Source organism: Acidimicrobiales bacterium (assembly GCA_022452035.1).
Taxonomy (GTDB): domain Bacteria; phylum Actinomycetota; class Acidimicrobiia; order Acidimicrobiales; family MedAcidi-G1; genus UBA9410.
In genome coordinates this window covers 1-95,044 of the sequence record JAKURV010000006.1, presented here as the reverse complement: position 1 = coordinate 95,044, position 95,044 = coordinate 1, and the positions used below count along the sequence as shown (strand labels likewise).

The following is a 95,044-nucleotide window of genomic DNA, read 5'->3' as shown; positions in this document are numbered from 1 at the left end:
GCCGACAGAGGGTGGTTGTCTCGGGAGCGCCTAATCGACCAGGACGACCAGGCAACCTGGATGCTCCACGTAGTCGGCAAGGGACGTCGGATCCGCCGTCTCCCCCTCTCTGAAGAATTGGTGTTGGCTCACGATCGCTGGCAAGACGAACGGACCGAGCGTTTCGGACCGTCTCGTCCCGATGAAGCGATGTTTGTAACCAACGACGGCGACCGCTTCAACTATGGGCGGTTGCGGTACTGGCTACGCCTCCTGAACCGGCAGGCGGGCCTCCGCGACCGGTCCCTGCATTCTCTCCGACACACGGCCGGGGTGCAGCTCGCTGCCGACGGTGTGCCCATGAACGTCATTCAGAGCCTGCTGGGCCACGCGACGATCAAGACGACCGGGATCTACACCGAGCTAGCCGGGGGGCAACTGGTTGGAGTCTTGGAACAGTCCGGAGCCAACCGCCTGCTTGGTGACGCTCTCCAGGAGGCCGGGGGGTGAACGGATCCTCCCGGGCACGTCTCTTGGTGGCCACCCCGGAGTTGTTGGACCCAAACTTTCATCGGGTCGTTGTCCTAATGCTGGAACACAACCAGGACGGCGCGCTGGGCCTCGTCCTAAACCGACCCCGCCTGATTGGGGGCGCTGCTGCGGTCCCACAGTGGGAGGATCGCCTTGCCGCCCCCGGGTACCTCCACACGGGCGGCCCGGTGTCGGAGGGTTCGATAATCGGTCTGGCCTTCGGCCCTCCCGAGGGCATCGACGGCCTGAGCCCACTACTGGGGCCTCTTGGGGTGGTCGACCTTCACAGGTCGCCCGAGGATCTCCCCGGTGTCGGGTCTTTGCGGCTGTTCGCCGGGTACGCCGGGTGGTCGGCCGGACAGTTGGACGCCGAACTAATGGCCGGAGGGTGGTTTGTAGTCGACGCCTTTCCCGAAGACGCTGTGGTCGAGGAGCCCACTGAGCTCTGGCGGATGGTCCTAGGCCGACAGCCGGGCCTCCTGGGCCATCTTGACGGGTACCCGGACAATCCGTCGATGAACTGACGCCGTCGGCTCAGGTTCGGACCTCTACCGGGGTGCCCAGGGGCAGGAGAGCTAGCCGGGAGACCACGTCGTTATGAACCCGGATACAACCCAGTGAGACCTCGCCACCGAGCACGGACGGGTCGTTGGTGCCGTGGATGGCCAGGGCTGGATCTCCGCCGAACACCTCTCCCAGTACTTCGGAGAAGCCGGATGTGCCAATGATCCAGGATCCGTAGAGGGTTCGGGGATCGGCTTGGGCCTGGATCTCGTTGACGTAGTACTCCCCTGCCGGCGTTGGGGTCTCTTGCCTCCCGAGGGCGATCCACCCCTCGGCTACCAGGGCACCGTCATGCCAGGCCCAGAGTCGGCGATCCGATAGGTCGACCACGATTCGGGCCGTGTGAGTGGCCAAGCTCACGTCGTCTCGGCGAACCCAGCCGGTGGTGCCGTTGGGGCGTACCGGGAGGTCCACATGTAGCCAGTCATCCTGCTCGTCGAGGACCAGCAGGACCCGGTCGCCCTCGTACGGGCCGGGGTTGGAGAATGACCACCAGACATCCTCCGACCCGGGTGCCCGGTAGGTGTCTATCCACTCGCCGACCGCTGTAGCCACCGTGAACGGGACGTCGGGAGTCGGGGCGGCCGTGGTGGGCGGGTTGGTGGTGGACGGTGGCGACGTGGTCGTCGTCGTACTCGTCGGGGTGGTGGTCGTCGTACTCGTCGGGGTGGTGGTCGCCGGCGTCGCCGTAGTGGTTGTTGGGGGAAGGGTGGTCGTGGTTCCAGGAGCGCCGACGGCGGCCGATGTGGGCGGCGGAGCGGTGCCGATACGAACCATGCCGGCCCGGTCGTCCGGCGGTGGAAGCTCCGGTGATGCACAACCGACCAGTGCGAGCACCAACGCGCACCCCACCCAGCGGGGAGCCTGATGCAGGGTCATCTCAAGAACTCGCAGGCGGCCGGTGGCGAACCCGGCCCGACGGCGGAGGACGGAACAGGGGAGGTCCGAACACCGGAAGGGAGGGGGGTACTCCGCCCCGATCCAGCAGGGCGACCAGTACACCGGCCAGTGCCCGAGCGTCATCCAGAGCCTGATGGGCATCCACCAGAGGCGTTCCCAAGGCCTCGGTCAGTCTCCCGAGGCGACCGGGCAGTCCCAGGCTCCGGGCCAGGGGGACGGTGTCTACGGCCTCCAGGTCCAGTGCCCCGAGGTCGGCACGCTGCCATTCAGCACGCAGAAATCCCAGGTCAAAACCGGCGTTATGGGCCACTGGAACACACCCTGAGAGCTCGTCGGTCAAATCACCGGCAATGTCGGCGAAGCAGGGGGCATCCTCCAACCATGCCCGTCGTATGCCGTGGATGTCTGTTCGCCCCAGGTCGTCGGTGCCGGCATCCACCAGGGTGGTCCACTCCCCCGCCGGGGCTCCATCACGCTCGATGCGCACCACGGCCACCTCGATGACCCGGCCGTCGGTCGGGTCCAGGCGGGTGGTCTCCACGTCGAAGCAGGCAAAGGTCGCCACGGGCCGACGGTAGCCGCCGGGTAGGACGCACCTATCGCCCCACCCGTACGCTCCGCCGATGCATCAGCCGCCCAGTGGATTCCTTGATGAGGAAGCGAGGGACAGGCTCCAACGGCGGACACTGCGCACCCTGATGGCAGTCCTCGTGCCGGCTGGTGCGGCCATGAGCGGTGCCTACAGTTCCGCCGCCATCCTTGGTGAGGAACTCTCTGGTAGTGAAACGCTCGGCGGAATTGCCGCTTCGGGCCTCACTGTTGGCTCCGCTCTTTGCGCCGTGCCGCTGGCGAAATTCATGACAGCAAGAGGTCGCCGTCCTGGAATTGCTGTGGGATACCTGATTGGGCTCTGCGGGGCAGTTCTATGCTTGGTTGCTGCATTGGCAGGTTGGTACCTCCTTTTGATCCCCGGAATGATGGGTGTGGGAGGCGGCCACGCTGCGAATTTGGCTGCCCGATTCGCAGCTGCCGACCTCGCTCCGGAGGCTGGACGGGCGATCGGGACCTTGGTCTGGGCGTCAACATTCGGAGCTGTTGTAGGTCCGACGCTGAGTTTCGGTCCGGCGAAATCGATTGCTGAAGGATTGGGAATGGCCGAACTGGCCGGGCCCTACCTGTTGTCAGCCCTCCTCTTCTTGGTTGCGATGGCCCTAGTCGTGCGCTTCCTTCGTCCCGACCCTCTTGTTGTGGCAGGTGGCGTAGGCCAGATGGAGGACCGACCACCGGCTCGTGCGTTCTTCGGCCCACTTTTCAGAAATCCGGCCGGGCGCCTTGCCGTGGTGGCCATGATGTCTTGCCACATCGTGATGGTCGGCGTGATGACGATGACCCCGCTTCACCTGCGAGACGGGGGGCATGAACTGGAGTTAATCGGCTTCGTCATCTCCCTGCACATCGTCGGGATGTACGCGCTTTCTCCTCTGGTGGGCCGCTTCAGTGACCGATTCGGTCCAAGAAGTCTGGTTGCTTTCGGTGGGATCCTGCTGGTAGTTGGTTCGGAGTTAGCGGCCCACAACCAGGCCGGGGAGTCCTTTGGAGCCTTTGCAGGCCTGTTCCTGATCGGACTCGGATGGAGCTGTGGTTTGATCGCCGGCTCGGCTCTCTTGGTTGAAACCTTCTCAGGGCCAGACAGGGTGGGCTTTCAAGGCATGGCTGACATGTGTATGACGGCGGCCGGCGGGGTCGCCGGTGTCATCTCGGGTTTGATCGTGGCGGTTTCGTCGTTCCACGTGCTCAGCCATGGAGCAATGGTCTTGGGAGCAATTCCAACCCTCATGGTGGTTATCGGGGCCGTCTCTGGGAGGACACGGAAGGACTAGCGTCGTTCCATGTCCATAATTCCCGCGAGCCACTCAGACCTGTTTGACCTGCCCGCCGTTTGGCATGTGGCAACCATCGGGCCGTCTGGCGAACCTCACGTTTCCCCCGTGTGGGCCGACTTCGATGGCACCCACATTCGCTTTCCGCACCTGGAGGGCCGCCAGAAGTGGCGGAACCTCCGAGCTGACGATCGAATCGCCCTGTCGGCCACGGACCCTGATTCCAACGAGCGGTACCTCGAGGTACGCGGCCGGGTTGTCGGCATCGAGCACGCGGGGGCCATGGAACTGCTGGACGCGCAATCCCAGAAGTACCGGGGCGACGACTTCCCACGGGAGGACGCCCAGCCCCTAGACAAGCGGATCAGTGTGGTGGTGGAGCCCCTCCACTGCACGACCATGGGCTGACGCGCCTTGGGCTTCTATTGCTGGGGCTCGTCGGCCAACAGCCAACGACTGGGCCAACACCACCCGGTTTTGGCACCCCCGAAGGTGCACTGTCTTTGACGGTGCTGCTACGAGGACCGGCGACCGAAGAGGCGGCTGAGCAACCCGCCGCCCTGCCTCGATCCGGACTCCGAGACTCGGAACACCTTGTCCTGGACCCGAACCCGATCGGTGACAGCGATCGCCACCTCGTCACCCGCCTGGGCAGACTCGACCGGGGCGTGGTCCACCTGCATCGAGTCGAGCGTCTGGGTGAAGTCGGTGGTGTGGCCCTTGATGTGGATGGTGTCCCCTACCCGCAGTTCGCCCTCAGTAACGCCGACAAGTGCTGCTTCGACATGTCGCCACTGGTGGAGCACGGTCCCGATGAACTGATCGGCCATGGTTGGCCTCCTTCGTTCGTCCACCGACCCTACGACGAATCACGACCAGGAACCAGAGGACGTCGACGCACAGACTTGACCACCCACCAGCCGGTCGGGAGTACCGCCTCCCTGGCGTGGATCGAATTGAAAAGGCGGGTATCAGTACCAGCGATCCTCGTCGGAGGCCTTTTTTGCATCCATGAAGTCTCGGAGTTCCTCGTCGACATCCTGCTCAAACGGCGGGGGGTGGTAGTTGGCCAGCATCTCCTTCCACCTCAAATTGGCTCGCTGGGCGGAGTCCAGGGAACCGTCGGCAGACCACTGTTCGAACGAGGTGTCGTCGGCCAGGTCTGACTGGTAGTTGGCCGTCTCAAAATTGGCCATCGTGTGGCTTACCCCTAGAAAGTTGGTTCCCGCCCCGGCTTCTCGGAACGCGTCAGCGGCCAAGGTGTTGTCGTCAACCAGGAGGCCGGTCAGCATCCTTGAGTGGCTGCCGCAACGATCAAGGTCGAAGACGAACTTCTCATAGCCGATCACCAGGCCGCCCTCGAGCCAACCCGCGGCCTGGAGAACAAAGTTGGCGCCGGCCTGAAGCCCAACCAGCATCGTGTCGCCGGACTCCTGCGCCGCTTGGGCATCGAGGACCTTCGAGGAGGTCAGGTGACCACCGGCCCGGAGAGGAAGATTCAGCCGACGGACTAGTTGGCCGATGGCGTAGGTGGCCAAGTTGGCTTCGGGAGTGCCAAAAGTTGGTGCGCCGGTTCGGAGGTTCATGGTCGTGAGGAATACCCCGAGAACCATTGGGCTCCCGGGTCGGATCAGTTGAGTGAGGGCGATACCGACCATGGCCTCGGCCAGGGCCTGGGCGACGAGTGCCGGCTGGGTTACCGGGCCCATGGCTCCGCCCAGGATGAACGGAGAGATCACACACCCCTGGTTGGCCCGCGCATAGGCCTTCAGCGAGTCGACCATTACGCGGTCGAACACCAAGGGCGAGTTGACGTTGATGTTCCCCTGAATCACACAGTGGTTGTCGAGATAGTCGGTGCCATAGCAAATCCGAGCCATTTGGAGAGAGTCCTCGGCCCGCTCAACTGAAGTCACCGAACCCATGAATGGCTTCGTGGAGTACCGGAGGTGGGCGTAGACCATGTCGAGGTGCCGTTTGTTAACCGGGAGGTCAACCGGCTCACAGATCGTGCCCCCCGAGTGGTGCATCCAGGGGGACAGTTGGGTCAACTTCACGAAGTTCTCGAAATCGACGATGGTTGCGTAGCGACGCCCTCCCTCGAGATCCGAGACAAACGGTGGGCCGTAGGCCGGGACAAAAACCACACTGTCACCACCAACGGTGATGTCCGAGGTGGCATTCCGTCCGAACATCTGGAATACAGATGGAGCAGTGGCACAAAGTGCACGGACGAGGCCTGGTTCAAACCGAGCCTGTCGGCCGTCCACCCTTGCGCCAGCTTGTCGAAAAAGGTCTAACGCCTCGCCATCGTGAATCTCTACACCGATCTCATCGAGGATCCAGTCGGAGTGTTCCTCCAAACGGAGCAGGTCGTCCTCGTCAAGGAGCTCGTATGTGGGAATGGTGCGACTGAGTGGCTCCGCAGGTCCGATGAAGGACGGAAGCCGGCGAGAGGCTGCTCGAGAGGTTCGTCCTCCTCTGCGGCCCCGTGGTCCCTCATCGGATTGATTCGCGGATTTCAGGAGGGGGGATGCCTTCCCGTGGAGCTATGAGTCCGTAGCGGATCTTTGGACAAGAGGCAGAGCGTAGGCAACGCATTTGGAGCGAACAACTGGCGCCTATGCGAGGATGCGTCGGAGTTGTTGCCAGCCACCCGAGGAGGTCCACATGGCGGCGATGCATCACAAGGGCAAGATCCTGGGGCGAGAACTGCCCCGGATGGAGGAGTTCGAGGCGAATGCCTTTCTTGACGACTTTGTCGTATCCGAGGATCCGGAGAAGCCGATTACCGCTGGCCTGTTCCGCCTTGAGGCAGGAGAGTCGATGACCTACACGTATACCTATCACGAGATCAAACTGATCCTGGACGGCGAATTCCAGATCTCGGATGACACGGGCCAGACCGTTGAGGCGACTCAGGGAGACCTGTTCTACTTCCCGGTGGGCAGCACTATTACCTTCTCGACTCCGGTGTTCGGGCTCGGCTACTTCGTGGGACAGCGCGGCGAGGGAGAAGCCTGACATCGCATCCGCGAGGCCGGACTAGAAGGCGAAATACAAGAAAGGAGCCACGCCGGCAGGGCCCAGGACGTCGAAGGTCAGGATGGCCGCCGTAATCCCGATGGCCTGCACCACGACCGGGAGTTCCGAAACTCGATCCCACCAGTGATCGGCCCGACCGGGAGTCGTCAACTGGGTAGCCATCCCAACCAACAGGAGGAGCCCCACGCCGAGTGACAGTCGTGGCGCCGAGGTCCACGAGCCGCCGAGAGCCCCGAACACCTCGATGGCCCGTTCTAGGTCCACGGAACGGAAGAAGACCCACCCCACGCACACAATGTGGAAGGTGACCAGGCCTCGAACCACCCGGCCTAGGCGACCGGCCACAGTGGCATTCGGCTCCGGCCACACGAGCCGCTCGACGACCAAACCCACCCCGTGGAGTGCTCCCCAGAGTACGAACGTCCACCCGGCACCGTGCCAGAGACCCCCAAGCACCATGGTGGCCAACAGGTTTCGCATCGTGCGGGCCCGACCGCGCCTGTTCCCGCCCAGCCCGATGTACAGATAGTCCCGAAGCCAAGACGACAGGCTGATGTGCCACCGACGCCAAAAATCCCGGAGACTCAGCGCCCGGTAGGGCTGGTCGAAGTTGGCCGAGAACCGAAAGCCCAGCAGGAGAGCAATACCGATAGCGATATCGCTGTAACCGCTGAAGTCACCGTAGATCTGCAGGGCATAGCCGTAGACGGCCAGCAGCGTCTCCAGGCCGGTGGCACCACCCGGGTCGGCGAACACGCCGTCCACCAGCTCGGCGGCTAGTACGTCGGCCAGGACCATCTTCTTGAACAGGCCGCCCAAGATGAGGCGGGTTGCCCGGCCGGTGTCGATTGGCGTCCGGTCGTCGGTGGCCAGCTGGGCCAAAAAATCCCGGGCGCGCACGATGGGTCCGGCTACTAGTTGCGGAAAGAACCCCACGAAGAGCGCGAAGTCCAGGAGCCGGTCGGTCGGTTCCAGGACCCTCCGGTAGATGTCGATCGAGTAGGACATCGTCTGAAACGTGTAGAAGCTGATCCCGACCGGGAGGATGATGCCCAGTGGGGTTGCCGACACCGTGATGCCGAGATCGGAGAGGACGTCGACGAAGGAGTCAACGAAGAAGTCGGCGTACTTGAAGAAGCCCAGCATTCCGAGGTTGGTGCCGAGGCTGCACCACAACAGAAGTCGGCGGCGTCCCTGATCAGAGGACCGGTGGAGCGCCCGTCCGGCCACGAAGTCGACCAGGGTGGATATCCAGATCAACGACAGGAACCGCCAGTCCCACCAGCCGTAGAAGGCGTAGCTAGCCACCAGCATCGTGGCCTTCCACGCCGTGGGCCGGGTCAGCAGGGCCGTGTGGGCGGCCAGGACTAGGGCCAGGAACACGGCGAAGGTGATGGTCGGAAAGAGCATGGGCCGGTCGATTCTGCCACCGGTCTCATCCCGCCCCGGTCGATCCGTGGTCGGCCGGTACGATTTCTCCGGCATGACCGACGACCGGCCCCTTCACGTGAGCCGTCCCGGCCTGCCCGGCGGCGGCCTCGATGACCTCATAGCGACCAGCGGAATTCGACGGGTCCACGTACTTGCCTGGAGGGACCTCGACGATCCGGAGGCTGGCGGTTCAGAACTGCACGCCCACGAGGTGATGCGGAGGTGGGCGGCGGCTGGGCTAGAGGTGACAGCACGAACCTCGGTGGTAGCGGGACTTCCGCCGGATCACGTTAGGGACGGATACCGAGTAATCCGTAGAGCCGGCCGGTACGGGGTTTTCCCAGCCGCTGTCCTTGCTGAGGTCGGCCGCCGACACGGTCCACGTGACGCCGTTGTAGAGGTCTGGAACGGCGTGCCCTTCCTGACCCCCGTGTGGTGCCGGGGAGCGAGGATGGTCTTCCAACACCACCATCACAGCGCTATGTGGCCGCTTGTGCTGCCGCCCGTCCGGGCTTGGTTCGGTTCCTTGTTGGAACGGCGCCTCGCTCCCCCGTTCTACCGAGGTACGCCAATCGTGACCCTCTCGGCCTCCTCGCGCCGGGACTTGCTGGCCAACCTGAGCCACCGCCCTGAGGACGTTCATGTGGTGGAGCCCGGGATACACCCCCGCTTTTGTTCCGACGGCGAGCCGGAGGCTGTCCCGCTCGTCCTTAGCGTGGGGCGTCTCATGCCGTCCAAGGGCATAGACCGGCTCCTCGAAGCTGTCGCCTTGGCTCGCCAATCGGTACACGACCTCCGCCTCGAAGTCGTTGGAGAAGGTCCAGAAGAGGGCGTCTTGCGCCAACGCGCTGCCGAACTAGGCATATCTGGGGCCGTCCGGTTCTGTGGTCGTATCGACGACCAGGCCCTCGTCTTGGCCTACCGACGGGCCACTGTCGTGGCCAGTGCATCGGTCAGCGAGGGGTGGGGTATGACGCTGACGGAGGCGGCAGCGTGTGGGACTCCGGCGGTGGCCAGTGACATCGATGGCCACCGAGACGCGGTCCAGCACGGTACGTCGGGTCTTCTGGCGGCCGACAGTGTCGGTATCGCCGCCGCCCTGGTGGAGGTGACAGGCAATCCTGCCCGCCGATCCGAGCTGGCCGCGGGTGCTATCCGTATGGCTGCACGTTTCGACTGGGATCGGACTGCCACTGAAGCGTTTCGGATCCTGGCATCCACAGTCGACCGTCGATGACCACCCGACTCCCTTCCCTCGGCCGGGATGCCGTCCAGCGTCTTGTGCTCACCGTGGTGGCGTACGTACCCCTCTTGTTAAACGACGTGGGTCGCGTGGCGGCGGACACGAAGGCATATCTCTACCTCGACCCAGGCCGGCTCCTGGCACGGGCGCCTTACATGTGGCAGCCCGAGGTGGCGATGGGGACCGTCACCCACCAAAACATCGGTTACCTCTGGCCGGTAGGTCCGTTCTTCTGGTTCGGGGAGGCCCTAGGCCTACCGGATTGGATCACGCAGCGACTGTGGTTGGGTTCTGTGCTGCTGGCGGCCGGTCTGGGTATGCGCTGGTTCCTTCGGACCCTCGGTTGGCGGGGCTTCGCCCTGTTGGTCTCCTCGCTTGCCTACATGCTCAGCCCATATCTCCTCAACTACGTGGACCGGCATTCCGTCATCCTGCTGCCGTGGGCTGGCCTGCCATGGCTGCTGGGCCTCACCGTCCGGGCGCTCCGGACGAAGGGTTGGCGCCACGCTGCGGTCTTCGGCCTAGTAACGCTGACCGTCGGAGGGGTCAACGCCAGCTCACTATTGCTGGTCGGCATCGGCCCGGTGGCGTGGTTGGTCTGGTGTGGCCTGGAGCGGTCCGCACCTTGGTCACGCGTCATCGGAACAGCCGGCCGGATCGGTACGGCCTTCGTGGCGACGGGAGCCTGGTGGATGGTCGGCCTAGCCGTTCAGGCCCGTTATGGCCTTCCGACGCTCCGCCTGACCGAGAACTACAAGGTCGTCTCCGATGCCGCCACCGCGCCCGAGCTCTTCCGCGGCCTGGGGTATTGGTATTTCTATGGACAGGGTCGTCTCGGAGCCTGGATCGAGCCCGCTACGTCCTACACGCGATGGGCGCTGCCCCTTTCCTTTGCCCTACCCCTCCTTGCGCTCCTCGTGGCTGTGGTTGTGCGTTTTCGCCACCGCGGTCACGCCCTAATGCTGATGGTGGTTGGACTACTCGTGGGTATTGGCGCGCACCCCTACGATGAACCGTCTCCCCTGGGCTGGCTCTTCCGGGAGTGGACGCTTACCGATGCAGGGCTGGCCATGCGGAGCACTCCACGTGCGCTCCCGCTCTCGATCCTGGGAACGTCCATGCTGCTGGGCGCAGGGGTGGCGGCCCTAGGGCGGTGGCGGACCCGCTGGGAGCAACCTGTGGCAATCGGGCTTTGCGTACTGGTCGTGGCCAATCTTTCGCCCCTCTGGCAGGGCGAGATGCTCGGACGGCTGGTCCAACGTTCGGAGGATGTGCCCGGCTACTGGCACGAGGCGGCTTCCCACCTGGAGGCCCGGGGTGAAGCGACACGGGTCCTTGAGATCCCGGGTAGTGACTTCGCGGCATACCGTTGGGGCAACTCGGGTGACCCCGTGCTTCCAGGCCTGATGGACCGTGCCCATGTCGCCCGGGAATTGATCCCGCAGGGATCCCCGGCCTCGGCGGCTCTTCTGGTTGCCCTGGACACCGAGATACAGGAGGGACGCTTCGACCCCGATTCCCTGGCGCCAATGGCACGACTTCTCGGAGCAGGAGATGTGGTCTACCGGGCCGATCTCCAGTTTGAACGGTTCCGGACACCTCGGCCCGACGACCTCTGGGCCGACCTACGTGATGCCCCTGGGTTTGAGGACCCGATCAGCTTCGGCAATCCAGTAGCAAACGTGGCGGGGCCTGAACGCCCCCTTATCGACCAACACACCCTCTCGCGGTCACGAACGGCCGAGCATCCGGCCCCAGCCGTCGTCCTGCCCGTGACGGATCCACAGCCGATTATCCGGCTGGCCGACCCCACACAGCCAATAGTGGTCGTCGGGGACGCGGTGGGCCTCCTAGCAGCGGCCGGCGAGGGGCTGCTGGAACCCGAGCGACCGGTCATGTTCAGCGCGTCGTTCAGTGATGATCCCACCGTCGTCCAAGAACTGAACCTGCCGGGATCCCTCTTCGTCCTCACCGATACCAACCGCAAAGCCGGCCACCGATGGGGCACTATCCGCGAGACAACCGGATACACCGAACGCCTCGACGAGACACCAACGGCAGGCGACCTCTCCGCGCATCGCCTCCCCGTACTGCCAGAACACGCCGGGACGAGGACCGTCGCCCGACAAGTGGGAATTCGGGTGGATGCCACCGCCTACGGCAATCCCGTGACGTTCACCCCCGGAGACCGACCGTTCCATGCCGTCGACGGCCAGGTAGACACCGCCTGGTCTGTCGGGGCGTTCAACGACGTAATCGGAGAACGCCTCGACCTCCACCTCGACGGTCCCGCTCCCGTAAAACACCTGCTTGTCCTACAGGCTTCCTCACAAGGCCAGAACCGATGGATCACTGACCTCAGGGTCCATCTGGACGATCGGTGGATCGACGTAACCCTCGACGAGTCGTCTCGGTCGGTACCCGGCCAACGCCTGAGCCTCCAAGGTGAAGTGGTTTCCGACATCGGCTTGGAGGTACTCGGCACTGACGTCGGGGCCCTCGACCACTACGCGGGAGTCACTGGGGTCGGCTTTGCCGAGGTATTGGTGGATGGCGTCCTAGCAGACGAGACGATTGTGCTGCCCACGGACCTGACCGATGTGGTGGGAGCCGATACCGGATCCGAGGTTGTGGTGCTCCTTACCCGCCAGTGGTCGAATCCGTTGGATCCGATCCGAGAGCAGCCCGAAAGGGCCATGGACCGGACGGTGACGATCCCGTGGGACCGAACCTTCCTACTGCGTGGCGATGCACGTCTCTCGACCGATGCCCCTGACGAACTCATTGACAATCCGTCGGGCCCCTTCGCCCGTTCGACGGGAAGCCTTGCCGGCGACCTCCGATCCCGGGCACGTTCAGCGTTCGACGACGACCCGGCCACCGCATGGCAGGCACCCATCAGCAACCAGGAAGGTCAATCTCTGACGGTCACCCACGCTGAAGCCCAACGGTTCGCCGACCTCTCGCTGACCTACCGGGCCGACAGGCTGCACTCGATCCCCACCAAACTGCTGATCATCGGCGACGACGGTCCGGTTGGCACGGTAGAACTGTCCGGCACACTGCGGAATCCTGCCAGTGGGACCGTCACCGTCGATCTACCAGTCCCGGCGTTCACCAGCCGCACCCTCACTATCGAGATCCTCGATGTGGCTAAGAGGCGGACAATGAACTGGTACTCCGGACTGCCAGACATCCTGCCGGTGGCAATAGTCGAGGTTCATGACGGCCCGAGCACCCCACCGGTACGCCCGTGGTACGACTCGGGATGCCGCGACGATCTCCTAGAAGTTGACGGCATTCCGGTGGAGATCCGGATCTCAGGGTCTATAACCGATGCCCTTGCCCGTCACCCTCTGGAGATCGTCCCCTGTGAACCGGCCCTCCGGCTAGGAAACGGTGAACACCGGTTGGTCGGCACCGCAGGTGCCGTGTCCGGCGTTGATATTGATCGCCTCGTCCTTACGTCCGCCCCCTCCGCCGACACCATCCCGAACCCCCTACCGACCATCACGACTATCCATACCTCCAGGACCGACCTCATTGTTGGGGTGGGCCGAAGCGACATGCCGGTCTGGCTCGTGCTCGGACAGAGCCTGAACGATGGTTGGAGTCTCCGAGACGAGGAGGGCGTGGATCACGGACCGCCGACCCTCGTGGATGGCTATGCCAACGGCTGGTTGATCAGCCCGGACCGGGAGAGTGCCACCTATCGCCTGCGCTGGATGCCCCAACGCACCGTGTGGGCGGCGCTCTACTGGTCGCTGGCCACCGCGCTTATCTGCTTGGCCATAGCAGTCCGTGGGCGAATGGATACGGGCCCACCAGACATAGGTCGTCCAGCATTCGTGGCCCCGATCCGTCGTCGACGCCTCCTGGGCTTTCGTCCGGCACTGGCTATCGGGCTGGCTGTAGGAGCATTCGCCGTCCTGAATCTCCCGACGTGGCCAGTCGCAGGGGCTGTTATCGGCGTCGTGACGGCACTGGGGCTCGCGGGGCGCCTGCCGCATCGCCTGACTCCGGCTCTGGCCGTGGCGTCGATGTCTCTCGCTGCCGGCCTTATCGCTATCGAGCAGATTCGGTTCCGCCACCCACGTGACTTCGTGTGGCCACTATTTTTCGACCAGTACCACGTAGTTGGCGTACTGGCGATCCTCTGTCTGGCGGGTGCTGCCGTCGAGGCGCTACTGGAGTATCGGGTCCGGCGCTGAGTCGACCTCAGCCCAGAGGTGTGTTTGCGCCGGTCCACAGCCATGTAAGCGCAGACGCTCCTACGGCGATTACCGGCACCCCACCGATGATCAACGTAGCGGTCCGTTCGGATAGGCGTGAAGAGACGATCCGGGACGAGCGGGGCAGCCAGGCCACGATGGCCAACGGCGCCAACGGCGCGGCGTAACGGGCCATCTGGAGGCCGATGTGTGCGTAGTCCATCCGGTCGGTGAAATAGATGTAACTGGCGGCGTACAAAGCCACCAGGAAGCTCCCCACGCCCAAGATCATCAGGACCCGCCGAACCCCCCGGAGCCGCGCTAGGTCGCCGCCGTCGAGCCGGAGGACGGCAAGGGCGGCCACGACGAGCAGGGCCCACGGAACGACCCGCGGGAGATCGGCCTCCCAGAAGCCGAGTTGGCGGAACCATCCCTGTACATAGAACCGGTATTCGGTCAGCCAGGTGTCCACCGTGGTCCAGAGGAAGCCGGGGAGGTCACCCAGGAGCCGGTCCCACTGCACCCCGGGCTGGTAATCGATCTCCTGGATCATGGTCGTCGTCACGGCTTGGTAATTCTCAGACGAATTGGATGCCGTGGTGGCCAGGCCCACCAGGAGGCCGCCCCCTGCCACCAGGGCGGCCCGGGTTCTGGCCGGGCTCCGTTCAAGCAAGGCCGATGCCGGGAAGAGTGCGAGGGCCAGGAAGTAAGGGGGCTTGGTCAGGGCCAGGAGGAGGAATGCTCCGACCAGAGCTGACATTTTGACCTCGTCGCCCGTCTCGACCCGCGTCCACAGGGAGATCACGAGGAGCACGGCGGCAATCGTCAACCCGTCCGGAGAGACCGAGGAGGCCAGAGCCAGGTTGAGGGGAACTAGAGCCGAGGCGGCCAAGGACCAGCGGAACGCCGATGCCCCCCGAACAGCCACCACGGCGATGCCGAGGTAAGCGGCCAGGGAGGCCAGGCGGCTGGCCCACAGGACCACCAGCCCGGGAGCGTCGAGGGCCACCGGTACCAAGGCCCCGGCGGCAGCAGGTAAGTAGGCCACCGGGGTGGAGGCCGTGGTGGGGCGGGTATCGACGAAGGTTGTCCGACCGTCCGGCCTGTGGTCGAGCAAGGCGCGTATCGACGTCGGGGACCACGGCGGTCGCCCTTCCTGGTGGTCCAGGATGATCTGGTCGGTGGCTTCCCGGTGGGCGGTGGGGATACGAGAGCCGATGCCCTCGGTCGAGCGGGTGGGTTCCAGGTTTCCCTGCGCCATGTCGACCACACGGGCGAAGTGTGTGAACTCGTCATAGGCCGTCCAGGCGGGCGCCAGAAGGGCGATCACGAGGCCGAGGGGTATCCCGACCACCATCAGTAGGCGCTGTGGGGTCACCGGATCAGGGTACTGCCGTCCAATCCACCGGTCAGGGAAGCCCCATCGAGTGGCCCCGAACGGGCGGCAGGTAGGTTCGCCGGATGCCCGGTCCCGATGTCCTACTCGTCCACGGGTTTGGAACCTCCTTCGAGGCCACATGGCGCAATAACGGCTGGGTCGACCTGCTCGGAGAGGCAGGCCGAACAGTGGTTGGGGTGGACCTCCTGGGTCACGGAACGGCCGATAAGCCCGTTAACCCAGACGCCTATCGGGACCTCGAGGACCACATCCTGGACGAACTGGGACATGATCCGGTCGACGCCATCGGCTTTTCGGCAGGAGCGATGGCCGTCCTCTGGTTGGCTGCCCACCACCCCCACCGGTTTCACCGGATCGTGTTGGCCGGCGTGGGGCGCAACCTCTTCGAGCGTGATGTGGAGAGGGGGCGGGCAGTAGTGGAGGCGGTCCAGACCGGGACGGCCACAGACCCCGAGATGCGCTATTTCGCCGATCTTCCCGATGTCGCGGGAGCAGACCGCGAGGCACTGTCGGCATTTCTGCAGCGGCCCGACCGGCGGTCCTTCACCCCGGAGGTTCTCGCCGGCGTGTCGCTCCCTGTCCGGGTGGTTATCGGAGGACGGGACTTTGCCGGTCCTGCCGACCAACTGGTGGAGGGCCTGCCGGAGGCAGACTTGGTCGTCTTGCCGGGCGTGGACCACTTTGCCACGCCAAAGGACTTTGGCTTCATAGACGCAGCGTTGGAGTTCCTTGACGCCCAACCGTTCTAGGTGCGAAATGGCGTACTTTCCGCAGGGTTTCAGTTCCTGCCATTTCCGTGCTGGTTAGGCCAGGCAAGTTCAGGCTGTTTGCCGTTTCCCGTGCGTCTCCAACCGGTGCCGTCGTGGCGGCGCACCACCCGGCCAGGTACGCCAACCACAACCGAGTAGTCGGGGATCTCGCCGCGGACCACTGAGTTCGCTCCTACAACGACGTGGATGCCGATTCGCGCCCCCGGGAGAATCACTGCGCCGGACCCGATCCAGCTTCCCGATCCGATTGTCACCGGCTCTTCCGTGGGGGTCTGCACCCCGATTGGGAGGTTCAGGTCCTCGTATCCGTGGTTTTGGTCGGTGATGTAGACGTTCATGCCGGTATACACGTCATCACCGATATCGACAGCCCGGTGCCCGACGATCGCCGTACCCCGTCCGATGAGACAACGATCACCGATACGAACTACCGACTCGGTGTCCATCTCCACAGCCGTAGCCATCCCGGCTGACAGGGTTACGTGAGGGGCGATCAGGGTGTCGCAGCCGATCCAGATCCATTGTTCGCCGAACATCGAGCCGGTCGGCCATCCGAGATGGGTGCCGTCGCCGAACCGGCCGAAGTTTCGAGCCGGGCGGTCGTTGGGACCCACCGCGGCGACCCGGCTGGCTGCGGCCGCCGTCCGGCGAACTACTGCTCCGGCCGCCGATAGTGCTGTTTCCCTAAGCCTCGGCACGCTCCGAAACCTACTCACTCACCAAGCGGGTTGGGGCTGCTCGAAGAAACGGACCGTGGTCTGGCCGGATCCTGCTCAGCGATCGCGACGGATGGCAACCACGTGGGTTTTTGGTCTCACCGCGATCTCAGCGAAGGGGGACCGCAGTGGGTGCGATAGGTGCTGGCAGGTGGGTGCTACCACAGAGCATTTGGTCCACTGCCGCCGCACACGACCGACCCTCAGCAATGGCCCATACGATCAGCGATTGTCCTCGGCCCATATCACCGCAGACGTACACCCCGTCCACCGAGGTTTGGTACTCCCCATCCCGGGTGACGTTCCCACGGGCGTCCAGGTCGACGTTGAGCCCGTCGATGAGCTCGTTGCGCTCCGGTCCGGTGAAGCCCATCGCTAGGAGGACCAGGTCTGCGGCGAACTCCTGCTCGGTGCCCTCGATCGGCTCGAACGACATATGGCCCTCGGTGAACACCTGCTCTACCCGGTGGGTGCGTAGAGCGCTGACCCGGCCGTTCAGACCAACAAATTCTGAGGTGTTTATGGCGTACTCACGTTCGCCGCCCTCCTCGTGAGCCGACGACACCCGGTAGATCATCGGCCAGGTCGGCCACGGGTTGGCGTCGGGCCGCTCGTCAGGGGGTCTAGGCATGATTTCGAACTGGTGGACTACCCGGGCTCCCTGGCGCAGGGCGGTGCCCAGACAGTCGGCGCCGGTGTCGCCACCTCCGATGATGACCACGTCCATGCCCGCGGCATCCACCGGAGCGGCGTCTAAATCGCCCTCCTGGACGCGGTTGGAATCGGGGAGGTACTCCATGGCTTGGAGGATTCCGTCCAGTTCTCGTCCGGGAATCGGGAGGTCGCGCCACTGGGTGGCTCCGCAGGCCAGCACCACGGCGTCGAAGTCGTCCCGGAGTTGGTCCACGGGTAGGTCCACGCCGACCGTGGTGTTAGTCCGGAACTCTGTTCCTTCGGCCTCCATCTGGGCCAGACGGCGGTCCAAGTGCCGTTTTTCCATCTTGAACTCGGGAATCCCGTATCGCATCAGACCGCCGATCCGGTCGGCTCTTTCGAACACCACCACGCTGTGCCCAGCCCTGGTGAGCTGCTGGGCGGCAGCCAACCCGGCGGGTCCCGAGCCCACCACGGCCACCCGCCGGCCGGTGTTTTCGGCTGGGACTAGTGGGACGATCCACCCCTCCTCCCATGCCCGATCGACAATGCTGACCTCGATTTGCTTGATGGTGACCGGGGGTTCGTTGATTCCCAGCACGCAGGATCCCTCGCAGGGGGCCGGACAGAGCCTCCCGGTGAACTCAGGAAAGTTATTGGTGGCGTGCAGACGCTCAATGGCGTCCCGCCAGTGGCCGCGGTAGGTCAGGTCGTTCCAGTCCGGGATGAGGTTCCCCAGTGGGCAGCCGTCGTTGCAGAACGGGATGCCACAGTCCATACACCGGCTGGCCTGCGCCCGGAGGCTCTCCTCACTGAAGGGCTCGTAGACCTCTTTCCAGTCCCGGAGGCGGACCGGTACCGATCGACGGTCCGGGAGTTGCCGGTCGTGTTTCAGAAATCCTCGTGCGTCGCCCATGATTGCTCCTAGCCGCGCGTGGAGGCCATGATTGCCTCCACCTCATCTCGGCCGGTCTCGCGGGCGGCGGCAGCCGCCTCTAGGACTCGCTTGTAGTCGGTGGGCATCACCTTTACGAAGCGGTCTATTTGGTGGTCCCAAGAGGCCAGCAGCCGCTCAGCCACTGTCGAGCCTGTTTCAACGTGGTGTCGGACCAGGAGGTTCTGAAGCCAACGACGATCCTCGACATCCGGTTCCTCCAGCAAGACCATCTCTGGGTTGACCCGGTCAGAGAACGAGCTCTCCGAGTCGAAGACGAAGGCGACCCCGCCGGACATGCCGGCAGCGAAGTTCCTACCGGTAGGGCCCAGGATCACGGCTCGGCCACCGGTCATGTACTCGCAGCCATGATCGCCGATACCTTCCACCACTGCCACGGCACCGGAGTTTCGGACGCAGAACCGCTCCCCGACCCGCCCCCGGATGAAGGCCTCGCCCGAAGTCGCCCCGTAGAGAATTACGTTTCCGGCGATGATCTGCTCCTCAGCCAGGAACTGGGCATCGGCTGGCGGTCGGATAGTGATACGGCCTCCGGAGAGGCCCTTGCCGACGTAGTCGTTCGCGTCACCGGTGAGACGCAAGGTGATTCCTCGAGGCACGAACGTCCCGAAACTGTTTCCCGCCGATCCGTGGAGATCTACCTGGATCGTGTCGTCGGGTAGACCTTCTCCCCCGTGTCGACGGGTCAACTCATAGCCCAACATGGTGCCAACCGAGCGATCCACATTGGATACCGGTGTGGCAATACGGACTGGCGTCCCGTCTTCCAGAGCTCCGATTGCCTCATCGATCAGGTGTCGGTCTAGGACTTGGTCCAGGCCGTGGTTCTGGCCGCAGGTGTTGCGACGATCGGCATTACCTATGTCGGGCACGTGGAGGATGGGAGACAGGTCCAGGCCAGCGGCCTTCCAGTGGTCAATGGCATGGTGGGCGTCGAGCACCTCAGCACGGCCGATCGCTTCGGCCACCGTTCGAAAGCCCAGTTGGGCGAGGATTTCCCGAACTTCTTCGGCGATGTACTCGAAGAAGTTCACGACGAACTCGGGTCGGCCGGTGAACTTCTTTCGTAGCTCTGGGTTCTGAGTAGCCACCCCCACTGGGCATGTGTCGAGATGGCAAACCCGCATCATCACGCAGCCTGAGACCACGAGGGGTGCCGTGGCGAACCCAAACTCGTCCCCACCCAGTAGAGCGGCGATCATCACGTCGCGTCCGGTCTTCAACTGGCCGTCAACCTGAACCACGATGCGGTCCCTCAGCCCGTTTAGGAGCAGTGTCTGCTGGGTCTCTGCAAGGCCCAACTCCCAGGGTGCCCCGGCGTGCTTTATGGAGGAGAGGGGTGAGGCGCCGGTGCCGCCGTCGTGACCCGAGATCAGGACAACGTCGGCGTGGGCCTTAGAGACACCGGCGGCCACTGTGCCTACCCCGACTTCGGCCACCAGCTTGACGTGGACCCGGCTGACCGGGTTCGAGTTCTTGAGGTCGTAGATGAGCTGGGCCAAGTCCTCAATCGAGTAGATGTCATGATGGGGCGGCGGCGAGATGAGTCCCACGCCCGGTGTGGAGTGGCGAGTCTTGGCGATCCAGGGGTAAACCTTGTGGCCCGGCAGTTGTCCTCCTTCGCCCGGCTTGGCCCCTTGAGCCATCTTGATCTGGAGGTCGTCGCTGTTGACCAGGTACTCGCTGGTCACGCCGAAGCGCCCAGAGGCCACCTGCTTAACGGCCGAGCGGCGGAGATCGCCGTTCGGTTCGGGTGTGAACCGGTCGGGGTCCTCGCCTCCCTCCCCTGTGTTGGACCTACCTCCGATCCGGTTCATGGCGATGGCCAGCGTCTCGTGGGCCTCGGCGCTGATCGACCCGTAGGACATAGCTCCAGTGGAGAACCGCTTCACAATCTCGGAGACCGGTTCCACCTCGTCTAGTGGAACCGGCGTCCTTACCCCCTCACGGAATGTGAAGAGGCCGCGGAGGGTGGCTAGTCGCTTCGACTGCTCGTTGATCAGGTCGGTGTACTGCTTGAAGACGTCGTACCGCCCCTCCCGGGTGGCGTGCTGAAGTCGGAACACGGTTTCCGGGTTGAACAGGTGGTACTCGCCCTCGCGACGCCACTGGTACTCGCCGCCGGCCTCCAGTGTGCGGTGGGCGCGCTCTTCCGGGTTGGCGGGGAAGGCGAGGGCGTGGCGTGACGCCACCTCCCGGGCCAGGACGTCGAGGCCGACGCCGCCCAGTCTGCTCACCGTGCCGGTGAAGCAGGCATCCACGACATCGGCCCCTAGGCCGATGGCTTCGAAGATCTGAGCTCCGGTGTAGGAGGCCACTGTCGAGATGCCCATCTTGGACATGATCTTCAATAGGCCTTGGTCGAAAGCCCGCACCAGGTTGGCCCGGGACTTCTCTGGGTTCATCGTCGTGGGAAGACCGTGGCGCCCGTCTCGCACCATGTCATCTACCGAGGCGAAGGTCAGATAGGGACAGACAGCGGATGCGCCGTATCCGAGCAGCAGGGCCACATGGTGGACCTCGCGGACATCACCGCTCTCAACGAGGAGGCCGACTCTGGTCCGGGTCTTCTCGCGGATTAGGTGGTGGTGTACGGCTCCGGTGGCAAGGAGGGATGGAACCGGGGCCAGGGTCGGGCTGGTCCCGCGGTCGCTTATGACTAGCAGGGTGACCCCGTCCTTGATAGCCGCAGATGCTTCGGCCCGTAGCCGGTCCAGGGCGCCGGCCAGGCCTTCGCTACCGCGGCTCACCTCGTAGAGGCCGTCGAGTACCCGCGACGTGAAGCCATCGGGGCCGCCAGGTCCATCGATTCCGATCAGGGCGGCCATCTGATCTTCGGTTAGGACGGGATGAGGCAGGTGGACTTGGCGACAGCTCTCGGGGCGGGGATCTAGCAGGTTGCCCTCGGCCCCCACTGTGGTGCATACCGCCGTGATCAGTTCTTCCCGGATGGCGTCTAGCGGCGGGTTGGTCACCTGGGCAAAGAGCTGTTGGAAGTAGTCGTAGAGGGGTCGTGACTGATCGGACAGCACGGCCACCGGCGTGTCCGTGCCCATCGAGCCGACGGCGCCTTTGGCGTCCCGTGCCATAGGGGCCACCAACAGTTTCAGGGCCTCGTGGGTGTACCCAAAGGTCTGCTGGCGTTGGACGATTGTCCCCTCGTCCAGGGTTGTCCGTTCTCTGGGAGGAAGGTCGTCCAGGTGGACCAGATTCCGTTCTAGCCATTGGCGGTAGGGTCGGGCGGAGGCCAACCCGGCCTTGATTTCGTCATCGCGAATGATTCGACCTTCGTTAGTGTCGATCAGGAACATCCGGCCGGGTTGCAGGCGTCCCTTTTCGACCACCTCGTTGGTTGGCACGTCGACGACGCCGACCTCGCTGGCCATGACCACCAGGTCCTCGGAGGTCACCCAGTAGCGGCTAGGTCTCAAGCCGTTGCGGTCAAGGACGGCTCCTATAACCGTGCCATCGGTGAAGGCGATAGACGCCGGGCCGTCCCACGGCTCCATCAGGGAGGCGTGATACTGGTAGAAGGCTCGTCGGTCATCGGACATCTCGGCGTGGTTCTCCCACGGTTCCGGGATCATCATTAGGACCGCCTCGGGTAGCGAATAGCCGCCCATAGTCAGCAGTTCCAGAGCCTCGTCAAAACCTGCGGAATCGCTGGCTCCCGGTGTGCAAATCGGGAACAGCCTGTCGAGGTCGCCGTCCAGCACCTGGGTGGCCATCAACGCCTCCCGGGCCCGCATCCAGTTTCTGTTCCCCTGCACGGTGTTGATCTCACCGTTGTGCGCGATGAAGCGGTAGGGATGGGCCAACGGCCACGACGGGAAGGTATTGGTCGAAAAGCGGGAGTGGACAAGAGCCAGAGCACTCACCACGCGTTCGTCGGTCAGGTCGGCGAAGAACTCGGAGAGCTGCAGAGTGGTGAGCATCCCCTTGTAGACAATGGTCCGGGCCGAGAGCGATGGGAAGTAGACACCGCAGTCCTGTCCGTTCTCGTCAGTCACCGCCACTTCGTGCTCGGACCGCTTCCGGACCACATACGCGATTCGGTCCAGGTCTAACCCGGCTGGTCGACCTACGGGCCCCTCCGGAGCGGCCAGAAACACCTGGCGGAATGTCGGCTCAGTGGAGCGGGCGGCGTCGCCGATCATCGAGTCGTCGACGGGCAGGTCTCGCCAACCGAGAACCTCCAGGCCTTCCTCGACGGCGATCCGGTTGACCGCAGTAGTCGCCAGGTCGGCCGAGCCGGCCCCCTGGGGAAGGAAGGCGATTCCAGTGGCGTACTGGCCCGCCTCCGGGAGCTCAAATGGCACCACCTGGCGGTAGAAGTCGTCAGGAACCTGGATAAGTAGGCCGGCTCCGTCCCCGGTGTTGGTCTCAGCCCCGAGGGCTCCCCGGTGCTGCATCTTGCATAGGGCGCCGATTCCCAACTGAACGATCCGGTGCGTCGCCACGCCGTGCAGGTGACAGACAAAGTTGACGCCGCACGAGTCGTGCTCCATGCGGGGGTCGTAGAGACCCTGAGCAGGCGGCAGGTTCCGGCGCACAGCCGGCTCGACGGGCTCGGAATAGGCGGACCTTTTCGGGATGGTGGTCTCCTGGGTTTGGGACCGGTAAGGGTCCACTATCTGGAGATCGCCCGAAACGCCGTTGGTCGGAGCGACTTTCATGAGATGCCACCCTGGGGCGGGCGTCTCAACTCGGCTGTCGACGGTCCATGATAGAGGCATGTCCCATCAGGACCCCTCGTCTGCTGTCGACCTGTGCCGGTTTATTGACAGCTCGCCTAGTCCGTACCACGCGGTCGACGAGGCCGCTCGACGCCTGAGTGAGGCCGGTTTCGTAGAAATCGGCCAGGACGACGATTCTCCCGAACCGGGCCGCCACCTGGTGCGTTCCGGGGGCGCCCTAGTGGCCTGGGTGGATCAGGGTCGGGCTGATGACGCCCCTGTACGAATCGTCGGTGCCCACACTGACAGCCCGAACCTCCGGTTAAAGCCCGTTCCTGACCGTGATGCTGCCGGATGCCGCCAACTGGGGGTGGAGGTCTACGGGGGTGTCCTCCTGAACTCCTGGTTGGACCGAGATCTCGGGATTTCGGGTCGCCTGGCGGTCCGGGACGGCGACGACGCACTACAGGTCCTAGTACGCGATGACCGCCCCCTCGCCCGGATACCGCAACTGGCCATCCACCTAGACCGAGGCGTCAACGAGAAGGGACTGGTGCTGAACCCCCAAGACCACCTCTCCCCCATCATCGGGACCGGTGGGTCGACAGCAGATAGCTTCGCTGCTCTGATGGCCTCGGCGGCCGGAGTTCCAGAGGACGCCGTGTTGGGGTGGGATGTGATGTTCCATGACCTTTCCCCGTCGGTGCTGGCCGGCACCAATCGTGACTTGGTTAGTGCACCGCGTATCGACAATCTCCTCTCCTGCCATGCCGGCACTCAGGCCCTGGCGGCGACCGCTGAAGCTGACGGTCCGGTCCCAGTCCTGGCTCTGTTCGACCATGAGGAAGTAGGCAGTGTGTCGAGCAGCGGGGCCGCAGGTCCGCTGCTGCTTCGAACGCTTCGGCGATTCGTGGCCCTGGAGTCCCGACGGATGTCCGGGTCGCTGATCCTCTCCGTCGACGGGGCCCACGCCACACATCCCAACTACGTCGATCGGCACGACCCCGAGCATCCCGTCCACCTGAATAGTGGTCCCGTCTTGAAGTTCAACGCCGCGGAGCGTTACGCCACGGACGCCGAGGGAGCCGGGGTGGTGCGCCTGGCCGCAGAGCGGGCCGGGGTCCCCCTGCAGTCCTTTGTCAGCCGGGGAGATTTTCCCTGTGGTACCACTATTGGTCCGGTCACAGCGGCCGCGACGGGAATCCGGACCGTCGACCTGGGGGTTGCCCAACTGGCCATGCATAGCGCCCGGGAAACCTGCGGCAGTGCCGACCCGGGCCACTTGCAGGCCCTGCTGGTGGAGCTGTTGTCCGGCTAGTGGCCGGGGCGTCTCGTCGGCCGGGCCACTCCCCGGGCTGACCGGTAGGGCGCCACCAGCATCAACAGCATGGGGAAGATCTCCAAGCGTCCGACCAGCATCAGGAGGGCTAGCACCAAGCGAGCCGGAGTGGAGAAGCCGTCCACAAAGGAGGCAGTGGGGCCAGCGTCTCCCAGAACGGGTCCCATGTTGCCCAGGGATCCGATCACCCCACTGACCGCCGTAACCAGGTCCGTGCCCAGGGCGGCCACCAGTACTGTTCCCCCGACCACCAACATGCCGTACACGACCATGAAACCAGCGACGCGCTCCACCAGGGAATCCGGAAGGGTCGCCGTGCCCTGACGGACTGGGAGCAGGGCCCGCGGGCGGCGGAAACTGTGCAGGGTGCGGGCGGCATGGGCCATGCCGACCCGGAGTCTCATGATCTTCACCCCACCGGCGGTGGACCCGGTACACCCTCCAAAGACAAGGAGGAACAGGAGCACCATCTGGGGGCCGGCCGCCCAGCGGACCCAGTCTCCGTCGCTGCCCGCCCCGGTGGCGTTGCCGAAGCCACCGCTGGTGCCCAGGGTGACCACGTTGAATAGTCCGACGCGCAAGGCACGTGCGGGAGCCATGCCGTCGAAGGCCAGGAGTGTTGACACGACAAGTGTGCAGATGGCCAGAACGCTCAGGAATCCGCGAAACTCGTGGTCACCGAAATGAGTGATCCGCTTCCGGCTCCACGAACGGCTGTGGAGCGTGAAGCTGGCCGCGGCGAGGATCAGGGCCACGATTAGAACAGACTCCACGGCCACGCTGTCCCAGTATCCGATCGATGCGTCCCGGGTCGAAAAGCCCCCGGTCGAGGCGGTGGTGAGGGCGTGGGCCACGGCATCGAACGGGCCCATGCCGGCCACCAGGAAGCCGACGGCGACGAGCACGGTGAGTCCCAGATAGAGACGCCAGAAGCGAATCGCCGTGTCCCGCACCCGCGGGGCCAGCCGGTCCACTCCCATGCCGGGCGCCTCGGCGTCGATCAGGCCGAGACCGCTGGCTCGCAGGGACGGCAGCACGGTTACCACAAGGACCACAATGCCCATGCCCCCGGCCCATTGCGTGAGCTGTCGGTAGAGCAGGATCCCGGCACCCTGGTCGGCGATCCGATTGTGCCCACCGAACACCGTCGCGCCGGTAGCCGTATACCCGGAGATCGACTCGAACAAGGCGTCGGCGACCACAACTGTCCACGGTCGACCGGCGACAGCGAACGTTCCGGCCAGAAGATAGGGAAGCACCCCGACCATCGAAGCAGCCACCCAGGTGCCCCCCACCGCTGTGAAGACGGTGGCGTGGTCCAGAGCGCCGGGCCGAGTCGTCCACCACAGGCCTGCCCCGAGAAAGGCCGTAATTGCCGTCGCCCCAAGCAGGGCCAATCCGGCCGAGCCTGCCACCAGTCCAACGATGGCCGAGACAAACATTCCCGCCGACATGAACAGCAGGGCCAGGCCGGTCACGTGACCGGTGGTACTCGACCACCGGTCCTCCAGGGGAAATGGGATGGTCATAGCGTCCGCCCCCGATAGGACCGAATCCTGCGAGCCAGTCGAATTCGGTTACGGCATACCGACGCTCCGGTACTCAGGGCCACCAGGGCCGGATAGATCGAGAGCCGACCAATGACCATGGCCGGGAGTAGGGCCAGACGGGCGGGCGCTGGCCAGGCCGATGGGTCGAGGACTGTTCCGTCCAATGCTCGAACCGGTCCGGCGGTCGAAACCGCGTGGACGGCGGCGCCGAGGGCGGGAACAAGGTCAAGCCCGAGGACGGCCACCGTAAGTGCTGTCACGAACAGCACGCTGACCGACAGGAACTGGGTAATTACCACCCGCGCGAGGGTGTCCTCAGCGGCCACCCGGCCACCGAGGCGAACCCGGACCACGGCCCGAGGGTGGATTTGGCGGACCATCTCACGGAGGGCGACCTGGAGGAGGGCCCGATGGCGCAGGATCTGGAAGCCGCCGCCGGCCGATCCGGTCATGGGTCCGATGGAGACCAGTCCCAGTAGGAGGACGGGAGCAGCGGCTGACCACGTTCCGGCCGGTGCCGACGGGAAGCCGGTGGTCGTCACCGCTGCAGTCACTGTGAATGCAGCGTGGCGGACGCCCTCCGGTCCCGCCCCGTCAGTCCACATGAGAAAGAGCACCGTTCCGATAACCAGCAGACCTAGGTAGACCCGTAGTTCTGCGGACCGCCATAGCCCCCGGGCCCGGCCGACAGCGAGGCGCCAGAGAACGACCAGGCTGGTCCCAGCGAGCACCATGCCTCCTACTGCTACCCACTGAGCAGCAGGTCGGGCGAACGGGTCGCCGTCCACGATCCCTCCGGTGGACACCGTGGCCATGGCCACCAGGAGGGCGTCGAAGATTGATAGGCCGGCAACCGCGTAGGCCAGCCAGGTCGCCACGGAGGCTGTGCCGTACACGATCAGGATGTTGCGTAGGGCTGTCCGTTGGGTGGGGGTCATGGGTCGACGCCCCCGTATCCGTGACCGGTCAGCGAACTCACGTCCTGCCCCAAAGAACGGGAGGATGGCCACGCCTACGAACAGGGCTCCGAGGCCTCCGGCCCACTGGGTGGTTGCCCGGAGGAAGCGCAGACCATGGTCGCTGCCGGCCGGCTCGATTGCCCCAAGGGCGGTTGTGGTCAGGCCGGCGGTGGCCTCAGCCAGCGCATCAACAACCGAAGTGGTGCTTCCAACAAGCAGGTGGAGACCAGCCAGCAGGCCTACGAGTAGTGGGAGGGCGACAGCGACCCCCGACAGGACGTGGGAGTCCCGGACGCGGTCTGGCGGACGGATCAGCACCAATAACCAAGCGGCAGCCAGACCCGACAGGGTTCCGGCAAGGAGGAAGACGGTGGTGTCGTCGCCCGCGCCGAGTAGGTCCACCAGTCCCGACGAGATCGCCAGGAGGCTCAGGCCACCCAGAGCGGCTGCGACAGCCTGTGCACCGGCGGAAGTCCACGAGGCCCAAGGGGGGCCGGTCCCGGCCGCCGATCGTCGGCGGGCCGGGGCGGTGAAGATCATCCGACCAGCCGGATCACTCGAACAGCGACGACAGGACCGGTGCCTGGCTGGGCCGGGTTACGGCGATCACGTGGTCCCGGGCCCGTAGGGTGCTTCGGCCACGAGCGATCTGGGGCTTCCCGTCTCGGACGATGGCAGCGATGAGGACGTCCTCGTGGAGGCCCAGGTCGGCGATGGACTTCCCGTCGCAGCCGCACCCGTCGGCGACCGCCAACTCCAGTACCTCGGCGTCTCCGTGAAGCGAGGTAGCTACGGCGGCCACCGTTTCGCCCTCGCCACGTACGAATCGGAGCACACTGTTGGCCGAAGCTGTCCGGGGACTGAGGGTGGCGTCCACCTGGTGTGACTCCAGAAGGCCTAGAAGCCCGAGGCTGTGGACCACAGCAATGGTTTCTGGACCTCCCTCGTCGCGAGGCGACCGCCGCCGGCGCCCAGCATCCTTGGCGTACAGGCAGGCCAGAACGTTGGCGTCGTCCGCTCCGGTCAGGCCAATGACTACGTCTTGGCCGGCCACGTCGGCTTCGTCCAGCATCTCGGCATTGGCGATATCGCCCCCGAACACAAGGGCCCGGCCAGCGAACATCTCGGAGAGCTCCTCGGCTCGTTCCTCGCGTATTTCAATGATGGCCACATCAAGGCCCCGTTCGATCAGTTGCTCGGCCAGCATCTGGCCGGTTCTCCCGCCACCCAGCAGAAGTGCCCTGGTCGGCATATCGCGGGCCAAACCCATGCGGGTTGTGACGTCGCGGAGGGCGCGTCGCTTGCAGATCACGGTCAGTAGATCGGCCTCACGCAGGATCCAGTCGCCGCGGGGGATGATCGTGTCCTCGTCTACGTCCTCATGTTCCCGCCGGGTGATCGATCCCACGATGAAATCCCAGTCCGGTTCTAGCTCGGCTCCCAGGGCATGGAGGGACTGACCGACCAGCGGCGCGTGGCCGGGAAGACGGGCGCTAAGGACCACGACCTCACCACCGGCCATCTGCTTGAGTTCGAGTGCACCCGGGTACTCCATGAGCCGCAGGACGGCCCCGGCAACTTCCTCGTCCGGATCTATCACCAGGTGGTCATCCGCTCCGTCGAACAGGGCGTCTACCTCTGCGTGTCGCAGGCTCCGGGACTCGACCCGGACCACCGTCTTGGCCACCCCGGCTCGGCGAGCAAGCAGGGCGCTCAAGATGTTGGTCTCGTCGCTTCGGGTAACGGCTACCAGGAGGTGCGTGTCTTCGATTCCCGCGGCCTGGAGGACGTCCATGTCGGTTCCGCTGCCCGGGACGGTCAGGAAGTCAGACTGCTCCCGAACCTCAAGAAAGCGCTCGGGGGCCTTCTCAATGAGGGCCACCTCATGGCCCTGCCCATTCAGGCGTTCAGCTACGTAGGTGCCGGTCTCGCCGGCACCCACCACGATGATGCGCACAGCACCAATCCTTCCTTATGGACGAGCGGCGCGGGTGGCATGCCCCTTCTCCGACGGACCCAACCGACGGGAGCCCGCTCACCTCCCGGGGCGAACCAGGCCGATCTCGGTCACCACGAGATCTAGGGGTACGTCCCATGATCGGGCCTCCAGTCGGGGAACCACTTGGAAGGCATGGCATAGGCCGATCAGGAGCGGTCGAGCCGGATCCGCTCTTCGGTCACGCGCGAATGTGCGGTCGTAGAAGCCGGCACCGTGACCGACGCGGTTGCCCATCTCGTCGGCGGCAACTACGGGGATCAGGACCAGGTCCAGGTCGTCGGTCGCTACCTCCCGGCCATCCCCTGGCTGGCGGATCCCAAAGGGGCCGTCGAGCAACGGTCCTGTAGGAACGACGAATCGTAGAGGCTCTCCCGGCGTGGTCACTGGAAGCGCCACGTCGAGACCTTCGTCGTCGCAGAGGGCCGACGGGTCCACCTCGCTCCGGACACCCAGGTAGGCGCCGATGGTCTGGGCTTCTCGGACCTCGGGCAAGCCTCGAAGGCGTTCCACCACCACGGCAGACGATCGGGCGACCACGTCGGCGGCTAAGGCCCGCCGACGGGCCAGCATCTCGCCCCGGACGTCATCGACAGATGCCGAGGTCGGTTCCACGACCCGCATTGTGGCCCATTCGCACCGCCCCCGCCTCCCCGATCGGTGACTCCATTCCTTGGAAGAGGTCGGTCCCGGGCATTGGACTCACTAGAGTCCCTGCGTCCCTTCGCGATCCGCCGCAACCGGCGGGTATCGGGGCCAGTTCCGACCACCGGTTGGTCGGGTGGAACTTCCCAACGCCCTACACACCCTTGGAGACACTCCCTTGGACGCCATTCCCTATCTGGCGGGCGCGTCGGCCCTCATGGGCCTACTACTCGCCTATTTCTTCTACACCAACGTAAAGGCCGCCTCTCCGGGCGACGAGCGCATGGTCTTCCTCATGACCGAGATACAGAAGGGCGCCCGGGCCTTCCTTAAGAAGGAGTACAGCTGGGTTTCGGTATTTGTGGTGGTGATGGCCGTACTCATCGCTGCCCTGATCGCACCGGCAGCCGCCGTGACCTACGTGATCGGTGCCTTCCTGTCTGGCCTTGCCGGATACGTGGGTATGACGGTGGCGACCATGGCCAATGCCCGCACAACGGAGGCAGCCAAGGACGGTCCCGGCCGCGCTCTCCCGATCGCCTTCCGGGGCGGCGCAGTTATGGGCTTCACGGTTGCTGGTTTGGCCCTCCTAGGTCTCATGTTCGTGTATGTGCTCTTCGTGTTGATCCTCGAGGTCGACGACGCCTTCGAGGTCGTGACCGCCTACGGACTGGGCGCATCGTCAATCGCCCTGTTCTCCCGAGTAGGGGGCGGCATCTACACGAAGGCAGCCGACGTGGGCGCCGACCTGGTGGGCAAGGTTGAAGCGGGCATCCCGGAAGATGATCCCCGGAACCCAGCCACAATTGCCGACAACGTGGGCGACAACGTGGGCGACGTGGCCGGCATGGGCGCCGATCTGTTCGAGAGCTACGCAGGGTCGATCATCGCCCCGATCTCACTGGTGGCTTTCGCGCTTGGCCTAGGTGCCGAGCAGGCCAGTGCCACCACCAACATTTCCCTGCTCGCATTCCCCATGGCCATCGCCCTGGTGGGCATGGTGGCCTCCATTCTGGGTTCCTTCTTGGTCAAGGGCGGGAGCTCTACCGACACCAAGGCGCTGTCAAAAGCCCTCCACATGGGAACCAACGTGGCCATGGCCTTGACCGCTGTTGGCACAGTGGGCGTTGCCTACTGGCTATTCGGCGACAACGACGCCTTTGACTCCCCGATGGGCCTAGCAATCGCAGTGATCGGGGGCCTCGTCGTGGGCTGGGCACTAGGCAAGACGGCTGAGTTCTACACCTCAGACCACTTCGGCCCGGTGAAGAAGATCGCCAAACAGACGGAGACCGGACCTGCCACCACAATCCTGGGCGGCATATCGGCCGGGATGGTCTCGGTCGCCACTTCCGTAGCCCTACTGGGTATTGGCGTGGGCGTCGCCTATTGGGGCGGTGAGGTGGCCTTCGACTCCATCGGTGCCCTGGACGGCGGGATATACGGAATCGCCGTGGCCGCCATAGGAATGCTGGCCACTACAGGGGTGGTTGTGTCAGTCGACGCCTACGGCCCGATCGCCGACAACGCTGGCGGAATCGCCGAGATGGCCGATCTCGACCCGAGTGTCCGCGAGGTCACCGACGCCTTGGATTCCCTTGGCAACACCACCGCCGCCGTAGCCAAGGGCTTCGCCGTGGGCTCAGCTGCCCTCACTGCCCTGGCCCTATTCAAGAGCTTCGAATTCGCGGTCAGCCAGGCGGGTGGCTCGTTGTCCCTCGACGTTGGCGACGTGACCGTCTTCATCGGCCTGTTCCTCGGTGCCATGCTGCCCTTCCTTTTCGCCGCTCTGACCATCGACGCCGTGGGCCGGGCCGCCCACGACATGATCGAAGAGGTCCGTCGCCAGTTCAGGGAGATCCCTGGCCTGAGAGAGGGCCAGCCGGGAGTACACCCGGACTCGGCGCGCTGCGTGGCCATTTCCACCACGGCATCGCTCAAGGAGATGGTGCTCCCCGGATCGCTGGCTGTGGTCATTCCCTTGGTTATGGGCTTCATCAGTATCAATGCCCTGGGTGGCTTCCTAGCCGGCGCGTTGGTCTCTGGCTTCTGTTTAGCCATCTTCATGGCCAACGCCGGCGGTGCGTGGGATAACGCCAAGAAGTACATCGAAAGCGGTCACCACGGCGGCAAGGGCTCGGAAAGCCACAAGGCGGCCGTTGTTGGCGACACGGTGGGCGACCCGTTCAAGGACACCTCCGGCCCCGCTATGAACATCCTCATCAAGGTGATGACGATCGTGTCCCTAGTGTTCGCATCGGCTTTTGTCGGCTAAACCAACATCGAGGCGTCCGAAAGGAGCCTTTCGGGGCTCTTTTTGACGCTGTTGGATCAATCGGGCTAGCCCGGGAGGACGATCATCGGGTCCTTAGCCTCGCCACCGGTTCGGACCTCGAAGTGGAGGTGTGGGCCGGTCGACCATCCGGTGGATCCGCACTTCCCGAGCACCTCGCCTTTGTCGATCACGTAGCCGCTGGAGACGTGTAGCTCCTCCTGGTGGGCGTACAAGGTGACTACCGGGCCCTCGTGCTCGATTAGGACGATGTTGCCGTAGCCGTTCTTCCAGCCCGCGAAGATGACCTTCCCCGCCTTGGCCGCCCAGATGGGCTGACCCCTGACACATCCGATGTCCACCCCGTTGTGCTGGCGCTTGGTCCCGAAGATGGGGTGGATCCGAGGTCCGAAACCTGATCCGATCTTTCCCTCCATGGGCATGATGAAGCCTTGGCCGGATTCTTTGGTCAGGTCGGGCGCCGACTTGCGGAGTTCCTCGGCAATCAGGTTCTCGATGAGAATAGCCATGACGTACTGGTCGCGTTCGAACTGCCGGATCTCTTCCTCATAGGCCCGAATCCGCTCCTCCAACTCGCCCTTCACGTTCTCCTTGGCGGCGATCCGGCGGTCTAGGACCAAAATTGATGACTCCAACTCCCGTTGGCGCGCATCGGCCTCGCGGATGGCGTCGTCGGCCGAGAAGGCAATGTCCTCCAGGTCCGACTCGAGGGCGCGGAGCCGATCGACCATGTCGCCCCGGTCGCCGGTCACCGCGTCCAGTATGGCGGCCCGCCGGACGCCCTCAGTGAGGTCCCGAGATTCAAGCAGGCTGCCCGGCCGCATGCGGGAGATATAGACATCAATGGCCAGCTCCTGGATCCGGAGCCGAAGCTCGGCCACCTCGGCCTCCACCTGGTCCGCCTGGACCCACCGCAGAGTGGCCTCGGCTTCGGCTGCCTCGATGGCCTGCCGGGCGGCGGCAATTTTCGCCTCTTGGAGGGCCACTGCGTCGTCCAAGGCATGCAGAGCGTCGGCCACCACGTCGTCGGCGGCCGCCACGACCTCCAGGGCCTCTGCTGCGGTCGCTGCGCTGTCCTTGGCCGCCTCCCTCTTGTCCCGGGCGTCACGGATGGACTCGGTTTCTTTGATTGCTTCGGCTGGGAGGGCCAGGACAACCAGTAGGGCTCCAGAGAGCACCAGGAGCCGACGGAGACGGGGAACGGGTGGGTGGTGGTGCATGGCAAACGTGCCCGTGGGTGGGCAGGCGCAGGGTACCCGTGAGATCCGGTGTGGTGCCGTACCCGTCGGATCGTTACGTCCCGGGATCGGGTGGTAGACCCGGGGTGGACCGCTGCCGTTCCGGAGGACGGATGCCCCCCATAAACCGACCACTACAGGGCCTCCGGGTCATCGACCTCTGCCACGGCCGGGGCGACCTTTGCGGTCGACTGCTGGGTGACCTTGGAGCTGACGTGCTTCTCGTCGAACCACCGACCGGATCGACCAGTCGACACCTGCCACCGTTCGGTACCGACGGGACGTCGCTGTACTTCGCCTACCGCAACACGAATAAGCGCAGTGCGGTCTTGGACCTGAGCGACCAGGTAGACCGAGACCGTCTGCTGTCCTTAACCGCACGTGCAGACGTGGTGGTGGAGTCATCTCCGCCTGGTCACCTGGCCAGCCTGGGGATTGGCGCCGAGGACCTGGCCGCCACCAACTCTGAGCTCGTGGTCGCATCGCTCACCGATTTTGGCCAGACCGGCCCCTACCGAGACATGGAGTCCACCGATGACGTGATCCTTGGCCTGTCCGGCTGGTTGGCTCTCTCGGGTATACCGGAGAAGCCTCCCCTGCTGCCCCCGTGCACCCTGGCCAGTGACACCCTGGGGATCCTGGGCGTACACGCCATCCTGGTGGCCCTCGTGCAACGTAGCCGTGGCGGAGGTGGCCAGCACCTTGACGTGTCTGCCCTGGAGGCCATGGCCCAGATGAACACCTGGGGAGTGCCCCTCGCCAGCCACCGTCGACACCTCGGGGCTGGTATGTCAACCCTCCGGCAGGGGGACAGCCTGATGTACCCCACGGTGCCGTGCGCCGACGGGGCCGTTCGGCAGGTGGTCCTTTCACCCGGCCAGTGGCGGGCCATGTGGGAGTGGATGGATCAGCCGGAGGAGTTCGCCGGCGAATACTGGGAGTCCTTCGCTAACCGCCTATCCCACCTTCTGCAGATCAATGAGGCGTTCGCCAAACATTGGTCGGACTGGACGATGGTGGAGGGATGCCGGGAGGCCCAACGGCGCGGCATCGTGGCGACGCCCATGTTGAGTCCGGCCGACATACTGATCGACGAGCATTTCGCCTCGCGCGGCACCTTCTGGGATGTCGACGTCTCCTCCACTACCCGGGCCCCCGTGGTGTCCGGGCTCTGGGAATTTGACGGGGAGCGGGTTGGCTACCGGTTCCGCTCTCCGGACCCGGGTGAGCACACGCCCGAGTTTCAGGATCCGCCCTTCGAACTCCCCGCTCTGGTCGACGGCTCCGGCAGTCGGCCGCTGGAGGGTCTCCGGGTAGCCGACTTTGGACACGGCGGTGTCGGCGTGGAGTGCGGTCGCATGCTGGCCGACTTTGGAGCCGACGTCGTCAAGGTGGAGAGCCGGTCTTATCCCGACTTCCTACGGATATTCATGGGCGGTGAGGTAACGCCATCGTTCGCCTCCTGCAGTCGTAACAAGCGCTGCCTCGGCCTCGACCTGAAACATCCCGATGCCCGGGAGGTCGTGGAGCGCCTGGTTGCGTGGGCCGACGTCCTGATTGAGAACAACTCCACAGGAACTATGGACCGGTTGGGGATCGGATGGCAGGACGTCCGACGACTCAATCCGAAGGCCGTGCTGGTCTCCAGCCAACTAATGGGTTCTCGGGGAATCCAGGCCGCTTGGACGGGCTACGGGCCCACCATCCAGACGGCAGGCGGACTCAGTTGGCTCTGGGCGTTCGACGACGGCGACGGCCCGCCGGGCAACAACGCGGTCCACCCGGACCACCTAGCCGGCCGTCTGTGCGCCATCGGGGCTCTAGCCACCCTGATCGGCATGCGACGGGGATCACTTCCGGCCCACGTGGAGGTCGCACAGGTCGAGTCCATGGTGGCCACTCTTGGCGACGCCCTCCTGGCCGAGGCGCTGGAACCTGGGGCAGCACGACCGGAAGGCAACGACTCCCCCATTGGTGCCCCGTGGGGCGTGTTCCCATGCGCCGGCGAGGACCGGTGGTGCGTGGTCTGCGTCCGCCATGACGACGACTGGGCCGCATTACGGGAGGCCATGGACAATCCGGAGTGGGCCGCGAGCCCCGACCTAGCCACCACCGACGGTCGCCTGGCACAGCGGGATCGGGTGAATAGCGGACTGGCCGCATGGACGAGGACTTTCGGATCGTCTGAGGTACAGGACCGTTGTCAATCTGTCGGCGTGCCCGCTGGTCGAGTAACGAATCCGTTTGACCAACTCGAGGACCACCATCTGATGGAGCGGGGTTTCTTGGTGGAGATCGACCAGACCGGTCTGGGCCCAATGGTCCTAGAGGGGACGTGTATACGAGGTTCCGCCATGCCGGAGCCCCCCTGCGGGCCGGCACCACTCATCGGGGAGCACAGTTGGTCCTTCTGCGTCCAAGACTTGCAGATGGAACCGGACCGGGTGACTGCCCTTCTGGCCTCAGGTGCCCTGGAACAGGTGACCACCGATGACGGCTGACCGCGCTGAAATGGGTAACGCCTCAGACCGGGGACTCGACTCTTAGTCGGTTCGCGGGGCGTGGCGGCAGTGCGTCGACGAGGTCCGATAGGAGGTCATCCCGGAGACTCTTCCGGGAGGTGTCGTCCCAAAGGTTGATCCGCTGGAGGGGGTCCTCGGCCAGATCCCAGAGCTCGCCCTCGGTTCCGTCGTGACAGGTCCCCGACTCGTAGCGGGTGCACACCATCCCGTCTCGGGTGATGGTTTGAAGGTGGACCTCGACGCCGCTTGGATGAACGCTGTCCCATTCGGTGAGGACCCGTTGCCGTTCTTGTTCGGTGGCCTCTGTTGCCGAAGTTGGCAGCGGCTCACCGTCCATCCAGCCCGGGACTGGGAGGCCGGCAATCCGACAAAACGTCGGGGCGAGATCCACCAGTCCCACCGGGTCGGTCACCACTGCTGGGGCTACGTGGCGATTTGGTGCCGGGCGCCAGACGAGAGGTAGGCGCATCAGGGAGTCCACGTGGTACGGCCCTTTGAACAGGAGCCCGTGGTCGCCCTGGAATTCACCGTGGTCGGTAGTGAATACCACGTCAGTCCCGGCCGTCCGGCCCTGGTCTCCGAGGGCGTTCAGCACCCGGCCCAGGGCCTCGTCGATCAACTCGTTCTCGATATGGGCCATGGCGTCGACCTCGCGTACCTGGTCGGAGGTGAGACTGGCTGGGGTCCAGTGGGTTGGAGCCTCGTAGTTGGAGACCAAGGTCCCGTCATACCAACGCCGCCAGTGCGGGGCTTTGGCGTCGAGCGCAGTCTCTCTTTCCACTCGGTCCTCCGGATAGCCGGCTGGGAGATTCAGGTCGCGCCACGGGACTCGGTGGAGTTCGGAAGACGGCGGGTCCCACGGGTGGTGGGGGTCTGGGAAGCTCAGCCAACAGAACCAGTCGTCGTCGGTTTCAAGACCGCGGAGCCACTCAATAGCCCGATCGGCAACCCAGTCCGTGTGGTAGGCGTGTCGTGGTACCTCGTTGTAACGAACCTGCGGGGCTCCGCTGTCCCCGCCTCCTTCGGCGTTTACGTTGAGACTGAGGTCGAGGACGGGGAAGAAGCCACCGATGTGCTCCGGGTGGTGCTCTCTCATCCACCGTCGGTAGTGCACTAGGCCGGCCGGGCCGTGGCCGGCCAGTTCCATTCGGTCGAATCCCCGGTGAGGCCGACCGTTTTCGTCAGTCGAGCCAGAAGTTCCCATCTGGTTTTCGGCGAAGCGGAGAAACGGGTCTAGGAAGGGTTCGAAATGCGCCTTGCCGAACAGACCGGTCCGCCAGCCCGCCTCATGGAGGAGGCCAGCGACGGTGGGTGCATCGGCCGGCAAGGGGACGCCGTTCATCCAGACTCCGTGGGTGCGGACGTGCTGGCCGGTGAGCATGGTGGCCCGGGACGGCATGCAGACCACGTTTTGGGGATGGGCACGTTCGAATCGGACGCCTGTAGCGGCTAAGCCGTCGATCACCGGGGTTCGGGCCACCTGTCCGCCGTTGCAACCCAGGGCGTCGAACCGCTGCTGGTCGGTGGTTACGAACAGGATTCCCCGGCCCATCAGGCACCACCGTCCTGATAGGCCCGGGACGTCTGCCCGTCGGTTACGAGATCCCGTAGGCCGACCAGAGCATCGCCGAGAGCACCGTCCAGGACGTAGGCCAACGCTTTGGGTTCGAGTTCTTGTTCGTAGACGACCCTTGCCCCTCCGGGGTCGTCTTGCACGGTTATGCGCCCTCGGTGGTGGTCGAGTTGGAGGGGGCCGGTGATTCGGTACTCGAAACACCGGGTGTCGTCGTCGATGGACAGAATTTTCTCCAGGAAGATGGCCCCGGAAGCCGCGACGACGGTGCGGACGTCGTCTTTGACGGTCGACGTCACCATCCCGGGGAACCACTCGGCCTGGCGTTCGGCAGCAGCCACGATGGCCCAGACGACGTCCGGGTCGGCGGGGATTACCGCCTCACGCCTGACGTCAACCCTGCGGTCTCCCATGTTGCGATGGTAGACACCGGTTCAGGCCGGTCGGCCAACGGGCCGTATGCTCCCCCGCCATGGGCGAAGTCGCTGTCTCTGAGACGTTCGATCCTGGGCGATGGGAGCCCGTGGACGGATTTGATCTGACGGACGTGACCTATCACCGGGCCGTGGACCAGGGAACCGTTCGGGTGGCCTTTGACCGCCCGGATGTTCGAAATGCCTTCCGGCCACACACCGTCGACGAGCTTTACCGGGTGCTGGACCATGCGCGGATGGCTTCGGACGTGGGCACAGTGCTGTTGACAGGAAACGGACCTTCGCCTCGCGACGGCGGCTGGTCGTTCTGTTCGGGCGGTGATCAGCGGATCCGAGGTGAAGACGGCTATCGCTACGCCGATGGAGAGACGGCCGAGACGGTGGACCCGGCCCGGACAGGCCGTCTCCACATCCTTGAGGTCCAGCGTCTGATCCGGTTTATGCCCAAAGTGGTCATCGCGGTGGTGCCCGGCTGGGCGGCCGGTGGCGGTCACAGCCTCCACGTGGTGGCCGACCTGACCCTGGCCAGCCGTGAACACGCCCGCTTCAAGCAGACGGATGCTGACGTGGCCAGCTTCGACGGAGGTTTTGGTTCGGCCTATCTGGCGCGCCAGGTGGGCCAGAAGTTCGCCCGTGAGGTGTTCTTCCTCGGTCGGGAGTACACAGCCGAGCAGGCACACTCGATGGGGATGGTCAACGAGGTGGTTGACCACGACCGCCTTGAGGATGTGGCCTTGGAGTGGGCGGCCGCCGTTAACGCCAAGAGTCCGACAGCCCAGCGGATGCTCAAATTCGCCTTCAACCTGATCGACGATGGTCTTGTCGGTCAGCAGGTGTTTGCCGGCGAGGCAACACGTCTGGCCTACGGGACTGACGAGGCCCGGGAAGGTCGGGACGCGTTCCTGGAAAAGCGGCCCCAGGACTACTCGGGTTTCCCGTACCACTTCTGAGGGCGTTGCTCTTCAGGACCTGGTGAACCGTCGTGCCCGACATGCGCACCTTGCTTGTGGTCTGGCATTCCGCCTCCGGCGGGACCCGTGCTCTGGTCGAGGCTGCGGTCGCTGGGGCCTCTGATCCAGCCATTGCCAATGCCGGGATGCTGGTTGGTGTCCAGGTGGTCGAGGCACTCCATGCCGGAGTCGAGGACGTCCTGGGTGCCGACGGTTACCTCCTGGCCACCCCAGAGAACTTCGGTTACATGTCCGGCGCATTGAAGGATTTCTTCGACCGGACCTACTACCCGTGTCTGGATCACACTCGTGGGAGGCCCTACCGCTTAGTCGTCAAGGCCGGAGGGGATGGGGCGGGCGCTGTGGGCGCTGTGGTGCCACTGGCCACCGGCTTGGGTTGGCGGTCGGTTGGTGAGCCGCTGGTCGTGCGGGAGGAGGTCAGCGACAAGGACCTCGATGCGGCCCGAGAACTCGGCGGATCACTAGCCGCCGGCCTGGCCCTGGATCTTTGGTGACCCGGCGGATTTGGTCACGGCGTGGGCTAAACGCTTTCTATGCGCCCAAGGTCAGACAGTTCTTCCGGCGATCCGGTCCGAGGTGGCCACGCATCGAACCACCGCCGCCATGACCTGGTCTGTGGCTTCGCGGGCTCGTTTGGACTCCACCACCCCGACCACCTCACTACGCAGGACCAGCGGTACCCGCCGCCAGGGCCGGAAGAACGGGAGGGACCGTCCCCGAGGCCAGAGCTTTTCGGTTCCACTGGCCCCGTTGGCCACCACCGGAAGCCCGGTGTCAATGGCGAGGCGACCAATCCCCAGGTGGGACCGACCAACGCCGGTCTCGGCCCATTCCTCCTCGGGAACAATCCGGCCCTCGGGCATGATGGCGATAGACCATCCGTCGCGGAGTGCTTCAGCGGCAAGGTCCAGAGCCTCGGTGCCCTCTACAGGTATGCAACGCAGCTTTCTCAGCAACCAACCGATCAGCGGCCGTTCAAAGTAAGAAACGGCGACCAAGGGGCGGATGGGCCAACCCCAGGTGCTAAACGTGCACGTTGAGAGAAGGAGGTCGGCCATGCTCCGGTGGTTCGCAGCGTGGATGGCCGGTCCAGGAGGAGCGGGGGGCCGCTCCCCGACATCGACGGTGGTCAGTATCCGCATGAACCACGCCACCCTGGCCTGGATCCGCAGGAGGGAGCGCTCCTCGGTGGGGTCTGGTCCGTCGGGATAGCCGTGCATGCCTGAAGAGGGTACGTAACTCCGGCCGGTCACGCTCCGAGCCCGCTTTAGGGCAGGCGGTGACACCCTAGGGAGGTGTCGTGGCGGGGTCGGCCGGCGTTAGCCACCCAGACACAAATCGGACCGACGCCCGCCGGGCTGGCCAAGACCACTGCGAAATCGTGTCCGCTCCCAGTCGTTCCCACTACACGTGGACTCAGGCCGTCAGTGTTGAACACAACCTCCAGGCCGCCCTCCGGCGCGTCGGCGTCGTAGGCCCAACCAGTAAGCAGGATCTTGTCGCCGTCTTTTGTCAGGCCTTCAACCAGACCGACGGGAACGTCGCCGTCGGCCCGTGTGGCCATGCGCTCCTCCCGCTCAGCTCCGGTCCGGCAGGATTTAACAACCTCAAAGCGCCAGCCATCGTCGCTGTATGCCGGAACAACCGCATCCACGATGTGGAGCGAGAGCCATTTTCGGTCATGGAGCAGGATTGTCGACCCGTCGTGACGTTTCCCGGTCAGATAGGCCAGAACCACCGGCACCCACGGGTTCTGCCATTCCTGCGGATCGGCTGTCCACTCCACGTGTTCCATTCCAAGGGACCCGGCGACGGCCAGGACCATCTCGTTTCGTTCTCCGTAGGGCGCCCGCCAGCAGGAGGGTCGGAATCCGGCCAGATCCCGGAGTAGCAGCGAGGCCCGCTCGAGGTCGGCGGCCACATCAAAGGGATGGTGCTCCGTGAGTTTCCGGTGATGCCATGAGTGGTTTCCGATGGCGTGTCCCCGGCTCAGAAGATCCTGCACGTCGTCCTGCTCCCAGCGGGGCTCAAGGTTCCGACCGAGGGGGAAGAAGGTGGCCTTAGCCCCGTAACGGTCGAGGAGATCGAGGAGTACCGGGGTAAATACCTGGTCGGGACCGTCGTCGAAGGTCAGGTGGACCACACCAGGGGCTTCTTCGAAATACTCAGTGAGCCCCTCGACCCTTTCGGAGGTACCACTGTCGTCCGTCTTGGCCCCTGCCGTTCCAGCCAGCACGGCGACCAGGACACCGACGGCGGCCACCGCCGCCGATGGGAGGAACCGGCGAGGTCGACGTTCAGCTCGTGCCGAAGATCCGGTCACCGGCGTCGCCGAGGCCCGGCACGATGTAGCCGACCTCGTTTAGGCACTCGTCGACCGCCGCGGTCCAGATGGCGACATCCGGGTGGGTGTCTTGAAGAGCTGCGATCCCCTCAGGAGCGGCCAGGAGGCAAAGAAATCTGATGGCGGCAGGCCCGTCTCGCTTTACTCGGTCGAGGGCGGCGCTCGCTGAGTTTCCGGTGGCCAGCATCGGGTCGACGACGATGACCGTCCGTCCCTCCAGTGGTGGGAGCTTGCAGTAGTACTCGACCGCCTCGAGGGTTTCGTGGTCCCGGTAAAGGCCGACGTGGCCCACCCGGGCCGAGGGGATAACCCTGAGAACACCGTCGAGTAGCCCGTTACCAGCACGCAGTATCGACACGACCACGGGCTCTTCGACCAATTCGGGCTGATCTGTGTCGGTCATCGGTGTAGTGATTCGGACGCTTCGCAGTGGCAGTTCACGTGTTACCTCGTAGGCCAGGAGGAGGCTGGTCTCGGTCAGCAACTGCCGGAACCGCTCACTGGGTGTCTCGGTCCGCCGCATTTGGGTCAGCTTGTGGCTGACCAGGGGGTGGTTGACGACGTGCAGTTCTGGCATCGGCCCACACTAGGTCCGCCGTTGAGTAGAGCAGTGTCCTCAGTCTGCGGTAAGGAGCCAGTCGCGCAGCACTTCGGTTGCCGAGGTGAGGGCCCGTCCTGGTGGAGCGTTGAGCCACATCGGGTCAGCGGTCGTCACCGATTCGGTTACCGGCCTCACAAGGCGACCTTGCTTGACTAGATCGTGTACAAGGTGGTGCCAGCCCAGGCCTACCCCCTGACCTTCCATTGCGGCATGCAGGAGCACTGTGTAGTCGTTTGTAACTCCCACCCCTGCTCCGTCAGGCGCTCCGGCCCCCAGTGCCTTAAACCACTCCGACCACCGCATCCTCGAGCGGTGGCGCTCCTGGAGCGTTAGGAGTTCGGCTCCCATGAGGACCCCCAGCGACCATGGGGTGGGGCCCAAGGATGTCGCGTATTCGGGACTACAAACCGGATAGACAGTTTCCTCCATTAGTGGCCAGCGTTGGCATCCTGGCCAGCGGGCCCGACCCACGGGGACGAAGAGGTCGACCGTTCCGGTGTCGAAGTTCCGATCAGAATCGGTGGTTACACAACGGACGTCGATCTCGGGATGTGCCACTTTGAACCGGGCCAGTCGGGGTATTAACCAGTGACTGGCTGTCGCCGTGGAGACCGAGATTGTGACGACTTCGGTGGCAAGATCTTGGAGGCTCTGGACGTCGCGGACGGCTTGGTGGACGCGGGCCAGGCCGGCTCCCACTCCGTCGGCCAGGATCCTCCCCTCCTCGGTGAGGCGAATGCCCCGATGGTCGCGATCGAAGAGGGCACATCCAAACCACCGTTCTAGTTGTCGGATGGCGTGGCTCACCGCCGACTGTCCCACCTCGAGTTCCTCCGCGGCGCTGGAGAAGCTGTGGTGTCGAGCCACGATGGCGAACGTGGTTAGCCCCTGGGTACTCGGAAGGTCGGTTGACCCATGGGTATCAATTCGTCTCATACCCCCATGAGAGTACACATCCTTTACACGGAGTGAAACCAGCCCTACCTTTTCACCGCCCCCTCTCCGGTACGGGGGCGTACGCGCCCATGAGTACCTCAACCGACGCGCAGACCGCCGCTACTGGGACCCACTGGACCTCCGAGGAGGCCTGGGTGGGTACCCGCCGCCCAATACTGGAGGCTCACGCCCTCCCGGCCGCCGTATACACCGACCCGACCTTTTACGCCGAGGAGCAGGAGCGAGTCTTTTCCACCTCCTGGGTCTGCGTGGGAACTCACGATGAGTTGGACGCTCCGGGTAGCGCCATCGTGCGATCTGTGGCCGGCCGTTCTGTGATCCTCACCCGCAACCAGGACGGCGACTTGCGCGGTTACTTCAACGCTTGTCGACATCGCGGCACAGAGCTGCTGGAGGGCGACTGCACCTTGGGGTCGACCATCCGCTGCCCCTACCACCGTTGGACCTACGACCGGGACGGAAGCCTGGTGGCCACTCCCCAGTTCGCCGATGCCGGCGTGGACCGATTCGACCCGGCCAACTACGGACTCCACAAGGTACGAGTGGCCTCCTGGCAGTGCCTCCTGTTCGTCTGTCTGTCCGACGAGGCGCCACCGATCGAGAACTGGTTCGGTGACCTCGATCAGCGGCTTGCCGGCTACCGCCTCGCCGGTTGGCGGAGCCATTTCACCCGGGATCTCGAATTCGAAGCCAACTGGAAGCTTGTCTCGGAGAACTTCCAGGAGTACTACCACCTGCGCTGGGTGCATCCCGAACTTGCCAAGGTCTCCCGCGTGCAGGATCACTACCGCTACCAGGGCATCGGCATGTACTGCGGTCAGACGACCACTCCGCTGTCTAACGACGAGCGTGGCGACTGGGACGCCTTGCCTCCAGCCGAGGGGCTCAGCCAGTCCGACTTGTCCAGCGGCCGCTTCATCGCCTTGTTCCCTAACGTGCTCCTCAGCATCTTGCCCAATCACGTCTTCGTGATGCGCCTGGACCCCGTAGCCCCGGGCTTCACCCGGGAGTGCTGCACCTGGCTGCTTCCCCCATCCAACACACGGGTGGCGGACGAGGACTTTGCCGTCACCCGAAACTTCTGGCTAGACGTAAATGCCGAGGACATCGACATCGTCCAACGGGGACATAAGGGTCTGTCGACCGGCAGTTATACGCCGGGTCGCCTCTCCCCACGGTTCGAGGAGCCACTACATCGGTTCCACAACATGCTCGCTGACCGGTTCGTTGGGATCTCACGGATTCCCGTCGGCGATGAGACCGACGACCAGCCGCTCTATGGCACCGGGGTCAACCCGCTTCCGTGGCGCAGCGTCGAGGACCAAGCAAGGAAGGTGAACTAGCCCATGGGGAAGCGACCCCCGAAGTACTCAGCAGGCGCGCTCATCAAGCACGGCCTGACCAGGGGTGACTGGCCACGGATGTGGCGTCGCCCGGAGATGCGCGACTCGTACGACGTCGTCGTCATAGGTGGTGGTCTCCACGGCTTGGCCACCGCTTACTACCTCGCCGAGAACCACGGCATTACGAACGTCGCCGTCGTCGACAAGGGGTATATCGGTGGCGGCGGATCCGGACGTAACACGGCCATCGTCCGCTCCAACTACCTCACGCCTGAGGGTGTGGCCTTCTACGACCGGTCGTTGGACCTGTACAACACGATGGCCACCGACCTGAACCTGAACATCATGTTCTCCCGGCGGGGCCATCTCACCCTGGCTCACACCGACGGAGCGCTGCGGACCATGCACTGGCGAGCCGAGGTCAACAAGCTCCAGGGCATCGACTCCAGCGTGATTGACCCTCAGGAGGTCAAGAAGCAGGCCCCAAGCCTGGATGTCTCGCCGAACACCCGGTACCCGATCATGGGCGCCCTGTACCACCCCCCTGGCGGGATAGTCCGCCACGACGCCGTCGTCTGGGGGTACGCCCGGGGTGCCGACCACCACGGGGTTCACATCCTCCAGGAGACCGAAGTCCTTGACATCAACGTTGAAGGCGGCTCCGGGCCCGGCGGAAAGGGCGCCGGCGGTCGGGTCACCGGCGTGAAGACCAGTCGCGGAGACATCAACTCTCCCGTGGTTGTCAACTGCACGGCTGGTTGGGCCTCACTGATCTCCAACATGGCCGGTGTGCCTCTACCCATCACCACTCACCCTCTCCAGGCGGCGGTCACCGAACCATGCAAGGTGTTCCTACCGACGGTGGTTGTGTCGGGCTCGCTGCACGTCTATGTCAGCCAGACCGACCGGGGGGAGCTCGTATTCGGCGCCTCCGTTGACCCGGTTGGTACTTACCGGGTCAACGGAACCCTCGAGTTCACCGAGGAACTGGCCGGACACGTACTGGAGCTCATGCCGGGTATCTCGAAGATGCGTCTGCTACGTCAGTGGTCAGGCCTCTGCGACATGACGCCCGACTACTCCCCTGTCATGGGCTTCACGCCCGTGGACGGTTACCTAGTTGACGTTGGCTGGGGTACCTACGGATTCAAGGCCGGCCCGGTGGCCGGCGAAACCCTGGCGGAGACGATCGCCACCGGCCGCACAGCGGACCTGATCGCCCCGTTCGGAATTGAGCGCTTCACCGAGGGAGACCTCGTCGGTGAAAAGGGCGCAGCAGCGGTGGGTCACTAATGATTGTCGTACCTTGCCCGAACTGTGGTCCCCGGAACTCGGGCGATCTACGGAACTGCGGAGAGCTCGTTCCCCGCCCCGACCCCTCGACGGCTTCTCTGGTCGAGTGGCGCGAATACCTGTACATGCGGAAGAACCCTGCTGGCTGGGTGACCGAGACCTGGTACTGCCGGGGAGGCTGCCGTCGATACTTCACCATTGAGCGCAACACCGCGACCAACGAGATCCGCGGCCAGGAGGCGTCATGAGTAACCGACTTGTCGCCCAACCGGGCGAGATCATTGACCGGTCCACGAGCCTTTCGTTCACCTGGAACGGAAAATCCATCACCGGTTACCAGGGTGACACCATCGCCTCGGCGATTGCGGCCAGTGGAGTCGATGTCTTCGGCCGCAGTATGAAGTACCACCGCAAGCGCGGCATTCTTACCGCCGACCACTGGGACCCAAATCTGTTCGTACAGGTTGGCGACGAGCCCAATGTCCGGGCCGGTAGCCGCCGCCTGGAAGCCGGCATGGTGGTCAGCACCCAGAACGTGTGGCCCAGCCTCGAGTTTGACCTCGGTGCTGCGAACCAGTTGGTTGGACGGTTCCTGTCCTCAGGCTTCTACTACAAGACCTTTATGCGTCCGAAGTTTCTGTGGCCGCTGTACCAAAAGGTCCTAAAGAAGTTTGCACCAGGTGGCCGAATTCACTGGGAAACCAGCACGCATGGTGCCTACGACAAGCGGTACGTCCACCCGGACGTCCTTGTAGCAGGTGGTGGCCCGGCCGGCATGGGCGCGGCTCTGGCAGCTGCCGACAACGGTGCTTCGGTCCTCCTCGTCGAGCAGTACGACGACCTCGGTGGACACCTGCTGTGGGGTGACGAGGCCCAACGGGCACAGGGTGCGGACCTTGCTGCAGCCTGCCGCACCAACGGCAACATCGAGGTGCTGGTCGACTCGACGGTGACCGGTCGCTACGACCACAACTGGATTTCCATCATGCAGCGAAGCCACGACATTGCCCCGGAACGGCTTATCAAGGCCCGAGCTGGAGTAATGGTCGTGGCGCCCGGCCTGGTGGAGCGTCCGTACGTGTTCGCAGGCAACGACACCCCAGGTGTCATTCTCTCCGGCGCCGCCCGGCGGCTCATCAATCTCTGGGCCGTTAAGCCAGGGAACAGAGCCGTGGTCATGAGCGCCAATGCTGATGGGGATGCAGCGGTAGCCGACCTGGAGCGGGTTGGCGTAGAGGTCGTTGCCGTGCTGGACGCCCGCAAGGGCGAAGGCATTGTGTCGGCGGAAGGTAAGAGCCGCGTGTCCAAGGTTGTATTAAGCGACGGGCGGACCGTTAACGCCGACCTGGTGGTCACCGCCACAGGCTGGACCGCCCCCACTTCGCTGCTCAACATGGCCGGCGACAGGCCCGTCTACGACGCCACGTCAGCTAGATACTTCTCCAATTCGCTTCCCAGCAACATCCTGGCTACCGGTGGTATCACTGGTGATGGGTCGACTGCCGAATTGGAAGTTCATGGTCGGGCCACTGGTGCGTTGGCAGCCAACCGTGCACTGCGGCGTCGCCATGACCGGGTGGCTCAGACGACCAGGTCGAACGGCCCCACCTGGGACAAGCCAGCCGAAATGGTAGACAGCCGGACTCCTTTAACCCGTGCGCCGCACCCAGAGTGCTACCGGAGTACAACCCACGGCATGGTCGACTTCTCCGAGGACGTTTCCTCCAAGGACCTCATCCAGGCCTCCAAGGAGGGTTTCGACTCCATCGAACTCATGAAGCGGTACACCACCGTGACGATGGGCCCGTCGCAGGGCAAGCTGGAGACGGTCAACGCCGCCGCCGTGTTGGCTGAGGCCAACCAGGTGTCTATGGCCGAGATTGGCACAACTGTGTGGCGGCCTCCCTTCGCCCCCATCACGCTTGGTGCGTTGGCCGGTCGAATCCACGAGCCGGTGCGCCGATCAGCTCTCCAAGACTGGCACGACGCCCACGGCGCCTCACCGCTCCTCGCCGGCCAGTGGGTCCGTCCTGACCATTACGGCGACCCCATGGGCGAAGCCAACAACGTGCGGAACAACGTCGGCCTCATTGACGTAACCCCGCTGGGAAAGCTGGACCTCCGTGGCCCTGACGTGTCGAAGCTCCTTGAACTCGTCTACGTCAACAAGTGGAGCAAGCTGGACATCGGACGAGTGCGCTACGGCACCATGGTGGCCGAAGACGGAGTGGTCTCCGATGACGGCGTCACTGGCCGCCTAGGTGAGTACCACTGGCTCATGACCTGTACCTCATCAGGTGCCGGCGCCGTCTGGGAGATGCTGGAGGACTGGCTACAGACCTACCGTCCCGAGTGGCAAGTCCACGTGACTGCCGTGACCGGCGGCTTGACCAGCATCAACGTGGCCGGGCCGCACTCCCGAACCCTGCTGGAGCGCATCGTGGAAGGCGTCGACCTGAGTGCTGACGCCTTCCCATACTTCAGCGTGCGCCAGGGCACAGTGGCCGGTGTGTCCGACTGCATCATCTGGAGGATCGGATTCACCGGTGAACTCTCCTATGAGGTCCACGTGCCGTCCGGTCATGCACTCCACGTTTGGGAGGAACTCCTCACACAGGGTGAAGATCTCGGCTGCCGTCCGTTCGGTGTCGAAGCCCAGCGGATTCTGCGATTGGAAAAGGGCCACTACATCGTGGGCCAGGACACCGATGGGCTGAGTAAGGCCCCTACAGCCGGCCTCGGTGGACTGGTAAAGCTGGATAAGCCGGACACCATTGGCCTACCCGAGTTGAAAGCCGCCTACGAACGGACCGATCTGCCCATCTTGGTCGGCGTCCAAACCGACGATCCAGAGATCGTCCCGGAAGAGGCCGCACAGATCGTGGACGGCGGCTCGAACACGATCCTGGGACGGATCACTTCGAGCCGAATGTCACCGACCCTCGGACGGTCGGTCTGTCTGGCTCAGGTCGACCCGTCGCTGGCTGCTGCGGGTTCATCCATCACCGTGCTGCTCGCCGACGGGCGGCGGGTCACCGCCACCGTCCAGGAACACCACGCCCATGTCGACCCGGAAGGAGCACGGCAACGTGTCTGAGACCACCTTCAACAGCCCGGTAGACGTCGGTCCCTTGAGCGCTCCAGACGGGAGTGTCACCGTGGCCGATGCTGCCTCAACTACCAAGGTCCAGGTTCGGGGCGGTGCCGGTACGGGGGCGGCAGCAGAGCTAGGCGTGGGCTATGGGAGTAGCCAGCGACGTACCGACGGTGCCCTCGTATGCGGAACCCGTCCCGATGAGTGGACTATCTATGCCGGGTCTGGACAGGCGTCGGCCATCACAGCAGCCCTCTCCGAGGTGTTCGGTCACTTCCAGGGAGAGCCCGGGGAGGGATTCGTCACCGTCATCGACATAACCCACGGTCGAGCCATGCTGCGAATCAGTGGCTCAAACGCCACAGCAGCCCTGAACAAGATCTGCAACCTGGACCTGTCCAATGAACTCACCCCAGACGGTGCCGTGTTCTCGGCATCGGTTGGGAACGTCAGTTGTGACCTGGTTCGCGACGACGAGGGTGGCCAGACATCGTTTCTCATTGGCTGCGAACGCTCGTTCGGAAAGTTCCTGTTCATCGCCGTGGCGGACGCCTGCACCGAATTCGGGCTGTCGGTCCCCCACGGCTGGGAACTGCACGGACACTGATCCGTTTTCGGTCGCTGAACGATCGGAGACCGGCAAGAGGTCCATCTTCGACGTGCCCTAGGGTGCGCCGGCGATGGACCTCGCTGCGTTAACCGCCACCGAGCAGAAGGCGCTGCTGGACGCCGGCAAGGCGTCGTGCCGGGAACTCCTGGCTGACTGCCGGACCCGGGCCGAGATGACCGAGCCGGTGGTCAACGCCATACCAACCGTCCACTGGGACACAGCTGAGGATCTGGCCGGTCGACTCGATGACGATCCGACCATGCTTAAGGGCACCCCTCTGCGCGGGCTTGTCACCGCGTTCAAGGACCTCAACGACACCGCTGGTGTCCTGACCACCCGGGGATCATTGGTCTTCAGCGACCACATACCGACCGACGACGCCCCCCTCGTCGCCCATGTCCGTCGGAGCGGCGTGGTGCCGGTGGGCAAAACCAACACACCTGAGTTCGGAAAGGGCTCCCACACCTTCAATCCGGTGCTAGGTCTGACCCGCAACCCATGGGACCCAAAACGCAGCGCAGGTGGCTCGAGTGGCGGTGCGGCTGTGGGTCTGGCCTGTGGATCTCTCTCAATCGCCGACGGCTCGGACCTGGGTGGCTCGCTCCGGAATCCAGCAGCCTTTAACGCCGTAGTCGGCTTTCGTCCGACCACCGGATCTATTCCCTTGGACGTGCATCCCGATCCCCGGACCGACCAACCGATCGCTGGCCCGATGGGCCGAACGGTGGCCGACATGGCGCTCCTGCTGGGAGTGATGATGTCTGCCGAGGTGTCGGCAGACCCCATCCCGACCGTTCCCCGGGTTGCGTTCTCTCCTGACCTTGGGGACCTTCCGGTGGAGCCCCCCGTCCGGGCGGCAACCGCCCGGGCCGTCGATGCGTTGGCGGATGCTGGCTGGGAGGTGGTGGAGGCCTGCCCCAACCTGAGGGGCGCCGATCGCTGCTTCGAAGACTTGCGCGGCCTTTTTCAGACCTTCCATCTGGCCCCTCTCGTCGACGACGAGCGTGTGAAGGCCACAGCCCGCTATGAGATCCGGCTGGGCCTTTCTCTAGATGCCGATCGGATCGCCGCGGCAGTCGCCACCGAAGGACGTATCCGATCCGACTGGGATCGGTTCTTTGTTGAAGGTCAGTTCGATGCGTTCCTGTCGCCGACTACCCAGGTGTCACCATTCCCGGTCGGCATGGAGTGGGTCGACGAGATCGACGGCGTGTCACTGGACCACTACACCCACTGGATGCGGTCCTGTTCGAGGATCACCGTGACCGGCGCACCGTCGGCGTCCCTGCCGGCAGGATTCATCGACGGTGGCCTTCCTGTCGGGATTCAGTTTGCTGGGCGGCGTCATGGCGACGCTGCCCTAGTGGCCCTTCTGGCTGCCGCTGAGGAGGTGTTCGGCACGGCACCCGCACCCGATATCGGGGCGTTGGCCACCCTTGATACGAAGACGCTCCCTCCGGGCCCCCTGGGCTAACAGTGGATGTCAAGGCCGCCTGTGCCCCATGACCGTCGAGGATGATTGCCGCATAGCGCGGGACGGCCGTAGATTGCCGGCGTAAACGCCACCCCGGTGGCACCACCACCCCATTGGCAGTCTTCCGATGCCGGTGGCCGGCCGGACTGTGGAGGTCAGGTCGATGGCAGCAAGCCCCGAACCGCTCCGGGTGTGGAGCACCGTCGTTCCACCGGAGTGGATCGACTACAACGGCCATCTCACTGAGGGCTACTACGGCGTGGCATTCGGCCAGGCCTCCGACGAAGTCCTGGTCCACCTCGGCTTCGGCTCCGAGTACCTCGAGGAGCACGGAAGTTTTTACACGGTCGAAAGCCGAATCCGGTACCTCCGCGAGGTCAAGGAGGGCGCGTCAATACGAGCTGACAGCTGGGTTCTGGGTGCTGACGCAAAGAGGATCCATCTTCATCACGAGTTGTTCACTGGGGACCTCCCCGATCCGGCGGCCACCCAAGAGTCCATGATGCTCCACGTGACCCGAGGGCTGAATGGTCCCGAGGTTGCCCCTATGGTCGAACCGGTGCTGGGTAACGCCCTAGCCCAGGCCTCTGACCATGCCGTTATTCCCCTTCCCGACCATGTCGGTCGGGGTGTCAGGACCCTTCGATGAACCCGCCGTCGGCCGACGGGTCGACGGCCGGCACGGGACAGGGTCGAACGTCGACCATTTCGTCCCTTCTCGGCGTGTGGGCGCTGTTCTTGGCCTTCCTCTTCCTGCAGGTCGGCAATGGCCTACAACGGATCCTCCTGCCTATCCGCGCCGAATCTGAGGGCTTTAGTGCCAGCGCGATGGGCACGGTGATGGCCGTCCACTTCGCCGGCTATCTGCTGGGAGCTAAGGCAATTGGCCGAGCCCTTTCGGCGGTGGGCCACATCAGAGTGTTTGCGGCGTTGGCCTCGACTGCTTCGGCCGCCGTCCTCATCAACGCTGTGCTCGTGCTGCCCGTCACGTGGGCTGTCGTGTACTTCGTCGGTGGAGCCTGCAACGCCGGCGTCTTGGTGATCTTGGAGAGCTGGCTGAATGACCGGGCCACGAACGAAACGCGGGGCAGCATTCTCGGTGCCTACATGATGGTCATGATGGGTGGGACGGCCGTCGGTCAGCTCCTACTGAACGTTGGCTCAGCTGACGGGTTCAAGCTCTTCGTGCTGTCCTCAGTCCTCATCTCACTTGCCGTTGTGCCGGTGACCCTCTCGGCCTCAACGGCCGCTCCGGTCCCAAGCGAGGAGAAGATGCCACTACGGGACCTGTATCGGACCATCCCCTCGGCGGTCGTCGGCATCGTTCTCTGTTCGTTCGTTCAGTCGGCCTCCACTTCGATGGCCGCCGTGTTCGGTACCGAGTCGGGTATGGGCGCCGGCCGAATCACCTTGTTCACCTCGGCGGCCGTGATCGGGGCCATCACCCTCCAGATCCCACTGGGCAAGCTTTCGGACCGGTACCCCCGCCGGGCGGTAATCCTGGTCGTGGCCATCACGTCGTGTGGACTGGCCTGTATCGGAGCGCTGGTTCCGGCGACCAGCATGGTCCTCCTGATCGTCAACCTGGTCTTCGGAGCCTTCGTATTCCCTCTCTACGGGCAGTTCGTTGCCCTAGCCAACGACTGGGTCCCCGCCGAGAAGCGGGTGGCGGCCGCATCGACCCTCGTGTTGGCTTCCAGTTTCGGAGCCATGGCCGCCCCAATGATCATTGGAATGGCCGTACAGGCCCTCGGGCCTTCTGCCTACTTCTGGTCGTTGGCTACCTGCTTGGCCGTTCTGGCTCTTTATCTCTCGTACCGGGTCCGGGTCCGGCAGGCCGTACCCGTCGAGCATCAATCAACGTTCCAGCCCATCCTGGCTCGATCGGGCGAAATCGCTCACTCGGTCAGCAAGTGGGTCCTCCATCCACTAGCTGGGTGGCATCACCACCTTGACAAGCACGACTGCGAGGTCGACCAGCGGCACCCCAGCCACCACACGTGGCCAACAGACGGTTCAGGGGGCTGACCCGACACGACGTCCCCTGGTTAGTGAATTCGTTCCCAGTGCTCGATACGGACACCGGTCGGTTCGACCATCGGGCCATCGGCATCTAATAGCCAGGCAGTGCAGCCCGCTGCGCCCTCCACGTTCGTCCACCGGGTAGCTCTCCCACCCGACCGTTCGACGTCAGTCGGGTCCGTTAGCTGCCAAAATGTATCGTCAAGGGACCAACCGACCGGGAGGTCTTCCACGCTGTCCCACCGTTCGAAGGTGTCCTCGCCGACCGTCAGAGATGCCGCAGCGTTGTTAACAGGACCGTAGGCGGACAAGGTCTGGAGGTAGTCCTTCTCGGCCAGGAACCAGTCGTGATCGTCGTAAGTGGTCGTGGCCAGTATTGCCCCCAGCGGGTCGCTGTCAGCAAGCCGCCACCCAGCCATGTCCATGTTTGTATGGGCGTCAATCCACTCCAGTTGTCGGACAAACGCGGCATGGCCCTCCATCAACCGGTCTGGATCGATCCACCGTCTCCGTTGGAAAAACTGCATGGATCCAATTTCGCGCTCAGAAGCCAGGTCGACAAGGCAATGAAGGACACCTGCCACAAGACACGGTCCCACGGGGCTCCTGAGCCGGTTAACCGGCTAACGAGGTCAGGATTTCAGCAATGGACTTAAACCATTCCCAGGATCCCCAACGCCCGTTGTACTGCCTTGTCGCCAGCTAGGTCCTCGTCCCGCTCCACCTGGGCGAGCATGGTTCGGCGGCGCAGGAAGTCCTCTGGTTCGAGGATTCGCTCATGGTCGGCCATGACTCGAACCTCGGCTTCGGTGAGGGGCATCAGGCCACCCATTGGCTCGCCCAGGGTTCTGTCCTCGTCGATCAGGTCGAGTGTCGGGAAGGCCCGCATACCTTGGCGGCGCCAAAGGTCTTCGGCCACTTGCTGGTTCAGCCCAAGATCGGATGCCCGCTCGTTGAATCGTCGTCGGGCTGTACGACCAGGCTCGCCATACCACCGCGTCACCGGCGTGCGGACCTCCAAACCGCAGCTCTCTGCGGCCTCGACGACCTCGTCGCCTACGTTAAGACAGTCGGAAAGTTTGCCGCCCAGAATTGACACGACACCAAGAGTTCGGTCGACTTCCACAGCGTGCCGCCGCGACAGTTCTGTCCAGTCCCGGCCCTCAGCCGATCCCCCGGGCTCCACGACGAGCGACCGGACTCCACAGCGATCGGCAATCACGTCGGCGACTGTTAGCGGATGCGGCAGGTCGATTCGGGCGTTGATCTGTTCCAGCAAAAACGATCGGTCCTCTCCAGTCACCGACACGTCGGGATCCTCGACAGGGGTGTCCGTCGTCCCGATAACCGAACGGTCCCCCATCGGAAGCACATAGAACAACCTCTCGTCATCGTCGAAAAACGCCAATATCCGTCCCGAGTCAGTGATCCGAGGCACCACCAGGTGAATGCCTTTTGAAAACACCAAACGGTGGTTGGTGGCTGTTCCGGTTAGGTGCCCTACGTCCGGCACGTAGGGACCGGCTGCGTTGACGACGAGAGACGCTGAGCACTGGAAGGTCCGGTCGGCCAGGACGTCGCTCAGGCCCACCCGCCAGCCACCCACTCCTGTTTCAGCGGCCACTACATCAACACGGTTGGCGATAACCGCCCCGTGCCGCACGGCCTGTAGCGCCATCTCCGAGACGAAGCGGGCATCGTTGTCTACCAGCAGGTAATCGGAGTACTCGATGCCGCCCCGCACCATCGAAGTATCAACCGACGGTTCTAAGCGTTCGATGCTGGCTGTCGGCCGATGGCGGGGAGGCTGGGTGGCCATACGCCCCAGGCCCCAGTAGGTCACAGCCCCTAACGAAGCAAACCACGGCGGAAAGGGCGCCCCGTGATCCAGGGCAGCCAGGAAGCGAGTCTCGGCGAGGCGGGTCGGAAACGCCTGGGCTAGCCGATTTCGAGAGTCGCAGAGCCCGGCCACCAAGCGAAGGTCGCGGCTCTCCAGGTATTTGAATCCACCCCAGACCATGCATGATGACTCTTGGCTGGTACCGGATCCGAAGTCGTGGCGTTCCACAAGGGCCACCCGCAGGCCGTGGGCCGACAGGGCGAGGGCCGAGACCGCCCCGTTGATGCCACCGCCCACCACGAGGGCGTCAAAAGTGCCTCCGTCGAGAGCGTCCAGCGCCTCAGCCCGCCGGTCCGGTGGCCGTTCCACGCACCCGTTTGTAGCCGGTCCGCCTCTCGCTCACACCTCCGGGAGGTCGGACATTTGTCCCCTGACGGTCGATGGTCAGGGTGCTCGTAGTATCCGGGCCTTCCCGAAAATGGTGCCGTACACGAGGCGACCGTCCTCGTCGAGGTGAACGCCCCCGCCCAGCGCGTTGTAGCGGGAATCTCCCATCACCCAGTGGCCCCGCGACTTCCCTGTCGACCAGGACAACGCCTCGATGGTCCACTTTCCACCTCGGGTTCCACATGTGTAGACGGTGTCCGAGTCCTGGCTTATGTAGGGCACTGAGTTGGGGGAACTGACGTCAGTGGCCACCCACGCCTCCCTAAAAGTTTGGGTTAACGGGTCCCACTCGTACTTGTGGAGGCCATACGGGGTGAACCGCTCGTGATGTCCCAAGAAAAAACACAAGAGGCGGGCTCCCCGGGCCGGAAGCCAGTCGGGAAGGGAGCCCGGTTCGTTATTGACTGTCATGGCCCCATAGCCCGACACGGTGATCGACTGTTCGGTCTGGATGGCGGTGCGGGTCAGATCGCCCATATGGGCCGGCCCCAAGCCGGCAATCCGCCGGGATGGGGCCCCGGGGAGCTGTTCCCAATTCTCGGGGATTCTGTCTCGCCAAAACAAGGTGATATTGACCACCTCGTCGCCATCGCCGATGACCACGAAACGGTCATCCGCGGGCTCGAACCCCATGAGCGACGGCGTAGTCCCTGAGCCCCGGCCGGTTTCGTTTCTGTAGCGAGCGCTCCACGCACCGTCGGCCTCGTCTAGCGAGAAGCGCTCACCGGTCCACACCACCCGGTGGGTGTGGTCCACCGAGCTGACATAAACGCCCCCCGTCTCGTCACAACACATACTCGTACGTACCCAGCCGTATCCCGTATTGCCCCGCTCGGCCTCCATCCGAGCGCAGTGGTCGGCTGCATCCCTGTCCGCACCAGGGAGTCGGATGGCCACATGGTCAGAGAAGTCCCGGGCCAGGCTGACCAACCACCCGTGGTCAGTCGACAGGACCAGGCGCCCGTCGGGGGTCATGTTGACGCCTACGAACGACCCCTCGACCTCCGCCGGCTTGGCCCACCGTGCGACCTCCACCAACGGCGAACAACGATCCGTCGGGTCCACCTCTGCGTAAGCCACGGCACCCGTCTTGCGCCCCAAGAACATGGTGTGGTCCGCGTCCAGAAGGGAGTACACGCCATCAAGACCAGTTAGGAACCGGGCGGCCAGATCAGCGGCGTGAAGGACCGCCTCATCGCCCTCAAGCTCGTCAAGGCCCGCCACGCCAGCCTCCCAGTCCTCCATCGTGCTGGACCCCGAGCCAGGCAGATCCAGGGAGGCCAAGACCTCCAGGGTTTCGTAATCCAACTTGACCAGCCGCTCGCGGCCGTTGCTCCAGATTGTGCGCTTCCCGTCGGGGTACGGGCCGGAAATCAAACCGCCGAAGTGGCCGGGACCAAGCCACGTGAACTGCCTCTCCTCGTCGCCCAACTCGACGGCACCGTCAGGAATGGCCCCAGCTATTTCTGTGCAGTCCTGCTGGTCGCACCGGCCGTGGGCGATCGGGTTTTCGCTGGCGGCCAGAAACGGGTTGCGGTAGCCGACGGTCACAGGTCCCCAGAGTAGATTTCGCTAAGCGCTCTGTTGCGAGTTTTCATCCCGAACGCGGCCGTCGATCGATTAACCAGTCAGCCCAACATGGAGCACCCGAGGAGATCAACCGTGCCCTTCGCCGATGTCAATGACCAGACCATCCACTACCTGGACACCGGTGGCGACGGGCCAGCCATCTTGCTGAGCCACGGCTTTGGCATGGGTCATGAGATGTGGGTGCATCAGGTTGGTCCTCTCACCGGCGCCGGATGGCGGGTCGTGACCTACGACGAACGGGGCTGGGGCCAGACAACCCACACCGAGCCCTTCGACTACTGGGACCTGGCTGCCGACGTGGTCGGGCTGCTTGACCACCTAGGCATTGATCGTGTGGTGCTCGGCGGTATGTCTCAGGGCGGTTTCCTGACGCTGCGGGTCGCGCTCACCGCCCCTGCCCGGGTTCGGGCCATGGTGTTAGTCGACACCGAGGCCGAAGCTCTCTCCGTCGAGGATCGGGCGCAGTACCAGGGACTCTTCGACGCCGCTGGCGCCATGGGGCTTTCCGGCGAGATCGGTGATGCCCTCCAGATGTTCCTGTTCGCCCCTGGCTACGCCGACGCCCGTTACTGGCGGGGCAAGTGGACCTCCAAGCCGATTGCCGCGTGGGTGGGGGCCAAGGACTGTCTCTTCGAACGCGATTCGATCGTCGAACGTCTTGGTGAGATCACCTGTCCGAGCATCGTCTTTCACGGCGACGCGGACATGGCCATTCCAGTGGAACGGGGGCGCCTCGTCTCGGAATCACTCTCGGGGCCGTCAACCTTCGTGGTGGTTCCCGGCGCCGGCCATACCAGCAACCTCGAGGCGCCAGACGTAGTCAATCCTGCCATGCTGGACTTTCTGGCCGGCTTGGACTGACCGGTGAGTACGTAGGCGAGACTCAGGTGCCCAGTAGGGGTCGGAAGCCTGTAATCGTGACTCGTTCGAACAGGCCCGCCTCGGCGTAGGGATCCCCGGCCGCGAACTCCTCGGCCGCCTCGCGGGTATCGACGTCAAGGACGATCAGAGAACCGCACATCTGGCCGTCATCATCCAGGAGGGGCCCACCGAACGTCACAGCAAAGCCGGCCAAGTACGCCAGGTGGTCCGGTCGGGTCTGGTCCCTCAGGTCGCCGGCGTCAGGGCGGTCCAGGGCGTGGATCACGTAGTGCATGCCTCGTCAGGATCGTCGCGCCGCGGCTGGTCCGCCAACCCGTAGATGGTGGCAGGTCGAACCCGAGCAGCTCCTCGTGCGCGCTTTCCTCCTGTTGCCGAATCGGGCTGTCACGCCTCTCCAGCTGTCGGATAGTCGATGTAGCCGGCGGGCCCCGGGGTGTAAAGGGTGCGTGAATCGAAGCGAGCCAACGGCAGACCATCAGCGAAGCGCTCAACTAGGTCGGGGTTGGCCAGGAAGTACCGCGCGAACGACACGGCGTCACATCGTTCGGCGGTGATGGCATCTTCGGCCTCTCGGGCGTCGAAGGAGTCGTTGGCGATTAGTGCTCCGTCGTGGTGGTCCCGGGCCAATGCCAGGTTGTCCAGGTGCGCTCCCGCCAGACGGATGACGTGTAGGTAGGCGAGCCCCATGGGACGTATCTCCTCCAGAAGTGCCCGGAAGGTGTCCTCGACGTCGGAAGGACCCTCATCTTGAAGGTCGTTGAAGGGGTTCCCCGGGCAGATGCGGAGGCCGATTCGGTTGGCTCCCACCTCGTCGGCCATTGCGTGTAGCACTTCAACCACAAACCGGATCCGATTCTGGACTGGCCCGCCGTAGGCGTCGGTTCTCCGGTTTGTTCCCGTGCACAGGAACTGGGCCGGTAGGTAGCCGCTCGTCCCGTGGAGTTCGACGCCATCGAATCCGGCTTCGACAGCCAGGGCAGCGAATCGCCGGTATTCCGCCACCACTCCTGGAACCTCGTATTCCGTCAGTTCTCGTGGTTGGTCGAAGGGCTGCAGGCCGTTGCCGTCCGTGTACATCTCTCCTGTGGCACGGACGGCTGACGGAGCCACAGTCTCGGCGTCCGGAGTCTTGTTGTCTTTATGGGCAATTCGTCCGCAGTGCATGGCTTGGGCGACGATCAGCCCGCCGCGCTGATGTACGGCGCTGGTTACTGGCCGCCAACCGTCGGCCCGTTCCGACGAGTCCAGGACCGGCGTGCGGCAATAACCCTTGCCGTCCTCGCTCGGGGCGATCCCCTCAGTCACGATTAGGCCTGCCGAAGCCCGCTGCCCGTAATACCAGGCCATCAGGTCGGTCGCTGCGCCGTTCTCGGTGGATCGTGAGCGGGTCATGGGCGCCATGACGATCCGGTTCCGGAGTTTCAGAGTTCCCAACGACGTTGGAGAAAAGAGGCTCACCATTCGAGGCAACCTAGGTTGAGGTTTCGCCGACCACGGTCACCAGCCAGACCAGGCCGAGGGTCATGACTAGGGCCAGGCCAACCGCTGCGCCATCCAAGCTGCCGAGACTGGCCACTACCGCCACAACCAGCGGTCCAAGCACCCGACCGCCGTCGGTGATCAGCGCGACAGCCGAGAGGAAGGACGCCGTTCCCTCCTTGGGGGCTAGGTCGCTACTCAGGGTGAATAGGGAGCCGGCGCTCAGGCCGTTCCCGACGCCCATCACCAACCCCGAAAACAAAACCCCTGTCGCCGAGTCCACCACCAGCAGGCTGAGGAGGCCGAGCGCGAGTAGTGCGTAGGCCGGCACTATGGCCGCTAGGCGACCCAGGCGGTCCATGATGTAGCCCGACAGCGGGAAGAGGATGAGGTCCGCGCTGTAGCCGGCAGCCACCAGTATCCCGATGGTCGATGGTCGAAGGTCTAAGGCAACCCCCACCAGGGGCAGTAACACCATCCGACCCTCACGCGTCGTCATAGCAGCCATCCCGAATAGGCCTGCGTGCAGTAGACGCCGCCGGTTCGCCCGTATCACCTCCAACAGGTCCGGACCTCCGGCACCGATCGGAGCAACCTCCCTTTCCGGCTTGAGGGCCCCAGGAAGAACCGCCGGAATGCCTATCGCTGCTCCTAGGCCGGCAGCCCCAAAGGTCCATCGGGCTCCCGCCACATCGACGAGGACTCCGCCAACGATGGTCCCGAGTAGAACTGAGAACCGCATTGTCCCGCCCATCAGTGACATGGCTCGGCCGCGGAGCTGGAGTGGAATCCGACGGGTCAGGTCAGCTTGGCGCGACAGCATCACACCGAGCGCGCCGGCCCCGAACACAAAGTGGCCAAGTCCCAAAAGGACGACCGTTCCGCTGGCCGTCATGACGGCCGCTGAACCCACCATGGCCACGAGGGACCCCGCCCCCACTCTGGCCGGACCCCACCGATCAGTGGCCCAACCTACGGGTAGCGCCCCGGTGGCAGCTCCCGCACCCCCGGCACCGGCCACAATGCTGGCCAGGGCGTACCCGTGGCCATCCCCAACCAGGATGATTGGCAATGCGACCAGGAGGAGGCTCATGCCGAGGCTGGCCGACATCCAGGGCCCGTAGATCGGCCAAACGTAAGGTGCCAGCGCTCGGAAGCCCATCGGCGCCGAAGGCTAGGCGGAGCACCGCCTTCACCAGCGCTTAGACCCTCCCGTAATATCGGGACGAGATCCGGGAGGCCTTGATGGCAGAACTCGAACTGGTGCTCAACGACCTGGACTTCGGCGAGGGGCCTCGCTGGCACGACGGCCGCCTTTGGTACAGCGACTTCTACCAGCACCGCGTCTACGCCGTTTCACCGGATGGCGAACGCGAAACCGTGCTGGACCTGGGCGACGAACAACCCTCCGGGCTTGGGTGGATGCCCGACGGCTCCCTGCTCGTCGTAGCCATGGTGGCCAGACAGGTTCTCCGTGTAGTGGACAGCGAGGTGATCATTCACGCCGATCTCTCTGAAGTCGCCACCTGGCACTGCAACGACATGGTCGTCGCGGCTGACGGCACCGCATACGTGGGGAACTTCGGCTGGGACATCGAGACCGACTATGGCCACCCACAGGCCGCAACTCTGGCCGTGGTGCGACCGGATGGAACCGTCGACGTCGGGCCCGGCGACCTGCTGTTCCCCAACGGTTCTGTCATCACCCCCGATGGGCGGACCCTGGTTGTGGGGGAAACATTCGGTCAGCGCTACACCGCCTTCAACCTTGACAGGAACGGAACACCGGGCCCGGGCCGTGTGTGGGCTCCCCTTCCGCAGTCGGCGCCCGACGGCTGCACGATGGACGAAGCGAGTGGAATCTGGTTTGCGGACGTGGCCACCTCTGGAGTGCTCCGGGTGTTGGAGGGTGGCGAGATCACCCACCGCATCGAGACTCCACAGCAGGCATTCGCCTGCACCCTCGGTGGTGACGACGGGCGGACCCTGTACATCCTCACCGCCCCGGCTGCCGGCTCGGTTCGCGCGGACACCGGCGACGGCTGTATCTGGGCCACGCGCGTGGACCATCCCCGTGCAGGCCGACCCTGAGGACCCCGGTGCTTGAGCCCCGAAATCGGGCTCTCGATAATCCGCCTTACCTGATCGATGACCGATCGATTAATCGGTGATGGATTCAGTCTCGGCCAGGCGCACCAGTGGTATCACCCGGTCCGTCTTTGTCTGGTAGTCGGCATAAAACGCGCGATCCTCCACGAGGGCCGCCCACAGGGCGTCACGGGTTGGGCCTGCATCGAGGACCTCGTGCTCAGACCAGAACATGCCGCCCTGCACCCTGACTTTCACCCGGGGATTGGCCTCCCGGTCCCGTAGGTTCAGGACCCACGCCGGGTCATTCGTCGCCCCGGCAAACGATCCGACCACAATCCGATGCCCGTCGGCATCACGCCAGAACGGTAAGGCCACCTTGTGTTCGTTACCCGATCGTCGACCGACGGTGTGTAACAGCACGTGGTGCATACCCACCACACACCACACGGCATCGTCATCGGAGGCCTCCATCCCCATGATGTGCGCCTTCGTAATCTCGATTATCTCTGCGTGGGTGGGGGTCTCCCACTCCATAACGACCTTCTGGCTCTCGGCTTCGTCGCTCATGGAGCGGACCGTAGTCTCGGTCTGACCCCCAGACCGGGTCCGGTCCCCGGGCCCGCTTCGGCAGACTGCTGCCCCACGCAGGATGATCACGGTGACTGAAGGGCCAGCCATGAGTCGACGACCGAACGTCATCCTCATCAACTGCGACGATCTGGGTTACGGCGACCTGTCGTGCTACGGCTCAACTCAGCATGAGACCCCGACCCTGGACTGCATGGCCTCTGAAGGGGCCCGCCTCACCGACTTCTACATGGCGTCACCGGTCTGCTCGCCGTCACGGGCCGCGATGCTTACCGGTAGTTATCCGCTCCGGGTTGGCTTCGGTGGGCGGAGCATCGACAACGCTCCCGTCTTGTTCCCCGGCCAGGCTCAGGGGCTGCACCCTGACGAGATCACCATCGCCCGGCTCCTCAGCGACGCTGGGTATGCCACCCGGCTGGTCGGAAAGTGGCACTGCGGAGACCAACCGGAGTTCCTGCCTACCCGCCATGGTTTCGACGGATGGTTTGGCCTCCCCTACAGCAACGACATGGGTCGGCAGGCCTTACCGCCCGAGGGGCAGTCCTACCGCGACATCATGGAGCAACTAGGAACACCGGTGCCCAACGACGCCCCGATGCTGGCTAACCGCCCGCCCCTTCCTCTTATGCGGGACGACGACGTAGTAGCCGAGCAGCCCGACCAGGCTGCCCTTACCGAGGCATACGTTGCCGACGCGGTGGAGTTCCTACGCTCTAATCGGAACCGGCCGTTCTTCCTCTACCTGGCACACCTCTACGTGCACCTGCCGATCTACGTCCGGGATCGCTTCGTCCGACAGTCAACTAATGGCCGTTACGGGGCGGCGGTGCAATGTATTGATTGGTCAACCGGGGCACTCCTTGCCGAGATCCGAGCTCTGGGCCTGGACGAGGACACGGTGGTCGTCTTCACCAGTGACAACGGTGCCCTGATTCGCGACGGCGGTGGAAGCAACGGCGCGCTCCGGGCCGCAAAGGGCACAACGTGGGAGGGCGGTCAGAGGGTTCCGTGCATCGTCCGGTGGCCGGGAAGAGTCCCGGCTGGGCAGACGGTCCCCGAGGTCGTCAACGCCATGGACCTCTATCCCACAATCGCGGGGTGGTGTGGCGTCGACGTCCCTGGCGACCGGACTCTGGACGGGCGAGACATCAGCACCCTCCTGGAGGGCGGCGACGCTCCGCCCGAGGCCCCGTTCTTCTACATCCTTGGCGGCAACGTGGAGGCCGTGAGAAAAGGCCGCTGGAAGCTTCATGTCCGGAAGTGGAACGTGGAACGGGTGCGGCTCTATGACCTGGAGACGGATATCGGCGAGCGAAACGACGTGGTCGAGGAAAACCCCGCTGTGGTTGCCGAGCTCTTAGCCCTCGTCGAGGAGGCCAGGGACGAACTTGGCGACGACGCCTCAAACACCCTTGGCTCCGACGTCCGCCCGGTGGGTCAGGTAGCTGATCCCGTCACCCTTACCTCCTACGACCCTGACACCCCATACTTCATGGCCGAATACGACCTGACCGAACGGGGTTGACCCCTGCCGGAAATGGAGGAAACCGCATGACCACTGTCCTGATCCACGGCAACCCGGAAACTGATGCCATCTGGACTGACTTGGTCTGCGAGCTCACCGACCGCAGCGTCACTGACCTGGTGCTGCTTTCGCCACCCGGGTTCGGCGCATCAATACCGGACGGGTGGGGAGCCACCCAGCTCGAATACCGAGACTGGCTGATCGCCGAGCTGGAGGATCTGACCTCCGGTGGCAACCCGGTCGACCTGGTTGGCCATGACTGGGGGGCCGGCCACGTGTTTGGCGTCCTGGCTACCCGACCTGACCTCGTCCACTCGTGGGCGTGTGACTGCACGGGCCTTGTACACCCCGACTACCAGTGGCACGACCTAGCCCAACTCTGGCAAACCCCCGACGTTGGTGAGCAGGTACTGGACGGGATGGGTGCCGTGTCACGCGAGGACTGGATTGCCAACATGGGCACCAACGGCGTAACCAAGGCGGCGGCCGCGGACATGGCCGACGCACTCGAGGCCATGACCGACTGCATCCTCCCGCTCTACCGGTCGGGCGCCCAGCCGGCAATGATCGAGTTGGGCAAGATCCTGGCCGCCACCGACCTCCCACCCGGGCTGGCCTTGGACCCGACCGAGGACCCCTATGTAGGGCCGCCGGGTCGGGCCGCCGAAATGGCCGACCGCCTGGGTGCCTGGCACGCTCCGATGGATGGTGCTGGCCACTGGTGGATGATGGAGCGTCCCGACGAGGCCGCTGACCTGCTCGTGGGCTTCTGGGCCTCACTGTGATCGGTGACACCGTCCCACGCGTTGGCCCCGCCGACATCCGGGCGGGATGATGGGTCCTGTCTGATTTCGGTCGAACGGAGCACGTCCACCATGCAGGGCCTTATCCAGGAGGGCAACGGCGAGGAGCACGTCCGGCTATCCGACGCCCTTGAGCATGCGGCGGACCTTGAGCCGCGGCAGGTCCGCGTCGAGATCCGGGCGGCCGGTGTCTGCGGCAGTGATCTCAGTTGCGTGCACGGCAAGTACTACATGCCCACCCCGCTGGTCCCCGGGCACGAGGCAGCCGGCGTCGTTGTGGAGGTCGGATCGGCCGTTACTTATTGCTCGGTAGGTGACCACGTGGTGCTGTCCACGTTTGGGAACTGTGGACACTGCCCGACCTGCGAGGGCGGTGATCCGGGTAACTGCGGCTTCGGCGGTCTCCGTCATACCCACGTCGAGGGCGAGCAGGCCCTGTGGGGGTTCGCCAACCTGGGCGCCTTTGCCCAAGAGACCATCGTCCACGAGAACCAAGCCGTCCCTATCCCCGCTGAGGTTCCCCTCACCTCGGCTGCCCTCATCGGGTGCGGTGTAATGACCGGAGCTGGGGCGGTATTCAACCGGGCTCGGGTGGCCGTCGGCGACCGGGTCGCAGTCATCGGTGCTGGGGGCGTCGGTCTAAACGTCATTCAGGCGGCCCGGCTCAGTGGCGCCTCCCAGGTCATCGCTATCGACCGGGCGCCCTCCAAGGAGCGGATGGCCACCGAGTTCGGAGCCACCGACTTCCTGTTGGCTGATAGCGACGACTTCGACGCGGTGGCCGCCGTGCAGCAGGTCAGCGGCGGCGGCGTGGACCACGCCTTCGAGGTGGTGGGTAGTACCAAGCTTTTGGCCGACGCCATCTCCATGGTCCGAGCGGGCGGAAACGTGTGTGCCGTAGGGGTTCCCGACCTCACGGCCACTGTTACCTACCCGTTCCAGGCCCTTCACCAGAACAAAAACCTGTTGGGTATCCGGGCCGGGGGCGGCAAACCCCGGCGAGATTTCCCGCTCCTGGCCGACCTGTACCTCCGGGGCATGCTTCGGCTGGATGAGTTGGTCTCCCATACTGCTGGCCTTGACGGCCTTCAGGAGGCGTTCAACTCCCTAAAGGCAGGCGCTGAGGCCCGAACCGTTCTGCTCCCCCACGGCTAATTCGTCACGGGTTCAGCTGCACACCAGCAATAACACGAGAGGAGATCAGCGTGCCCCGAGTTGACTTGGACGGCAGTTCCTCTGTCGTCACCGGCGGAGCGTCCGGTATCGGCGAGGCCAGTGCCCGTCAACTAGCAGCCGCTGGAAGCCGGGTCGTCGTTGCCGACCTCAACGAGGAGCGTGGCCAGGCCGTGGCCTCCGAGTTGGGAGGCCTATTTGTTCGTTGCGATGTCACCAGCACCGACGATGCCGACGCTGCGGTGGCCGCTGCTTCTGAGATGGGCCCGCTCAGGGCGCTCGTCAACTCGGCGGGTCTCGGATATGCGGCGCGGACTATCTCCCGCGACAACGAGCCGATGGACCTAGCTCGGTTCGAGTTCGTGGTCCGGGTCAACCTGATTGGCTCGTTCAACGTGCTCAGTCGTGCCGCCGGTGCCATGGCGGCGACTGAGCCGCTGGATGAAGACGGACAACGAGGTGCGGTAGTGAATATGGCTTCTGCTGCGGCCTTCGACGGCCAGATTGGACAGGCCGCCTACTCGGCCTCCAAGGGCGGCATCGTGGGCATGACGCTTCCCGTCGCCCGGGACCTGTCGGCTGTCGGTGTACGGGTCAACACCATCGCTCCTGGCCTCATCGACACCCCCATCTATGGCGAGGGCGAACAGAGCGAAGCCTTTAAGGCTCACCTGGGCCAGTCGGTGCTGTTCCCAAAGAGGCTGGGTTCCTCCGAGGAACTGGCCTTTATGGTCATGGACTTACTAACCAACCCGTACATGAACGGTGAGGTCATCCGGGTCGACGGGGGCATCCGGATGCCCCCCAAGTAAGCCGACCTGAGATGGGCGGCAATGGGGAGTCGGCGGTGCTCACTGAGCGCCGAGGTCGAGTTCTGGTCATCACGCTGAATCGACCCGAAGCCATGAACGCCATCAACGGGGCCCTGTCCGAGGGCCTGCGGTCCGCCGTGCAGGAGCTCGACAGTGATTCTGGGCTCACGGCCGGTGTCGTAACCGGTGCCGGAAAGGGCTTCTGCTCCGGCATGGACCTCAAGGCGTTCTCGCGGGGTGAGGACATCGGGCCGATGTTGGAGTTCGTGCAAAATGGCGCAGCTAAGCCACTTGTCGGGGCGATTGAGGGGTTCGCCCTTGCTGGAGGGCTGGAACTGGCCCTGTCGTGCGACCTGCTGGTAGCTGCCCGTGGGGCCAAGTTAGGCATACCGGAGGTTGGGGTGGGCCTGTTTGCCGCAGGAGCTGGCCTGTTCCGGCTGCCCGGTCGTGTCGGCTACGGCACGGCCATGGAGATGGCCATTACCGGAGATCCGATCACCGCCGAGGAAGCTGCCGACCACGGTCTGGTGTCCCGGCTGACTGAGCCCGGTGAGGCGCTCAGTGCGGCCCTCGTTCTGGCCGAGCGGATCGCCCAGAATGCTCCGCTGGCCGTAGCCGCCTCCAAGCAGCTCATCCGGGCAACCCAGGGCGCCACCGAAGAGGAGCTGTGGAAGATCCAGCGACCCCACATGGCGACCGTCTGGAAGTCCGGCGACGCCAAGGAGGGCCCCCGGGCTTTCGCCGAGAAACGTCCCCCGGAGTGGACCGGGACCTAAACGGTGCCGACTGCCTGTCAGGCCGCTGCCGGCCCTCGGCTCAACTGGCAGCGGTTCCCGGGAGGAGCATGGCCAGTTGTCGGGAGCGGGCCACTAGAGACCCGTTGGCGTCCCAGATGCACCCATCTTCGATCATCCGGCCGTCGTGCAGGTCCTCGGTGGTGAACCGGCCCATCATCCATCCAGGACTGGGGCGGCGTCTCACGTGGACGGTCAGCTCGATGGTGGGAACCCAGCCCACCCGTCCGAGCCGCGAGAAGATCGACGGGGCGAAGGCGTCGGAGAACAGTACGGCGCCCAGGGCATCGGGGGGACGTTCGTCGGCGAAACGGATCCAACCAACCACCTCGGCCTTGTTCGAGCCCCCAGCGGTCGACATCGCGGGATGCACTCGGAGGTCAACTCGGCTGGAGATGAAAAGGCGTACGCCCTGCTCCAATCCGTCGCGTTCAACGCACTCGTCCAGGGGCGGCATGCTCGGTGGAGGAAGGGTGATCTCATGGTCGTGGCCCGACGTGTCGGACAGGTCGCCTAGGGCTGCCACCACTTCGATCCGGGGCCGTCCGTCCTGAGAGAGCGTGGCCCTCCCCGTGGTTACCGATCGTCCGGAGCGGAGTAGCTCGATGACCACCTCGCCAGGCTGTCCTCCAGAACCGGGACGAAGAAAATGGGTGGTGACCGAGACCGGGTCCTGGTGAGGGCCTATTTGGCGCAGGGCCTGAAGGGCGATGGCCGTCAGATAGCCGCCGTTTGGGTTATCGCCGATGTTCCACGACCCGCTGACCTGGGCGGCGAATCGTCCCTCGCCGACAGGCTCCACCTCGGTCTCCCGGTCGAACTGGCTACTCATCCAAGTAGGTCCATGCAGACGTCGTGATACAACCCGGTGGTCAAACCCAGCGACTCGATGTCGATCCGCTCGTCGTTTCCGTGGAATCTCTGGGCGAATTCCCCGCCACTGATCCGAGGGCTGAGGAGGCCCGCCCCGTAGGCCACAGCCCCCATCTCCCGGTAGACCCGAGCGTCCGTGAATCCCACAATGAACTGGGGGTTGATTCGGGCCGTGGGGAACGGCCGTGCCACGGCCCGCTCCAGAGCGTCCCACAGGGGAGTTTCGATGCGGCTAGATGAGGCGGCGTCGTCTTGGAGGACCTCTAACTCAACGTGGTCGGCTAAGTCTCCGAGTGCCTCGCGGAGGTGGCCGCGGACCTCCTCGGTGTGGTCGCCGGGCATGGTGCGGATATCCACATCGATAGTTACCCGGTCAGGTATCACGTTGGTCTTGCCCAGACCGTCAGCCACGTTGGGCGAGAAGGTCGTGTGGGTACACGCGTGCAAGTGTCCCGCCATTCCCGGGTCGGGCAGGGCAGCCAGGAACTCGTCGATTCGGTCCGTGTCAAGGAGTTGCTCTCGGAGTTCTTCGTCCAGGGCCATGGCGTCCACCTGGCCCCTCCATAGTTCATGGAAGCGGGCCGGTGGTCGGTAGTCGGCGAGGCGCTGCACTACGGCGGCCGCCTTCACTAGCGCGTTGTCGGTCCGGTAGGGCGCCGAGCCATGGCCTGGAGTTCCCCGAACAGTCAGGCGCCGCCAGGCCGCCCCCTTCTCGGCCACGTTGACCGAGATGGCCGGAGCCTCAGCGCTACCCGAGTGGAGGCCACCGTTCTCGGTGAGGACGTAGTCAGCTCGGATGGCGTCGGCCTCGTGGTCGGCCATCCAACGGGCCCCGTGGGCGCTACCTGACTCTTCGTCGGCCACCGCGAAGAAAATCAGATCGCCGGTGGGTCGAAAGCCGCTGTCAGCCAGGCTACGAAAGGCCACGGCCTGGGAGGCAGTCAGGTTCAACATGTCGACGGCACCCCGACCCCAGACCTCGCCGTCTACCACCTCTCCGCCGAACGGGTCACGGCTCCAACCATCTGGGTTCACTGGAACCACGTCGGTGTGGCCCATAAGGCACAGGGAAGGGGCAGCAGGGTCCGACCCCTCGATGCGGGCCACCAGCGAGGTCCGGCCCGGGGTGGGTTCGTAGCACTGAAGGTCTAGGCCGGTGCCCTCCAGGTAGGTGGCGAGCAGGTCGGCGTTGCGAACCTCCTGGCCCGACTCGGGGGTGCCGTCGTTCACACATTCGTTGCGGATCAGGGCCTGCAGAAGCTCAACGGTCTCCGCTGTCCGTTCGGTCGCCGTCGCCATCAGGTTCTCACTGCATCCGCTCGGCGGCCGCCAACTCGATTGCCGCCTCATCTTCCTTCCGGAAGGCCCGTCGGGTAGCAATGTCCACGCGGTGAATCCGGCCCCGGAACGCGAAGGGTGGCTCGTAGTCAGGGCTGACCCCAGTCGGGTTTCGGCCCACGTCAAGCCCCACGGGCGAGATCATGGTGGGTATCTCGGGGATGCTCTCCTCGCCGACCAGTGTCCCATCGACCAACAGGCGAGCCCGTCCGGGACCTTGTCGCACGCGGTCCTGGTGGACCTCTAGGACGGAACGGCCGGTTGGAACCGGTGACGGGGATCGAAGCACCGTGTGGTTGCCGTACGCGTTGTGGTCGTAGACGAGGTGTCCCTGCCGGTCGACGTAGGCCACTAGCCCATTGTTCACTGTTCCGACGGCAAGGAGAACTCCGACGTCTTCGCCGTCGGGCCGCTCCACATCGAAGCGCATTGTCCAGTTCCGCGAGCCGAGGGCGGGGCCCGCGTCCGGAGGAACGCGCGGCGTGGGTGGGAGGTAGGTGAATTTGTCTCGGTTTCTTGGTGTTCCGGGTGTGGAGTGGCCGGCGAACAGCCTTCCCGTCCCGGCAAGGTTTCCGGCGTCATCCATGATGGGAAGCACGTCGTAGCGTTCAGCCTCCTCCCAGAACCGGTCCACCATCCCAGCCAGTCGTTCGGGTTGGGCATCGGCCAAGTCGCGGCACTCCGAGAAGTCCTCGTCGAGGTGGTATAGCTCCCAGACGTCGTCGTCTAAGGAGGTGCCGTATCGGTGGTAGGCCACGGCCTTCCATCCGTCGTACCAGAGTGCCCGGTGTCCCTGCATCTCGAAGTACTGGGTCTTCTTCCGTGTGGGGACGGCGCCGGCATCCTCGGCTTTTATGTCGAAGGTGTAGGCCAGGCTGGTCCCCTCGATTGGCTGCTGGGCCACGCCTCCAATCTCGTCGGGCAATGTTGAACCGACCAGCTCGAGGATCGTCGGAGCCATGTCGATCACATGGTGAAACTGGGTACGGATTCCCCCCGAGGCTTCCTGGTCGATGCCGTTGGGCCACGAGACGATCAGAGGGTCGCGAACGCCGCCTCCGTGAGTGTTCTGCTTGTAGCGCTTGCCGGGGGTGTTGCCCACCTGGGCCCACCCCCACGGGTAGTTGGTGTTAGACGTCCGGGTTCCGATGGCGTCCAGCCGGTCCATCGCCTCGTCGAGGGGTTGATCGATTCCGTTGAAGTGCCGGAACGTGTCCAGAACCCCGTGTGCTCGACCCTCTTGGGACGCCCCGTTGTCGCTGAGGGCCACAATCATGGTGTCGTCGGCAATGCCCAACTCGTCCAGCGAGTCCAGCAGTCGCCCTAGTTGAGCATCGGTGTGGTCCAGCATGGCGGCGAAGGCCTCCTGGAGCCGGCAGGCCACGTTACGTTCGTCTGCCGAGAGGTCCTCCCATGCCTCCACCCCTGGGTTGCGGGGGGCGAGCTCCGTCCCGGGTGGGACCACTCCCATGTCCAGTTGCCGTTCGTAAACCTGTTGACGGACTACGTCCCACCCCTCGTCGAAGCGGCCCCGCCACTTCTCGAGGTAGGTGTCCGGTGCCTGGTGAGGGGCGTGGGTAGCGCCAAAGGCCAGGTACAAAAAAAACGGACGTTCCGGAACCATTGTGTGTTGGGTCCGGACCAGGTCGATTGCGTGGTCGACCAGGTCTTCTGTGACGTGGTAACCCTCCGCGGGGGTTCGGGGGACGTCGACTAGGCGGTTGTCCTCGTAGAGCTCCGGGTGGAACTGGTCGGTCTCGCCCTGCATGAATCCGTAGTACCGGTCGAATCCCCGCTGGAGCGGCCAGTCTCCGAACGGGCCGACAGCAGAGGCTTCTCGCATTGGGGTGAGGTGCCATTTGCCGATGGCCCACGTAGCGAAACCGTCCTCGCGGAGAATCTCAGCCAGCGTGCCCGCCGATCGGGCGATCCGACCGCGCATATTGGGGAAGCCAGTATCGAAGTTGGACAGGGCCCGCATGCCCACCGAGTGGTGGTTGCGACCCGTTAGGAGACAGGCGCGAGTCGGCGAGCAGAGTGCCGTGGTGTGAAAGTTTGTGTAGCGAAGGCCCCGGGCGGCTAGGCGGTCATAGTTGGGGGTGTCGACCGATCCTCCGTAACAACCCAGGTGGGCGAAACCGGTGTCGTCCAGCAGGACGACGATCACGTTGGGCGTGCCGGTGGCCGGCAGGACCGGCTCGGGCCACCAGGGTGTGGACTCGCTGGTGGTGCGTCCGATGATTGGGCCATCAGTGGTCGGGTGATCCATGCCTTCAGCGTGGCGCAGGCTGCGGCCCCGGCCCCAACCGGGGACGGCGTTCAGGCGATCTGGTCGGCCCGACGGCGGCCTTTGAGACGCTCATGCGCCTCGAGGGTCCCGTCGTGCCAGGTCCCGGCGGCCCTGTCGATTGGCGCCTGCGTGTTGCCGTAGTTCACCTCAAAGTACCGGTGGTGCAGTTGGTGGAAGTAGTCCCCGGCTGGGATTTCCCACCGGCCGATGATCTTCACCCGCTCGAAGCCGGAGTGAGACGGCGCCGGACCGGGTCCTTGGTAGAAACCGCACATCAGGATCACCACTGGATGGACTGGTACTACCCACCAGAGCAGGAAGAGCGAGAAGTAGATCAGGTGTTCCACAGGGTGCATGGAAATACCGCTCCACGGTCCAGGGTTGATGTTGCGATGGTGAAGGTGGTGGGCCGCCCGGTACAGCGGCTCCCAGTGGAGAAGCCGGTGGTTGACCCAGAAGTGGATTGTGGACCACAGGACCACGCCCAGAGTGGCCATCACGAATATGTAGGCCGGGTTGGAGACCCAGTCTGGTCGGTCTACTAGGCCGCTGGCGTAGGCCCAGTGGGTGAGTGCCTCGTAGGCCGTTAGAAAGAATCCGCCACTGGTCAGAGTCCAGAAGGCGTTGTCCTTCACCTGGTCGCCGAACAGATACTTGCGACCCTTTACCGGCCATCGTCGGTTGAATTTGTAGGAGTCACCCTGGCGGCGACGGGCGTACAGCGTCCAATGAAGGCCGCCGACCACCAGGGTAAGGACGGCAAGGTTGCGTGCCCAGATTTGGAGAATCCAGTTTGCCTGCAGGGTGGCCATCTGCTCCTCGGGGGGCAGTAGCCACTTCCAGATTATGAGGGAGAGAATCAGGTAGGTCCCCACCCACGGGTACAGGAGGCGCCCAACAAACCACCTGACTGCGGCCAGTGGTCTCGGTGGCCAGGCGTAGATCGGTGGGGGTGTGATCGGGACTGATGGCTCGTAGTCGGTGTTGGCCTTGTCAATCCCGCCGGTCACGTCCAGGCCCCGAACCTCAGCGCCGATGACCGGAGTGAGCCGGACCGTTTCAAACTGGCGGACACGGCGCGGATGTTAGGGCTGGAGCGGTCGATCAGCTGAGATCGGGGGCAGCGGCGAATTTCAGACCCAGTCGAGGGTCCGCTGTACGGCCTGCTTCCAGCGGGCGATCAGGCGGGCCCGATCATCGGCGGCCATTGACGGGGTCCAGCGGCCCCCTTCCCTCCAGTTCGCCCGGATGTCAGCCGGCCCGGGCCAGACGTCTTCGGCTAGGCCCGCCGCGTAGGCCGCTCCGAGCGCCGTGGTCTCCTCCACCATCGGTCGGACCACCGGCACGTCCAAGATGTCCGCTTGGAACTGCATGAGGAGGTCATTGACGACCATGCCTCCGTCGACTCGCAACTCGGATAGCTCTACGCCGCTGTCGGCCCGCATGGCCTCCAGTACCTCGGCAGTCTGGAAGGCCGTGGATTCCAGGGCCGCCCGGGCCAAGTGCCCCCTGTTGGTGTAACGGGTTATGCCCACTACGGCACCCCTGGCGTCTGCTCGCCAGTGGGGGGCGAAGAGCCCGGAGAAGGCGGGGACCAAGTAGACGTCGCCGTTGTCTTCGACTGTCCGGGCCAACGCCTCCACATCAGCCGAGTCGGCGATCAATCCGATCTCGTCACGTAGCCACTGCACTGTCGCTCCGGCCATTGCTACCGATCCCTCTAGTGCATAGGTGGGCGCCTCTCCTGCCTTTTGGCACGCCACGGTGGTGAGTAGGCCGTGGCGGGACGGCACCATTTCCTGGCCGGTGTGCAAGAGCAGGAAGCACCCGGTCCCGTAGGTGTTCTTGGCCTCGCCGGCCCCATGGCAACCCTGCCCGAACAGGGCAGCCTGTTGGTCGCCAAGGATTCCTGATACGGGCACGCCGTCCAATGCACCGGTTCCTGTCCCCACCCGCCCGACGGAGGGCACGATTTCGGGAAGCAACCCTGCGGGGATGTCCAATGTCTCCAACATTGCCGGGTCCCACGCCAGCCGGGCGATGTTCATGAGGAGCGTCCGCGACGCGTTGGTCACGTCGGTAACGTGCCGGCCTCCGTCGGGGCCGCCTGTCAGGTTCCAGGTCAGCCAAGAATCGATGGTTCCCGCGCACAGGTCTCCGGCCTCCGCCCGGTTCCGTAGTCCGTCGACGTGGTCTAGGAGCCATGCCACCTTCGGGCCGGTGAAGTAGGTGGCGAGGGGAAGGCCGGTGACTTCCCGGAAGCGGTCTGATCCCCCGTCGCCTGCGAGGTTTTCCACCAACTCGGCCGTCCGGGTGTCCTGCCAGACGACGGCGTGGTGGACCGGACGACCGGTAGATCGTTCCCACAGCACGGCTGTCTCACGCTGGTTGGTGATCCCTACGGCAGCGAGGTCCCCGGGGTCTAGACCCGCTCCGGTCAACGCCTCGGTTACAACAGCCCACGCGTTGTCCCGGATCTCTTCAGCGCAGTGCTCTACCCACCCCGGTTGAGGGAAGTGCTGTCGGTGTGACCGCTGGGCGACCGACACCACTGCGCCGCTGTCGTCAAATACCAAAAAACGGGTACTAGTGGTGCCCTGGTCCAATGCCCCTACGAGGGCCATGGGTCTACCGTCTTCCCCGGGACCAGAAGGCCACGTGTCCGGGAACCGTGGCGTCCCCGGTGGCCTCGTCAGGGATGGCGATCCCTACACCCTGGTACAGCGGGATGAGTCCGGCCCAAGTGTCGGAGTCCATGTCTGTTTCATCGTCGATCGGGGGCCCGCTCCGTACCTTCATGGAACAGTCGTCCAGTGGAACGCTGAGCACGAGGGTTCCCTTTACCTCCTGGGTGGTGGCCGGTCGGATCCGGGCCGTTCGACCCGGCACGGCGTGTTCCACGAACCGGTCCAGGGCTTCTACCTTTTCGTCATGGTCTATGACCTCGGTGGCTCGCCCGAGGACCACAACTGACCGGTAGTTCATCGAATGGTGAAAGCCGGACCGGGCTAGGACCAGGGCGTCGGAGAGGGTGATGGTTGCGCAGAGATCCACACCGTCGCGCGCTGTCCGCAGCAGTCGGCTGGCTGGTGACCCGTGAAGTAGGAGCCGCTCGCCTTGCCGGGCGTGCAGCATGGGTATGACCACTGGGTGGGCGTCTGTCGCGCCGCCGGCCACGATGCCCACATGGCAGTAGACGGCCTCGTCGATCAGAGCATGGATGGCCTGGCGGTCGTCGATGGACCGGTCAGGCTTGCGCCTCAGGGTCGTCCGGTCACCCACGTTCGCTCATCCGACCCGCTCCATCCACACGGTGACCGTCGGTCCGTAGTGCCAGACCATTTGATCGCCTTCTAGGTATCGGATGACCTCGATGGGAAGGCCTTCGGGACGGAGCACCAGACGACCATCTTCAAATGTCGCCACGACGTGGATCTTCATGCCCCTCGGATTTACATCGTGCACGCCGTTTTCGAGGGTTCCGTCAGCTCGCATGTCGTGCACGATCCCGCTGCTGCAGACCACCACCCGGTCCCCTGCCTGTTCGACGCGTTCCACGTGTTCGATGAATGGCGAATCGGGAGGTGCCGGCACGCCGTCGACCTCGGCTCGTACCGCATGCCAGGTGCCTCGTAGGTCTGGAGCGTCCGGGTGCAGCGGGGTTGTACATCCAGCGAGGATCGGAGCCGGCATCTTTTCCCAATAGCCCTCCGGCGTGTAGGCAACCGAGATCTCGTCGACGTCCACCAGTCCAGATCCTTGCTCTGTCGTCCTCAGTCGTGCCGACACAGAAGTCGACTAGTCCGCAAACCGTTCCGCTCGGTCATTGCATTGACTCGCTGACGGTCGCCCACTCCCCTCTCCGGCATTTCCGTCGGACGGGTCCGTTTCCTCATGTGAGGAGCATCCCACGGGCCACCGTCACGGCACAGCCGGTGAGGTGTACGCGTTCGCCAACCAGACGGACGTCCAGTTCGCCACCACGGACTGACGCCTGTTCGGCACGAAGCTCCGGACCGAGACGGGGCGCCCACCAGGCCGCCAGTGTGGTGTGGGCCGATCCGGTCACCGGGTCTTCGGGGATCCCGACGTTCGGAGCGAAGACCCGTGAGACGATGTCGATGTCGTCACGGTCGTCGCACTGGGCGGTGACCACCACCCCACGGTCCGCTAGGCCGGCTATCAGGCGCAGGTCAGGGTCACAGCCGCGAACGTCGGCCGCTGTGCCGACCTCCAGAACGAGGTCGGTAGCGCCCATTCCCGCGTCAACTACTGGAAGGCCGAGGGCCTCAGACATATTCGCTGACACCGATAGGACGTTGACTGCGTCCACCGGGAAGTCGAGGCGTATCCCTCTGGCCACGGACGTGGCCGTCAGCCGGCCGGACCTCGTGTGGAAACCGATCTCACCGTCTACTCCGTGCTCCTCAACCAGGACGTGGGCGGTGGCCAGCGTGGCGTGGCCGCATAGGTCTACTTCGGCTTTCGGCGTGAACCAGCGAAGGTCCCATTCCTCGCCGGCTCGGGACGACGGGTGACAAAACGCCGTCTCCGACAGATTCATTTCCAGAGCTACCGACTGCATCCAGGCCGGATCTGCCGGTTCGTCGAGCACGAGCACGGCTGCCGGGTTCCCCTGAAACGGCTGGTCGGTGAAGGCATCGACCTGATGGAAGCTCTGAGACACGAAGGTTGGTCCTCTCAGGAAGCTGGGCGGGTGACTGCCTCGTCTCGAAGCGACTCGGCGATTCGATCAATCGTTGGTCGTACGACGAGTGTGTATGTATCGGCGATGGCCGCCTCCCGATGTTCTCGTTGGGCAGACAGACGGTCGGGATCCATAACCACGGCCCGGAACGCGGCCCGGCTCGGAAAGGCGTTGAAACGGACCTGGTCCCAGGTCCGTCCATCGCCGATGATCGTGCCCTCGACGGCGAACCATCCCGCGAGGCGGACACCATTTGGGACCGCGACCTGGGCAGCATGGTTGGTATAGGTCTCCATGTCGGTCGGCGATTGGGTTCCAACGCCATCGCTGAAGCGCAGCACGTGGACCACCATGACCGAACCGTCTGCGTCGGACGGCGGGTGGGGCACGTCTGCCCAGTCCACTGGATCCCTGTCGCCAAGCAATGGCGGTATTTCTAGCGGGAGGCACCCGGCCACGATTGTCTCGGCCATTCCGGCCTCTTTGTGGACATGCTTTTTCTGGAAGTCCTCCCGTTGCTGCATCTCGATAAACGACCGCCGGGTCGGGTAGCGGACGACGCCCACCCGGTCCCATCGTGGTTCGTCGCCTAAGAGTTGGTCCTCAACGTCGCCTATGAACACCACGTCAGCACCGATGTCGGCCAGGACGTCTAGTGGGGCGTAGCGGTCGTCGGCTTCCCGGCCGGACACCGTGCCACCGTTCTCTGGATCTATTCCCGAAGCGTTACCGACGCCGTAGTCGGCAACCTTCCGGTAGGCCATGAGGTTGACCATCCAGATCGGCCCGTCTTCGCTACGAGGTGTTGTAGCGAGGCGCATTCCGTAGTCAGTATCTACGGTGCCGTATCCGAGCCGTTCGCCGCTCATCTCGACTGGTCTCTCTTTCGGTTCCGTTCCATCTGCTTCTCCCCGAGGGTTTCCGCCCCACCGTCTCGGTTCTGGATCAGGCTGTATCGGTGATGAAGTCCCGGATCTTGGCTGCTAGTTCGGGACCGAGGTCTTCTTGGAGAAAGTGGCCGCCCCCAACCATTGTGGGGTGCTCGCGGCCTTGGGCGCCCGGCACCTTTGCCAGGAACGGGGCGTCGCCCCCGGCGGTTACCGGATCCGAATCACTGAAAGCGCAAAGAAACGGGCGGTCATACAGTTCGAGGCTCCGCCAGGCCTGCTGGTTCGCTGACGACTCTGGGTCCTCTGGACTCGTCGGCACCAACGCCGGAAATATCCGCGCTCCGGCCTTGAACGAATCGTCCGGGAACGGGGCGTCGTAGGCGGCGACCACGTCGTCGGTCAGGGGATTCACGCACGCCCGTTTCACCAGTGTTCCGACAGGGAAGACGGGGGTGGTCTGGGAGAAATGCTGCCACTTAAGGAAGGCGTCGCTAGCCGGTCCGTGTCCGGTGGGTAAGCCGGTGTTCCCGATTACCACGCGTGCAAACCGGTCCGGCTGTGCCGCGACTAGCCGCAGGCCGATTAGGCCGCCCCAGTCCTGACCGAAGAAGGTCGCTTCTCTCAGGTCGAGGTGGTCGAAGATCAGGGTCGAGGTCCAAGCCACATGCCGGGCGTACGTGTAGTCCGTCTGCTCGGTCGGTTTGTCGCTGCGTCCGAAACCCACCAGGTCCGGTGCCACAACCCTGTGCCCCGCTTCTACAAGCACGGGGATCATCTTTCGGTACAGGAAGCACCATGACGGCTCGCCATGGATCAGAAGTACGGGTGGCGAGTCCGGTGGTCCCTCGTCGAGGTAATGCATTCGGAGTGTCCCGCCGTCGCCGTCGTCCACCTCGGCGTAGTGGGGTGCGAAGCTGAAGTCGGGCATGTCATCGAACCGGTCGTCCGGTGTACGGATCACGTCCATGGTGCGGCTCCTCGTCGCGGTTTCGATTGTCTATTTTTGCGTTTAACGATCGGTCACTGCCGGTTCATCTCGGCCCGGGCTGTGACGTCTCGTACATCGCCGAAGCGGTCGGGGCTGATCTGGATCACTACTTCGTGGAGGGTGCCAGTGAAGGCGTACGGCGCCCGGTAGCGGTCCGAGACGGCCGACCCGTGGTCGAAGCCGATGCTGGGGCCAATCGATGAGATCATCCGCATGTACAACGGTAGGTCGGTCTGGCCGGCGTCGACGCCGTCCACCACTACGGTCGCTGACCCTGCTCTTTCGTCTAGCCGACGTAGTCGCGCCCCGAGGAGAACTTCCCCGACGGGCACTTCGAGATCGGACTCCAAGAGGACGTGATCGCCGAAGGCGTTGTAGTCGAGAACCAGTTTGCCGTTTTGGACGAACAAGGAGATCCCGGCGTTTTCCGTTCCGGTGGCGTAGATGACTCCCTCATCAGTGGCGTCCGCCACGAGTCTGGCCTCCAGGTCAAAGCTTCGTCCTCCGATCGGGGCCGAGGCCTGGCCCGGGAGCGGCGACATGGGTGGTCGGTATACGTACCGTCGGTTTGTTGGGTGAGGAGATTGGTCGCGAAAGCGCGGACCGAATAGTGAAGCCATCCGGTGGTCCACTGGGAGAACTCCACCGGAGGCGGCCTCGTGCCACCACCGGGCCACCATGTCGGCTAGACGATCAGGCTGGTCTTCTGCCAGGTTCTGGCATTCCGACGGGTCGGCGTTCAGGTCGTATAGCTCCCAGGCCGAGGTGTCGTCGGGGTCGACGGGGCTCTCTGGTGGATTTCGGACCACGGCCTTCCAGCCATCGGCCACTAGTGCCCTGCTCCCCGCATTCTCGAAAACCTGACAGTCGTTGACGGCCGGCGCTGCCGGATCGCTGATGGTCCCTGCGAATGACCGCCCTGTAACCGGGAGCTGGTCGATCCCACGGTGCACTTCCGGGACCGTCGCGCCCACCAGGTCGTAGATGGTCGGGGCTACGTCGGCCACGAAGGCGAACTGGTCGCGGAGTCCGCCCTGGTTGGTGTCAGTGATGCCAGCGGGCCAGTGCACGACGAGGGGGACGTGCACGCCACCCTCGTGGGTGTTCTGCTTATACCAGCGAAACGGCGTATTGCCGGCTTGGGCCCACCCCCACGGGTAGTTGCTGTGGCTCCGCGGACCTCCGATGTCGTCCAGCCGTTCCACAGCGTCGTCTGGGTCCTCCAGGATGCCGTTGAAGTACTTCATCTCATGGAGGATCCCGTGGGGTCCTCCCTCTTGGGAAGCTCCGTTATCAGTCAGGACCAGCAGGATGGTGTTGTCGAGGCGTCCTAGTCGTCGAAGGCCTTCAACGAGTCGGCCGACTTGTGCGTCGGTGTGCTCTAGGAACGCGGCAAACGCCTCCTGGAGGCGAGCCGCTAGACGCCGGCCGTTCTCTGTCAGGTCCTCCCACGCGTCGACCCCCGGATTGCGAGGCGACAACAGGGTTCCCTCTGGGAGGAGGCCCATCTCGATCTGTCGGGCAAACCACCGTCGACGTGCTTCATCCCACCCGTCGTCGAAGCGTCCTCGATAGCGGTCGAGATAACCGGTCGGGGCTTGGTGTGGGGCGTGGGTGGCTCCGAAGGCCACGTAGGTGAAAAACGGGCGGTCTGGGCGCACACCGACGGAGTCGCCGATCATTAGGAGGGCCTGGTCGACCAGATCCTCGGACAGGTGGTAGTCGCCCTTGGGTCGAGCAGGCGAATCGATCCAGTGGTTGTCGCACACCAACTCCGGGTGGAACTGGTCGGTCTCGCCTTCTAGGAAGCCGTAGAAGCGGTCAAAACCGCGAGCCAAGGGCCACTGGTCGAATGGTCCTGCCGCCGAACACTCCTCCATTGGCGCCAAGTGCCACTTCCCGACACAGAAGGTGGCGTAGCCGGCATCGCCCAGGACCTCTGCCATGGTCGCGGCGTGGTTGGAGATATGGGCCTTCTGGTTGGGAAAGCCTGTCTGGAAATTGGAGACCGCCCGCATCCCCACGGCATGGGGGTTCCGCCCAGTGAGCAGTGAGGCCCGGGTCGGCGAGCACAGTGGCGTGACATGGAAGTTCGTGTACCGCAGACCGGCTCCTGCCAAAGCATCGATATGCGGCGTGGCGATGTCGGATCCGTAGCAGCCCAGTTGGGCGAACCCGGTGTCATCAAGTAGCACCACGACGACGTCCGGGGCATCTTCTCCGGGGTGTGGCGGCTCATCGAACCATGGCTCGGACTCGGCAATGGTTCGACCGATGCGCCCCTCGAAACGTTCGGTTCTCCTCATGAAATCTCGGAGACAAAACCCAACTCGTCGAGCAGTGGCAGCGGGTCCATCCCAAGCATCCGCCGGTAGGTCTCGTGGTAGTGGTGTAACGCCGGTTCGTTGCGTCCGAAGACCACGTGGTCAAGTACGCCAGCTGAGGTGGTGCGCTGCTGGCTGGCGCTCACCACATAGTCCTCGTCGCGGATGATCTCCCCGAATCGCTGCGAGATCATCTCTAGGGCCTTCCGGGTCTCGGTGTCGGCCGCTGGCTCCGGTCGTAGGTACCAGGTGATGCGGCTGACGTGCCTACCTGGGTCGCGCGGATCCGGGTAGGCCCGCACCAGATGCAGGCCTTCGGCAAATGGCATGAGTTGAACGTTCGGAAATAGCCAGTAGACCGGCAAGGCCGCCGTGGTGATCTCCCAGTCGTCCTCGGGGAGGTCGCGTAGGCCGTCGATGTCACGCTTGCACAACAACATCCGGTGGTTCCGACCGTGGGTGTCGTAGCACTGGACGTTGCCATGGAAGCCCAGGTTGAGGGTCTGCGAGTGCAACGCCGGGAAGTGGTACGTCTCACCAAACGTGTCCATGGCCAACTTCCAGTTGCAGGCCACGTCGTAGTCATCCCAGCCCAGATAGGAGAGTTCGTCGAGGTGCCACGAGGCCAGCTCGGCCCGTAGATCGTGACCCAGCTGCTCGTCGAGGTCGATGGCGCCATCCGGGTCGGGATGAACCCACAGGAGGCCGGCATCTTCAACCGCCGGCAACTCGATGAGGCCAAGGCACGAGGGGTCCGGGTTCCCGAAGTGTTCGGGGTTGGGTAGACCCACCAGGGTTCCCTCGGTGTCGTACGTCCAATGGTGGAACGGGCAGGTGAAACGGCGGGCTTCGCCCCGGTCCCGTTCCTCGACCACGACACCCCGGTGGCGGCAGGCGTTCACGAACGCCCGAAAGCGGCCGTCGTCGTCTCGGGTGGCCAGGACCGGCGTTGGTAGGTACTCACAGGTGAGGAACGAGCCGGGCTCGGGTAGGTCGCCGGTCAAGCCGACAAGGTGGGGGTGCCCGCGGAAAAACGTCTGCCATTCTCGTTCGGCTAGGTCCGGATCCGCGTACACGGTCGTCGGGTTGCGACGGAATCCTCCAGCGTCGACGGTCATCCCTGCGTCGAGACGGGACATCAGTAACTTGATCTGGGCAACCTGCTCGGCCCGTTCCACGACTCCCCCTGGGATGTACGTTGCGGCTGGTCCGCTGTTCCCGAGTGTCCTTCTCGTCTGGCGGGTCTGCCAACATCGGCTGCGACGCTTCGGCCCGTGGCCGAGCCACACCTGACCCTCGGAGGTCCCAATGGTCCCCCTCGATGAGACCTACGACGGGTCGTTCCCGTTTGCTGCGCACACGTTTGACGGCCACGGCTTTGTCCAGCACTTCGTGGACGAAGGCCCGCGCGATGGCGAGCCGATCGTTTGTCTGCACGGCGAGCCGACCTGGGGATACCTGTACCGGCACATGATCGGGCCGCTGGCCGAGGACAACCGTGTGGTCGTGCCCGATCACATGGGCTTCGGGAAGTCGGAGACCCCGCAGGACCGGGAGTACACGCTGCGGGCCCACACGGAGAACCTTGCTGCACTGATTGAGCACCTGGGACTGACCGATATCACGTTCGTAGGCCAGGACTGGGGTGGGCCTATTGCCACGGCGTACACGGTGCGACATCCCGAACGGGTCAAACGAATTGTGTTCGCCAACACACTGGCTGGCTACGGGAGAGTCGACGACGCCTCGGTGACACCGATGTCTGAGTCCCGGTGGTTTACGTGGATCGGTGGCGGGCTGGAGTCGGGACGCACCGAGGACGTCCTACTCAATCTTGGATCTACCGTTCTGTCGGTGATGAAGATCATTGGCTTCACTAACTCAGCGGCCGTCGACGACACCTGGATCCGGGCCTACTCGGACCCGTTCCCGGACCGGGAGTCGGCTATCGGAGGCTTGGAATTCCCACTCGATGCCTACCTCGGCCGAATCCGGGACTACGTGGTCGCGGGGGCGGTCGGTATCGGCGACCTGTGTGCGAAACCGGCGATCCTCCTCGAGGGCATGGAGGACGGGGCGATCCCAGCGGACCGGGCCATCGCCGACTTCCGCGCCCTGTGGCCCGACGCCCCGGTAGTGGAGATGCCCGGAGTGGGTCACTTCTGTCAAGAGGACGCGCCCGGTGTCCTGGTGGACAACATTCGCCGGTTCCTCCACGCCAACCCGTAACCGTCCTAAGGCTCGGGGTCAGTCAGTTCTCCACGCCACCCAGGTGCGTGTCGGAGTCCGAGGGCTCCTCGTCCGGCCAGTTGGTGCGCCACACTTCCGCCTGGGAGTACCCCACCGTCACCGACCGCCACTCGAAACCGTCGACCGGTTCTAGCAGCGGCTGCACCACCGTCCGGTGATTGGGTACTACGAAGAACGGTGCGCTGTACCGGGCGGCGCCATCCGGGTTGGTTACCCGGTGGGGCGTCGACGCCAGGCGTCCACCCGACCAGACCTCCAGCAGGTCACCCACATTGACTAGGAGGGCGTCGTGCGGACACTCGGCCTCCATCCAGCCCCGGTCCCTCGCCCGGACCTCCAGGCCGCCCACGGGGTCGGGATCAAGGATCGTCACCACAGTGATGTCTTTGTGGGGGTGAAACCCCGGGGCCGGGTCGTCGCGACGACGCTCTGGATAGTGGAGCAGCGTCGTGTTGGTCAGCGGTGCCTCCATGGCCATGGCCAGTGCACCTGGGTCCATGCCGACAGCGTCGGCGAGCACCGTTGTGACACGGTCGGCAACGACGTCCATCGACGCCCACCAAGAAGACACCACGGCTGGCATCTCCGGTATGTGTTCGGGCCACCGGTTCGACCCGTACAGGTCGCACTCGTCGCGTACCGGATGTTCGGGCGGACACTCCCAGTGGAGCTTGTAGCCCTCGAAGGCGTCCGGAGGAGCCGTGGTATCTCGGTTCGGAGAGAAGAACCGTAACGGGATGAATCCTCGATAGTTCTCCCTAGTGATGACCTGGCGCCGTTTAGCTTCCTCGTCCACGGCAAACAGGTCGACGAGCAGGCGGCGCATGGCCGCCAGGTCAGTTTTCGGAACACCGTGGTTACGAACGGCTGCGAACCCAACGGTGGACAGCGCCCGCACGAGGGCCTCTGGGTGGTCGAGGGATACGACGGGAACGCCGTCGGTCACCATGCCGGGCCCTCAACTGATGAGCGGTAGTTCGGCGGGCGCTCGGCGGGACAGCAGTTCGGCGCCTTCGGCCCGAACAACCAGGTTCTCTTCGTGCACCATCATTCGACCCGGCGCCCAGGTAAGCCCTGGCTCCAGGGTGAGAACCATTCCCTCTTCAAGCACCGTCTGATCGTCGGCGGTATTGGACGGCCACTCGGTGACCTGCATTCCTAGGCCGTGGCCCATCCGCCCAACCGAGTTACCAAGTGAGCCGCCGGCATCCAGGACGGTGGCCATAGCCCGCCAGAGGTCACTGGTCGTGGCTCCCGGCCGCACGGTGGCCAGGCCCGCCTCAGTGGCCTCCCATACCGTCTTGTAGGCCCGTCGGGCCCCATCGTCGGCCCAGCCGAAGGCGTAGTAGCGGTCAAAGTCACTGGAGTAGCCATCGAATATGGAGCCGGTGTCGAACATCACCAAATCTCCATCGACGATGACCCTGTCGGAGGGCTGCTTGATGATGTCGTCAAAGCCTGGGCCGGTCGCACCGACGAGGTACGGGACCTCGTCGGCACCCCGACGAAGCAGATCCATCCGGAATGCAGCGAAAGCCTCGCGTTCGGTCATCTCCGCGGATAGGAGCGTCGGAATGCCCTCGAAGCCATCGGAGACCACGGAGCAGATGTGAGCGACCTTGGCCACCTCGCGTTCCGACTTCACCATGCGGAGGCTGCGGACCACGTGGGTTGCGTCCACAAACACCTTCGGCCGGATCTCCTCTCGTAGGGCGTCCAGATCGGCCAGAGGCATCCTGACGTGAGTCTCAGGGCCCATGGGAAGCCCGATTCGACCCCCTGGGCCGGCGTGTTCGGCCAAGGTCTCGGCCAGTAGCGCTAGACCGTCGTCGTCCGGACGAGGAGCGGGCCACGTCCGGACGTCCTCTACCCACGTCCCGGCCATGGCCGAGGCGCCGATGCCGGGAATCACCGCGATTGGCCGGCCACTCAGCGGGAGCACTACGAACCAGGGACGGGTGGGGCTCTGCCAGAAGGGCGTATGGAACCCGGTGAAGTAGCGGACCTCCGGCTCGGTACAGACCAGCAGGGCGTCCAGCCCGCTGTCTGCCAGCATCCGCTGGGCCCGCTCCGCTCGCTCCTCGAACTCCTCGACGGGGAAACCCCGCTCCACACGGTCAGTCACGACGCCGCACCGTCCAGGGCAAGACCAAACAGGCTCCCGAGGCCAGTCAGGTGGTCATCGATCCCGGCCAGGCGGAGGAGGTGCCAGCCGAAGGCCAGGTTGCTGGACACTACGGGGATGTCGAGCTCGTCCTCGAGAGCGCCGGCGATGCCGAACAGCCGGAGGCTCGTGCATGACACGAAGACGGCGTCCAGGCCTGCAGCGTCACCGGCAATCTGTCGGACCCCGGCCGCTACCGAGGCTTCGGTGATGCGGGCCACCGTGTGGTCGCTTTCCTCCAGAAAGGACCCGGTTCTCGTTACCTCCAACCCCTGGCCCGAAAGGTGGTCGACGATCCCTCCCGTCACCTCGACGTTGTACGGCGTCACCACCCCAATCCGGGTCGCCTCCAAAGCCCCGAACGCCGCAACCGCCGCGGTGATGGGGTTGGTGTTCGGGGCCTCCGGATGGGCCCGTCGGATGGCAGCGTCGACTCGAGCCTCGCCGATCAGCGTGGCTGCCGAGGTGCAGCCATAGCCGATGACGTCAAACCCGAACCCAGTTGGCAAGAGCTTGGCGGCGGCCGGAATTCGGTCCTCCATAGCCCGGAGCGTCTCGGCTGTGACCCGATCCTCCATCGGAATTCGGGTGGCAAATGCTGCCACACCGACCGGCCACAGCGACGAGAGCTCGGCTTCCACCGTCTGGTCGCCCTCCAGGACGACCAGGCCGATCCGGGCTCGGGGTCCGAAACCCTCGTCGACAGAGAATGGCAGAGCCTCCAGGTCGGGCTTCAGTGTTCACCCTCCTCTTGTGCCTGCTGTTCGAAAAACGACGCCCCAGAGGGCATCTCGGCCACAGCCATCTCGTAGGCCACGCTGCGAATTCGGCCCGTGGACCGTCCTCGGACGACCTCGCCGTCGTGGACGCTTGGGAGGTGGCTGGGGTGCAGGAGGTGGCTGTCCTCGGACCGGTAACTGAAGATCGAGAGCGTCCTCGGTTGGTCGCTTAGGTTGGGGGCCGAACCGTGCACCAGCCGGGTATGCATCAGGCACGCCGTACCGGCCGGGCCGTGGCACAGCACAGAGGGCGCTAGGCCGCCTAGGGCCTCGTCAGAGATGGTCCCGGTGAACACCCCGTCGTGCCAGTGGTCGTGTATTGGTCCAATATGACTGCCTGGCACCATCTCTGGGGGGCCGTTCTCCGGCGTGACATCGTCAAGGAAGAGCAGTACGGCAAGCATGTCGTCGTTGGAGTGCGCCTCGTAGGCGAAGTCCTGGTGGAAACCAACCTTTGTGCCAGCACCGGGTTGTTTGGTATTGAGCTTCACGTTGTTGACGGCCAGGTTGGGGCCCACAAGTTGTGCGGCCGCGTCGACCAGCGGGCTGTCGCGCATTACTCGTAGGTGGGCGTCGCACACCTCTTGGGGTGAAGCCACCCGGCGTAGAGCGGGCTGTTCGGCACTGTGGCCTGGTTCCACGTCGAAGCGAGGCCGACCGTCCATCGTTGTACCCCAAGGGCCGGTGTGCCTCCGGCTCTCCTCTACCCAATCGACCACGGTCTGTTGGAGAGCAGCTAAGTCATCGGGCAGCACGGCCTCGGGTAGGAGGACGAACCCTTCCCGCCAGAACGTCTCCACCTGTTCGTCGGATAGCACTTCCACGGCTGCGGATCCTGCCACGGTTCGGGCCTGGACGGAATGTCCTGCAGTTGCCGACCGTCGCAATTCAGACGGTCTGGAGGAGGCGCCGGGCGTCGAGGAGGGCCGAGGCGACGTCGCGGCTAGCCACTGCGTCGCCCACCCGGTACAGCGCGTAGCCCGTGGAGGGAACGGGCTGTGGTTCACCGGCCAGCAGGGCGTCGATGTCCACGACACCCTCGTTGGCCGACCCGTCGCGGAGGGCCTCGTACAGGGTCGTGTCGGGAACCACGCCGTGTTCGACCACTACGGCGTCCACCTCTCGGAACGTCTCGTCCCGCGTGTACTCGTTGCACAACGTGACCTGTAGGCCGTTGCTGGCTTCCTTGACACGGGTCAGCCGATGGTCGGGGGTGAGAAGCACCCCGTGGCCGTAGAGCATCCTCAGGTAGGTGGGGCCGAGAGGGGTGGCCAAGTCGTAGCCAACGTGACGGTCGGGGGTAACCACCTCCAGTGTGGTTAGGTCGCGGCCGGCCAGGTATTCCACCACGGCCAGTCCCCGCTCCGCCCCGTGGTCGTCGTAGACCAGTACTCGACCGGCTGGTCGGGCGCGACCAGCCAGGACATCCCAGGAGGTGTAGACGAGGTTCTCCCCCGCCTCTAGGTATGACGTGTCGGGCAGACCGCCGGTGGCCACCACGACGACGTCCGCTCCCTCGGCCAGTACCTCGTCTAGTCCGACGGGGGTCGATAGGCGGACGTCAACCCCGGCGTGGCCGACTTCGGCCTCCAGCCAGTCAACGAGACTGGCTACCTCCCGTTGGCGCTCCCCGGCTCGGGCTGCCAGAGCCATCTGACCTCCCACGCGGTCTTGGGCCTCGAAGAGCACCACCTCGTGTCCTCGCTCAGCGCAGGTACGTGCCGCCTCAAGGCCCCCGGGTCCGGCGCCCACCACGACAACCCGTTTACGGGGCCCGTCTGATCGGACCACCAGCTGCGGAACCGAGGCCTCCCGACCGGTGGCGGGGTTCTGGACGCAGACCGAGTCCAACCCCAGGTGGAGCCGGTTGATGCAGTAGGCGGCACCGACGCACACCCTGATGCGGTCCCCGTCACCCCGTTCCAGTTTGGCTACCAGGTGAGGATCAGCCAGATGGGCCCGAGTCATTCCAACCAGGTCGACCAACTCTTCGACAATGGCGTGCCGGGCTGACGCAACGTCGGTGATTCGGGTGGCGTGCAGGATCGGTAGGTCCACGGCCTCTCTGATGGCAGTCGCCACCGGCAGGTAAGGCATGAGTGGCGTACCGGCCGGCGGTATGGCCCTGGCCAGTCCGGCTTCGGTGGAAAGGGCCGGCCCGGCCACGTTCAGGAAGTCCAGGAGGCCCGATGTGGCCAGGCTGACTGCTATCTCACAGCAGTCGTCCCGATCTAGGCCTCCCACCAGGTCCTCGTCGCCGATCATCCGTAAACCAACCAGCAAACGGTCCCCTACCGACGCCCGGACGGCCTCCAGAACCTCGAAGGTAAACCGAAGCCGGTTGGCCATGCTGCCGCCGTACTCGTCGGTGCGCCGGTTCACCAACGGTGTCCAGAACTGGTCCAGTAGGTGGCTGGTGGCCAGCAACTCAATCCCGTCTAGGCCCGCTTCACCGGCACGCCGGGCGGCTGAGGCGAAGTCGGTCACCACCCGCCGAATATCGGAGCGCTCCATCTCCTTGGGCCAGAAGCGGTGCATGGGCTCCCGGATCGGTGACGGAGCAATGGTCGGTAGCCAGTCGCCGTCGTTGGAAACGTTGCGCCGTCCCATGTGGGTGAGTTGGCACATGATTGCTGTGCCGTGCCCGTGGATCCGGTCCACCATGTCAGCCAGGGGCGCCACGATGGATTCCGATCCGAAGTCCAGTTGACCCCAGAGCGACGCCGAATCACGTGACACGTTCGACGACCCGCCGATCATTGTCAGGCCGATACCACCCTTTGCTTTCTCCTCGTGGTATCGGACGTACCGGTCGCTGGGCGTACCGTCGACGTTGTAACCGGGCGAGTGGCTGCTGGAGAACACCCGGTTGCGCAGCCGCAGGCCACCCAGGTCGAACGGCTCCAGCAGCGGGTCGGTCACGGTCCTCGGTGTCCTTCCAGAACGGCCGGTGGTAGCCGGTCCTTCGATGGTCTAGCCGACGGCGAGCCGGTGGGCGAGCGGGACCGGCTCCTGCGAGACGATCTGCTCGATCAACACGAACCTCGCCGGGCTTAGGTCAGGCGGTCGAGGAGGATGGCCACGCATTCCTCCAGCGGACGGGACGTGTCGATCCGGACATCAGGGTCGACCGGCGGCTCGTAGGGGGCCGAGATTCCACTGAACTCTGTGATGTCGCCGGCCCGGGCCCGGGCGTACAGGCCCTTGACGTCCCGTTCCTCACACACCTCCAGTGGGGTGTCCACGAACACCTCGGTGAAGGCGCCTTCGGGGTGGAGGTCCCGGACGGCGCTCCGGTCGGCTCGGTAGGGGGAGATGAATGCCGTGAGAACAATAAGTCCGGCGTCCTGGAACAGCCGGCAAACCTCGCCGATCCGCCGCACATTCTCCGTTCGGTCCTCCGGCGAGAAGCCGAGGTCACGGTTTAGCCCGAAGCGCACATTGTCGCCATCTAGAACGTAGGCCGCTCTTGCCCGTGTCAGGAGGGCCTCCTCCAGGGCGAAGGCCAGGGTGGACTTGCCTGAGCCGGACAACCCGGTAAACCAGACCGTGTGGCCATCCTGGCCGAGGACGGCAAACCGCTCGACGGGGCCCACAAGCCCCTCGGCTCGGACAATGTTGGTCGCTGTCGGCTCATCCACGGAGAAACCCCCGTTCGTTTAGCAGGCTCAGGATGGCGTCCACGCAGTCGTCCACGCTCTGGGTCGTGGTATCGACTCGAAGGTCCATGTCGGTCGGCTGGTCGTAGGTGGCCGATACACCGGGGAACTGCGGGATCTCGCCTCTCTCGGCAGCCTCGTACAGGCCATGGGGGTCGCGTTCCCGACAGACCTCCAGTGGGGTATCCACGAACACTTCAACGAACCGGTCAGACCCGATCAGGTTCCGGGCCCGGGCCCGGATGTCCTCCTTAGGTGCAACGAGAGCCGCCACAGCGATGAGGCCCTGGTTGTTGACCAGGCGGGCCACCTCGGCCACCCGGCGAAGGTTCTCAGAGCGTTCTTGTGCGCTGAACCCGAGATCCCGGCTGATGCCGAGGCGTACGTTTTCGCCGTCCAGACGGATAGTGGCCCTCCCCTGGTCGAAGAGTCGCCGTTCCAGGCTGGTGGCAATGGTCGACTTCCCAGCCGCTGTGAGCCCTGTCAGCAAGACGGTGCAGGGGTGCTGGCCGAAGCGAGCCGACCGCTCGTCCGAGGAGATCTCCGATGCGTGTCGGACAAGACCAGCGTCGGGTTGCCGATCCCATCCGGAGGAGGCCTCAATGACCATTCCGGCACCCACCGTGGCATTGGACAGCCGGTCCACTAGTACGAACGATCCTGTCCGTCGATTCGTGTCATACGGGTCGAACAGGAGCTCTCGGTCGGTACTGATCGCGCACCGGGCAATGTCATTAAGCCCCAGGGCCGCTGCCGGCCGCTCGGCCAGCGTATTGACGTCGACCCGGTGACGGATGGAGGTCACCGACGCATTGCTCTGACCGGTGGCCGACCGCAGAAGGTACTGCCGGCCGGGTTCCATTGGCTCGGTGTCCATCCACACAATGGTGGCGTCGACCTCGTGTGCTCGGTTGGGTGAATCGTCGCCGCCCACTAAGAGGTCGCCGCGGCTGACGTCGATCTCGTCGGCCAGGGTCACCGTCACGGCCCGTCCCGGACCGGCCACCTCGAGGTCGCCGTCGAAGGTGACAATTCGCTCCACTGTGGACCGCGTACCTGACGGCAACGCCACCACCTCGTCGCCCGGGCGCAGCACCCCGGAGGCTACGGTCCCTGCGAAACCGCGGAAGTCCTGGTCGGGACGCAGCACCATCTGGACGGGCAGGCGTAGGTGGTTCAGGTCCACGCCGGTGGCGACGTCAACGGTTTCCAAGTACTGCATTAGGGGAGGCCCGTCGAACCAGTTGAGGTTGTGCCCGGTGTCGACCACGTTGTCGCCCAGCAGGGCCGACATGGGCAGGAAGTACGGGTCGGCTAGATCGAGGTCGGCGGCAAGTTTCTGATAGCAGTTCCGGATGTCGTCGAAGGCCTCCTCCGACCAGCCCACCAGGTCCATCTTGTTGACGGCCACCACCACGTCTCTGATGCCCAGCAGGCTGACAATGAAGCTGTGCCGGCGGGTCTGTTCGACTACGCCGTGCCGGGCGTCGACGAGGACCACCGCCAGCTCGCAAGTCGACGCTCCGGTGACCATGTTTCGCGTGTACTGCTCGTGGCCAGGGGTATCGGCAATGATGAACTTTCGACGTGACGTAGAGAAGTACCGGTAGGCGACGTCGATGGTGATGCCTTGCTCCCGCTCGGCCTTTAGGCCGTCCATCAGCAACGCCAGGTCGACACGTTCACCGGCTGATCCCATAGTTGCCGAGTCGGCCTCCAGGTCCGCCATCTGGTCTTCGTAGATCAACTGGGAATCGTGCAGCAGGCGACCGATGAGGGTCGACTTGCCGTCGTCGACACTTCCACAGGTCAGAAGGCGTAGTAGGCCCTTGTTCTCATGTTCGGCCAGGTAGGCGTCGATGTCGGTGGTGATGAGGTCCGAGTCGTAAGGCATCAGAAGTACCCCTCGCGCTTCTTCTCCTCCATCGACCCGACCTGGTCGTGGTCGATGACTCGCCCCTCGCGTTCCGATCGGGTGGCCAGAAGCATCTCCTGGATGATCTCGGGCAACGTGGTAGCTGTTGACTCGACCGCCCCGGACAGCGGGTAGCAACCCAAGGTCCGAAACCGCACAGACCTCTTTTGGAACTCCTCGCCATCGGCGAATCGGAAGCGGTCATCGTCGACCATGATCAGGGTCCCGTTCCGCTCTACGACTGGTCGGATAGCTGCTCGGTACAGCGGGACAATGGGGATCTCCTCGAGGTGGATGTACTGCCACACGTCGAGTTCAGTCCAGTTGCTGATCGGAAAGACTCGGATGCTCTCACCGCGGTCGACCCGGCCGTTGTAGAGGTTCCAGAGTTCGGGTCGTTGGTTTTTCGGGTCCCAGCGGTGGTTGCGGTCCCGAAAGCTGAAGACCCGCTCCTTGGCCCGGGACCTCTCCTCGTCCCGGCGGGCCCCGCCGAATGCGGCGTCGTATCTGCCGGCGTCTAAGGCCTGTCGGAGGGCCTGGGTTTTCATGATGTCGGTGTAGTTCTTCGAGCCGTGGTCGAACGGGTTGATCCCCTGCTCCACCCCTTCAGGGTTGGAGTGGACCACCAGGTCGAAGCCGAGCTCGTCGGCCATGCGGTCCCGGAAAGCGATCATCTCCTGGAACTTCCACGTGGTGTCGACGTGGAGGAGCGGGAACGGGATCCGGCCGGGGTAGAACGCCTTGCGGGCTAGGTGCAGCAGGACCGACGAGTCCTTGCCGATGGAGTAGAGCATCACTGGCCGCTCAAACTGGGCCACTACCTCGCGGAGGATGTGGATGCCCTCGGCCTCAAGTTGGCGGAGGTGGGTTAGGCGGAGCTCCGGGGGGAGCGTCGTGGTCCGGCGGTCCATTCCTGGCGAGCCTACGAGCCACTACCGGTAGCTGACGGAGCCGAGGCCCGTGGGAATCTCGCCATATCGACCCGGTCGCCATGACGGCCCGGTACCGGGGATTGGCCCCCTTCGCTGCTCGTCCCTAGGGTCCCAGCGATGTCCAGCCCGGTCTCCGCCAGCCCCGAGCACGTCGACGTTTTGGTCGTCGGCGCTGGGATCTCTGGAATCGGCGCCGGCTACCACCTTCAAAACAAGTGCCCGTGGGCGTCGTTCACCATCTTGGAGGGGCGCGGCGACATTGGTGGAACATGGGACTTGTTCCGCTATCCCGGGGTCCGATCGGACTCTGATATGCACACCCTCGGCTTCAGCTTCAAGCCCTGGAAGGACGCCCGGTCGATCGCCGGTGGCCCGGCCATCATGGATTACCTCCGCGAGACCGTGGCCGAGCACGACCTGGAGCGTCACATCCGTTTCGGCCATCTCGTATCACGGGCCGAGTGGTCGAGCGACTCGGCTCGTTGGACGGTCACCGCCACACTTGCCGCCACCGGCGAGACCACAACGCTGACTTGTGGATTTCTGTTCATGTGCTCCGGCTACTACAGCTACCGCGAGGGTCACCTTCCAACATTCCCGGGTCGAGACCGGTTCGGCGGGGAGATTGTGCACCCCCAGGCCTGGCCCGAGGACCTCGACTACGCGGGCAAGCGTGTCCTGGTCATTGGGTCCGGGGCAACGGCCATGACCCTCGTGCCGGCCATGGCCGAACGGGCGGCCCACGTCACGATGCTGCAGCGCTCCCCCACCTACGTGGTGGCCCGTCCGTCGCACGACCTCTTCGCCAACCGGTTACGGCGGATCCTCCCCGAGAAGTGGGCCTACGCTCTGACCAGACGCAAGAACGTCTTCCGACAGGGCCTCGTCTACCGGAAGACCCGGACCGATCCCGACAAGGTCAAGCGCCTCTTGCTTGGTGGTGTCCGACAGGGTCTTGGCCCCGACTACGACGTAGCCACCCACTTCACCCCGTCGTACAACCCGTGGGATCAACGTCTGTGCCTCCTCCCGGACGGGGACCTGTTCGGGTCCATCCGGTCGGGAAGTGCCTCTGTGGTCACTGACCACATCGACACGTTCACCGAGGCGGGCATCCGGCTGCGGTCCGGCGCCGAGTTGGAGGCCGACGTCATCGTGACGGCCACTGGTCTGAACTTGGTCACCCTGGGCGAGATCGGCTTCGAAGTCGACGGCGAACCGGTCGATTTCGCCCGCTCTTGGACCTACAAGGGGCTCGCCTACTCGGACGTTCCGAACCTCGTGTCTACTTTCGGGTATGTCAACGCCTCGTGGACCCTGAAGGCTGACCTAACGGCGGAGTACGTCTGTCGGCTACTAAGCCATATGGCCGACGTGGGAGCTACCACCTGCACGCCTCGTCTACGCCCCTCGGACCTTGACATGCCGCAACGTCCCTGGATCGACGGCTTCCCAGCCGGGTACATGAAACGCACCTTGCACCTCCTCCCTCGTCAGGGAGACCGCGCCCCGTGGCTACACACCCAGGACTACAGCCGGGACGTGAAGATGATTCGCCGAGAAACCATTGCCGATGACGTCATGGAGTTCAGTTCCCCCAATCGGGAATTTGTCGAGTCCCGGTAGGCCCGACAAGGCCTCGACGGTGCCTCCTGCCGCAGACTGGGCTTGTGCGTGTCGCTGCTGTCCAGGTCTCACCTGCCTTCCTTGACCGGTCGGCCTCTATCGGGCTGGTCGTAGACCGGATCGCCGAGGCCGGCGCTGGAAACGCCGACCTGGTGGCCTTCCCGGAGGTCTTCGTTCCCGGCTACCCGGTCTGGGTTGATCGGACGAATGCTTCGGCCTGGGAGGACCCAGACCAGCAGGAGGCCTACGCCCGCTATGTAGACCAAGCAGTGGAGGTGAACGGCCCCGAGTTCGCCACCGTGGTCGAAGCCGTCCGGGAGGCCGATGCGTTTGCCTACGTGGGCATAGTGGAGCGTTCGATGTCGGGGGGATCTGTCTACTGCTCGCTGGTGGCCATCGACCCTGTCGAGGGGGTGGTTGGGGTCCACCGAAAGCTCAAGCCCACCTACGGTGAGCGACTGGTGTGGGCCGACGGTGATGGCGCTGGCCTTGTAGCCCATCGGCATCGGGGCGCCACGATCACCGGCCTCAACTGCTGGGAGAACTGGATGCCGCTCGCCCGGACGGCCATGTACGGCGCCGGCTCAGAGGTTCACGTTGCGGCCTGGCCTGGTTCGGTCGGCCTGACCCGGGACATCACCCGCTTCATCGCCCGCGAGGGAAGGCTGTTCGTGGTCAGCGTCGGAGCCCCCTATTGCTCAGAGGACCTGCCGGACGATTTCCCACTAAAGGACCAGTTGCCGGATGGTGAGCGGTACCACAACGGCGGGACTTGCATTGCCGGTCCGGATGGAGAATGGATTGTTGAACCGGTCCACGACGAGCAGGGCATCGTGTGGGCCGACCTGGACCTGGCTGACGTCCGTCGCCACCGACAGAATTTCGACCCTGTCGGCCACTACGGCCGTCCAGATGTCCTGCGCCTAGAAGTCAACCGAAACCGCCTCGCTCCCTGAGCCAGTCTCTGTTCGATTGCCCGGACGAGCCGACCCGGATCCTTTCCTGGTGACCCAGCTGGCGCTGACTAACCGCAACTCACACTCGGCGGTTCAGCCCCCCGGGGGTCGGTAAGACAACTCTCCTGCCTTGTCGGCTGCGGCGTCGATCTCGCTCGGGGAAATAAGGGGCGTGATTCGAACTCCCACCTTGCCGCTGGCTGACACGGCCAGGCTTGCGGCGGCTGCCGAGGCGTCGTCGGGCATCTCGGTTACCCCAATGATGTCGTCGCTTCCCCAGATGAAGTAGAGACATTCCAACGTGCCACCGAGGGCCTCGATCAGCCCGGTGGCCTCGGTAATACGGGCGGTTCCCCCCTCGGCCAGAAGGCCCTGGGCGCCATCTGCTGTATAAGAACCTTGAATCAGGTAGTGCGGCATCGTTCATTCCCCTTCCGCCGTGTTCGGCGGAGGTCACCGCCGTGTGGCCATCTCACCACATACTGCTGACTGGCGGCCAGAACAGGCTCCCGGCTCCGGTCTGGACTCCCGTTAGCGTTCCCCCCGTGCCCTCCGGAGTCCGCCCGCTGACCGGTTGCGTGTTCCTCAGCGGAGCCCTTGGCACCATCCACGCCTGGAGCCTGTTCGTGATGCCACTCGAAACCAACCTCGACGTGGGCCGGGGGGCAATGAGCGCCGTTTACTCAGTGGCCCTGGCCTGCCTCACTGTGGTCGTCCTAGTCGGGCACCCCCTGTTTCGGCACCTCCCCGGAGCGCTCGTTGCCACGATTGCTGCTGTCGGTGCGGCCGGCGGCCTCCTGCTGGCTGCCGAAGCGTCGTCTTTCACTGGCCTGGTCGTCGGCTACGGAATCGTCTTCGGGGGCGCCAATGGGCTGGGCTACGCCTTCGCCCTTCAGCGGTCAGCTGAGGCGACACCTGACCGGCGGGGCTGGGCTCTGGGTTTGGTCACCGCGGCTTATGCCCTCGGCGCGGCAACGGCCGCCGTCGTCCTCGAGGCGCGTATCGACTCAGCCGGTCCGGAAGGCGGCTTGCGTCTGCTGGCCGGATTAATACTCGGCACTGGCTTGGTCTCCGCTCTCCTTGTCGGAGGTGTCCGGTCCACAGCCGGCGGTACCG

81 protein-coding genes are annotated in these 95,044 nt (G+C 64.5%); 33 read left to right on the top strand and 48 right to left on the bottom strand.

Translation table 11 applies throughout. From position 1 onward, the window contains the following. Nucleotides 1–489 (top strand): tyrosine-type recombinase/integrase (locus MK181_03800; protein MCH2418920.1); only part of this gene is annotated, 489 nt, incomplete at its 5' end. Next, nucleotides 486–1,034, top strand: coding sequence for a YqgE/AlgH family protein (locus MK181_03795; protein MCH2418919.1), 549 nt, complete (start codon nt 486–488; stop codon nt 1,032–1,034). The genes MK181_03800 and MK181_03795, both read left to right, overlap by 4 nt. Before the next feature lie 10 nt (nt 1,035–1,044). On the opposite strand, the gene MK181_03790 is transcribed toward MK181_03795, so the two are convergent. After that, nucleotides 1,045–1,629: a L,D-transpeptidase gene (locus MK181_03790; GenBank protein ID MCH2418918.1), complete on the bottom strand. Its 585-nt coding sequence runs from the start codon at nt 1,627–1,629 to the stop codon at nt 1,045–1,047. 1 nt (nt 1,630) lies between these two features. On the opposite strand from MK181_03790, the gene MK181_03785 reads away from it, so the two are divergent. After that, nucleotides 1,631–1,942: a hypothetical protein gene (locus tag MK181_03785; protein ID MCH2418917.1), complete on the top strand. Its 312-nt coding sequence runs from the start codon at nt 1,631–1,633 to the stop codon at nt 1,940–1,942. Nucleotides 1,943–1,954: 12 nt separating this feature from the next. On the opposite strand, the gene MK181_03780 is transcribed toward MK181_03785, so the two are convergent. Next, nucleotides 1,955–2,539 (bottom strand): 3'-5' exonuclease, encoded by a 585-nt coding sequence (locus tag MK181_03780; protein ID MCH2418916.1) that lies wholly within the window; start codon nt 2,537–2,539, stop codon nt 1,955–1,957. A 58-nt stretch (nt 2,540–2,597) separates the two neighbouring features. On the opposite strand from MK181_03780, the gene MK181_03775 reads away from it, so the two are divergent. After that, the gene (locus tag MK181_03775; GenBank protein MCH2418915.1) at nt 2,598–3,854 is read left to right on the top strand and encodes an MFS transporter; all 1,257 of its coding nucleotides are present in this window, start codon (nt 2,598–2,600) and stop codon (nt 3,852–3,854) included. 9 nt (nt 3,855–3,863) lie between these two features. After that, nucleotides 3,864–4,262, top strand: a complete 399-nt coding sequence (locus tag MK181_03770; protein MCH2418914.1) for a PPOX class F420-dependent oxidoreductase — start codon at nt 3,864–3,866, stop codon at nt 4,260–4,262. Nucleotides 4,263–4,369: 107 nt separating this feature from the next. On the opposite strand, the gene MK181_03765 is transcribed toward MK181_03770, so the two are convergent. Continuing rightward, nucleotides 4,370–4,684, bottom strand: a complete 315-nt coding sequence (locus MK181_03765; GenBank protein MCH2418913.1) for a hypothetical protein — start codon at nt 4,682–4,684, stop codon at nt 4,370–4,372. 141 nt (nt 4,685–4,825) lie between these two features. After that, nucleotides 4,826–6,289, bottom strand: coding sequence for a trimethylamine methyltransferase family protein (locus MK181_03760; protein ID MCH2418912.1), 1,464 nt, complete (start codon nt 6,287–6,289; stop codon nt 4,826–4,828). 235 nt (nt 6,290–6,524) lie between these two features. On the opposite strand from MK181_03760, the gene MK181_03755 reads away from it, so the two are divergent. Then, on the top strand, nt 6,525–6,878 hold the full coding sequence (locus MK181_03755; protein ID MCH2418911.1) for a cupin domain-containing protein: 354 nt from the start codon (nt 6,525–6,527) through the stop codon (nt 6,876–6,878). A gap of 21 nt (nt 6,879–6,899) precedes the next feature. On the opposite strand, the gene MK181_03750 is transcribed toward MK181_03755, so the two are convergent. Then, nucleotides 6,900–8,309: an MBOAT family protein gene (locus MK181_03750; GenBank protein MCH2418910.1), complete on the bottom strand. Its 1,410-nt coding sequence runs from the start codon at nt 8,307–8,309 to the stop codon at nt 6,900–6,902. A gap of 73 nt (nt 8,310–8,382) precedes the next feature. On the opposite strand from MK181_03750, the gene MK181_03745 reads away from it, so the two are divergent. Beyond that, nucleotides 8,383–9,567 (top strand): glycosyltransferase family 4 protein, encoded by a 1,185-nt coding sequence (locus MK181_03745; GenBank protein ID MCH2418909.1) that lies wholly within the window; start codon nt 8,383–8,385, stop codon nt 9,565–9,567. Beyond that, on the top strand, nt 9,564–13,784 hold the full coding sequence (locus tag MK181_03740) for a DUF3367 domain-containing protein (protein ID MCH2418908.1): 4,221 nt from the start codon (nt 9,564–9,566) through the stop codon (nt 13,782–13,784). The genes MK181_03745 and MK181_03740 overlap by 4 nt, the downstream gene beginning before the upstream one ends. A gap of 7 nt (nt 13,785–13,791) precedes the next feature. Here MK181_03740 and MK181_03735 read toward each other — a convergent pair whose 3' ends face one another. Continuing rightward, a complete protein-coding gene (locus tag MK181_03735) occupies nt 13,792–15,162 on the bottom strand; it encodes a DUF2142 domain-containing protein (GenBank protein MCH2418907.1) in 1,371 nt (456 codons plus the stop codon). Between the two features lie 83 nt (nt 15,163–15,245). Between MK181_03735 and MK181_03730 the strand changes: the two genes are divergently transcribed. Then, nucleotides 15,246–15,932, top strand: a complete 687-nt coding sequence (locus MK181_03730; protein MCH2418906.1) for an alpha/beta hydrolase — start codon at nt 15,246–15,248, stop codon at nt 15,930–15,932. 29 nt (nt 15,933–15,961) lie between these two features. On the opposite strand, the gene MK181_03725 is transcribed toward MK181_03730, so the two are convergent. The 3 genes from MK181_03725 to gltB all read right to left on the bottom strand — a co-directional run bounded on the left by MK181_03725 (nt 15,962) and on the right by gltB (nt 22,954). Then, nucleotides 15,962–16,651 carry an acyltransferase gene (locus MK181_03725; GenBank protein MCH2418905.1) on the bottom strand — a complete coding sequence of 230 codons (690 nt, stop codon included), beginning with the start codon at nt 16,649–16,651 and terminating at the stop codon, nt 15,962–15,964. 127 nt (nt 16,652–16,778) lie between these two features. Continuing rightward, nucleotides 16,779–18,239 (bottom strand): glutamate synthase subunit beta, encoded by a 1,461-nt coding sequence (locus MK181_03720; GenBank protein ID MCH2418904.1) that lies wholly within the window; start codon nt 18,237–18,239, stop codon nt 16,779–16,781. An 8-nt stretch (nt 18,240–18,247) separates the two neighbouring features. After that, nucleotides 18,248–22,954 (bottom strand): glutamate synthase large subunit, encoded by a 4,707-nt coding sequence (gltB, locus tag MK181_03715; protein ID MCH2418903.1) that lies wholly within the window; start codon nt 22,952–22,954, stop codon nt 18,248–18,250. A 58-nt stretch (nt 22,955–23,012) separates the two neighbouring features. Between gltB and MK181_03710 the strand changes: the two genes are divergently transcribed. Beyond that, nucleotides 23,013–24,272: a M18 family aminopeptidase gene (locus tag MK181_03710; protein MCH2418902.1), complete on the top strand. Its 1,260-nt coding sequence runs from the start codon at nt 23,013–23,015 to the stop codon at nt 24,270–24,272. Here the strand turns inward: MK181_03710 and MK181_03705 are convergent. From MK181_03705 to MK181_03690, 4 genes are all read right to left on the bottom strand, one after another. Then, nucleotides 24,269–25,822, bottom strand: a complete 1,554-nt coding sequence (locus tag MK181_03705) for a TrkH family potassium uptake protein (protein ID MCH2418901.1) — start codon at nt 25,820–25,822, stop codon at nt 24,269–24,271. The genes MK181_03710 and MK181_03705 overlap by 4 nt on opposite strands. Next, nucleotides 25,819–27,342, bottom strand: coding sequence for a hypothetical protein (locus tag MK181_03700; GenBank protein MCH2418900.1), 1,524 nt, complete (start codon nt 27,340–27,342; stop codon nt 25,819–25,821). The genes MK181_03705 and MK181_03700 overlap by 4 nt, the downstream gene beginning before the upstream one ends. A gap of 13 nt (nt 27,343–27,355) precedes the next feature. Then, entirely contained in the window at nt 27,356–28,759 is a 1,404-nt protein-coding gene (trkA, locus tag MK181_03695) for a Trk system potassium transporter TrkA (protein MCH2418899.1), read from the bottom strand. 78 nt (nt 28,760–28,837) lie between these two features. After that, complete coding sequence (locus MK181_03690) at nt 28,838–29,413, bottom strand: 5-formyltetrahydrofolate cyclo-ligase (GenBank protein MCH2418898.1); 576 nt, start codon at nt 29,411–29,413, stop codon at nt 28,838–28,840. 166 nt (nt 29,414–29,579) lie between these two features. Between MK181_03690 and MK181_03685 the strand changes: the two genes are divergently transcribed. Further along, complete coding sequence (locus MK181_03685; protein ID MCH2418897.1) at nt 29,580–31,718, top strand: sodium-translocating pyrophosphatase; 2,139 nt, start codon at nt 29,580–29,582, stop codon at nt 31,716–31,718. A gap of 65 nt (nt 31,719–31,783) precedes the next feature. Here MK181_03685 and MK181_03680 read toward each other — a convergent pair whose 3' ends face one another. Next, a complete protein-coding gene (locus MK181_03680) occupies nt 31,784–32,956 on the bottom strand; it encodes a peptidoglycan DD-metalloendopeptidase family protein (protein ID MCH2418896.1) in 1,173 nt (390 codons plus the stop codon). 131 nt (nt 32,957–33,087) lie between these two features. On the opposite strand from MK181_03680, the gene MK181_03675 reads away from it, so the two are divergent. Further along, nucleotides 33,088–35,475, top strand: coding sequence for a CoA transferase (locus tag MK181_03675; GenBank protein MCH2418895.1), 2,388 nt, complete (start codon nt 33,088–33,090; stop codon nt 35,473–35,475). A 22-nt stretch (nt 35,476–35,497) separates the two neighbouring features. Here the strand turns inward: MK181_03675 and MK181_03670 are convergent, their stop codons facing one another. Continuing rightward, a complete protein-coding gene (locus MK181_03670) occupies nt 35,498–37,048 on the bottom strand; it encodes a sulfatase-like hydrolase/transferase (GenBank protein ID MCH2418894.1) in 1,551 nt (516 codons plus the stop codon). Continuing rightward, entirely contained in the window at nt 37,048–37,482 is a 435-nt protein-coding gene (locus MK181_03665; protein MCH2418893.1) for an SRPBCC family protein, read from the bottom strand. The genes MK181_03670 and MK181_03665 overlap by 1 nt, the downstream gene beginning before the upstream one ends. Before the next feature lie 59 nt (nt 37,483–37,541). Between MK181_03665 and MK181_03660 the strand changes: the two genes are divergently transcribed. Together MK181_03660 and MK181_03655 are read left to right on the top strand one after the other, a co-directional pair. Then, entirely contained in the window at nt 37,542–38,453 is a 912-nt protein-coding gene (locus MK181_03660) for a 1,4-dihydroxy-2-naphthoyl-CoA synthase (protein ID MCH2418892.1), read from the top strand. 41 nt (nt 38,454–38,494) lie between these two features. Next, nucleotides 38,495–38,968, top strand: a complete 474-nt coding sequence (locus MK181_03655) for an NAD(P)H-dependent oxidoreductase (protein ID MCH2418891.1) — start codon at nt 38,495–38,497, stop codon at nt 38,966–38,968. 51 nt (nt 38,969–39,019) lie between these two features. Here the strand turns inward: MK181_03655 and MK181_03650 are convergent, their stop codons facing one another. Genes MK181_03650 through MK181_03635 form a run of 4 tightly spaced genes read right to left on the bottom strand, consistent with a single transcriptional unit; the run spans nt 39,020 to nt 42,355 of the window. Next, entirely contained in the window at nt 39,020–39,694 is a 675-nt protein-coding gene (locus tag MK181_03650; protein MCH2418890.1) for a 1-acyl-sn-glycerol-3-phosphate acyltransferase, read from the bottom strand. A gap of 47 nt (nt 39,695–39,741) precedes the next feature. Further along, on the bottom strand, nt 39,742–40,797 hold the full coding sequence (locus MK181_03645) for a polysaccharide deacetylase family protein (GenBank protein ID MCH2418889.1): 1,056 nt from the start codon (nt 40,795–40,797) through the stop codon (nt 39,742–39,744). Then, entirely contained in the window at nt 40,772–41,395 is a 624-nt protein-coding gene (upp, locus tag MK181_03640) for a uracil phosphoribosyltransferase (protein MCH2418888.1), read from the bottom strand. Before upp ends, MK181_03645 begins: the two co-directional genes overlap by 26 nt. Nucleotides 41,396–41,434: 39 nt before the next feature. Then, nucleotides 41,435–42,355 carry a LysR substrate-binding domain-containing protein gene (locus MK181_03635; protein MCH2418887.1) on the bottom strand — a complete coding sequence of 307 codons (921 nt, stop codon included), beginning with the start codon at nt 42,353–42,355 and terminating at the stop codon, nt 41,435–41,437. A gap of 89 nt (nt 42,356–42,444) precedes the next feature. Here MK181_03635 and MK181_03630 point away from each other — a divergent pair, with 89 nt between their 5' ends. From MK181_03630 to MK181_03595, 8 genes are all read left to right on the top strand, one after another. Continuing rightward, nucleotides 42,445–43,719, top strand: coding sequence for an aromatic ring-hydroxylating dioxygenase subunit alpha (locus MK181_03630; protein ID MCH2418886.1), 1,275 nt, complete (start codon nt 42,445–42,447; stop codon nt 43,717–43,719). Between the two features lie 3 nt (nt 43,720–43,722). After that, nucleotides 43,723–45,012 (top strand): FAD-dependent oxidoreductase, encoded by a 1,290-nt coding sequence (locus MK181_03625; GenBank protein MCH2418885.1) that lies wholly within the window; start codon nt 43,723–43,725, stop codon nt 45,010–45,012. Beyond that, nucleotides 45,012–45,260 (top strand): sarcosine oxidase subunit delta, encoded by a 249-nt coding sequence (locus MK181_03620; GenBank protein ID MCH2418884.1) that lies wholly within the window; start codon nt 45,012–45,014, stop codon nt 45,258–45,260. The genes MK181_03625 and MK181_03620 overlap by 1 nt, the downstream gene beginning before the upstream one ends. Then, the gene (locus MK181_03615; GenBank protein MCH2418883.1) at nt 45,257–48,109 is read left to right on the top strand and encodes a 2Fe-2S iron-sulfur cluster-binding protein; all 2,853 of its coding nucleotides are present in this window, start codon (nt 45,257–45,259) and stop codon (nt 48,107–48,109) included. Before MK181_03620 ends, MK181_03615 begins: the two co-directional genes overlap by 4 nt. Further along, the gene (locus MK181_03610) at nt 48,102–48,713 is read left to right on the top strand and encodes a hypothetical protein (protein ID MCH2418882.1); all 612 of its coding nucleotides are present in this window, start codon (nt 48,102–48,104) and stop codon (nt 48,711–48,713) included. Before MK181_03615 ends, MK181_03610 begins: the two co-directional genes overlap by 8 nt. A 73-nt stretch (nt 48,714–48,786) precedes the next feature. Beyond that, nucleotides 48,787–50,190: an amidase family protein gene (locus MK181_03605; protein MCH2418881.1), complete on the top strand. Its 1,404-nt coding sequence runs from the start codon at nt 48,787–48,789 to the stop codon at nt 50,188–50,190. Between the two features lie 163 nt (nt 50,191–50,353). Further along, entirely contained in the window at nt 50,354–50,839 is a 486-nt protein-coding gene (locus MK181_03600) for a thioesterase family protein (GenBank protein MCH2418880.1), read from the top strand. Continuing rightward, nucleotides 50,836–52,218 (top strand): MFS transporter, encoded by a 1,383-nt coding sequence (locus tag MK181_03595; protein MCH2418879.1) that lies wholly within the window; start codon nt 50,836–50,838, stop codon nt 52,216–52,218. The genes MK181_03600 and MK181_03595 overlap by 4 nt, the downstream gene beginning before the upstream one ends. 20 nt (nt 52,219–52,238) lie before the next feature. On the opposite strand, the gene MK181_03590 is transcribed toward MK181_03595, so the two are convergent. The 3 genes from MK181_03590 to MK181_03580 all read right to left on the bottom strand — a co-directional run bounded on the left by MK181_03590 (nt 52,239) and on the right by MK181_03580 (nt 56,050). Beyond that, entirely contained in the window at nt 52,239–52,739 is a 501-nt protein-coding gene (locus MK181_03590; GenBank protein MCH2418878.1) for a hypothetical protein, read from the bottom strand. A gap of 125 nt (nt 52,740–52,864) precedes the next feature. Then, nucleotides 52,865–54,421: an FAD-dependent oxidoreductase gene (locus MK181_03585; protein MCH2418877.1), complete on the bottom strand. Its 1,557-nt coding sequence runs from the start codon at nt 54,419–54,421 to the stop codon at nt 52,865–52,867. 75 nt (nt 54,422–54,496) lie between these two features. Beyond that, complete coding sequence (locus MK181_03580; GenBank protein ID MCH2418876.1) at nt 54,497–56,050, bottom strand: hypothetical protein; 1,554 nt, start codon at nt 56,048–56,050, stop codon at nt 54,497–54,499. 111 nt (nt 56,051–56,161) lie between these two features. Here MK181_03580 and MK181_03575 point away from each other — a divergent pair, with 111 nt between their 5' ends. After that, a complete protein-coding gene (locus MK181_03575) occupies nt 56,162–56,950 on the top strand; it encodes an alpha/beta hydrolase (protein MCH2418875.1) in 789 nt (262 codons plus the stop codon). A 22-nt stretch (nt 56,951–56,972) separates the two neighbouring features. Here the strand turns inward: MK181_03575 and MK181_03570 are convergent, their stop codons facing one another. The 3 genes from MK181_03570 to MK181_03560 all read right to left on the bottom strand — a co-directional run bounded on the left by MK181_03570 (nt 56,973) and on the right by MK181_03560 (nt 59,561). Next, the gene (locus tag MK181_03570; protein MCH2418874.1) at nt 56,973–57,245 is read right to left on the bottom strand and encodes a YciI family protein; all 273 of its coding nucleotides are present in this window, start codon (nt 57,243–57,245) and stop codon (nt 56,973–56,975) included. A 110-nt stretch (nt 57,246–57,355) separates the two neighbouring features. Further along, entirely contained in the window at nt 57,356–58,432 is a 1,077-nt protein-coding gene (locus MK181_03565) for an alkene reductase (protein ID MCH2418873.1), read from the bottom strand. A gap of 10 nt (nt 58,433–58,442) precedes the next feature. Next, a complete protein-coding gene (locus MK181_03560) occupies nt 58,443–59,561 on the bottom strand; it encodes an MFS transporter (protein MCH2418872.1) in 1,119 nt (372 codons plus the stop codon). Between the two features lie 134 nt (nt 59,562–59,695). Here MK181_03560 and MK181_03555 point away from each other — a divergent pair, with 134 nt between their 5' ends. Further along, a complete protein-coding gene (locus MK181_03555) occupies nt 59,696–60,541 on the top strand; it encodes an SMP-30/gluconolactonase/LRE family protein (protein MCH2418871.1) in 846 nt (281 codons plus the stop codon). A 69-nt stretch (nt 60,542–60,610) separates the two neighbouring features. Here the strand turns inward: MK181_03555 and MK181_03550 are convergent, their stop codons facing one another. After that, nucleotides 60,611–61,108: a nitroreductase family deazaflavin-dependent oxidoreductase gene (locus tag MK181_03550; GenBank protein MCH2418870.1), complete on the bottom strand. Its 498-nt coding sequence runs from the start codon at nt 61,106–61,108 to the stop codon at nt 60,611–60,613. Nucleotides 61,109–61,199: 91 nt separating this feature from the next. Here MK181_03550 and MK181_03545 point away from each other — a divergent pair, with 91 nt between their 5' ends. The 5 genes from MK181_03545 to MK181_03525 all read left to right on the top strand — a co-directional run bounded on the left by MK181_03545 (nt 61,200) and on the right by MK181_03525 (nt 66,218). Further along, the gene (locus MK181_03545; GenBank protein ID MCH2418869.1) at nt 61,200–62,654 is read left to right on the top strand and encodes a sulfatase; all 1,455 of its coding nucleotides are present in this window, start codon (nt 61,200–61,202) and stop codon (nt 62,652–62,654) included. Between the two features lie 26 nt (nt 62,655–62,680). Then, nucleotides 62,681–63,439: an alpha/beta hydrolase gene (locus tag MK181_03540; protein MCH2418868.1), complete on the top strand. Its 759-nt coding sequence runs from the start codon at nt 62,681–62,683 to the stop codon at nt 63,437–63,439. A gap of 90 nt (nt 63,440–63,529) precedes the next feature. Beyond that, nucleotides 63,530–64,612, top strand: a complete 1,083-nt coding sequence (locus tag MK181_03535) for an alcohol dehydrogenase catalytic domain-containing protein (GenBank protein ID MCH2418867.1) — start codon at nt 63,530–63,532, stop codon at nt 64,610–64,612. A gap of 50 nt (nt 64,613–64,662) precedes the next feature. Then, nucleotides 64,663–65,442: an SDR family NAD(P)-dependent oxidoreductase gene (locus MK181_03530; protein ID MCH2418866.1), complete on the top strand. Its 780-nt coding sequence runs from the start codon at nt 64,663–64,665 to the stop codon at nt 65,440–65,442. Nucleotides 65,443–65,477: 35 nt separating this feature from the next. Then, nucleotides 65,478–66,218: a crotonase/enoyl-CoA hydratase family protein gene (locus MK181_03525; GenBank protein MCH2418865.1), complete on the top strand. Its 741-nt coding sequence runs from the start codon at nt 65,478–65,480 to the stop codon at nt 66,216–66,218. Nucleotides 66,219–66,258: 40 nt separating this feature from the next. On the opposite strand, the gene MK181_03520 is transcribed toward MK181_03525, so the two are convergent. The 12 genes from MK181_03520 to MK181_03465 form a co-directional block, all read right to left on the bottom strand. Next, complete coding sequence (locus tag MK181_03520; protein MCH2418864.1) at nt 66,259–67,068, bottom strand: thioesterase family protein; 810 nt, start codon at nt 67,066–67,068, stop codon at nt 66,259–66,261. Then, on the bottom strand, nt 67,065–68,408 hold the full coding sequence (locus tag MK181_03515; protein MCH2418863.1) for a M20/M25/M40 family metallo-hydrolase: 1,344 nt from the start codon (nt 68,406–68,408) through the stop codon (nt 67,065–67,067). The genes MK181_03520 and MK181_03515 overlap by 4 nt, the downstream gene beginning before the upstream one ends. A gap of 7 nt (nt 68,409–68,415) precedes the next feature. Beyond that, nucleotides 68,416–70,716, bottom strand: a complete 2,301-nt coding sequence (locus MK181_03510; GenBank protein ID MCH2418862.1) for an arylsulfatase — start codon at nt 70,714–70,716, stop codon at nt 68,416–68,418. 50 nt (nt 70,717–70,766) lie between these two features. Beyond that, nucleotides 70,767–71,747 (bottom strand): sterol desaturase family protein, encoded by a 981-nt coding sequence (locus MK181_03505; GenBank protein ID MCH2418861.1) that lies wholly within the window; start codon nt 71,745–71,747, stop codon nt 70,767–70,769. 123 nt (nt 71,748–71,870) lie between these two features. After that, on the bottom strand, nt 71,871–73,361 hold the full coding sequence (gene glpK / locus MK181_03500; GenBank protein MCH2418860.1) for a glycerol kinase GlpK: 1,491 nt from the start codon (nt 73,359–73,361) through the stop codon (nt 71,871–71,873). Nucleotides 73,362–73,365: 4 nt separating this feature from the next. Then, nucleotides 73,366–74,019 carry a pyridoxamine 5'-phosphate oxidase family protein gene (locus MK181_03495; protein ID MCH2418859.1) on the bottom strand — a complete coding sequence of 218 codons (654 nt, stop codon included), beginning with the start codon at nt 74,017–74,019 and terminating at the stop codon, nt 73,366–73,368. A gap of 6 nt (nt 74,020–74,025) precedes the next feature. Beyond that, a complete protein-coding gene (locus tag MK181_03490; GenBank protein ID MCH2418858.1) occupies nt 74,026–74,484 on the bottom strand; it encodes a hypothetical protein in 459 nt (152 codons plus the stop codon). A 145-nt stretch (nt 74,485–74,629) separates the two neighbouring features. Continuing rightward, complete coding sequence (locus MK181_03485) at nt 74,630–75,424, bottom strand: PhzF family phenazine biosynthesis protein (GenBank protein ID MCH2418857.1); 795 nt, start codon at nt 75,422–75,424, stop codon at nt 74,630–74,632. Between the two features lie 14 nt (nt 75,425–75,438). Then, complete coding sequence (locus MK181_03480; protein ID MCH2418856.1) at nt 75,439–76,314, bottom strand: hypothetical protein; 876 nt, start codon at nt 76,312–76,314, stop codon at nt 75,439–75,441. Between the two features lie 76 nt (nt 76,315–76,390). After that, nucleotides 76,391–77,302, bottom strand: a complete 912-nt coding sequence (locus MK181_03475) for a haloalkane dehalogenase (protein MCH2418855.1) — start codon at nt 77,300–77,302, stop codon at nt 76,391–76,393. A gap of 53 nt (nt 77,303–77,355) precedes the next feature. Then, nucleotides 77,356–79,629, bottom strand: coding sequence for an arylsulfatase (locus MK181_03470; GenBank protein ID MCH2418854.1), 2,274 nt, complete (start codon nt 79,627–79,629; stop codon nt 77,356–77,358). Beyond that, nucleotides 79,626–80,825, bottom strand: coding sequence for an aromatic ring-hydroxylating dioxygenase subunit alpha (locus MK181_03465; protein ID MCH2418853.1), 1,200 nt, complete (start codon nt 80,823–80,825; stop codon nt 79,626–79,628). Before MK181_03465 ends, MK181_03470 begins: the two co-directional genes overlap by 4 nt. A 130-nt stretch (nt 80,826–80,955) precedes the next feature. On the opposite strand from MK181_03465, the gene MK181_03460 reads away from it, so the two are divergent. Next, nucleotides 80,956–81,876: an alpha/beta fold hydrolase gene (locus MK181_03460; protein ID MCH2418852.1), complete on the top strand. Its 921-nt coding sequence runs from the start codon at nt 80,956–80,958 to the stop codon at nt 81,874–81,876. A gap of 22 nt (nt 81,877–81,898) precedes the next feature. Here MK181_03460 and MK181_03455 read toward each other — a convergent pair whose 3' ends face one another. From MK181_03455 to cysD, 8 genes are all read right to left on the bottom strand, one after another. Then, the gene (locus tag MK181_03455; protein MCH2418851.1) at nt 81,899–82,846 is read right to left on the bottom strand and encodes a hypothetical protein; all 948 of its coding nucleotides are present in this window, start codon (nt 82,844–82,846) and stop codon (nt 81,899–81,901) included. A gap of 9 nt (nt 82,847–82,855) precedes the next feature. Then, nucleotides 82,856–84,022 carry a Xaa-Pro peptidase family protein gene (locus tag MK181_03450; GenBank protein MCH2418850.1) on the bottom strand — a complete coding sequence of 389 codons (1,167 nt, stop codon included), beginning with the start codon at nt 84,020–84,022 and terminating at the stop codon, nt 82,856–82,858. After that, nucleotides 84,019–84,702 carry a hypothetical protein gene (locus MK181_03445; GenBank protein MCH2418849.1) on the bottom strand — a complete coding sequence of 228 codons (684 nt, stop codon included), beginning with the start codon at nt 84,700–84,702 and terminating at the stop codon, nt 84,019–84,021. Before MK181_03445 ends, MK181_03450 begins: the two co-directional genes overlap by 4 nt. A 92-nt stretch (nt 84,703–84,794) precedes the next feature. Beyond that, nucleotides 84,795–85,682, bottom strand: coding sequence for a phytanoyl-CoA dioxygenase family protein (locus MK181_03440; GenBank protein MCH2418848.1), 888 nt, complete (start codon nt 85,680–85,682; stop codon nt 84,795–84,797). Nucleotides 85,683–85,728: 46 nt separating this feature from the next. Then, nucleotides 85,729–87,762: an NADH:flavin oxidoreductase gene (locus MK181_03435; protein MCH2418847.1), complete on the bottom strand. Its 2,034-nt coding sequence runs from the start codon at nt 87,760–87,762 to the stop codon at nt 85,729–85,731. Nucleotides 87,763–87,893: 131 nt separating this feature from the next. Beyond that, a complete protein-coding gene (cysC, locus tag MK181_03430; GenBank protein ID MCH2418846.1) occupies nt 87,894–88,481 on the bottom strand; it encodes an adenylyl-sulfate kinase in 588 nt (195 codons plus the stop codon). Continuing rightward, nucleotides 88,474–90,393, bottom strand: coding sequence for a sulfate adenylyltransferase subunit CysN (gene cysN / locus MK181_03425; GenBank protein ID MCH2418845.1), 1,920 nt, complete (start codon nt 90,391–90,393; stop codon nt 88,474–88,476). Before cysN ends, cysC begins: the two co-directional genes overlap by 8 nt. Next, nucleotides 90,393–91,325, bottom strand: a complete 933-nt coding sequence (cysD, locus tag MK181_03420) for a sulfate adenylyltransferase subunit CysD (GenBank protein MCH2418844.1) — start codon at nt 91,323–91,325, stop codon at nt 90,393–90,395. The genes cysN and cysD overlap by 1 nt, the downstream gene beginning before the upstream one ends. A gap of 138 nt (nt 91,326–91,463) precedes the next feature. Between cysD and MK181_03415 the strand changes: the two genes are divergently transcribed. Beyond that, nucleotides 91,464–92,972 carry an NAD(P)/FAD-dependent oxidoreductase gene (locus tag MK181_03415; GenBank protein MCH2418843.1) on the top strand — a complete coding sequence of 503 codons (1,509 nt, stop codon included), beginning with the start codon at nt 91,464–91,466 and terminating at the stop codon, nt 92,970–92,972. Between the two features lie 44 nt (nt 92,973–93,016). After that, a complete protein-coding gene (locus MK181_03410; protein MCH2418842.1) occupies nt 93,017–93,928 on the top strand; it encodes a carbon-nitrogen hydrolase family protein in 912 nt (303 codons plus the stop codon). A gap of 93 nt (nt 93,929–94,021) precedes the next feature. Here MK181_03410 and MK181_03405 read toward each other — a convergent pair whose 3' ends face one another. Then, nucleotides 94,022–94,348, bottom strand: a complete 327-nt coding sequence (locus MK181_03405) for a GYD domain-containing protein (GenBank protein MCH2418841.1) — start codon at nt 94,346–94,348, stop codon at nt 94,022–94,024. Nucleotides 94,349–94,473: 125 nt separating this feature from the next. Here MK181_03405 and MK181_03400 point away from each other — a divergent pair. Further along, nucleotides 94,474–95,044 (top strand): hypothetical protein (locus tag MK181_03400; GenBank protein MCH2418840.1); only part of this gene is annotated, 571 nt, incomplete at its 3' end.

Coding starts and splice junctions, on each gene's coding strand:
- MK181_03775 (MCH2418915.1), top strand. CDS start 2,598: ATGCATCAGCCGCCCAGTGGATTCCTTGATGAGGAAGCGAGGGACAGG.
- MK181_03770 (MCH2418914.1), top strand. CDS start 3,864: ATGTCCATAATTCCCGCGAGCCACTCAGACCTGTTTGACCTGCCCGCC.
- MK181_03765 (MCH2418913.1), bottom strand. CDS start 4,684: ATGGCCGATCAGTTCATCGGGACCGTGCTCCACCAGTGGCGACATGTC.
- MK181_03755 (MCH2418911.1), top strand. CDS start 6,525: ATGGCGGCGATGCATCACAAGGGCAAGATCCTGGGGCGAGAACTGCCC.
- MK181_03750 (MCH2418910.1), bottom strand. CDS start 8,309: ATGCTCTTTCCGACCATCACCTTCGCCGTGTTCCTGGCCCTAGTCCTG.
- MK181_03745 (MCH2418909.1), top strand. CDS start 8,383: ATGACCGACGACCGGCCCCTTCACGTGAGCCGTCCCGGCCTGCCCGGC.
- MK181_03740 (MCH2418908.1), top strand. CDS start 9,564: ATGACCACCCGACTCCCTTCCCTCGGCCGGGATGCCGTCCAGCGTCTT.
- MK181_03730 (MCH2418906.1), top strand. CDS start 15,246: ATGCCCGGTCCCGATGTCCTACTCGTCCACGGGTTTGGAACCTCCTTC.
- MK181_03720 (MCH2418904.1), bottom strand. CDS start 18,239: ATGGGCGACGCACGAGGATTTCTGAAACACGACCGGCAACTCCCGGAC.
- gltB (MCH2418903.1), bottom strand. CDS start 22,954: ATGAAAGTCGCTCCGACCAACGGCGTTTCGGGCGATCTCCAGATAGTG.
- MK181_03710 (MCH2418902.1), top strand. CDS start 23,013: ATGTCCCATCAGGACCCCTCGTCTGCTGTCGACCTGTGCCGGTTTATT.
- MK181_03705 (MCH2418901.1), bottom strand. CDS start 25,822: ATGACCATCCCATTTCCCCTGGAGGACCGGTGGTCGAGTACCACCGGT.
- MK181_03700 (MCH2418900.1), bottom strand. CDS start 27,342: ATGATCTTCACCGCCCCGGCCCGCCGACGATCGGCGGCCGGGACCGGC.
- MK181_03680 (MCH2418896.1), bottom strand. CDS start 32,956: ATGCACCACCACCCACCCGTTCCCCGTCTCCGTCGGCTCCTGGTGCTC.
- MK181_03675 (MCH2418895.1), top strand. CDS start 33,088: ATGCCCCCCATAAACCGACCACTACAGGGCCTCCGGGTCATCGACCTC.
- MK181_03670 (MCH2418894.1), bottom strand. CDS start 37,048: ATGGGCCGGGGAATCCTGTTCGTAACCACCGACCAGCAGCGGTTCGAC.
- MK181_03665 (MCH2418893.1), bottom strand. CDS start 37,482: ATGGGAGACCGCAGGGTTGACGTCAGGCGTGAGGCGGTAATCCCCGCC.
- MK181_03660 (MCH2418892.1), top strand. CDS start 37,542: ATGGGCGAAGTCGCTGTCTCTGAGACGTTCGATCCTGGGCGATGGGAG.
- MK181_03655 (MCH2418891.1), top strand. CDS start 38,495: ATGCGCACCTTGCTTGTGGTCTGGCATTCCGCCTCCGGCGGGACCCGT.
- MK181_03650 (MCH2418890.1), bottom strand. CDS start 39,694: ATGCACGGCTATCCCGACGGACCAGACCCCACCGAGGAGCGCTCCCTC.
- upp (MCH2418888.1), bottom strand. CDS start 41,395: ATGCCAGAACTGCACGTCGTCAACCACCCCCTGGTCAGCCACAAGCTG.
- MK181_03635 (MCH2418887.1), bottom strand. CDS start 42,355: ATGAGACGAATTGATACCCATGGGTCAACCGACCTTCCGAGTACCCAG.
- MK181_03630 (MCH2418886.1), top strand. CDS start 42,445: ATGAGTACCTCAACCGACGCGCAGACCGCCGCTACTGGGACCCACTGG.
- MK181_03625 (MCH2418885.1), top strand. CDS start 43,723: ATGGGGAAGCGACCCCCGAAGTACTCAGCAGGCGCGCTCATCAAGCAC.
- MK181_03620 (MCH2418884.1), top strand. CDS start 45,012: ATGATTGTCGTACCTTGCCCGAACTGTGGTCCCCGGAACTCGGGCGAT.
- MK181_03615 (MCH2418883.1), top strand. CDS start 45,257: ATGAGTAACCGACTTGTCGCCCAACCGGGCGAGATCATTGACCGGTCC.
- MK181_03605 (MCH2418881.1), top strand. CDS start 48,787: ATGGACCTCGCTGCGTTAACCGCCACCGAGCAGAAGGCGCTGCTGGAC.
- MK181_03600 (MCH2418880.1), top strand. CDS start 50,354: ATGGCAGCAAGCCCCGAACCGCTCCGGGTGTGGAGCACCGTCGTTCCA.
- MK181_03595 (MCH2418879.1), top strand. CDS start 50,836: ATGAACCCGCCGTCGGCCGACGGGTCGACGGCCGGCACGGGACAGGGT.
- MK181_03590 (MCH2418878.1), bottom strand. CDS start 52,739: ATGCAGTTTTTCCAACGGAGACGGTGGATCGATCCAGACCGGTTGATG.
- MK181_03570 (MCH2418874.1), bottom strand. CDS start 57,245: ATGCACTACGTGATCCACGCCCTGGACCGCCCTGACGCCGGCGACCTG.
- MK181_03565 (MCH2418873.1), bottom strand. CDS start 58,432: ATGGTGAGCCTCTTTTCTCCAACGTCGTTGGGAACTCTGAAACTCCGG.
- MK181_03560 (MCH2418872.1), bottom strand. CDS start 59,561: ATGTCGGCCAGCCTCGGCATGAGCCTCCTCCTGGTCGCATTGCCAATC.
- MK181_03555 (MCH2418871.1), top strand. CDS start 59,696: ATGGCAGAACTCGAACTGGTGCTCAACGACCTGGACTTCGGCGAGGGG.
- MK181_03550 (MCH2418870.1), bottom strand. CDS start 61,108: ATGAGCGACGAAGCCGAGAGCCAGAAGGTCGTTATGGAGTGGGAGACC.
- MK181_03540 (MCH2418868.1), top strand. CDS start 62,681: ATGACCACTGTCCTGATCCACGGCAACCCGGAAACTGATGCCATCTGG.
- MK181_03535 (MCH2418867.1), top strand. CDS start 63,530: ATGCAGGGCCTTATCCAGGAGGGCAACGGCGAGGAGCACGTCCGGCTA.
- MK181_03520 (MCH2418864.1), bottom strand. CDS start 67,068: ATGAGTAGCCAGTTCGACCGGGAGACCGAGGTGGAGCCTGTCGGCGAG.
- MK181_03515 (MCH2418863.1), bottom strand. CDS start 68,408: ATGGCGACGGCGACCGAACGGACAGCGGAGACCGTTGAGCTTCTGCAG.
- MK181_03510 (MCH2418862.1), bottom strand. CDS start 70,716: ATGGATCACCCGACCACTGATGGCCCAATCATCGGACGCACCACCAGC.
- glpK (MCH2418860.1), bottom strand. CDS start 73,361: ATGGCCCTCGTAGGGGCATTGGACCAGGGCACCACTAGTACCCGTTTT.
- MK181_03480 (MCH2418856.1), bottom strand. CDS start 76,314: ATGAGCGGCGAACGGCTCGGATACGGCACCGTAGATACTGACTACGGA.
- MK181_03475 (MCH2418855.1), bottom strand. CDS start 77,302: ATGGACGTGATCCGTACACCGGACGACCGGTTCGATGACATGCCCGAC.
- MK181_03470 (MCH2418854.1), bottom strand. CDS start 79,629: ATGAGGAGAACCGAACGTTTCGAGGGGCGCATCGGTCGAACCATTGCC.
- MK181_03460 (MCH2418852.1), top strand. CDS start 80,956: ATGGTCCCCCTCGATGAGACCTACGACGGGTCGTTCCCGTTTGCTGCG.
- MK181_03455 (MCH2418851.1), bottom strand. CDS start 82,846: ATGGTGACCGACGGCGTTCCCGTCGTATCCCTCGACCACCCAGAGGCC.
- cysN (MCH2418845.1), bottom strand. CDS start 90,393: ATGCCTTACGACTCGGACCTCATCACCACCGACATCGACGCCTACCTG.
- cysD (MCH2418844.1), bottom strand. CDS start 91,325: ATGGACCGCCGGACCACGACGCTCCCCCCGGAGCTCCGCCTAACCCAC.
- MK181_03415 (MCH2418843.1), top strand. CDS start 91,464: ATGTCCAGCCCGGTCTCCGCCAGCCCCGAGCACGTCGACGTTTTGGTC.
- MK181_03405 (MCH2418841.1), bottom strand. CDS start 94,348: ATGCCGCACTACCTGATTCAAGGTTCTTATACAGCAGATGGCGCCCAG.